The organism is Amphibacillus jilinensis Y1, assembly GCF_000306965.1.
Taxonomy (GTDB): Bacteria; Bacillota; Bacilli; order Bacillales; family Amphibacillaceae; genus Amphibacillus_C; species Amphibacillus_C jilinensis.
Genome location: NZ_JH976437.1, coordinates 1 through 101,394 on the forward strand (window position 1 = coordinate 1; position 101,394 = coordinate 101,394).

96 protein-coding genes, 6 tRNA genes, 1 other RNA gene, 1 pseudogene and 3 other annotated features are annotated in these 101,394 nt (G+C 36.5%); of the genes and pseudogenes, 13 read left to right on the plus strand and 91 right to left on the minus strand.

All coding sequences use genetic code 11. From position 1 onward, the window contains the following. Nucleotides 1-96: 96 nt before the first annotated feature. The 4 genes from B494_RS0111690 to B494_RS0111705 all read right to left on the minus strand — a co-directional run bounded on the left by B494_RS0111690 (nucleotide 97) and on the right by B494_RS0111705 (nucleotide 5,103). On the minus strand, nucleotides 97-1,989 hold the full coding sequence (locus B494_RS0111690) for an LTA synthase family protein (RefSeq protein ID WP_017472574.1): 1,893 nt from the start codon (nucleotides 1,987-1,989) through the stop codon (nucleotides 97-99). Between the two features lie 168 nt (nucleotides 1,990-2,157). After that, nucleotides 2,158-3,117 carry an ROK family glucokinase gene (locus B494_RS0111695; RefSeq protein ID WP_017472575.1) on the minus strand — a complete coding sequence of 320 codons (960 nt, stop codon included), beginning with the start codon at nucleotides 3,115-3,117 and terminating at the stop codon, nucleotides 2,158-2,160. A gap of 21 nt (nucleotides 3,118-3,138) precedes the next feature. Then, nucleotides 3,139-3,324: a YqgQ family protein gene (locus tag B494_RS0111700; RefSeq protein ID WP_017472576.1), complete on the minus strand. Its 186-nt coding sequence runs from the start codon at nucleotides 3,322-3,324 to the stop codon at nucleotides 3,139-3,141. 321 nt (nucleotides 3,325-3,645) lie between these two features. Beyond that, nucleotides 3,646-5,103, minus strand: coding sequence for a spore germination protein (locus tag B494_RS0111705; protein ID WP_017472577.1), 1,458 nt, complete (start codon nucleotides 5,101-5,103; stop codon nucleotides 3,646-3,648). Between the two features lie 105 nt (nucleotides 5,104-5,208). Between B494_RS0111705 and B494_RS0111710 the strand changes: the two genes are divergently transcribed. Then, the gene (locus B494_RS0111710; protein ID WP_017472578.1) at nucleotides 5,209-6,057 is read left to right on the plus strand and encodes a hypothetical protein; all 849 of its coding nucleotides are present in this window, start codon (nucleotides 5,209-5,211) and stop codon (nucleotides 6,055-6,057) included. Here B494_RS0111710 and B494_RS0111715 read toward each other — a convergent pair. After that, nucleotides 6,054-6,605 carry a 5-formyltetrahydrofolate cyclo-ligase gene (locus tag B494_RS0111715; protein WP_017472579.1) on the minus strand — a complete coding sequence of 184 codons (552 nt, stop codon included), beginning with the start codon at nucleotides 6,603-6,605 and terminating at the stop codon, nucleotides 6,054-6,056. The genes B494_RS0111710 and B494_RS0111715 overlap by 4 nt on opposite strands. A gap of 97 nt (nucleotides 6,606-6,702) precedes the next feature. After that, nucleotides 6,703-6,852, minus strand: a complete 150-nt coding sequence (gene rpmG, locus B494_RS0111720; protein WP_017472580.1) for a 50S ribosomal protein L33 — start codon at nucleotides 6,850-6,852, stop codon at nucleotides 6,703-6,705. 176 nt (nucleotides 6,853-7,028) lie between these two features. On the opposite strand from rpmG, the gene B494_RS0111725 reads away from it, so the two are divergent. Both B494_RS0111725 and B494_RS0111730 read left to right on the plus strand, forming a co-directional pair. Further along, on the plus strand, nucleotides 7,029-7,382 hold the full coding sequence (locus B494_RS0111725; protein WP_017472581.1) for a hypothetical protein: 354 nt from the start codon (nucleotides 7,029-7,031) through the stop codon (nucleotides 7,380-7,382). Between the two features lie 11 nt (nucleotides 7,383-7,393). Further along, on the plus strand, nucleotides 7,394-7,876 hold the full coding sequence (locus tag B494_RS0111730) for a hypothetical protein (protein ID WP_017472582.1): 483 nt from the start codon (nucleotides 7,394-7,396) through the stop codon (nucleotides 7,874-7,876). 88 nt (nucleotides 7,877-7,964) lie between these two features. Here B494_RS0111730 and B494_RS0111735 read toward each other — a convergent pair whose 3' ends face one another. The 12 genes from B494_RS0111735 to B494_RS0111790 all read right to left on the minus strand — a co-directional run bounded on the left by B494_RS0111735 (nucleotide 7,965) and on the right by B494_RS0111790 (nucleotide 16,944). Then, nucleotides 7,965-10,085: a peptidoglycan D,D-transpeptidase FtsI family protein gene (locus B494_RS0111735; protein WP_017472583.1), complete on the minus strand. Its 2,121-nt coding sequence runs from the start codon at nucleotides 10,083-10,085 to the stop codon at nucleotides 7,965-7,967. A gap of 188 nt (nucleotides 10,086-10,273) precedes the next feature. Further along, a complete protein-coding gene (locus tag B494_RS0111740; protein ID WP_017472584.1) occupies nucleotides 10,274-10,885 on the minus strand; it encodes a superoxide dismutase in 612 nt (203 codons plus the stop codon). Nucleotides 10,886-11,183: 298 nt separating this feature from the next. Further along, a complete protein-coding gene (locus B494_RS19295; protein WP_017472585.1) occupies nucleotides 11,184-11,744 on the minus strand; it encodes a TraR/DksA C4-type zinc finger protein in 561 nt (186 codons plus the stop codon). Between the two features lie 113 nt (nucleotides 11,745-11,857). Next, a tRNA-Phe gene (locus B494_RS0111750) sits at nucleotides 11,858-11,930 on the minus strand. A 17-nt stretch (nucleotides 11,931-11,947) separates the two neighbouring features. Continuing rightward, nucleotides 11,948-12,040, minus strand: a tRNA-Ser gene (locus B494_RS0111755). Nucleotides 12,041-12,053: 13 nt separating this feature from the next. Further along, a tRNA-Ile gene (locus B494_RS0111760) sits at nucleotides 12,054-12,130 on the minus strand. A 4-nt stretch (nucleotides 12,131-12,134) separates the two neighbouring features. After that, nucleotides 12,135-12,210: transfer RNA gene (locus B494_RS0111765), tRNA-His, on the minus strand. A gap of 28 nt (nucleotides 12,211-12,238) precedes the next feature. Beyond that, nucleotides 12,239-12,318, minus strand: a tRNA-Met gene (locus B494_RS0111770). 6 nt (nucleotides 12,319-12,324) lie between these two features. Further along, nucleotides 12,325-12,399: transfer RNA gene (locus B494_RS0111775), tRNA-Asn, on the minus strand. Between the two features lie 247 nt (nucleotides 12,400-12,646). Then, nucleotides 12,647-14,002 (minus strand): IS1182 family transposase, encoded by a 1,356-nt coding sequence (locus B494_RS0111780; protein ID WP_017470474.1) that lies wholly within the window; start codon nucleotides 14,000-14,002, stop codon nucleotides 12,647-12,649. Between the two features lie 163 nt (nucleotides 14,003-14,165). Continuing rightward, nucleotides 14,166-15,812 (minus strand): Na/Pi cotransporter family protein, encoded by a 1,647-nt coding sequence (locus tag B494_RS0111785; RefSeq protein ID WP_017472586.1) that lies wholly within the window; start codon nucleotides 15,810-15,812, stop codon nucleotides 14,166-14,168. A gap of 481 nt (nucleotides 15,813-16,293) precedes the next feature. Next, on the minus strand, nucleotides 16,294-16,944 hold the full coding sequence (locus B494_RS0111790) for an NfeD family protein (protein ID WP_017472587.1): 651 nt from the start codon (nucleotides 16,942-16,944) through the stop codon (nucleotides 16,294-16,296). A 68-nt stretch (nucleotides 16,945-17,012) separates the two neighbouring features. Between B494_RS0111790 and B494_RS19300 the strand changes: the two genes are divergently transcribed. Continuing rightward, nucleotides 17,013-17,384: a hypothetical protein gene (locus tag B494_RS19300; RefSeq protein WP_017472588.1), complete on the plus strand. Its 372-nt coding sequence runs from the start codon at nucleotides 17,013-17,015 to the stop codon at nucleotides 17,382-17,384. Between the two features lie 72 nt (nucleotides 17,385-17,456). Continuing rightward, the gene (gene ispG, locus B494_RS0111800) at nucleotides 17,457-18,551 is read left to right on the plus strand and encodes a flavodoxin-dependent (E)-4-hydroxy-3-methylbut-2-enyl-diphosphate synthase (RefSeq protein WP_017472589.1); all 1,095 of its coding nucleotides are present in this window, start codon (nucleotides 17,457-17,459) and stop codon (nucleotides 18,549-18,551) included. Nucleotides 18,552-18,571: 20 nt separating this feature from the next. Here ispG and B494_RS0111805 read toward each other — a convergent pair whose 3' ends face one another. Then, nucleotides 18,572-19,270 carry a lytic transglycosylase domain-containing protein gene (locus B494_RS0111805; protein ID WP_017472590.1) on the minus strand — a complete coding sequence of 233 codons (699 nt, stop codon included), beginning with the start codon at nucleotides 19,268-19,270 and terminating at the stop codon, nucleotides 18,572-18,574. 175 nt (nucleotides 19,271-19,445) lie between these two features. Between B494_RS0111805 and B494_RS0111810 the strand changes: the two genes are divergently transcribed. After that, nucleotides 19,446-19,730 (plus strand): DUF2624 family protein, encoded by a 285-nt coding sequence (locus tag B494_RS0111810; protein WP_017472591.1) that lies wholly within the window; start codon nucleotides 19,446-19,448, stop codon nucleotides 19,728-19,730. A 618-nt stretch (nucleotides 19,731-20,348) separates the two neighbouring features. Here B494_RS0111810 and B494_RS0111815 read toward each other — a convergent pair. Beyond that, on the minus strand, nucleotides 20,349-21,239 hold the full coding sequence (locus B494_RS0111815; protein WP_017472592.1) for a deoxyribonuclease IV: 891 nt from the start codon (nucleotides 21,237-21,239) through the stop codon (nucleotides 20,349-20,351). An 11-nt stretch (nucleotides 21,240-21,250) separates the two neighbouring features. Beyond that, nucleotides 21,251-22,561 (minus strand): DEAD/DEAH box helicase, encoded by a 1,311-nt coding sequence (locus tag B494_RS0111820; RefSeq protein WP_017472593.1) that lies wholly within the window; start codon nucleotides 22,559-22,561, stop codon nucleotides 21,251-21,253. 159 nt (nucleotides 22,562-22,720) lie between these two features. Between B494_RS0111820 and B494_RS0111825 the strand changes: the two genes are divergently transcribed. Beyond that, complete coding sequence (locus B494_RS0111825) at nucleotides 22,721-23,662, plus strand: 4-hydroxy-3-methylbut-2-enyl diphosphate reductase (protein ID WP_017472594.1); 942 nt, start codon at nucleotides 22,721-22,723, stop codon at nucleotides 23,660-23,662. 212 nt (nucleotides 23,663-23,874) lie between these two features. Here the strand turns inward: B494_RS0111825 and B494_RS0111830 are convergent, their stop codons facing one another. From B494_RS0111830 to gpr, 37 genes and pseudogenes are all read right to left on the minus strand, one after another. Then, nucleotides 23,875-24,996 carry a Nif3-like dinuclear metal center hexameric protein gene (locus B494_RS0111830; protein WP_017472595.1) on the minus strand — a complete coding sequence of 374 codons (1,122 nt, stop codon included), beginning with the start codon at nucleotides 24,994-24,996 and terminating at the stop codon, nucleotides 23,875-23,877. After that, the gene (locus B494_RS0111835) at nucleotides 24,989-25,705 is read right to left on the minus strand and encodes a tRNA (adenine(22)-N(1))-methyltransferase TrmK (RefSeq protein ID WP_017472596.1); all 717 of its coding nucleotides are present in this window, start codon (nucleotides 25,703-25,705) and stop codon (nucleotides 24,989-24,991) included. Before B494_RS0111835 ends, B494_RS0111830 begins: the two co-directional genes overlap by 8 nt. 16 nt (nucleotides 25,706-25,721) lie before the next feature. Next, entirely contained in the window at nucleotides 25,722-26,270 is a 549-nt protein-coding gene (locus B494_RS21165; protein WP_017472597.1) for a hypothetical protein, read from the minus strand. 223 nt (nucleotides 26,271-26,493) lie between these two features. Then, entirely contained in the window at nucleotides 26,494-27,615 is a 1,122-nt protein-coding gene (gene rpoD, locus B494_RS0111845) for an RNA polymerase sigma factor RpoD (RefSeq protein ID WP_017472598.1), read from the minus strand. A 31-nt stretch (nucleotides 27,616-27,646) separates the two neighbouring features. Beyond that, entirely contained in the window at nucleotides 27,647-29,464 is a 1,818-nt protein-coding gene (gene dnaG, locus B494_RS0111850; protein ID WP_017472599.1) for a DNA primase, read from the minus strand. Between the two features lie 592 nt (nucleotides 29,465-30,056). Next, complete coding sequence (locus tag B494_RS0111855) at nucleotides 30,057-30,863, minus strand: pyruvate, water dikinase regulatory protein (RefSeq protein WP_017472600.1); 807 nt, start codon at nucleotides 30,861-30,863, stop codon at nucleotides 30,057-30,059. Between the two features lie 16 nt (nucleotides 30,864-30,879). After that, nucleotides 30,880-32,967 carry a glycine--tRNA ligase subunit beta gene (gene glyS / locus B494_RS0111860; protein ID WP_017472601.1) on the minus strand — a complete coding sequence of 696 codons (2,088 nt, stop codon included), beginning with the start codon at nucleotides 32,965-32,967 and terminating at the stop codon, nucleotides 30,880-30,882. After that, nucleotides 32,954-33,847, minus strand: coding sequence for a glycine--tRNA ligase subunit alpha (glyQ, locus tag B494_RS0111865; protein WP_017472602.1), 894 nt, complete (start codon nucleotides 33,845-33,847; stop codon nucleotides 32,954-32,956). The genes glyS and glyQ overlap by 14 nt, the downstream gene beginning before the upstream one ends. 164 nt (nucleotides 33,848-34,011) lie before the next feature. Then, nucleotides 34,012-34,185, minus strand: a binding site (T-box leader). Nucleotides 34,186-34,248: 63 nt separating this feature from the next. Further along, nucleotides 34,249-34,995: a DNA repair protein RecO gene (gene recO, locus B494_RS0111870; RefSeq protein WP_017472603.1), complete on the minus strand. Its 747-nt coding sequence runs from the start codon at nucleotides 34,993-34,995 to the stop codon at nucleotides 34,249-34,251. Nucleotides 34,996-35,021: 26 nt separating this feature from the next. Next, nucleotides 35,022-35,168, minus strand: a complete 147-nt coding sequence (locus B494_RS20575) for a YqzL family protein (RefSeq protein ID WP_017472604.1) — start codon at nucleotides 35,166-35,168, stop codon at nucleotides 35,022-35,024. A gap of 113 nt (nucleotides 35,169-35,281) precedes the next feature. Then, complete coding sequence (era, locus tag B494_RS0111880) at nucleotides 35,282-36,187, minus strand: GTPase Era (RefSeq protein ID WP_017472605.1); 906 nt, start codon at nucleotides 36,185-36,187, stop codon at nucleotides 35,282-35,284. Nucleotides 36,188-36,212: 25 nt separating this feature from the next. Then, nucleotides 36,213-36,590 (minus strand): diacylglycerol kinase family protein, encoded by a 378-nt coding sequence (locus B494_RS0111885; RefSeq protein ID WP_017472606.1) that lies wholly within the window; start codon nucleotides 36,588-36,590, stop codon nucleotides 36,213-36,215. After that, the gene (ybeY, locus tag B494_RS0111890) at nucleotides 36,565-37,032 is read right to left on the minus strand and encodes an rRNA maturation RNase YbeY (protein WP_017472607.1); all 468 of its coding nucleotides are present in this window, start codon (nucleotides 37,030-37,032) and stop codon (nucleotides 36,565-36,567) included. Before ybeY ends, B494_RS0111885 begins: the two co-directional genes overlap by 26 nt. Then, nucleotides 37,033-39,156, minus strand: coding sequence for an HD family phosphohydrolase (locus B494_RS0111895; RefSeq protein WP_017472608.1), 2,124 nt, complete (start codon nucleotides 39,154-39,156; stop codon nucleotides 37,033-37,035). Nucleotides 39,157-39,622: 466 nt separating this feature from the next. After that, complete coding sequence (locus B494_RS0111900; protein WP_017472609.1) at nucleotides 39,623-40,579, minus strand: PhoH family protein; 957 nt, start codon at nucleotides 40,577-40,579, stop codon at nucleotides 39,623-39,625. A 3-nt stretch (nucleotides 40,580-40,582) separates the two neighbouring features. After that, complete coding sequence (yqfD, locus tag B494_RS0111905; protein WP_017472610.1) at nucleotides 40,583-41,809, minus strand: sporulation protein YqfD; 1,227 nt, start codon at nucleotides 41,807-41,809, stop codon at nucleotides 40,583-40,585. Beyond that, nucleotides 41,806-42,111: a sporulation protein YqfC gene (gene yqfC / locus B494_RS0111910; RefSeq protein WP_017472611.1), complete on the minus strand. Its 306-nt coding sequence runs from the start codon at nucleotides 42,109-42,111 to the stop codon at nucleotides 41,806-41,808. The genes yqfD and yqfC overlap by 4 nt, the downstream gene beginning before the upstream one ends. A 292-nt stretch (nucleotides 42,112-42,403) precedes the next feature. Continuing rightward, on the minus strand, nucleotides 42,404-43,081 hold the full coding sequence (locus B494_RS20180) for a transposase family protein (protein WP_017472612.1): 678 nt from the start codon (nucleotides 43,079-43,081) through the stop codon (nucleotides 42,404-42,406). Between the two features lie 304 nt (nucleotides 43,082-43,385). Beyond that, on the minus strand, nucleotides 43,386-44,096 hold the full coding sequence (locus tag B494_RS0111920; protein ID WP_017472613.1) for a metallophosphoesterase family protein: 711 nt from the start codon (nucleotides 44,094-44,096) through the stop codon (nucleotides 43,386-43,388). A 73-nt stretch (nucleotides 44,097-44,169) separates the two neighbouring features. Continuing rightward, nucleotides 44,170-45,177: pseudogene (locus B494_RS19940) on the minus strand (IS1595 family transposase). A 275-nt stretch (nucleotides 45,178-45,452) separates the two neighbouring features. Further along, the gene (locus B494_RS0111930) at nucleotides 45,453-45,935 is read right to left on the minus strand and encodes a hypothetical protein (RefSeq protein WP_017472614.1); all 483 of its coding nucleotides are present in this window, start codon (nucleotides 45,933-45,935) and stop codon (nucleotides 45,453-45,455) included. Between the two features lie 26 nt (nucleotides 45,936-45,961). Beyond that, nucleotides 45,962-46,930 carry a flotillin-like protein FloA gene (gene floA / locus B494_RS0111935; RefSeq protein WP_169315499.1) on the minus strand — a complete coding sequence of 323 codons (969 nt, stop codon included), beginning with the start codon at nucleotides 46,928-46,930 and terminating at the stop codon, nucleotides 45,962-45,964. A 20-nt stretch (nucleotides 46,931-46,950) separates the two neighbouring features. After that, nucleotides 46,951-48,300, minus strand: coding sequence for an NfeD family protein (locus B494_RS0111940; RefSeq protein WP_017472616.1), 1,350 nt, complete (start codon nucleotides 48,298-48,300; stop codon nucleotides 46,951-46,953). Nucleotides 48,301-48,445: 145 nt separating this feature from the next. Further along, nucleotides 48,446-48,892 (minus strand): GatB/YqeY domain-containing protein, encoded by a 447-nt coding sequence (locus tag B494_RS0111945; RefSeq protein WP_017472617.1) that lies wholly within the window; start codon nucleotides 48,890-48,892, stop codon nucleotides 48,446-48,448. Nucleotides 48,893-48,939: 47 nt separating this feature from the next. Further along, nucleotides 48,940-49,113 carry a 30S ribosomal protein S21 gene (gene rpsU, locus B494_RS0111950; protein WP_017472618.1) on the minus strand — a complete coding sequence of 58 codons (174 nt, stop codon included), beginning with the start codon at nucleotides 49,111-49,113 and terminating at the stop codon, nucleotides 48,940-48,942. A gap of 157 nt (nucleotides 49,114-49,270) precedes the next feature. Continuing rightward, nucleotides 49,271-50,620, minus strand: coding sequence for a tRNA (N(6)-L-threonylcarbamoyladenosine(37)-C(2))-methylthiotransferase MtaB (mtaB, locus tag B494_RS0111955; RefSeq protein WP_017472619.1), 1,350 nt, complete (start codon nucleotides 50,618-50,620; stop codon nucleotides 49,271-49,273). Nucleotides 50,621-50,625: 5 nt separating this feature from the next. Next, nucleotides 50,626-51,375 carry a 16S rRNA (uracil(1498)-N(3))-methyltransferase gene (locus tag B494_RS0111960; protein ID WP_017472620.1) on the minus strand — a complete coding sequence of 250 codons (750 nt, stop codon included), beginning with the start codon at nucleotides 51,373-51,375 and terminating at the stop codon, nucleotides 50,626-50,628. 15 nt (nucleotides 51,376-51,390) lie between these two features. Further along, complete coding sequence (gene prmA / locus B494_RS0111965) at nucleotides 51,391-52,332, minus strand: 50S ribosomal protein L11 methyltransferase (protein WP_017472621.1); 942 nt, start codon at nucleotides 52,330-52,332, stop codon at nucleotides 51,391-51,393. Nucleotides 52,333-52,365: 33 nt separating this feature from the next. Next, entirely contained in the window at nucleotides 52,366-53,490 is a 1,125-nt protein-coding gene (gene dnaJ, locus B494_RS0111970) for a molecular chaperone DnaJ (protein WP_026065238.1), read from the minus strand. Nucleotides 53,491-53,691: 201 nt separating this feature from the next. After that, on the minus strand, nucleotides 53,692-55,530 hold the full coding sequence (dnaK, locus tag B494_RS0111975; protein WP_017472623.1) for a molecular chaperone DnaK: 1,839 nt from the start codon (nucleotides 55,528-55,530) through the stop codon (nucleotides 53,692-53,694). Between the two features lie 30 nt (nucleotides 55,531-55,560). Further along, entirely contained in the window at nucleotides 55,561-56,124 is a 564-nt protein-coding gene (gene grpE, locus B494_RS0111980; protein ID WP_017472624.1) for a nucleotide exchange factor GrpE, read from the minus strand. 312 nt (nucleotides 56,125-56,436) lie between these two features. Next, nucleotides 56,437-57,456, minus strand: a complete 1,020-nt coding sequence (gene hrcA / locus B494_RS0111985) for a heat-inducible transcriptional repressor HrcA (RefSeq protein ID WP_017472625.1) — start codon at nucleotides 57,454-57,456, stop codon at nucleotides 56,437-56,439. Nucleotides 57,457-57,566: 110 nt separating this feature from the next. Continuing rightward, nucleotides 57,567-58,730, minus strand: coding sequence for a radical SAM family heme chaperone HemW (hemW, locus tag B494_RS0111990; RefSeq protein ID WP_033193639.1), 1,164 nt, complete (start codon nucleotides 58,728-58,730; stop codon nucleotides 57,567-57,569). A gap of 109 nt (nucleotides 58,731-58,839) precedes the next feature. Next, nucleotides 58,840-60,657 (minus strand): translation elongation factor 4, encoded by a 1,818-nt coding sequence (lepA, locus tag B494_RS0111995; protein WP_017472627.1) that lies wholly within the window; start codon nucleotides 60,655-60,657, stop codon nucleotides 58,840-58,842. A 110-nt stretch (nucleotides 60,658-60,767) separates the two neighbouring features. Next, nucleotides 60,768-61,067, minus strand: a complete 300-nt coding sequence (locus B494_RS0112000; RefSeq protein ID WP_017472628.1) for a hypothetical protein — start codon at nucleotides 61,065-61,067, stop codon at nucleotides 60,768-60,770. A gap of 17 nt (nucleotides 61,068-61,084) precedes the next feature. Further along, entirely contained in the window at nucleotides 61,085-62,224 is a 1,140-nt protein-coding gene (gene spoIIP, locus B494_RS0112005) for a stage II sporulation protein P (protein WP_017472629.1), read from the minus strand. 151 nt (nucleotides 62,225-62,375) lie between these two features. Further along, a complete protein-coding gene (gene gpr / locus B494_RS0112010; RefSeq protein ID WP_017472630.1) occupies nucleotides 62,376-63,464 on the minus strand; it encodes a GPR endopeptidase in 1,089 nt (362 codons plus the stop codon). Nucleotides 63,465-63,632: 168 nt separating this feature from the next. Here gpr and rpsT point away from each other — a divergent pair, with 168 nt between their 5' ends. Beyond that, nucleotides 63,633-63,899 carry a 30S ribosomal protein S20 gene (gene rpsT, locus B494_RS0112015; protein WP_017472631.1) on the plus strand — a complete coding sequence of 89 codons (267 nt, stop codon included), beginning with the start codon at nucleotides 63,633-63,635 and terminating at the stop codon, nucleotides 63,897-63,899. A gap of 44 nt (nucleotides 63,900-63,943) precedes the next feature. Here the strand turns inward: rpsT and holA are convergent, their stop codons facing one another. The 12 genes from holA to B494_RS0112075 all read right to left on the minus strand — a co-directional run bounded on the left by holA (nucleotide 63,944) and on the right by B494_RS0112075 (nucleotide 74,314). Then, complete coding sequence (gene holA, locus B494_RS0112020; protein ID WP_017472632.1) at nucleotides 63,944-64,975, minus strand: DNA polymerase III subunit delta; 1,032 nt, start codon at nucleotides 64,973-64,975, stop codon at nucleotides 63,944-63,946. Nucleotides 64,976-65,249: 274 nt separating this feature from the next. After that, nucleotides 65,250-67,523, minus strand: a complete 2,274-nt coding sequence (locus B494_RS19315; RefSeq protein WP_017472633.1) for a DNA internalization-related competence protein ComEC/Rec2 — start codon at nucleotides 67,521-67,523, stop codon at nucleotides 65,250-65,252. Between the two features lie 13 nt (nucleotides 67,524-67,536). Further along, nucleotides 67,537-67,998 carry a ComE operon protein 2 gene (locus tag B494_RS0112030; protein ID WP_017472634.1) on the minus strand — a complete coding sequence of 154 codons (462 nt, stop codon included), beginning with the start codon at nucleotides 67,996-67,998 and terminating at the stop codon, nucleotides 67,537-67,539. A 165-nt stretch (nucleotides 67,999-68,163) separates the two neighbouring features. Beyond that, a complete protein-coding gene (locus B494_RS19320) occupies nucleotides 68,164-68,790 on the minus strand; it encodes a helix-hairpin-helix domain-containing protein (RefSeq protein ID WP_017472635.1) in 627 nt (208 codons plus the stop codon). Nucleotides 68,791-69,263: 473 nt separating this feature from the next. Beyond that, a complete protein-coding gene (locus B494_RS0112040; RefSeq protein ID WP_017472636.1) occupies nucleotides 69,264-70,019 on the minus strand; it encodes a class I SAM-dependent DNA methyltransferase in 756 nt (251 codons plus the stop codon). A gap of 3 nt (nucleotides 70,020-70,022) precedes the next feature. Next, nucleotides 70,023-70,379 carry a ribosome silencing factor gene (gene rsfS / locus B494_RS0112045; RefSeq protein WP_017472637.1) on the minus strand — a complete coding sequence of 119 codons (357 nt, stop codon included), beginning with the start codon at nucleotides 70,377-70,379 and terminating at the stop codon, nucleotides 70,023-70,025. After that, nucleotides 70,376-70,951 carry a bis(5'-nucleosyl)-tetraphosphatase (symmetrical) YqeK gene (yqeK, locus tag B494_RS0112050; RefSeq protein WP_017472638.1) on the minus strand — a complete coding sequence of 192 codons (576 nt, stop codon included), beginning with the start codon at nucleotides 70,949-70,951 and terminating at the stop codon, nucleotides 70,376-70,378. The genes rsfS and yqeK overlap by 4 nt, the downstream gene beginning before the upstream one ends. Then, complete coding sequence (locus B494_RS0112055; protein WP_017472639.1) at nucleotides 70,938-71,507, minus strand: nicotinate-nucleotide adenylyltransferase; 570 nt, start codon at nucleotides 71,505-71,507, stop codon at nucleotides 70,938-70,940. The genes yqeK and B494_RS0112055 overlap by 14 nt, the downstream gene beginning before the upstream one ends. 11 nt (nucleotides 71,508-71,518) lie before the next feature. Beyond that, nucleotides 71,519-71,809: a ribosome assembly RNA-binding protein YhbY gene (yhbY, locus tag B494_RS0112060; protein ID WP_017472640.1), complete on the minus strand. Its 291-nt coding sequence runs from the start codon at nucleotides 71,807-71,809 to the stop codon at nucleotides 71,519-71,521. 5 nt (nucleotides 71,810-71,814) lie between these two features. Then, entirely contained in the window at nucleotides 71,815-72,660 is an 846-nt protein-coding gene (gene aroE, locus B494_RS0112065; protein WP_017472641.1) for a shikimate dehydrogenase, read from the minus strand. A gap of 32 nt (nucleotides 72,661-72,692) precedes the next feature. Continuing rightward, the gene (gene yqeH / locus B494_RS0112070) at nucleotides 72,693-73,811 is read right to left on the minus strand and encodes a ribosome biogenesis GTPase YqeH (RefSeq protein ID WP_017472642.1); all 1,119 of its coding nucleotides are present in this window, start codon (nucleotides 73,809-73,811) and stop codon (nucleotides 72,693-72,695) included. After that, nucleotides 73,799-74,314 (minus strand): YqeG family HAD IIIA-type phosphatase, encoded by a 516-nt coding sequence (locus B494_RS0112075; RefSeq protein ID WP_017472643.1) that lies wholly within the window; start codon nucleotides 74,312-74,314, stop codon nucleotides 73,799-73,801. The genes yqeH and B494_RS0112075 overlap by 13 nt, the downstream gene beginning before the upstream one ends. 434 nt (nucleotides 74,315-74,748) lie before the next feature. On the opposite strand from B494_RS0112075, the gene B494_RS0112080 reads away from it, so the two are divergent. Both B494_RS0112080 and sigK read left to right on the plus strand, forming a co-directional pair. Continuing rightward, entirely contained in the window at nucleotides 74,749-74,892 is a 144-nt protein-coding gene (locus B494_RS0112080; protein WP_017472644.1) for a sporulation histidine kinase inhibitor Sda, read from the plus strand. A 197-nt stretch (nucleotides 74,893-75,089) separates the two neighbouring features. Next, on the plus strand, nucleotides 75,090-75,791 hold the full coding sequence (sigK, locus tag B494_RS0112085) for an RNA polymerase sporulation sigma factor SigK (protein ID WP_017472645.1): 702 nt from the start codon (nucleotides 75,090-75,092) through the stop codon (nucleotides 75,789-75,791). 295 nt (nucleotides 75,792-76,086) lie between these two features. Here the strand turns inward: sigK and B494_RS0112090 are convergent, their stop codons facing one another. The 18 genes from B494_RS0112090 to cymR all read right to left on the minus strand — a co-directional run bounded on the left by B494_RS0112090 (nucleotide 76,087) and on the right by cymR (nucleotide 93,332). After that, entirely contained in the window at nucleotides 76,087-76,407 is a 321-nt protein-coding gene (locus tag B494_RS0112090; RefSeq protein ID WP_017472646.1) for a hypothetical protein, read from the minus strand. 302 nt (nucleotides 76,408-76,709) lie between these two features. Continuing rightward, complete coding sequence (gene mtnN / locus B494_RS0112095) at nucleotides 76,710-77,405, minus strand: 5'-methylthioadenosine/S-adenosylhomocysteine nucleosidase (RefSeq protein ID WP_017472647.1); 696 nt, start codon at nucleotides 77,403-77,405, stop codon at nucleotides 76,710-76,712. A 21-nt stretch (nucleotides 77,406-77,426) separates the two neighbouring features. Further along, complete coding sequence (locus B494_RS0112100; protein WP_017472648.1) at nucleotides 77,427-78,104, minus strand: YrrS family protein; 678 nt, start codon at nucleotides 78,102-78,104, stop codon at nucleotides 77,427-77,429. A 135-nt stretch (nucleotides 78,105-78,239) separates the two neighbouring features. After that, nucleotides 78,240-78,716, minus strand: coding sequence for a transcription elongation factor GreA (greA, locus tag B494_RS0112105; RefSeq protein ID WP_017472649.1), 477 nt, complete (start codon nucleotides 78,714-78,716; stop codon nucleotides 78,240-78,242). 217 nt (nucleotides 78,717-78,933) lie between these two features. Further along, nucleotides 78,934-79,572, minus strand: coding sequence for a uridine kinase (udk, locus tag B494_RS0112110; RefSeq protein ID WP_017472650.1), 639 nt, complete (start codon nucleotides 79,570-79,572; stop codon nucleotides 78,934-78,936). A gap of 12 nt (nucleotides 79,573-79,584) precedes the next feature. Further along, a complete protein-coding gene (locus tag B494_RS0112115) occupies nucleotides 79,585-80,223 on the minus strand; it encodes an O-methyltransferase (protein ID WP_017472651.1) in 639 nt (212 codons plus the stop codon). Nucleotides 80,224-80,386: 163 nt separating this feature from the next. Continuing rightward, a complete protein-coding gene (gene mltG / locus B494_RS0112120; protein ID WP_017472652.1) occupies nucleotides 80,387-81,613 on the minus strand; it encodes an endolytic transglycosylase MltG in 1,227 nt (408 codons plus the stop codon). Between the two features lie 301 nt (nucleotides 81,614-81,914). Further along, nucleotides 81,915-82,193 carry a DUF1292 domain-containing protein gene (locus B494_RS0112125; RefSeq protein ID WP_017472653.1) on the minus strand — a complete coding sequence of 93 codons (279 nt, stop codon included), beginning with the start codon at nucleotides 82,191-82,193 and terminating at the stop codon, nucleotides 81,915-81,917. 15 nt (nucleotides 82,194-82,208) lie between these two features. Then, nucleotides 82,209-82,622, minus strand: coding sequence for a Holliday junction resolvase RuvX (gene ruvX / locus B494_RS0112130; protein ID WP_017472654.1), 414 nt, complete (start codon nucleotides 82,620-82,622; stop codon nucleotides 82,209-82,211). A 1-nt stretch (nucleotide 82,623) separates the two neighbouring features. Next, a complete protein-coding gene (locus B494_RS0112135; RefSeq protein WP_017472655.1) occupies nucleotides 82,624-82,890 on the minus strand; it encodes an IreB family regulatory phosphoprotein in 267 nt (88 codons plus the stop codon). Nucleotides 82,891-82,985: 95 nt separating this feature from the next. Further along, nucleotides 82,986-85,619: an alanine--tRNA ligase gene (alaS, locus tag B494_RS0112140; protein WP_017472656.1), complete on the minus strand. Its 2,634-nt coding sequence runs from the start codon at nucleotides 85,617-85,619 to the stop codon at nucleotides 82,986-82,988. 162 nt (nucleotides 85,620-85,781) lie between these two features. Then, nucleotides 85,782-85,989, minus strand: a binding site (T-box leader). 42 nt (nucleotides 85,990-86,031) lie between these two features. Further along, the gene (locus B494_RS0112145; protein ID WP_017472657.1) at nucleotides 86,032-87,120 is read right to left on the minus strand and encodes an AI-2E family transporter; all 1,089 of its coding nucleotides are present in this window, start codon (nucleotides 87,118-87,120) and stop codon (nucleotides 86,032-86,034) included. Further along, complete coding sequence (locus tag B494_RS0112150; protein WP_017472658.1) at nucleotides 87,110-87,295, minus strand: hypothetical protein; 186 nt, start codon at nucleotides 87,293-87,295, stop codon at nucleotides 87,110-87,112. The genes B494_RS0112145 and B494_RS0112150 overlap by 11 nt, the downstream gene beginning before the upstream one ends. Before the next feature lie 135 nt (nucleotides 87,296-87,430). After that, nucleotides 87,431-89,764 (minus strand): SF1B family DNA helicase RecD2, encoded by a 2,334-nt coding sequence (gene recD2 / locus B494_RS0112155; RefSeq protein ID WP_017472659.1) that lies wholly within the window; start codon nucleotides 89,762-89,764, stop codon nucleotides 87,431-87,433. A gap of 15 nt (nucleotides 89,765-89,779) precedes the next feature. Next, nucleotides 89,780-90,448 (minus strand): tetratricopeptide repeat protein, encoded by a 669-nt coding sequence (locus B494_RS0112160; RefSeq protein WP_017472660.1) that lies wholly within the window; start codon nucleotides 90,446-90,448, stop codon nucleotides 89,780-89,782. A 164-nt stretch (nucleotides 90,449-90,612) separates the two neighbouring features. Continuing rightward, nucleotides 90,613-91,722: a tRNA 2-thiouridine(34) synthase MnmA gene (gene mnmA, locus B494_RS0112165; protein WP_017472661.1), complete on the minus strand. Its 1,110-nt coding sequence runs from the start codon at nucleotides 91,720-91,722 to the stop codon at nucleotides 90,613-90,615. A 21-nt stretch (nucleotides 91,723-91,743) separates the two neighbouring features. Beyond that, complete coding sequence (locus B494_RS0112170) at nucleotides 91,744-92,886, minus strand: cysteine desulfurase family protein (RefSeq protein WP_017472662.1); 1,143 nt, start codon at nucleotides 92,884-92,886, stop codon at nucleotides 91,744-91,746. A 26-nt stretch (nucleotides 92,887-92,912) separates the two neighbouring features. Beyond that, nucleotides 92,913-93,332 carry a cysteine metabolism transcriptional regulator CymR gene (cymR, locus tag B494_RS0112175; protein ID WP_017472663.1) on the minus strand — a complete coding sequence of 140 codons (420 nt, stop codon included), beginning with the start codon at nucleotides 93,330-93,332 and terminating at the stop codon, nucleotides 92,913-92,915. Nucleotides 93,333-93,851: 519 nt separating this feature from the next. On the opposite strand from cymR, the gene B494_RS0112180 reads away from it, so the two are divergent. Further along, on the plus strand, nucleotides 93,852-95,123 hold the full coding sequence (locus B494_RS0112180) for a replication-associated recombination protein A (RefSeq protein WP_017472664.1): 1,272 nt from the start codon (nucleotides 93,852-93,854) through the stop codon (nucleotides 95,121-95,123). A gap of 90 nt (nucleotides 95,124-95,213) precedes the next feature. Next, complete coding sequence (locus tag B494_RS0112185; RefSeq protein ID WP_017472665.1) at nucleotides 95,214-95,861, plus strand: RsfA family transcriptional regulator; 648 nt, start codon at nucleotides 95,214-95,216, stop codon at nucleotides 95,859-95,861. A gap of 267 nt (nucleotides 95,862-96,128) precedes the next feature. Here the strand turns inward: B494_RS0112185 and ssrS are convergent. From ssrS to hisS, 3 genes are all read right to left on the minus strand, one after another. After that, nucleotides 96,129-96,316, minus strand: a non-coding RNA gene (ssrS, locus tag B494_RS20580) — 6S RNA. 85 nt (nucleotides 96,317-96,401) lie between these two features. Continuing rightward, entirely contained in the window at nucleotides 96,402-98,183 is a 1,782-nt protein-coding gene (aspS, locus tag B494_RS0112190) for an aspartate--tRNA ligase (protein WP_017472666.1), read from the minus strand. A 14-nt stretch (nucleotides 98,184-98,197) separates the two neighbouring features. Next, nucleotides 98,198-99,463: a histidine--tRNA ligase gene (hisS, locus tag B494_RS0112195; protein ID WP_017472667.1), complete on the minus strand. Its 1,266-nt coding sequence runs from the start codon at nucleotides 99,461-99,463 to the stop codon at nucleotides 98,198-98,200. Nucleotides 99,464-99,568: 105 nt separating this feature from the next. Continuing rightward, nucleotides 99,569-99,790 (minus strand) — a binding site (T-box leader). Nucleotides 99,791-99,949: 159 nt separating this feature from the next. Between hisS and B494_RS20185 the strand changes: the two genes are divergently transcribed. Further along, a complete protein-coding gene (locus B494_RS20185) occupies nucleotides 99,950-101,038 on the plus strand; it encodes an N-acetylmuramoyl-L-alanine amidase family protein (protein WP_017472668.1) in 1,089 nt (362 codons plus the stop codon). Nucleotides 101,039-101,394 lie beyond the last annotated feature (356 nt).

The following is a 101,394-nucleotide window of genomic DNA, read 5'->3' on the forward strand; positions in this document are numbered from 1 at the left end:
ACACCACCACATTCAGTATAGAGCCTTGTTTATACTCGTTAGCTTATAACAAAGAGCTCCTTGTTAATCAAGGAGCTCTTTGTTATTAATTTGTTATTAATTAGAAAAATCATGGAATCGGAATAAATCACCATAAATAATTTTATCCGAATAAGACATTTCTTGTTCAACTTCTTCAATCAGTGGTGTACAAGCCGTTCCTTCTGTATCTTCACTATTGACACGACTCGTCATTTCAACACCTAATTCCTCACCTGTTTCTCGATCATAACACACACCACTTGTGTATACATAATCGTCTGTTATGAAGCTACCATCTCGTAGTGCGACAAATTCTTTCCGCTTTGGCCCAAACAAATTCGTACCAAAACTAATATCAGTAGAATCATCAACACCTAATAAATGCATTAATGTAGGTTTAACATCGACTTGCCCAGCAATATCAGAAATAACTTCTCCTTCTTGACCAGGGATGTGAATGTAAAACGGAACACGTTGTAATTGAACGTGATCATATCCATTAATCTCATCTTGGTCTAAATAAGTTGCCATCGCACGATTATGGAAATCACTAATTCCATAGTGGTCCCCCATCATTACAATAATAGAATCATCATATACTCCAGATTCCTTTAGGTGATCAAAAAATTCTTCAATTGATTCATCCATATATCTTGCCGTTTGGAAATACTGATTCAATGTACGAGAGTTTGAATCAAATTGATCAATCGTTGCATCTTCTTCATCCAAATCAAATGGATGATGGTTTGTTAAGGTGATAAAGCGAGCATAATAAGGCTCTGGTAATGACGTTAAATACTTCATTGATTGTTCAAAAAATTCCTTGTCTTTTAATCCCCAACCTACACTATTTTCATCATTAACTTCATAGGCATCGATATCATAAAATTGATCAATTCCTAAATTATCGTACATACTATTTCTATTCCAGAAACTTCCGTTGTTCGCATGAAAAACAGCTGATTTATAACCGTTTTCCGCTAGTATTTGTGGTGTGGAATTATACGCATTGTTACTGTGCGTAAAATAAGCAGCGCCACTAGGTAAAGGATACAATGAATTCTCCATAATAAATTCAGAGTCTGCTGTTTTTCCTTGTTCCGTTTGATGATAGAAATTTTCAAAATAATAACTCTCATCAATTAAACTATTTAAAAACGGCGTAACCTCTTCCCCATGAAGGGTGTTGTTAATTACAAATGTTTGTAGAGACTCTAACGTAATAAAGATAACATTTTTATCTTCTGCAATGCCAAACATATCAGTTATTTCATTATCAGTTGTGTAGTTATCAACATGTGTTAAAATGTCAGAAAGTTCATTGCCATCTGCAAACACACGTTGCGCCTGTGAGCGAGATTGTTGTACAACATCATAAATATGAAAGTTGAACAAGCCAATATTCTTCACTAGGTACTCACGATCAAATCCTCGCTGTAATAACTGTGGTCTTTCAATTTCAGCCAAAATGTAGTTTCCAAGTAAAAAAGCGATTGACATACTAAGTATTAACAGCTTCTTCTTTTTAGGAAATTGCACTGTTAAATCAAGAGCTTTACGTGTTGTTAAATACCAAATTAATGCAAGATCAATAAATACTAGAAAATCAATCATTTCCGCTAAGGCTAGTACACTAGAGCCTAAATCAGCGGCATTACTCCCTTGAAAAAGAATAGGAATCGTTACAAAGTCACCGAAACTTCGATAAAATAATATATTAAAATATAGAATTAAAGTCCCTATTAAAGTCATATAGCGTATATAACGTAATTGATTCTTTTCCTTCATCCACACACTTAGTGAGTAAAACAAAAATGCAGTCACAAATGGGTTAATAAAGATAATAAATTCTTGCATTACATTCTCCAAATCAATATTGAAGAAAAAGCGATAAATCATGTATGTTTTGGCTCCAAATAGTAAACTAGCCACCACATATAAATTTATATGTTTGTTCTTTAAGAACATCATTTCGTCCTCCCTTAAACCTTAAACCAAACTTACTGTATATTTAGTTAAAGATTTGATCTAAATATATTAATAGTACAACTTGTTTTTATAAAACCTATTAATCCATTAGACGTAAAGTTTTAAATAATAGTTACATTTTTAACAAGTTGATTTATATTATATGTTTTATGATTGATGTTGTTTCACTAAAAAAGCCCCACCAATTATGCCAGCATCGTTACCTAATGTAGCTATTGCAAATGTACTGCCTTCATTAATGCGCGGTAATGCATAGTTCCGATATGCCTTTTCCAATGGAACTAACAGTTGATCACCTGCTTTTGACACTCCACCACCGATAACGATTTTTGACGGGTTTATAACTGTAGCAACATTGGCAATAGCAAATGCGAGCACATCAACAATTTCAGTAATTACTTCGCTTGCACATGGGTCATCTTGTGCCGCTGCGTCAAAAACATTTTTAGCAGTTAATATTTTATTCTCTTTTAAAATATTTGTCAAAGCTGAATGCTTAGTTTTTTTAACTTTTGCTGTTGCAATCCTTGCAATGCCTGTTGCTGAAGCAATTGTTTCTAAACAACCTCGCCGACCACAATTACATGGAGCACCATTCTTTTCTATTGTCATATGACCGATCTCACCTGCAGTTCCATTCACTCCGCTGACAATTTTACCATCTACGATGATCCCACCACCAACACCTGTTCCTAATGTAATTGCAATTAGGTGATCAGCCAACTGGCCTGAACCCAACCAATTCTCACCAAGAGCAGCTATATTAGCGTCATTATCCACATAAACAGGCAATCCTGATAAATCCGTTAAAATTCGCCCTAAAGGGAAGTCACGCCAACCTAAATTAACAGCCTCAGCAATATCACCACTATCCGCCACAACAAAACCAGGAGCACCAACACCAATCCCTAGTATTTGCTGCTTATCTATTTGGTGTATCGCTAGCTTGTCCGTAATCGCATCCCAAATATCGTTTGGAATTTTGTCTGCATTCGCCCCTTTATTTGTAACAATTTCCCATTTAGTTATGATCTCTCCTACGACACTAATAATGCCAATCTTTACTGTTGTCCCACCAATATCTACACCAATTAAATATTTGCTCATTAGAACCACCCCTATTAACAGTTAATTTTCTAATTCGTTGATTAAAATTCTACTAACCTTTAAATAATCAGATGCACTAATAGCACTCTCGTCTCTTAAAGCTCGAAGCTCTATTAAACTAAGTTCAATTTCTGCGCGTCTATTTCCGATGTAGATAATGATACCGAATTTAAGTAAAAAGCGCTTAACATCACGATAAGATTCCATGTTAACCCCTAACCTAATAAAGCAATTGCTTTAACTATATACGAATTGTAAATTATTTTCAACGTTTTCATAACTAAATTTTAATCATGTAAACATTGCTTTACGAAATAAAACGAACCTCCAAGCCGTGGGATGCGTTCTTTTCCACGGCTTGGAGGTTCGTTTTTAGGATCAGGACCTTAGCGTCCGTTAGCTCCCACCTAATACATTAGCTCTACACTCTATTTGAGGCGGACATTTTACGACCGCTTATCTGAGATAAATAGATCAGCAAAGATTTGATTTCATATCTCCTGTTACTTTTGTTAATTCTTTAATATATTAGGACTGGTCAATATCTTGTGGATCAAGAAAAGATGGCCGATATTTTTTTAATGGAATAGGTAATCGAACCCATACATTTAATAAAGGTCTCAATGAAAATGGTATGAACGGCCATAAATACCCCGTTTTAAAGGTTTTCATCTGTGTAAGAAGTAATAGCCATAACGTCACGCCAATGACATAACCAGAGGCTCCAAATATTGCTGTTGTAACCAGTAAAAATAATCTCGTTATTCGATTGGCTAATGACATCTCGTAACTTGGCGTACAAAATGTACCCATTGCAGCAATGGCAATATATAACACCACTTCACTTGAAAACAAGCCGACTTCTACCGCTACTTCTCCAATCATAATCGCCGCTACTAAACCTAATGCGGTAGCTAAAGCTGATGGTGTGTGAATAGCAGCCATTCTTAAAACATCAATACCTACCTCCGCAATGATAAACTGGCCAATAAGCGGAACCGCCCCATAATCATTTGGCCCAATAAAATCAAGTTGCTGAGGAACTAATGATGGGTCAATAGATAATAAATAATAAAGAGGTAATAAAAACAATGCAGCTAACACTGCTATAAATCGCACCCCTCTTAAATAGGCACCAATAGAAGGTTTTTGCCGATACTCCTCAGCGTGTTCTAAATGATGCCAAAAAGTAGCTGGTAAGATCATTACACTTGGAGAACCATCCACAATAAGAATAATATGTCCTTCATATAAATGTGCGGCAGCTGTATCCGGTCTTTCTGTGTAACGAATGGTCGGATATGGATTCCAAAATTGTCCTGCCAAATACTCCTCAATTGTCTTCTCTGCCATTGGCAAGCCATCTACGTCAATTTCTTTAAGATGTTGTTCAATAAGCTTTACTTTCCCTGTATCGGCAATATCACTTAAATAACAGATACACACATCTGATTTCGATCGTTTCCCAATTTGCAAGTAAACCATTCGAAGTGAGCGATCTCGAATACGCCTTCTTGTTAGCGCTGTATTAAAAACAATCGTTTCTACATAGCCATCTCTTGAACCTCTGACTACCCTTTCAAGGTCGGGTTCTTCTGGACCTCTAGCCGGATAAGTACGGGTATCAATTAAAATAGCAGATTGAAAGCCCTCTACGATTAAAGCTACTGGCCCAGATAAAATCTGATCAATAACCACATCAAGATCGCTTTCTTTTTCAATTTCTGCATATGGAATATGGTGTTTCATCAGTTTAGTTAGTCCATTCACTTCTAATTCACCTTCTGTTAACTCAGACAGAAAGTGCATTAAAAACATTAACACTTCATCTTTAACAAAACCATCTACTAAGAATAAGCACATGTCACGATTAGCATAGTTTAATTCTAGCTTTACCAAATCAAAACTCTTGTCAACAGCTAACTCCTCTGTTAAATATTTTATTTGATTCGTATATGTAGTTGATTTATTCCTTCTCACAATCATCTTTCACCTACCTCTATTCATTAGCCTATACTAAAGTTAAAACTTCATACATAGGTATATAAACAGCAGTAGTATTATGTTTAATGATAACGAGGTGGAACCATAATGAATAAAAAAATGTTATACATATTAATCATTATTGTTGTGAGCATGTTTTTTTTTCACCAGCTTTTATCACCAACAAATATAACGATGAAATATTTCCCGATTGATCAACAAGCTACTTTTGAAGAGACAAAGACAGCACTAACACTCTCTCAAAATGGCATAGATCAACCTTTATTGATTTGGGAATCAACCTCCCAGATCGCTGAGCCCAGTTTTTTAAGGCATGATGCTAGCTTACTATTTCAAAATGGACAGCTTAAAGGTATTCAATCTAAATGGATTCAAGAAGCAACCGATATTAGACAAACTGCCAGTGTTGAAACACATGATAATCAATATTTTCAATCAATAAGTTACCATTACAGTGAAATTCACTCAAATACAGACCAGATCAATAGTAATCACCAATTATCAAGTGATCATATCTATGTCATCGATGATCCTTTTGCTAAGGCTTATGCTTTTAAAAACCCGGAATCCGATCAAGAGCAACATTGGGCGAGCACGTTAAACCACACAACTGCACAGCAGCTTGATTTCCATTGGACAAGTTTGATTGATCATTTTAACATTGATCGTAGCAAATATTATGAAATATCTTTACTTGATTGGACAGCCTATCAATATGAACCGCTACCACAATTGACACTAGAATTAACCAAACGAGTGACTGCCCAACTATGGGAAGGTTTATATAAGCATTACATTATACCATTTAAAGTAGCTCAAAAAATTGAAGAGAGTTTTGTTCCCTTAATCTTGCTTGATAAAAATGGTGAATACCTTTTTGTGTTGTTCCAAGATGTAAACGGAGATATGCAACAACTCGTTCAACAGATTCATTAAGGTGCTATTATCATATGAGATACAGGTTGATCGAATGTATCACGCGGGAGTACATCCACCATTTGGCCAGACCAAACTAAACTAATAGAAGTATGATCAAAGTTAGCCAAGAAACGATCATAATAACCACCCCCGTAACCAATTCGATAGTGTGATCGATCATATACAAGTCCAGGAACGACTAGTAAATCCAAATCATTCGGGAGAACAGGAGTGGTTTGATCACAAATAGGTTCCATTAACCGGTAGTGTTGCACAGCTAAATCCTGTCTACTGTTAATCAGACGAAATGACAACTGTTTTGTCGAGGGATCACATTTAGGAGCTGCTACTTTTTTACCTTCTAACCATGCCTGCTCAATGATTGGCCATGTCTCCCATTCATGCGTTTGAGAAATAGTAATCCCAATTATTTTAGCATGAAGCCATTTTTCACATTGAAACAACGATTTTTGTAGCTTCTGATTTATTTTCTTTCTATCATGTTCAGACATTTTTTTCAGCTTATCTAAGTACTTAGCTCTTAAAAACTGTTTTGATTGCTTCATCATTTTACCTCCTAGCATTCCATCTCTAGTTGAAGTTTGTCCAAGGAAAAGCGCGAAAAAAACTCCTATCTATAAAAAGATAAGAGTTTTTTTAAAATTATTTTGTTTCACGGTGAAGCGTATGCTTTTTCAAACGCGGGCTATATTTCTTCATTTCAATACGCTCTGGATTAGTACGTTTATTTTTTGTCGTAATGTAATTACGATCGCCTGTTTCAGTACACGCAAGTGTGATATTTACACGCATGATTATCCCTCCAAACTTATCAACTATCAGTTATCATTATTAATCATTTTCAGACTTGTTTATAGTATCAAAGATTAGTTTAATTTTCAAGTATCAGTTTACGCAATTTAACTTATCGTTTTCCAAAAGTGAAAAATGTGTTATAACTATATAGTAGAAAAGAATGGAGGCATATGATGATTTATACGATTATAGGACTACTTATTGTAGCTGTTAGCTTATTTATTATTTCTTTCTTTGCACAGGATAAATTTAAAAAGCTTGAACATCAAATTGAACAACTTTCATTGTCTAATTTGCAAGACAATTATCAAATAAAGAAAAAAATTAAAATTTTAGAAGAAGAATTATTACCTAGTGAAATTAATATAACTGATTTTAATAAACAGGCTTCTAATAAATCCAACTTAGTAAAACAAGTAGAAACATTGTATAAACAAGGCTATAGTGCGGCAGAAATCAGTGAAAAAACAAACCTTAGTGAATATGATATTGAATCTGTCATCAGTCAATATTCAAACATGGGATAAGAGGGGTTATTATGAAACATACGTTACGGACATTTGCGCTTGGTTTACTAACGGCTACACTCGTTATTGGTTATCAATATTATCTAGAAGACGAAGAACCCGAGGTTATTGAAACGGATATGTCAGAGCAAGAGATGATCAATGCCTTAGAAACAGCGGGATATTATATTGCTGAGTCAGAACCTAACCTTCAAGAAGACATTGCATCCGAAGATGATCAGGTCGAAGAAGATGAAGAAGATAATGAAACAAATGAAGATACAAATGCAAACGATGAGAGCAATCACTTTATATTAACGATCGAGTCAGGCATGACCATATCTCAGGTTGCTGATTACCTCATTGTAGCTAGTCTTATTGATAGTCGGAGTGAATTTACCGATTATCTATCCGAGCATGGTTATGGGAACAATATTCAAGTTGGACAATTTGAACTTAGTAGAGATATGACACTTGAAGAAGTCGTTGAGACGATTGCTTCACAAAGGAACTAAACCACTGTGACTATTTTGACGCATCTGTAAAAAGTATATCATTTAAAGAAGCAGCCATGCACTAGAATCGTGCATAGCTGCTTTTTTATTATTCTTGATCTTGACTTGCCATTTCATCAATAATACTTTCATCAATACCTTCTTGATCACGTTGTTCCTTCAATTCAAAATAAGTGTTAATCAATTGATTACCGATATTATGGTGAATACCATTGTGGTCATTACCAGTTCCAGTACGTGGAACGATGATCGCAAAAGCAACTTCTGGTTCATCATATGGCGCATAACCAACTAAAGTTAAGTTGTTTGTTTTTTGCTGTATCCCATTATCATAAAAGTAATTTTGAGCTGTTCCCGTTTTTATCGCGACATCGTATTCACTATTTGCCCAGTGACTACTTCCAGTTCCACTGGTTGCTACACGTCGAAAACCTTGTTGAACACGTTCGATATAATTATCATCCATGTCAATTCGATTTAATACCGTCGGGCTATTGCTTTCAACAATAGAGCCTAACGTTTCTTTATTACCATTGGACTGTCTTATTTCTTTGACAAGCCGTGGGCTGACTCGATAACCATCGTTAGCAATCGTTGACACATATTGCGCTAACTGCAAAGTGGTATATGTGTCATATTGCCCAATCGCAAAGTCAAGTAATAAACCACCATTTCCAGTCGTTGAGCCAGTTACACCTGTCGCCTCAAACGGTAGATCAATCCCTGTTTCAACACCTAAACCAAACTGATTAAAATGATTTCGCATAATTTGAAACCCTTCTGGGTTAAAACCACGTAAAGGCTCGTTTTCACGATATGTTGCACCAGAAATACGCATTGCTATTTCAAACATATAAACGTTTGATGATTGTTCAATTGCTCTAAGATCATCAACATCGTAAAGTTGCTTCCAAGATTGTTTCACAGAAGTTCCCGCAATACGTATTGGCCGATCGTAAATAACTGTCCCTGGGGATATAACTCCAGTTTGATAGCCTGTTAATACGGTTGCCCCTTTTATTGAAGAACCTGGTATATGAGCATCATAAATAACACGATAAGCTTGATCGACATACTCGTTTTCTTCACGATCATAGTGAGCACCAGACATCGCAAGTACATCACCCGTTTGTGGGTCGAGCACAGCGACTAGTGCGTCTTCCATATATTTGTTCTCACCTGGGTTTTGATTAATATAATCTTTAAGTTCTTTTTGGACAATTTGATCTAGGGCTTGTTGTAACTCAATATCGACCGTAAGCATTAAGTCATTCCCACTCTTACCTTCTATAACGGTATCTGTGCCAACAATATTACCCCTATTATCTGTAGTATACTCAATAATTTCTTTCTGACCTCGTAAAAGACTCTCATATTGTTGCTCTAATCCACTTGTTCCAACACGATCATTACGGCTATAACCTAATGTTAAATAATAATCTTGATTTTCTCTAGGAATACCCTCATTTGATGAAGTGATTCCACCAATAAAGCTGGCGAATGTGCCATCATACATACTGACACGATTCCAGTCAATTTTAGCATCTATACCAGGCAATCGTGTTAAATTTTCTGATATTAAGGCATACTCTTCTTCAGTGACATCTTCGTTTTTTATCGTATGTGGTGATAATTCATATGCTTGATCCAGCTCTTTTTTTATTGCTACAACATTCAACAAATCAGGATCTGACCAATCATATTCATCATATGTTTTAGCTTCTTCAATATAATCTAATATTTGTTGATACTGTTCACTTGTATCTAATTCCAAATCTTCCTCTGTTAAAAGATCATTAGCATCTTCTGTATTTAATAAATACCAATACTCTTGTTTATCACGATCGCGAACCATCGCTTCAAGTTCTTTAAAGTCATCTGACATCACCATCAATTCAGCTAAATCTTCAGCTATTTTTAAGCGCGCTTTTGCCGAATCGCCATTTTTAGGTGGTGTATATGTGATTGAACGTTCTGGCTCATTATCTAAAATTAATTGACCATAACGATCGTACATTAAACCACGAGGCACAGAAATTGAGGCTCGTGTATTTTCAGTTTGATTAACGCGCTCTCTCGCTTCCTCTCCATTTATGATTTGAACAATTCCTAATTGTAAAATAAGTAGCGAAAACAATAAAAAGACAAATAGAAATAGTACATTTAAACGTAAAGGTAATTGCGCACGTTTTTTATTTTGTTTGGCCATCGGCTCCCCCCTCTTTTCGTACAAAGTACCACAATAAGTAATTATAGCATGTTTTAATGCTTTTTTCATTTTTAAATTGATCTGTAATAAAGAAAAGTCAGACCATTTTTTAGACTTATTCATAAAAGTACCCTATAGATAGCATTTTTAAAATGCCGTCTCTATAGGGTACTTGTGTATGTTTTTATTTATTTAGCTTTAGTATACAGTTCAGCAACTTTGTTCCAATCTACTACGTTCCAAAATGCTGAAATATAATCTGGACGTTTGTTTTGATATTTTAGATAATAAGCATGCTCCCAGACATCTAATCCTAAAATTGGTGTTTTACCCTCACTAATTGGTGTATCTTGATTTGGTGTACTGATAATTTCGAGTTCACCATTGTTAACTACTAACCAAGCCCAACCAGATCCGAAACGTCCCGCTGCTGCCGCTGCAAATTCATCTTTAAATGACTCGAAGTCACCAAATTTAGCTGTAATGGCATCAGCAAGTTCACCTGATGGGTTACCACCACCATTTGGCGACAATAATGTCCAAAATAGACTGTGGTTGGCATGACCACCACCGTTATTTCTAACAGCTGTTCTAATATCTGCTGGAAGTTTACTTAAATCTTCTAGTAACTCTTCTACAGTTAATGTTTGAAGCTCACTATATCCTTCTAATGCCCCATTTAACTTTGTTACGTATGTGTTATGGTGCTTCGTATGGTGAATATTCATTGTCTCCTTATCGATATGCGGCTCCAATGCATCATAAGCGTAAGGTAACTCTGGTAATTCAAATTTTCCCATGAATAATGCCTCCTTTAGAAATTTTCCATTTGAAAGTTCACAAAATGTTCACTTTCTTTGCAACTTTTACTTTAGCAAAATAAACCTTAACTAGCAAATTTTTTGCTCAGTAGGGCCTAGTTATTATATTCACCAAAAAACAACTTGTTAAACGACTAATTTTATCAGATATGACCGCCCCTAAAAGTACGCTTCAAAATGAAAGCAGAGATCATCTATTTAGACGAGCCTTATCGGACGCTAATGTCGTAATAAACACAACGCAAGAAACGTCCCTACTGATTGGAGTTTCGCTTTTTCAAATTTTGTCTTCATTTGAATATCTATCGATTTGGTTAATATCATTTGAATCCTGTTCATCCGTTAACTGATTATAGCTATTTTGGTCACTAGAAAAGTCAGATGGAGTTTCTGATGTGCCATAACGCTCCAAAGTATGCCAAGCATCTGCATCATCCATTTCTAATCTACCCATGGACTGCTCTCCCTCTGGATATGATGCCGTTTCGTGATTGGCATGATCTAAACAAAACCTTGTGGTTGGGATAGCTTGTAGTCGATCTTGATCAATCGGCTCTCCACATTTCTCACATTGCCCGTATGTTTCTGACTTCATTTTTACGAGCGTTTCGTTGATCGCTTTTAGTTCTTTTTGTTCATACTGATTTAATGCGATATCCTTTTCTTTCTCATACAATTCAGAGCCTGAATCTCCGGGATGATTATCATAATTAGATAACTCAGTTGAATACTCCTCCTCCCCTATTCTATTGTGACTTTGAACATTTTTATTCAGTAATTCCTTTTTTCGATTTATTAATTCTCGCTTTATGTCCACTAAAACTGTCTGATCTAGCATGTTACAGTCCCCTCTTCTGCTTTATTACTTATATCTTTCCTTATAATCGACAGCTTAAACACTTTTTAACCAAAATTAAAAACAAGCCATTAAAAATGACTTGTCTTTAAAAGTGGCTCGGGACGGAATCGAACCGCCGACACACGGATTTTCAGTCCGTTGCTCTACCGACTGAGCTACCGAGCCTTATTGTATGTAAATAATGGCGGAGGAAGAGGGATTCGAACCCCCGCGGGCCGTGAAGCCCCTGTCGGTTTTCAAGACCGATCCCTTCAGCCGGACTTGGGTATTCCTCCGTATAAAAAATGATGGTGGACCCTGCAGGATTCGAACCTGCGACCGATCGGTTATGAGCCGATAGCTCTAACCAACTGAGCTAAGGGTCCTTGATGGGGCGGCTGATGGGGATCGAACCCACGAATGTCGGAACCACAATCCGATGTGTTAACCACTTCACCACAACCGCCATCAATACGATTGCAAAAATAAAAATATGGTAGCGGCGGAGGGAGTCGAACCCACGACCTCACGGGTATGAACCGTACGCTCTCGCCAGCTGAGCTACGGGGCCGCCACAAAATGGCTCCACAGGTAGGATTCGAACCTACGACCGATCGGTTAACAGCCGATTGCTCTACCACTGAGCTACTGTGGAATAATGTAATAGTATGAAATGATGGTATGTACTAATGTCAGCGACGGTATATAATATATCACGAATCAAAAACCGCGTCAATAGTTTTTTTAGAAAGTAATCATACAATAAATTAAATATAGCACGGTGATCTAATCGATTCAATAGTTTTAATAAAAAAACATCCTAATGAATCAATTTCATAATTCATCTTTTTAAAAATTTAAAGACCTACAGAATTTTAGTGATATCGTTTTAAAAAGTTTTTTTAAGCAACTTGTTGCTGATTTAACACTAAATTCACACGATCACTTGCTAATTTTGATGCATTATAAACAAGCGTGACGATGTCAAAATGAACTTTTGCTCGTTTTCCAGTTCGATAACGCACATTGTCCAGTTGAAAATATTCCTTTAGATAACCATTGACGCGTTCTACTGCTGAGCGGCGCTTTGATATATGTTTCCACGCTTTTGACCCACGAGCTGGGGCTGTATATTTTCGGAGATCTGTCGTGATTTTTACTTTATAAACCTTTTGGCAAATACTTTCGTTAGCTAAAGGACAGTCGCTACATTCTTTTGGTCTTGTGTATTTCAACGTTTCATACTTGGCATAAAAACTATCATAACGATAGGAATGTTCCCTAAAACAGGTTGGGGCAAAGTGTTTATCAAACCCAATGGGTTCTGCTTCATTTTTCTTATTATAAGCAATGACAGATTGGTTTCCCATTCGATGAACTTGAACATAAATAGGGGCGTAGTCATATCCTGCATCCATTGTCTGGTAGGTCAAAAAAGGCAAGGATAGGCATTCATCCACTCCCTTTAATAAAGGAATAGCTGCTTTTCCATCATTGAGACTGCCAGAAGAAAAAAGAGACTGTAAAATGTACTGACTGGATGTTCCAACAGCTAAGTGACCTTTGTAGCCGTACCAAAAGACATTTTTTCCTTCGCTGTTCTTTTTCACACCCCATTTAGGGTCTTGAGGAACTTCCGAACGTAACTCATGTAAAGGAACATCCAACTGAGCTTCTATTTTCTTTTCGTAAAGGGGAAGTTTTGCTTCCTTTTCTGCTTGTTCCATCAGCCATTGTTCTCGCTCGTCTTTTGGTTTGCGCCCGCGCTTGTTAGGCTCTGCTTTTGGCTTTTCTTCTTTTGGTGGTGCTTGATCACGTGCTTCAAAATGGGTGGCGTCAATAGCGACGGTGTCATCCATAATAAAGCCTTCAGCAATGGCTTGAAGAACAACTTTCTCTTGTGACTTCTCTAACACATCAGAGGCACTCAGTTTCGTTATAAGTCGTGAATAGGCAGCTTCAGAGGGAGTGTTGTCAGACACAAGAAACCCACAATTCAACTTAAATAGAACGTCATCATTCAGACGTTTGATCAGGTCCTTCATCGTCGGAATGCGCTCAACGATTCGTACAAACATAGAAATAATCATCGCCGCATAATTCAACGCTACGGGTGCACCAAGTCGGGATTTTTTGTTTATTTCATGGTAGATAGCATCCAAATCTATTGCTGAAATAATGGCTTCATAACGTTGGGTAGGTTCCATCTCGTATAATTCTTGGATGCCAAATAAGTTTTGTTGTCGTATAATGGTCATAAGGGGTACTCCTCCAGTCTTTTTTTGGTTGTCTCTCAACTACCATTATACAAGATTTGGGGAGGTACTTCCTTTTTTATCTCTCAAACTCGTTGGGGCTCAAGGACTCTGAATTATGAAATTCACTCTAATGCAATTGACATTAGAATGTTTGATAGTTATTTTAATGAACGGTTTCTGGAATTTTTTCACCTAAAACTTCTTCTGCTATATTTAAGGCATGATCACCAATTCGTTCTAAATTGCTAAGAATATCAACAAAAACAATACCTGAAGATCCAGAACATTTACCTTCATTCAAGCGTATAATGTGCTTTTTACGAAAACTCTTCTCCATTCGATCAATTTGGGTTTCATGCTTAACTACTTCAAGTGCTTTAACACGATCCATTTCCGAAAGGGATTCAATCGCTTCTTTCACAGTTAAATTGGTCAAATCTATCATCTTATTCAAATCTTCTTTAGCGTCCTCTGTAATAATGATCTTATTTGAAATCTTAAATTGGATTAATTCAACTACATTTTCAAAATGATCACCAATACGCTCAATATCTCTTACTGAATCAATTAAAGCTGAATGTCGCTCACTATCTGAATCCGATAATTGTGCAACTGACAACTGGACTAAGTAATCTGTTATTTCACGATCTAGCTTATTTAGTGCATTTTCGATTTGAAAAGCATTATCAGCATGTTTCGTTTGGTGATTATTTAAAAATAAAGCCGTTTCTTCTAGTCCTTTGTATGCATATTCACCCATCCGAATAATCTCTTCTCTTGCTTGGTCTAACGCCACTGCTGGTGACTGCTGAATAAAGATAGGATCAAGATGTGTTGGTTTAAAATCAATAACAGAATCTTCTCCTGGAATTAGTTTAGTCACTAAATAAGCCAATAGACCAATAAAAGGGAAAAAGATAATGAGATTAGCCACATTAAAAATACCATGTGCAAAGGCAATTGTCATTTCAGCATTTAAACCTAGTCCATCTCTTATTGAAGCAATTAAAACTGTATACGGATGGATTAATAATAAAATAACGGTAGCACCTATTAAATTAAAAATAACGTGTGTTAATGCCGCACGCCTTGCTGCGATACTTGCTCCAATTGAAGCAATAACAGCGGTAATCGTTGTTCCAATATTATTTCCAAATAGGACCGGCATGGCTGCATCAAGATCCATTAAACCTTGTCCCAAAAGGTTTTGAAGAATACCGATGGTCCCACTAGAACTTTGCACAACAAAAGTAAAGACCGTTCCAATTACCACACCTAAAAATGGATTACCGGACATTTCAATCGTTAATTCATGAAATGCCTCTAAATAACGTAACGGATACAAACCACTCCCCATTAAGTTCAGGCCGAAAAACAAAGCACCAAAGCCAAAAATGGTTTGACCATAGTTTTGTAATTTTTGATTTTTAAAGAAGAAAAGCATTAATGCTCCTACCGCTACAATAGGTAGTGCGTACTCTTCAATTTTGATACCTATAATAAAAGCCGTAACGGTTGTCCCAACATTGGCTCCCATTATAACACCGATCGATTGTCGTAATGTCATAAAACCAGCGTTGACTAAACCAACTGCAAGCACAGTGGTACCTGTACTCGTTTGTAATAAAACAGTAACAACGATACCAGCCAGCACGCCCATAAATGGATTACTAGTAAATTTATCAAGAATATCCTTTAAACGATCACCTGCCGTTTTCTGCAAGCCCTCACCCATGTATTTAATTCCTAATAAAAAGATACCTAAACCACCAAAAAACTCAAATAATAGACTTTGAACATCAATTTCCACGGGTTCTCATCCCTTCACTTCAAAATTTGCATGTTTATTTAGTAAACAATCCTTCACCATTATTAATGAAATATAAACATAATGTAAAGAGTATTCGACTAAAATTTACACTAAATTTACACTCTGGTTAGTCTCATCAAAAAAAAGAGGGACAATATACTTTATTATGATAATTTATGTAAAAATTATCAACGTGAAGATGGAATAATAAAAAGAACCGTCAATCAGTGGGGATTTCCGTTCTTTTTCCACTGATTGGTCGTTGCGTGAATCAGAACACTAGCGTCCGGTAGCTTCCACCTAAACAGATTAACTCCACACTCTATTTTGAGGTGGTGTTTTACAGACGCTTATTTGTGATAACAATAACGAGTCACCATGTTATAGCATCAATTTATTTTAGACTTGCTAAAATTAAATATACAGAAAAGAGACGAAATGTTAGAGAAACGTTATTCTATAAGCATTTTTTACAACTTTATCATTGCACACGTTGTTGGGACGAATCAACTAGATCAACAAGTATTCGAGTGCCGTCAACTTGCTTAACAAAGATTTCCGATTGACGTTCGATCCAATGACCGTTAGTTACCGCACTATAGTCATGACCATTGATCTTTATCGTGCCCACGGGCCGCATATCGGTTAATGTGACTCCCTCTTCCCCTATCAAGTGACGATAACTTTGGTTCATGGAGCTATATCCTCTGTCATCGGTTAGTTGATCCAGCAACGTTATTTTGCTCCACATATTTCTTTTGGGCAGAAATTTTAACCATGTGATTGAAAAAATAGCACCTACAACCACTCCAATTATGGCATACAGTCCAACAACCCAATTAGGTGAGCTTAAACCGACTGAAATAAGCATTAATATCGCTCCAATACCAGCAAGCGTTCCATCATTAATAAATTGTCCATCAATAAATATGAGTATAATTCCAGAAAAATAAATGATGCTCATAATTAGGATCATCGATGGATCGAGATAGGTTAAGAAATAAGTTGAAATAAGTGCCACTCCTAATAATGCAAATAGCCCCTTTGTATTAACGAGTAATTCCCCTACAAGAAACAATGTAGCAAAGCCTACAATAAAAAAACTAATCCAATCAAAAGCGAATATATTCATCATAAACAACTCCTTCATTATATATATATCAAGTATACAAAATTTAGCGCTATAAGGATGAGAAGATGATGTCAGATCAATATAAAATCATTATATTCAGCATTTTTGCATTGATTTTTTTTGCTTGTTATCAAGATTTAACTAAACCCTCTCACCATCAAGATCTAACTCCCCTTACTACTTCTCCATTATATTATGATGAAAGCATTGAAAGCTTTCAAGTTATTTCTTATCAAGTTCAACGTGGTGATCAGTTTTTATCCATCCTCGAAGCGATAAATGATATTCAAATTCAGAATATTGATCAGGCCATAACGGACTTTAAGTCTCTAAATCCTACAGCAGATATTTTTCAATTAGAAGTTGGACATGTCTATTTATTTCCACGTTATTCTAACGATGAAAATAACTGGACTTATCACTTCTCATTTGATCCTTAAAGCTTTATAATGGATAGCGTAAGTGTTTAATAGATTTTATAAACGTAACGATAAAAAGGAGCGTTAACTTTCATGGTTCTAACACACAGAAAAAATACACGTCCTGTCAAAGTAGGAAACGTGATTATTGGGGGAAAAGACCAAGTCATTATCCAATCAATGACCACCTCAAAAACACATGATGTAGAAGCAACAGTATCTGAGATTAAACGTTTAGAAGATGCCGGTTGCCAGGTTGTTCGAGTTGCCTGTCCGGATGAACGGGCAGCTAATGCGATTCCCGAGATTAAAGCACAAATTAATATTCCTTTAGTTGTCGATATTCATTTTAATTATAAGCTTGCTCTCAAAGCGATTGAGGGTGGCGCTGACAAAATTAGAATAAACCCAGGAAACATTGGTAAGCGTGATAAAGTGGAGGCTGTAGTTAATGCTGCGAAGGCTAAAGGTATTCCAATTCGAATCGGTGTAAATGCAGGTTCACTAGAAAGGCATATTCTTGAGAAGTATGGCTATCCCACTGCAGATGGTATGGTTGAGAGTGCATTACATCATATCAAAATATTAGAAGACCTTGACTTTCATGATATTATCGTATCTTTGAAAGCATCTGATGTTGGATTAGCTATTGAAGCCTACGAAAAAGCTGCAGAAGCAATCGAGTACCCATTACATCTTGGTATCACTGAATCAGGTACTTTATTTGCCGGAAGCATCAAAAGCGCTGCAGGTATGGGTGCCATTTTAAGCAAAGGAATTGGTAACACGATGCGCATTTCATTAAGTGCGGATCCCGTTGAGGAAGTTAAGGTGGCTCGAGAACTATTAAAAACTTTTGGTTTAGCATCAAATGCTGCCACTTTAATATCATGCCCTACTTGTGGGAGAATTGAAATTGACTTGATTTCTATTGCAAATGAAGTTGAAGACTATATCTCAACGATTAAAGCACCAATTAAAGTTGCAGTATTAGGTTGTGCAGTAAATGGACCTGGAGAAGCACGTGAAGCTGATATTGGAATCGCAGGTGCAAGAGGCGAAGGTTTATTATTTAGACATGGTGAAATTATCCGTAAAGTCCCGGAAGAAACAATGGTAGAAGAATTGAAAAAAGAAGTAGATAAGATTGCTGCTGAATATTTGGCAGCTCAAACAGAAGAAAGCTAAAGGCAAATGCCTTTAGCTTTTTAATTTGCCATCACAACCGCATGGTGTTGCTCTGCATTTGTCTGAATTCGCCTCGCATAGTCACTTTCTGCTGTGCCGTTCTCCATTATATAGTTTTCCAAACCTGACATCCCACGGTGATAAGCCGTTAGTGCTTGATCCCAATCTTGATATTTATGGTGTAAAAAGTCCAAATAAACAATAGCTAATTGCATTGAATAATAGGGGTCAAATAATAGTTCTTCGCTATAAGGTAGTCCTGCCATATCAGCAATCCACGGGGCTGTATTCTTCATAAATTGCGACATGCCATATGCGTGACCATAACGCGTTTCTGGACCTACTAATTCTGGATCAAAAACGCCTCCTGTCTCAATCTTTAGTAATTCATAGACAAGGAAAGGATCAACTTCATATTGCTTTGCTTCATTTGCTAAATAAATAGCCCACGATTTCTTAAAGTTTCCTCCACTGTCATTAACCATTTGTTCTGCCATTTCTTCTAAAGTCGCCCAATGATGATAATCATCCTGAAGATCAATGCTTACATCTTCCAGCTGATAAGTTGCTCTTGCTTGCAACGTTAAATTTTCAATGGACAATGCATGATTTTCTTGTTGTAATCTCGTCATTTGTGTTTGATGATGAAGACTTATAAAAATAGTTATAATGGCAATTAAAGATACAATACTGAATAAAACCTTCTGACGATATTTCATTGTTTTACATCCTTTCTTATAGCAAATTATTGCTACAAGACGATATCCTACGCTAATTTGAGAAGGATTGCAAATAGAATACATTATGCTTTCAAAAAGTTAGTAAACCTTTACTCATCTAATCATATATTAAGATGTACTGAGTGATAATTTTGTAACGAAAAGGAGGGAAACGATGAATCCAGTTATGAAACAATTAATTCGCAATAAATTAACTCAGCTAACTCCCAAAGAACTTCAATCTTATGCTCTAATATATAACGTACAATTGTCTGAATCTCAAGCGAATCAAATTGTTAACCTGTTAAGAGAACAGCAGTTTGACCCCTTTATTAAAGAGGATTTAACTGCATTGTTTAATAGGCTTGAAGAAATTACAGATAAACAAACAGTAAATAAAGCGAAAACGATTCTAAATCAATTGATCCAGCAATACGGTGTGGCAGATTGGTTTAAATAAAGAAACCTTGTAAAACTTTCTTCGTATGGTTTTTCTCGATACTATAATATAAGTGGCTTAAAGCAGTAAAGAGACCACGACAATATTGGCGTTTAGCCTTAAATATAATTTGTATTTTGCATCTACTGATGAATGATAGACTTTACACATTGACGTACAAAGATGACGGGACATAATTAGCCTCAAATAGAAAATAAAAAAGTTCCAAACAATAAAAATTTGCTTAGAACTTTTTTACGTTTTATTAACCTCGTCGGGTAGTATTTTTCTATTTGAGGCAGTGCATTTTCTCAATTTCACTCTTATAAATGCAAAGCCCATACGTTTTTCACTTTCTATCTGCCCCTCACTGGATTCAAGTGAAGCCTAAATTAACTTTCAGAAACCCAAAGCCTGGCTCCCATCAATTTTACGCTTACGTAAATTTCACCGCTTCTCGTTCGAAAACTTTGTCCATATGCATTGCAATACTTATAAAACGAATCTTTAATCAGCGGGGGCTTTCACTGATGGATCGTTGAGTGAATTTAGCTTCAGCCTAGATAAGTAAGCTCTTCCCCCTAGTTTAGAGCAGGCGTTTTAGGGACGATTACCTGGTTTACCTGTGATAAAAGTTGCTTATTGTTGCATGATTTTTTCTTTTAAATCCGGTTGAAAATCGTCGCCTTTTAACATATTGATTTCAAACTTATAAGGCGGTTTTTTATTTTTTTTATCTTCACCTACATACGGCGTTTCTAAGATTTTAGGTAAATGGCTCAGTTGTGGGTGATGAACAATATATCGTAACGCTTCAAAACCAATATAGCCAAAACCGATATTTTCATGGCGGTCTTTGTGTGCTCCTTTTTCATTCTTACTATCATTCACATGAATGACCTTCAAGCGATCCAAGCCAATTACTTTATTAAAATCATCAAGTACTTGGTCAAAATTATTGACAACATCATAGCCAGCATCATGGACATGACAGGTATCTAAGCAAATAGAAAGTCTATCGTTCTGTTCAACGCCATCAATAATCATTGCCAATTCTTCAAATGTTCTCCCAATTTCCGATCCTTTCCCTGCCATCGTTTCCAAGGCAATCTGAACATCATGCTCTTTCGTCAATACTTCATTTAGGCCTTCAACAATTCTAGCAATACCTTTTTCTACTCCAGCACCAACATGTGCACCAGGGTGTAAAACAATTTGTTTAGCGTTTAGCGCAGCTGTTCTTTCAATCTCACTCTGCATAAATGAAACAGCTAATTCAAATGTTTCCGGTTTTGTTGTATTACCTAAATTTATGATATAAGGCGCGTGTACAACTAAATCTTCAATCCCACTCTGTTCCATATGGTGGATACCTGCTTCAATATTTAATTCTTCAATCGCTTTACGTCTTGTATTTTGCGGCGCTCCTGTATAAATCATCATCGCAGTAGCCCCATAACTTACTGCTTCTTCACTAGATCCTAATAACATGTTTTTCCCACTCATTGATACATGAGAACCGATCTTCACTTTCTCCACCCCTATTTTTTTGGTTGATTTTTCTTTAATTGTCTTTTTATTTTATCATGCTGTCGCTTCATTTTTTTCTTGTAGCCTGGCTTTACTTTTGATGGTTTCTTTACACGTTGCCAAGCTTGTTGATCAATATCGTCGCCTTCCTTTTTCCTTAATCGGCGTTCATTCCACGGCTTAATCTCTTTCCATTCACCATTAACAATATCAAATGTGCCGAATTCAATTCTTCGTGCGGTTAATTTGTTTAACAATGGCACATCTTCATCACCATACAAATTAATGGCTGTACCTTCCATACCTGCTCTAGCAGTACGTCCCACACGATGAATATAGAATGGCTCTTCTTTTGGTAACTGTGCATTGATGACATGGCTGACCCCTTTTATATCAATACCTCTTGCAGCTAAATCCGTTGCGACAATGTATTGGTATTTAAGCGCTTGGATATCCTTTAGTACCCGTTTCCGTTCTCTTGCAGCAAGACCACCATGAATAATACCAACATTAATCCCCTCTGATTGCAGCTCCGCAAATAACTTATTAGCAGCGTCTTTACCATTCGTGAAAATAATCGCTAAGTATGGATTAATGACACTTGCTATCTGAGCAATTATTTGGGCCGGTTCACGATGACGCAGCGGAATTAAACGATGTTCGATCGCTTCTGGTGCAAAATGATCATTGATATGAACATGTGTAGGGTTTTGTAAATATTTTTTCAAAAATGGTTGTAGCCGTTCTGGGATGGTCGCTGAAAAAACAAGCAATTGAATTGACTGCTCTGCCCTAACGAGCATCTGGTCAATCTCATGAATTAACCCAAGATCCAACATTAAGTCAGCCTCATCGATCACAAAAGAGCGTGCAGTATAAATATCTAGCGCCCCTTCTTTAATTAAGTCTAGCAGTCTCCCCGGGGTTGCAACAACAATTTGCGGTTGTTCTTTTAATTTATCAATCGCACGTTGTTTATCAGTACCACCAATAAATAACTTGGCTGTTATAGTTTGATCTTGTTCAATAAAATCAATTATTCTTTTCACTTCATTATAAATTTGTATGGCTAGTTCCCGAGTAGGTGATGTAATAACCACTTGTGTCTCATTTTTAGTGCTATCTAATTGACTGAATAGCGGGATCAAAAAGGCATGAGTTTTTCCTGATCCAGTATGCGATTGTCCAATAACACTTTCCCCTCTTAAAACGGCTGGAATCACTTTTTTTTGAATTGGGGTGGGATAATCAAAATGTAATTTGTTTAGCACGTCATGAATCCATGGCTGTAAATTATATTGTTTAAATTGATGTTTTTCCATAATTAACTCCTTGTCCTATCGATTTACCTTTATATTATAGTTGACTTTAACAAAAAATGCACACTTTGCAAATCTATGATGGGTTACTTTTTGTCATTTTATATATTTTTCTTTATAATGATAGTGTTATTCTAAAAATTGACTAGGGGGGAAATAGTCATGGACGTTATAAAAATTGCTCCACGTGGTTATTGTTATGGTGTGGTAGATGCTATGGTTATCGCTCAAAATGCTGTTAAAGATCCAAATTTACCACGACCTATTTATATATTAGGAATGATTGTGCATAATGCTCATGTGACAAATGCTTTCAAAGAAGAAGGTGTAATCACATTGGATGGGAAAAATCGTGAAGAATTACTCGATGACATTACTCAAGGTACAGTTATATTTACAGCTCATGGTGTCTCGCCAGCTGTTAAAGAAAAAGCTAGAGCAAAAGGATTAACCGTGCTTGATGCAACATGTCCAGATGTGACGCGTACACATGATTTAATTCGCCAGAAAGTGAAAGAAGGCTATAAAGTGGTTTACATAGGAAAACGAGGACACCCAGAACCTGAAGGTGCTGTCGGTGTCGCCCCAAATGATGTTTTTCCTGTACAAACAGAAAAAGATGTGGAGCACCTTACACTTGATCATCCTAAAATTTTAGTAACGAATCAAACAACGATGAGTCAATGGGATGTTTACGATGTGATGCAAGCAGTAAAAGCTAAGTATCCACAAACAGAAATGGTTCAAGAAATCTGTATGGCCACACAAGTGCGGCAAGAAGCTGTAGCTGAACAGGCTAAAAAAGCTGATCTAACTTTAGTTGTTGGTGATCCTAGAAGTAATAATTCAAACCGATTAGCTCAAGTATCTCAAGAGATAGCCGAAACACCTGCCTATCGAATTGCTGATCTATCAGAGTTAAATTTGGAATGGTTAAATGGCGTCAATTGTGTAGCCATAACCGCTGGTGCCTCAACGCCTACACCTATTACAAAAGAAGTGATTAGGTTTATCGAGCAGTTCGATCCTAATGATGAATCGACATGGGATCTAACGACAAAGGTTAAGCAAAATAAAATATTACCTAAAGTAAAGCGCAAATAAGACGAATCTTTAATCAGTGCGCCTTTTATGGACCGTTATCTGTGCTAAAAAGCGTTAAACTAATCTAATGAGCAGAAGAAATAACCTTGTTTATATCAAGAGATGTTGCGATTGAAGATCACAACATCTCTGTTTTTATAGCATCTAATGCCAATTTAGCATTAACACTCTCATGATGCTATTTGTCACTTGTCGCTGACACAACAAATCAATCAGATGAATTTAAATGGGTCAGAACTAAGTTGAGTTGGGATAACCTCTAACTCAGTCGCTTCTTGATTTAATTTTTGTTTTAAATAGTGGCAAACCGCTCCAATCATTACAGATTCAATATGATGGCCTGGATCGATAATTGCTAAGCCTAGTGCTTCTGCATCTTGAGCCTGATGAAATGTCAAATCTCCTGTTACGTATACATCAGCACCTAACCTTTTAGCTTGTTTAAAGTATTTTTCGCCACTACCGCCAAGTACTGCCACTCTTTTTATCTTTTTGTCTAACGATCCTGTTACCCGCAAACCTGATAATGAGAATATTTCTTTTACCTCATTAGCAAAATCAGCTAAAGTTGTTGCTTTAATCAGTTCACCAATTCGACCTAAACCTTCGACTTTACCTTCATTTTCAAGCTCAATAAGATCATAAGCCGGTTCTTCATAAGGGTGTGTTGCAAGCAATATCCTGATCGCTTCTTGTAGTTGTGCTTCTTTAAGCATATACTCAAGCTTTATTTCTTCAACATAAGACTTATTACCTTGTTCTCCTATATAGGGATCCGCTTGTTTTAAAGGTGTAAAAGCACCTGTACCTTTGACTCGGAAGGAACAATCTTTATAATCCCCTATTTGTCCGACACCCATACGCGTTAGAGCATGATCTACTAGATCTAGATGTGTTTCTGGTACATAAACATGAAATTTATACAATTTCTCATTAAATTCTGGGATCATCACACGTGCAGATTGTAAATTCAACCTCTCTGCTAATAAATCATTTACACCCCCTTCAACAATATCCAAGTTTGTGTGGGCGGCATAAGCAGTAATTTCATGAAGAATGAGCTTTCTTAATATACGACCTTGAACAGAATTAACGTTAATTTGCTTTATCGGTTTAAACAATAATGGGTGATGGGCTATAATAAGGTTTGCACCTTGTGCTATCGCTTCATCTACAACATCTTCTGTTATATCCAAGGTAACTAGAATTTTAGTTACTTGTGTGGTTAAGTCACCAACTTGGAGACCAACATTATCCCATTCATATGCATATTTTTTAGGAACCCATTTCTCTAATAATGTTATTATTTTGCCAACCGTAAATACTTTAGTCATCAGTTAACACCTCCTCAATCCATTCCACTTCCAGTTCAAATTGCTTGATCTTCGCTTGATTAGGTTCTTTTGCTTGTTTAATCTGACTAATTATTTTTAACTTATTTTTATGCTCTCGTTCCCACTTCTTTCTGAAAGCATCATTTTTTTCTTGTAAAAGTATAGGGCCAAACATTAACGATTTTACCGATTGATCATCCATATTATTGACAGGCATTACATTAGCATCTGCCACTAAAATCTCGTATATATGACCGTCTTCCTCTAATATTTGCTCCGCTGTCAAATGGAAAGAACTTGACAATAGCCACTTTCGAATGTAATGACTATCTACATTTGGTTGTAGAATTAATCGCTCTACACCATCTAATAATCCCTTACCCTGTTCAAGGATCGATTGAATTAACACACCACCCATACCGGCGATAACAATCTGTTTAACAGGAACATCAGCTATTACCGTTAAACCGTCTCCCTTAATAACATCAATACGGTCAGCTAAACCATATGCCTCTACGTGTTGACATGCAGACAAATAGGGCCCATTATTTAACTCACCAGCGACCGCTCGTGCCGAATGATCTTGTTTACATATGTATACAGGTAAGTAAGCGTGATCACTACCTATGTCTGCAAAGTAAGCGCCTTGAGGCAAATACTGAGCGATTTTCTTTAACCGATTTGATAGTATGTTTTCTTTCATTGGCATTTATAACACCTAACCTTTATATTATGATAGCTATTAGACAAACCACTATACCCACCACACTCATACTTAGTACTAATTTTAATTTCCATTTTATCGATAACACAAGCCAGATTGCAAGTTGAAAAAAAATCACCATTAATGCGGTGGATGATGAAAAAAACCATTGATTTACAGTGGTAATTGAAATGATACAAATGTTTAATAATAAAGCGGCAAATACATATTGAAAAGCGATTTGATAGATTTTATAGCCTACATAAAATAATCCAATAGAAATAATGACCGTTAAAGTAAGCAAAGTTACCAGTTGGGCATTTGATAACACAACAAAAAATACAAATATAAACATAGTGGGTGATAAAATAAAATTTAATAGAATAAATAATAAATGGAACGGATTAACTGTTGTTTTTTGTTCTTCTATTAAATTACTTTCTTGTTCTTCCTCGATGTCGCCTTCTGTATATAATGCAAGTAAGAAATCACAAAAATGTCCGGGTAGTAATTGACTGTTTTTCCAATGCTTAATTTCATTAATAATTATTTTTTTTCGTTGTTCGTCCATTTGATTACACCTCAGAATTGACGATTTAATTTTTAACGATCATGATTAATTAGAAAAACTCATATTCACACAGATTTTTAATGGATTTGTAAGCTTTAACGAATGAATACGGTTTCTTCATAAAAACTTTAAGCTTTTCTAACATGCAAAAAAAACAGTCAACCAAGAATCAATTGAAGCTCAACTGAATCTGGATTGACTGAGCCAATCTTTGCTAACCTATTTACTCTAAAAAGTCTTTTAGACGCTTACTTCGGCTTGGGTGTCGCAGTTTTCTAAGTGCTTTAGCTTCAATCTGTCGAATCCGCTCACGCGTAACACCAAAAACTTTGCCCACCTCTTCAAGCGTACGTGTTCTTCCATCATCAAGTCCAAAGCGCAAGCGTAGAACGTTTTCTTCTCTATCAGTTAATGTATCAAGTACATCTTCTAATTGTTCTTTTAAAAGTTCATATGCTGCATGATCCGATGGAGAAGTAGCTTCTTGATCTTCAATGAAGTCACCTAAATGAGAATCGTCTTCTTCTCCTATTGGTGTTTCTAGAGATACAGGTTCTTGGGCAATTTTTAATATCTCTCTCACTTTATCCGGTGTAAGCTCCATTTCTTTCCCTATCTCTTCAGGTGTTGGCTCTCTGCCAAAATCTTGTAGCAACTGCCGTTGAACTCTAATTAGTTTGTTAATCGTTTCTACCATGTGCACAGGTATACGGATGGTACGAGCTTGGTCCGCAATCGCTCTTGTTATAGCTTGTCGTATCCACCAAGTTGCATAAGTACTAAACTTAAAGCCTTTGCGAAAATCAAATTTTTCTACCGCTTTTATAAGCCCCATGTTACCTTCTTGAATGAGATCAAGAAAAAGCATTCCTCTTCCTACATATCGCTTAGCAATACTAACTACAAGTCTTAAGTTCGCTTCAGCTAATCGTCTTTTCGCTTCTTCATCACCCTGTTCAATTCTTTCAGCTAAACTAATCTCTTCTTCAGCTGACAATAAATCGACACGACCTATTTCCTTTAAATACATACGCACAGGATCATTTATTTTTATTCCTAACGGTACACTTAGATCATTTAAATCAAATTCCTCTACTTTAGAGATCTGTTGTTCACTTGGGTCTTCCTCAGAATCCCCAACAACCTCTATACCTTGATCACCTAAATATTCGTAAAATTCATCAATATGATCTGACTCTAATTCAAAGATAGCTAATCGTTCTGCAACATCTTCATAAGCAATTAAACCACGTTTCTTCCCTATCTCTACAATCTGTTCTTTTGCTTGTTCCAATGTTAATTCTGTTTCATTACCTTTTGATTCTGATGGCTTATTATCTGCCATAAGAGTCCCCCTCCTTCCATCTGTTCCTGCCTTAACGTTTTTTATCCTTAAGCGCTTTTTGAATCCGCATAATTTCCATACCTATTTGCGCCGCTTTAACATAATCTTTGTTCAATTCTGCATGTTTTTGTTGACTCATTAATTCTCGTATTTCAGCCTTATCTTCTTGCTCTGATTTTATTAAATAAATGTAATCATCAATTTCAGCATCAGTAATATCAGGCGATATTGGCTCCATTGCAATTTCAACTAACTCACTTTTTATTGATTGATCGTTTACACGTTCAATAAAATGACTGACGTTCGCATCATGACCTTCTTCATAAAATGCGTATAGATACGTCACAATGATCTGGTGCTTTTCTATGTTAAACGCTGCCCCTAAGCTATGCTTGATTTTTTCAGCAATAGATCGATCATATAACATATATGCAAGTAATTTTTTTTCAGCATTATGATAAGCAGGTAAAAGTTTTTGTCTGTTTTTTTTAAATACGCGCTCATTAGTATGGCTAATTGGAGTAGAGTTATCCTTAACATTTCCTTGTTGTTTCCTTTTTTCATTAATTTCTTCCAATATGGTATCAACAGATAATTGATATGTTTTAGCCAGTTCTCTTGCGTAATGATCCCTGTCAATCGCTGCATTTAATACGGCGATTTCACTAATGATTTGATTGATATAAGCGATTCTGTCAGCCTCAACCTGTAGGTTGTATCCTTTCTTATAATACGTCATCACAAAGCTCATATACGTAGAGCTTGCCTCTATCACCTCATGTTTAAACCTTTCTCCTCCGTATTCTTTAATATAGGCATCAGGATCAAGGTTATCGGGCAATGAAGCAACACGAACTTGACAACCAACTTTATTGAATAATTTTGCCGCTTTATAAGTGGCACGGATACCAGCCTCATCACCGTCATAGCAAATGACAACTTGCTCTACATACCTTTTAAGTAAAGCTGCTTGCTGTTCAGTAGCGGATGTTCCTAATGATGCAACACCATTCGTAACTCCTGCTTGATAAGCCGTAATCACATCCATATACCCTTCAAATAAAATAGCTTGGCCAAATTTTTTCATTTCACTTCGAGCCAGGTCAAAGTTAAATAACAGTTTACCTTTTTGAAACAACGATGATTCTGGGCTATTCAAATATTTAGGCTCTAACTCGCTAATTGACCGACCTCCAAATCCTACTGTTTTCCCTAAGTGATTTCGTATAGGAAAAATAACACGCCCCTTAAAACGATCGTATACTTGATTTTCTTCGTTACGAGCTAAAACACCAGAGGAAGCAAGATGTTGTATGTTGAGCTCTTTTTTCGTTAGAAATTGTGTCGTCACTTCATTTGTTTGTGGCGCAAATCCGATCTGAAATAAATCAATCATTTCGTCTGTCAAACCACGATCTCGTAAATATCTCTGAGCTACTTGAGCTTCTTTTGTATGTCTAAGTATGTGATGATAATATTTAGTCAACCACTCATATGCCTTTAAGCTGATCTGATCAACAGCGCCGTTATTTGTATCATCTCTTTGATATTGATCAGGTAAAGGATGGCCACTTTTTTCACCCAAATGCTTAACAGCTTGGTGAAAAGTGAATCCTTCCAACTCCATTAAAAAGGTAAATACATTGCCACCTTTTCCACAACCAAAACAATGAAAGATTTGTTTTTCCTGCGTCACAGAAAAAGAAGGCGTTTGTTCTCCATGAAATGGGCATAATCCAAAATAATTACGTCCTTGTTTCTTTAATGAAACGTATTCTCCTACGACATCCACAATATCATTAGCTTTACGAATTTCATCAATAATTTGTTCAGGAATTTGCCCTGCCATAAGTATCACCAACATTTAATTTCTATATAAAATCAAAAATTCCTGCAAGTTTCGACAATAAATTTTAAAAAACATTAAATACGCTTGTCCTTTAGTGAAAGGAATTAGCTTTTCTTTTCATTTTTTCGGGTATAAAACATAATGACGATTTTGCAACGTTCCTATGTATGCACCTAAAAGTTCGTACGTTTTGAATCTTCTACTTTCTCTTAGAACAATATAGTCAAAAGAAAGATTGAATAAACGTCACGATAAGGGTTCTACATAAGAAAGGCAGATTCCTGCATAAAACTACGATTCAAGGTTAGCCGATGTTATTAAACTTTCATTTTTTCAATCTAATTTCTAATATTTTTTTCACAAATACTAATTATAATATATATATATATAAAACGCTATAAATTTGATTTAAAATTAATGAATTCTTTTATTCAGAGTTATCCCCCACCTAAATCTCTTTTAAGGTATCAGATGGGGGATATAATTATATAAAACAAACCTTCAATCAGTTGTCGTTAAGTGAATAAGAACATTAACGGACGTTTTACGGATGGCTATCCATTTTAAAGTAAGTCATTAAATGTTTTTATTATTAACGGGTTAACTGAATTTGCAATATCAGATTAGCTGTCTCTTCAACCGCTTTATGAGAAACATCGATAACTGGACAACCCAATCGGTCAACAACTTGTTCAAAAAAAGTGATTTCTTCGTTTATTCTTTTTGGTGCTGCATAATTTGCGTTTTCTTTTAATCCTAATGCTTTTAGACGTTCTTTCCTTATATCATTTAGCTTGTCAGGACTGATCTTTAATCCAAAACATTTATTTGGATTTGTATTAAACAACTCTTTAGGGGGTTCTACTTCGGGAACAATCGGAACATTCGCTACTTTGAGACTTTTTAGAGCAAGATACTGTGATAAAGGTGTCTTAGACGTTCTTGAGACACCAATTAATACTAAATCGGCTTTCTCAATGCCGCGTGGATCGCGCCCATCATCATACTTAACTGCAAATTCGATAGCTTCTACACGTTTGAAATAAGCTTCATCAAGTTGATGGCCTAGCCCCGGTTTCATTCTTGGTTTCTTCTGAAAAAGGCGCTCCATAGCTTCTAACATAGGCCCAATAATATCAATAGCTTCTAATTCCATTTCAGCTGATTTATTTAGTAGATATTGTCTAAGGTCTGGGTTAACAAGAGTATAGCCAATAATCGCTCGGTCCTTAGCAGCAGCAGCTAGTACATCATCAATTTTCCCTTTTCCTTCGACGTATGGTGATTTGATGATTTGATAATCTTGACCATTTTCAAATTGTAAAAGTGCCGCTTGTATAACTTTTTCTGCCGTCTCACCTAAGGAGTCCGAAATTAAATATATAATTGGCTTATTCATAAATTTACACCTCACCTTAAAATTGTTGCTTCCATTCAACTAAGCTGAAATCAGCAAATTGATAGACAAGTTCAGCTATAGCATTTAGCAAGCCTAAACGATTTGCTTTTAACACTTTATTTTCAACCATTACCATTGTTTCTTCAAAGAAAGCATTGATGGATGGTGTTAATACTGCTAGCACATTTAACGCTTCACTATAATTATGCTCTAGCATCTTAACTAGATAATCTTTTTTGGCGCCTTGAAAAACGCTAAATAAGTCACGTTCAGATTGGTTTTCAAATAACGATTGATCAAATGTCGTTTCTTTTGCCTTTTTGGCTAAATTAATAACACGTACTAACGCTTCCTGAGTGGGTTTAAACGATGGGTCAGTACGCTTCTTTTCTAAAAGCGTCGCTTTTTCAAAGACATTAGCGATAACCCCGATACTCTTATGTGTAACAGCTTTAATCGCATCTTGTGCAATTTGCTTCTCTTTAGCAAAGTAAATCACTCTAGCTTCAATAAATTCCATTAGTTGTGCTTCTATAACTAATGGATCATCTATGTCTACCGATGATTGTTCGTACACATTGATAACTACGCGAATGATACCTTCAATATCTAGCTTCCAATTTTTACTTTGCAAAATTTGAATAACACCCATTGCTTGTCGCCTTAGAGCGTAAGGGTCCTGTGAACCGGTTGGAATTAGGCCTACACTAATACAACCAATAATTGTATCTAGTTTATCAGCGATACTGATGACAGCACCAATTGACGTTTCCGGCAATATATCTTTAGCATGGCGTGGCATATAATGTTCATTAATCGCTTGTGCAACAAGCTCTTCCTCACCAGCTAACCGTGCATATTTCTCTCCCATTATACCTTGCAGATTAGTAAATTCATTAACCATGTTTGTAACTAAATCGAACTTGCAGATTGATGCAGCCCGTTCGGTGTAGGCAAGTTCTTCTTCTGAAAATGCTAACTGTTTTGCTATTGCTGTTGCAATTTTTGTTACACGATTAACTTTATCTGCAATCGTACCTAACTGTTCTTGAAAAACCATTCTCGTCAATTTTTGATTATTTGCCTCAATTGACTGCTTTTGATCTTCTTTGTAGAAAAATAGAGCATCCGCCAACCTTGCATTCAGTACTTTTTCATTGCCCTTAGCAACAGTATCTAAATATTGAGCATTACCATTCCTTACACCAATAAAGAAAGGTAATAATTCACCATTTTCTCCTCTGACAGGAAAATAGCGCTGATGCTCTTTCATAGAAGTTATAAGAGCCTCTTCAGGGACAATCAAATAGTCTTCACTATATTTACCAAAAAAGACAGTTGGATATTCAACCAATTGAGTCACTTCTTCTAATAATGCTGAGTCCTTATCAACAACCCATTGATGTTGCCTTGCCAAGCTATTCATTTGATCTATAATCTCTGCTTTTCTTCGTTCACTACTCACAATGACATACTTTGCTTCTAACTCTTCTTGATACTTAAGGGGATCGGTTATCTCGAACGGGCCTGCTAAAAAGCGATGCCCATCAGATGTTTTCCCACTTCTCACACCCTCAATTTCAAAGTTAATCACAGATTGATCATTCATTCCAACTAACCATTTTATCGGCCTAATGTATTTTAATGAACGATTGGACCAACGCATGTTTTTTGGGAAGCTTAGTGATAATAATACATCTTTAAAAGTAGGTAAAATTTGATCAGCAGATGTCCCTTTTATAAATTTCTTTACATGGACATAGTCGATTCCCTTAATAGGTTTAAAGTAAATATCTTCAACGGTAAGCCCTTGTCCTTTGACAAAACCTTGTGCTGCCTTTGTCCAGTTACCTGATTCATCTAATGCAATATTTTTAGCAGGCCCTTTGGCTTCATCTTCTATATCCGGCTGTTTATTAGCTAACACAATAATTTGAACAGCTAACCGTCTAGGGGTCGCATATATATTTAACCCTTGATAATCTAAGCGATTTTTCACTAACCAATCTTTCGTTTTTTGAAGTAATTGTGTTTCTGTAGGTGCTATAAAGCGGGCTGGCATTTCTTCAAGTCCGATCTCAAATAAAACATTACTCGTGCTCATAGTGCCCAACCTCCTTTTTTAACATCGGAAAACCCAAGTTCTCTCTCTCTTCTACATATAACTTAGCAATCGCTCTCGCCAAGTTCCTAACCCTCGTAATATAGCCTGTTCTTTCAGTAACTGAGATAACGCCTTTAGCGTCAAGCAAATTAAAAGTATGGGAACATTTTAATACATAATCATAAGCTGGAAAAACAAGACCTTTCTCCATCACTTGCTTGGCCTCTTGCTCAAATTGATTAAAAAGATTGAAAAGTAAGTCCGTATCTGACTCCTCAAAAGTATATTTTGAATGCTCATACTCAGGTTGATAGAAAATATCATGAACCGTGACACCTTCAGTCCAAGTCAGTTCAAAAACATTTTCTTTGTCTTGAATATAAGAAGCTAACCGCTCAATTCCATAAGTGATTTCAACAGCTACTGGACTGGCTTCTAAGCCACCAATTTGTTGGAAATATGTGAATTGTGTAATTTCCATGCCATCTAACCAAACTTCCCAACCTAGTCCAGCAGCACCCAGGGTTGGATTTTCCCAATTATCTTCCACAAAGCGGATGTCATGTTCAAGTGGATTAATTCCTAATTTCTCTAATGATGCCAAATACAGCTCTTGAATATGATCTGGAGATGGTTTCATAATAACTTGGAATTGATGATGCTGATACAATCGATTTGGATTGTCACCATAGCGCCCATCAGCAGGACGTCTTGACGGCTCAACGTAAGCCACATTCCACGGTTCCGGTCCAAGACTTCGTAGAAGTGTCATCGGCGACATAGTTCCTGCACCTTTTTCAGTATCATAAGCTTGCATTAAAATGCATCCTTGATCCGACCAGTGCTTTTGTAGCGTTAAAATCATTTCCTGGATATGCATATCATTACCTCCATTTACTATGTATCATTTTTTTACATGCCATATCTTCTTTTCCAGTATCTTACGAGGTGGAAAAATCATTTTGAATTGATTTAAAGATTGCTCGCTCAAACAACTCGTCATTTTTTTCAGTAAAAAATCCCGTCCCTATGCCTTAATTAAGACATAGGGACGGGATCTCCGCGGTTCCACCCTATTTACTAAAGAGAAAACTTTAGTCACTTTTTTATCACAAGTTCCAGAGCGCCTTTTCAATAAACCGATTATACCTGGCTCGCACTCTCCCAGATTCGCTACAATAATCATGTATATTTACTTTTCTCTTTCATCACTATGTATATCTTGTGCTTTTGCTATCCATTATAGTAAGGTAATCCACTGTATTTGTCAAGATTGTTAAGTTAATCCGTTAACAAATGAAGTTGTTTAAGGAATTTTTTTGATTTGATCGTCAATCCACCATAGTGGTCGTAATAATATTCTAACAATTGTTGCAGCGCTTTTTTATTTTCTTCCTTTACCGATACATTGGCAACTCTCTCTATATCAACATCAGAAAACATTCTTAATAATCTCAACTGCGTGCTTGTCAAAGGTAAATAGTTAGGATCATGATGTTTACAGCGAGCACAGATTACCCCTGCTTCCTTAATTGAAAAACCCAAAAGATTATCTTCACTACTACATTGGTAGCAGTGACTAACTATTGGAGCAATACCAGAAACTTTATATAGTTTCATTTCATACATCATCGTCATCACTAAGGGGTCCTTGTCCTCTGATAATGACTTTAATGCTAGGACAAATTGCCGGTATACATACGGGTTTGGCTTCTTTTCATCCATTAATTTGTCGGTTAATTCCGTTAAATAGCTTGCATAAGCCGCTTGAATAATATCTTGACGTATAAGGCGATGAGATTGGATGATCTCACCCTGCTGCAATACACCCAGTCCTTTTCCGAGTTGGATAAGAAACTGACCATGAATAAACAATTGTGCTAAGGCAGACATGCGACTTTTAGGCTTTTTTGCTCCTCTTGCTATGACAGCAATCTTACCTAATTCTTTAGTAAAGATCGTTACGATTTTATGTGTTTCCCCATAGTCCTGCGTTCGGATAATAATGCCTTCTAGTTTCTCAAGCACCCTTTACCAATCCTTCTATTTTTCGGTTATACCGATTTATTTAATTCGTGATTTAGTGGTGAATCTTGAATAGTCTCCTCATCTTTTTTGGTGTCAATCTCCATATCTTTCATGAGTAGATAAGTCTCTATATTTCCTGTTTGACTAAAAACGATCCAAGGTAAATCATGCATGAAAAGTCCACCTTTCCTCTTTTTAGTTATCATCTACATTTATAGAATGACCGGAGATCACTTTTCAATGTTAATTAATTATTACCATGAATATTTAATTACGACCACTTGGTTTAATACTCATCTTGATTATATCCATACTCATGCAAGTAGTGATCTCGATTTCGCCAATCTTTTTGAACCTTAACCCAAAGTTCTAAATAAACTTTCGTTCCTAACAATCGTTCAATATCTTGCCTTGCTTGAATACCAATATCCTTTAGCATTTTACCTTGTTTACCTATAATAATGCCTTTTTGAGATTTACGCTCTATTATTATTGAAGCTTGAACAAGAACTTTTTCATCTGGTTTTGTTTCAATCTTTTCAATCAAAACGGCTACAGAGTGAGGTACTTCCTCTCTTGTTAATTGAATAGCTTTTTCTCTAATAAATTCAGCAATAATAAATCGTTCAGGGTGATCGGTAATATGGTCTTCGGGATAGTATTGAGGTCCCTCGGGTAGTTGTTGTCTTAAAACAGATAATAAATGATCAACATTATTTCCTTCTAAAGCTGATATTGGAATAATCTCTTTAAAAGAATAGCGATCTTTATATGCAGTAATCAGTTCAAATAATTCGTCTGGGTGGATTTGATCAATTTTATTAATAATAAGATATACAGGCTTCTTTACATTTTCTAGCCTGTCAATAATATATTGGTCCCCCCTGCCATACCCTTCTTTTGCATTAATCATAAATAAAATAGCATCGACTTCATTTAACGTGTTTTCAGCTATGTTTACCATGAAATCGCCTAATTTATGTTTAGGCTTATGGATACCAGGTGTGTCTATAAAAATAATCTGTGCACCTTCCACGGTCCATACGCCCTGAATGGTATTACGTGTTGTTTGTGCTTTATCACTCATAATCGCAATTTTTTGGCCAATAACGCGATTTAAGAATGTAGATTTTCCAACATTAGGGCGTCCAATGATGGTTATAAAACCCGAGTGAAATGAATCATGTTGCATAACCGTGTCCTCCTCAATCTCTTTATCAAAATAGCATCAATACTTTAGGAAAAAATATAATTAAACCAATGACCGCAGCAATAGCACTTGCTATTAAGACAGCACCAGCCGTTAAATCTTTAATTATTCCAGCTGTTGGGTGCCAATCAGGCGCTAAATAATCAAGCATCAGTTCAACAGCAGTGTTAAAGACTTCCGCTGTTAACACGAATCCAATGGTTAATATTAGCAGAATCCACTCTATTAAGGAAATAGAAAATAGAAAACCGAATGTGATAACCATACATGTAATCAAAAGATGAACACGCATGTTTATTTCATTTTTAAGGGCATATTTCAAACCATTAAATGCATAACCTATACCAACTCGCTTCTTCTTAATTTCTTGATAGTCCGAAGCCATCTAATAACTCCTCTTGTCTAGAGAACATTTTTACTTCATCTTCATCATTCAAATGGTCGTATCCTAATAAATGAAGAAAACCATGAATGACTAAGAAACCATACTCTCGATTTAAGCTGTGTTGATACTCCTTTGCTTGCTCCTCAGCCTTTTCGACCGATATAACAATGTCACCTAGCGATATAGGTAGCTCTTCACCTATTATCGCTATCTCATTTTCTCCGACTTCTTGTAAAGGAAACGAGATAACGTCTGTTGGACGGTCAATTTGACGATAGTTGCGGTTAAGCTCTTGAATGGATTCGTTATTAACAAAATTAATTGATAATTCCACTTCACTTCGTAGCTTCTCTTCTTTCACTGCATAATGTAATAGTTGACTAATAAGATTAATCGTATCCTCATCAACTGAGTTTGTTTCATCATGAAAATCGATTTGCAATTAAATATCCTCCTTTTTAGTTGTTGGGTATTGAATGCGCGAATGATAAATACCATTTAATGTTTCTTGAATTGTTTGTTTAATTTTACGAAGCTCCTTAAATGTTAACGCACTATCATCCAACTGACCATCATTTAAACGCTCTTGAACAATTGACTGAATAAAATCATCAATTCTCTCTCTAGTTGGTTCATCTAAGGAACGAACAGCCGCTTCCACGGAATCACATATAGAAATCACAGCAGATTCTTTTGTTTGTGGTAACGGCCCCTGGTACCGATAATCTGCTTCCCTTACCTCTTTATTATGTTCTTTTTCTTTATAATAAAAATACTTTAATAAAGAAGTACCATGATGTTGTTCAGCTACATCAATAATTTCTCGAGGCAAACGATGATCTTTTAATATACTTGCGCCATCATGGGGATGCGCTAAAATAATCGTTGCACTCTGTTTAGGTGATAAGTAATCATGAGGATTTCTCATTCCCATTTGATTCTCAATGAAATAATGGGGTTGCTTCGTTTTCCCTAAATCATGATAATATGAAGCAACTCGTGCCAGCAAACCATTTGCACCAATCGCCTCGCAAGCCGCTTCACTTAAATTTGCAACCATAACACTATGATGATAAGTTCCTGGTGCTTCTGTTAAAATTTTTCTTAATAGTGGATGATTTGGGCTAGCTAATGTAAGTAACTTTGTATCAGATAATATACCTAATATAGACTCGAAAAACGGAAGGACACCGATTGTTACAATCCCAGACATCACTGCTGAGATAAATCCATAGCTAGCATAACGCAATATCTCCATCAATTGATAACTTTCATAAGATAAGAACAGAAAACCGAGTATGACTAAAATATTTACTACACCTGTAGCCAATACAGCCTTTAAAATCGCCATACGATCTTTAATGCCTATAAGTGTAATAATGACACATAATTGTCCGAACAGCATATAAATACCGGCTTCTAAATGAAGCGATCCAGGGATCTGTCCATTAAAAATGATTGTAGCTAGTATAGCAAAAACGATTGAAAAAATTAAGGCTAACCGTTCCCTATAAAGAATTCTAAGTAACATACTACTGGTAGCAATCGGCGTGAGTAAGTATAATTGATTACCGTCTGTTGAAAAAAAGCTGATAAATTTCATTATCGCTAGTGTAAAAACAACAATCAAAACAAGCGCAAATAATCGTTTCATATCCAAATATACGCTATCTATATAATAAACAAAACTATAAGCAAGGACAGCCGTTAAAAGTAACGTAAAGATTAACAGCCCTAAAATCGGAAAAATATTACGATCACTGTTAAGAAGGCCCACTAATGTTAGTTTATCATAAATCTCATTAGTAATCGTTTGATCTTCACGTACAATGACTTCACCAGCGCGTATCATAGCCGGTTCAACGTTATCAATCGCCTGTCGCTCCGCTTCCATTGTTTCTTCTATTGAAAAAAATGAATTTTCTACAATAGCAAATTCACCAATTTCAAATAATGCTTCTTTTATCTCATCAGCCATACTAGAATACTGCAAGCGTTGATTCAATTGTTTGACAGATGACTCAATTTGTTCACGTTGAACACCTTCATTGAAAATTTCTTGTAATGATGTCGTTAATAACTCATAGGCTACTTCTTTCTCATTATCATCTATCGCAATTAAGGTTAGCAACACCTCATCTGACACTTGATCGGTAATCTCACTACTTAATATTTGCTTTAATTCTTGCAGTTTTTCTGATGTTGATCGCTCAATACTATTGTCATCGGTTTCCTCTTGATCATTCGGTTGATGTACAGAAGCAATTGCATCAAAGAGTTCTGCAACGTATTCAATACGCTCCTCTGTCACCTCTTGTGATATTTCAAAGCGATCATCGACAGATTGAAGCGCTTCCCTTTGCCTTCTTTCTGTTTCCCGCGTATCCTCGATTGTTATAGGCGAACGAATCGTTTCACTAGCGTTACTAAAACGTTCTATTTCATATGTTTCTGTATAGACATTAGAAATAGTAAATAAAAATATGGATATGGCGATTACAGCAAGAGCAACGCTTAACTGAATCGGTTTGCTCAATGCCTTTAGCTTATCAAATCTAATCTTCATTTCGGATGACTCCTTTATTCAACAATAAACACATTCCTTTTACCATATCATACAACGATTTAAACATGATGTATATGTTTAAGAGTAAAATAATGCAAGCTACCTCATGTGATGGTGATACTTGTTCGCTTTCTGTGTCAATGACACACTACCAACAGTATCATTTAATATGTAACTTAAGTCTAAATAAAATATGCTCCAAATGGCTACAACACCAAAGGAGCATGAATGCATAACGATATAAAGTAATTTAACAAGAACTTCAATAATCATTTTAATGTGACCATTCGAGTATGTTCTATACCCATCCTATCAACAGCGACTTCATTTCGTCTTTGAGGTGCAACTAAATGTTACACGTTAACGCCGTTTATATTGCTTATCTAATTTAAGGTCTTAAGAAAGTTGAAAGACACAACGTATTCTCTATTAATTGCTTAACAGACCTTTATTCAATCATTCACAGCTACTGTTCTTCAAACGCTTCAATAATTCTCTGAACAACAGGATGACGAACGACATCTTGCTGCTCTAAATAAACAAAGTTAATACCCATAACATCTTTTAAAGTTTTTTGAACAGATATAAGACCTGAAAAGGTACCATGCGGTAAATCAATTTGAGTGATATCACCTGTTATAACCATCTTCGATCCAAATCCCAACCTTGTAAGAAACATTTTCATTTGCGCTATGGTCGTATTCTGTGCTTCATCTAAAATAACAAAAGCATCATCTAATGTACGACCTCTCATATAAGCAAGGGGAGCAACTTCAATAGTTCCTCGCTCAATTAAACGGGTGGTATGCTCTAAGCCTAATACATCATGTAAGCCATCATAAAGAGGACGTAAATAAGGATCTACCTTTTCTTTTAGATCGCCTGGTAAAAAGCCCAAGCTTTCCCCTGCTTCTACAGCTGGTCGAGTTAAAACAATTCGTTTTATTTTACCTGCCTTTAAAGCTTTAACAGCCATTACAACCGCTAAATATGTTTTACCAGTACCAGCAGGTCCGATGCCAAATACGACATCATTGTGCTTTATTTGATTTACGTAATGACGTTGCCCTAATGTTTTTACACGAATAGGACGCCCCAAGGCATTACGAATAATTTCTTCATCAAAAAGCGTATAAAATTGTTCTATTTTGTCTTTTCGTGCTAATTCAACAGCATAAATAACGTCTCGATCAGATATTTTAATGTCTTTACGGATAACCTCTAATAAAGCATTAAGGACATCACTTACGAGTATAGCTTGTGCTTCATCACCTTGTACGCGGACTTGTTCACCACGGGTAATTAAAGAGACACCAACCTGTGATTCGAGTTGCTTTAAATGGCTATCTTCTGCTCCGAATAAGTTCATCGCTTCTGCAGGATCTTTTATTTGTAAATCAACTAAATGTAAAGCATCAGACATATATTAATCTCCTTGGTTCATAGCATTAGTATTCACGATATCTTCCTTCACCGTGAAGTATACGTGTAAGTTTACTTTACCATTCTCAATAGATTGATGCAAAATTTTTTCATTTATAATTTCTGCAGACGCTCCTAATTCATTCAGTAAATTTTCCCTAGCTTGTACCATTCCAACTTCAATTGCCTCTTCTTCTGTACGATTAACTTCTGTATTTAACATTTCTCGATGTTGATCAACTGAAAACGCAATAGGTAACTGCCAACTACCGATTGAAGGCTTATATAACGTGGTCTCCACTTGTTGAAGGTCAAAATCATTTGACCAGAACCCCCAAAAAGGTAGTTGAAAGCGCCCTATTTGCAGGCTATATTTCTTCGATTGATTACCTGTTTCCGTTTGATACTGCCCAACTAATGGAATATTCAGTTTTGATTCATACCACGTCGTTGCATAAATTTCAGCCTCTACTGTACTAAGCTCTTTACTACCTTCATCTTTTTCATCTTTTTCATCTTCATCTTTTTCGTCTTTTTGATTTAATTCACCCGTTACTAGAAGTTGTCCTTTTTTAACATAATCATTAATTTCTACTAAAGGCCGACCTTTTGCTACAAACATCTCACTAATCACGCCATCTTTTTTTGCATATAGATGTTCGCGATTTATCAACTCTTCTTCATCTACCTGCCTTTTAGGAACAACATCTAATTTATAAATGATACCATCTTGTTTTATACCCACCCAAAGCAAGTTTGGATAATCTGCTAATAATCGTTGTTGTATTGCACTTGAATCCTCAATAAACAGCTTAAGCCTTCCCTTTTTCACACCATATTCATCGAGAGATTGGCGTAATTGTTTTTCAGTTTCAACTGGAATACCATCAATGTTTATCATCCATATCGATTGAGATAAATAGATAAATATTAAAAAAGCAACCCAAAATGAAAGTACGAGTATTTTCATTTTCTGTAATTGTGAGAACAGAAAAGGTAGCCCTTTTTTACTGACAAATGATAGCTTGTAACGTGTTTTTCTTCTTAATTGACGAACCCTTTTTAAATCCGATAAATTAATATCACCTAAACATTCAGTATTTGATATTTTCTTAATTGACCATCCTTTAATTTCATGCCTTGTACATAAATCAAAGAAACGTTCCGGATAATGTCCTTTCACTTTTATAGTGATGACACCTTTTAGCCATGATGGTTTTAATGCTCTCATTGTCCCACTCCATTATTACGTAATTCTTCGTCTACGTTAACCGCATTAATCGTACCTTCGATCAAAATTTCTTCTGTAACTAACATTTTTATCACGAGATTATGACCTTTAACAATAAGTAAGCCATTGGTTACTTTTAATACAATTTCATTAGAAGTAAAACGTAATATTCCGTGGTGATTTTCGATATAAACATGTATATCTCCAATCATAGTAATGCGAGGTAATTTCAATTGCATATCAACTGGTAGGTTTTTAGCAAATTTCATTATCTGATTAATTTTCGAACGCAAATAAGCCACGAAACCGCCTCCTTCTCTTTTCAAGATATGTTATTTAAACGGTAATCAGAACCCAAATCTGTCTATGGATCTAATCAAACGGGACGGTTTCTATACGGTTATAAAACGAACCTTCTATCAATGGACATTTTCGCGACAACCAGTGCTTGGTTGTTGAGTGAATAAAGATATTCGCGGACGTTTGAAGTGGAAGGTGTAGGGTTAAAAAATAGAGGTGATTATATTCGAGAAAGAAATAGGGAAATAGTTACTTTTTTTGAAAGTGAAAGATGCCCTAAATAATAAATAATGTTTAAAACATCAAAAAATTCACGAGATTCCTCATCTTAATATGGGAACTCATGAATTTTGGTTCTCTGTCAAATGTGGTGGTGCAATGTTCACTCCACCATTTTGCTAAGTCGCAGAGGGAAATATACTCGCTTTCCGCGGACGAACGCCCAAGCCTCCTCGCAAAGACCGCTGTGGGGTCTCGGTCGCCCGTTTTTCCGCAGGAGTCTCGCATATTTCCTCTGCTATGTGCTATTTCAAACGAGAGCCTTTTTAACTTCTGATGGTCAAATAATCGAAAGGGAAGGTTCGTTGTCATCCCTACCAAGCGAGCTGCACTACGAAAAGAATGGAAGACCGTGTATGCTAATGCTGTTGTTTTCAAAGCATTTGTCCAACGTTGATAATAATCCGCCATTTGTAATCGTTCATAAAAAGGACGGCTACAATTAGGACACAAATATCTTCGCTTTTTTAATGATATCTTCACATCTTTATTAGAAAGGACTGGACCTTGAATCTCCTGTCTTCTATAACTATGCACTCGGTTTGTTTTCTCCTTACAGAAAGGACATTTTTCTTGTTTTTGCTTTGTATAGAGTTCCACAATCAAGCTACTAGATTCTTCCGTTACATCCCATACGTCTACATGCTTGTCTTTAATCCCAATAATTCTATGGTAAAATGACGTTGCACTCATATCCCCTCTCTTTTTCTATTGTCTCGACAACTTTAGGGTAACAAAGAGAGGGCGAATGAGTGTATTTTTTTTGCACACTACAGGAATGCCATCACGATAGAGGACACCACCACATTCAGTATAGAGCCTGAATTTTTTGTTTGTTTTATAGGCTCTGTTATCGGTTAATGTTGATTTTTTATACAAAAGTGGACTTCCGAATTATGGAAGTCCATTTAAATATATTTTTTTGCTTATCGAACTAACGCTTCCCGTTTGTTTAATAAGCAGTTGGTAAATCACTAGGTAATTTAGAAGGACAAGTTCACGGTCCTACGGTTGGTGGGTTTAAAACATGGTCAGCGAATGCACTTGCCATTGGCACCCCTGATTGGCGAATTTGTTCAGCAGCTAATTGATAATTATATTCTGTCTCACGTAATTCTACATCAGGACCAAGCAAAGCCCAACACGCCCCTCCTGCAGCACTTTGAAGTCCAACACTTCCAGCGTTAATAATCCTTTTATCAAGTACAGTGCGGTCAAAATGAATATGTGTGTGACCACAAACTATAATATCTTGCTTTACTGAGTCAATCATGGGTTTAATCTCTATTTCTGGTGTATCTTTACGAATAGCTTCTTCATCATTTCTTGGTGAACCATGAACAAACAAGACTTCACCCAATCCATCGATATTTAAAGTAACATCTTTCTGTAAATTATTTAAAAATTTCAACTGAGACTCGGTTAATTGGTCTGCACACCATTGATTTATCTCTGCAATCCATTCATCAAGTCCCTGTTCAACTCCATATCTCTCTCCGACCTCTCTATCGGCATTGCCTTTTATAAAGTGAACCTCTCCCTCTAAAGCCATAATCCGTTTCATAACTAATGCAGGTTGCGGTCCCCATGCCAAATCACCACCAATTACAATGGTATCCACATTACACCTTTGGATTTCTTCTAGAACAGCGTTTAAAGCTGAGTAATTTCCGTGTATGTCATAAATAGCTGCCACTCGTTTCACCACTATTACACCACCTCTTAAATTTCTAGTTTCTTCTTACATAAACCTCCCCGTTAGTTTCACAAGCAAACGACTATTATTTAGTAAACTCTGATAATCTTAGTGTATCATATGTTTCCATAATTGGTATTAAATTTCCTTCCACAATCATTTGTCTTGTTGTTGTATCATCTTTACGTGATGGATGGTTTCCAGGAAATAAAACCAGCTAAGATAGTGGTCCAAATATTTCGTTGCAACACCATTAAAACGTCTTATCCAATCCTTCAAACGCTTATGATAGCTGTTGACATTCTGAATGTGAAAAAGCCCCTTTGTTCGCACCTTTCCATCAGATTTAAAGGCATAGTGTTCAATGCCTTTTTCTTTCGCATATGTTTTAAAGGCACGCCAAGCATCCGTACAAAGTACGTTACTCGCAGATAATTTAGGACCAATTGATTCCTCTACTTGTTCTTTTATAATCCTTCCTCGTCCAATAGCTTTAGAATAAGTAACTTTTTCGCGGTCTCTTGCCACAAGAACACAGATTTGTTCCTTACTGATACCTCGATATTTAGAGGAACCACCACGTTTCCCTTTTTCTGAGTACAAGAAATAGGTCTCGTCTATTTCCACGATACCTGAAAAAGCCTCGAAATCCATTTTTTCAAAGGCAGAGAGTAGCTTATGTCTAGAAGAGGGTAACATAACTTACATCTTCTAAAAGTTCTGCTGATTTACGTAAGGAATACCCTTCAATCATACATTCAATAAACTGAATCCAGCGATTTGGTTTTCTAGTACGGTATAGAGGTGTATTGGTTAAATCGGTAAATGTTTTCTGGCAGTCCTTACATTGGTACCGTTGACGGTCTACTATTTTCCCGCCCATTTTAACGGAATAGGTTCCAAAGCGAACGGAACGCTTAGATTGGCAGCGTGGACACGTATAACCTTCCTTATGCTTTCGTTCAGAAACCTCTTTAAACACAGGTTCGCTAGTAGCAGTAGAAGATAGAGAGTTAACAAGATATTCTTTTATGCGTTTGGCATCCGATTCGTTTAGCTTACTAATGGCGATTATAATCTCTTTTAACGTCACCTGTATCCACCTGCCTATAATAATCTATCTCCATTATAGAACAAGTGTTCCTGTTTATCGAATATCAACATTAACGTTTAACAGAGCCATTTTATAAAACGAACCTTCAATCAGTGGGCGTATCCGTTCTGCTCCCGCTCCCACTGATTGAAGGTTGAGTGAATCAAGACATTAGCGTCCGTCATCACCCACCTAAAATAGATTTACCACTGTTTTCTACTTTGAGGTGGATGATTTTACGTACAATTATCTGCGATGATAAATGGCTAAGCTATTTATTTGTAGACATTTCTATTATTAGCTTGATAGGGCCGTTTTGCACGGGGTGTACCTAAAATCTCAGCCATAACCACACTTTCAGCTAGTCCCTTTCTCGAAAGGTTCCTTTTAAATGCTAATGGTTTCGCTTTTGGACGTATTGTTTTTTGCCTAGAAACTAATTTACTTTCAACTTTTTTCTGCATTTGTTTGGCCTGTTTATTAACTTGATTATTGTTCTTGTCTGACGCCACATTGAGATGCTTTCTTAGTTGTTCTAATTGGGCATTTTTTTGCGCAGCAATATTAGGTTCTTTTTTATTAGAATTGGCTGTCTCTGATTTCTGACGCGTTTGAACAGGTCTATTTAATGTGGTTTGTTGACTACGTTTCCGTTTATTTTCATCCGTATTATTGTCGGTATTATTAAGAACATTTTTCAGAAGGCTACCACCAATAATGAGAAGAAACGTAATCAAAGGAGCTATAAATTCATCCATTGTCTCACTCCCCTTAAATCAATCGATTATTCTTCATCAGAATCATCTTCGGTCATTTTTCCGATTGAATCACGCATGTCAGTATCAGCATTAATGTTCTTATAGTTCATATAGTCCATCACACCCATGTGACCAGAACGTAAAGCTTCAGCAAGTGCTAATGGTACGTCAGCTTCAGCTTCAACAACTTTCGCACGCATTTCTTGGACACGCGCCACCATTTCCTGCTCTTGAGCTACCGCCATGGCTCGACGTTCCTCTGCTTTAGCCTGTGCAATATTTTTATCAGCTTCAGCTTGGTCTGTTTGTAGTATTGCACCAATATTTTTTCCGATATCTACATCAGCAATATCGATCGATAAAATCTCAAATGCTGTTCCAGCATCTAATCCACGATTTAAAACGTTGTGTGAAATAGAATCTGGATTTTCAAGTACTTTCTTGTGCGCTGTCGAACTACCGATCGTACTAACGACACCCTCACCAACACGAGCAATGACTGTATCTTCACCAGCACCACCGACTAATCGGTCAATATTTGCACGAACAGTAATTCGCGCTTTCGCCTTCACTTCAATACCGTCCATTGCAATACCTGCAATGAAGGGTGTTTCAATGACTTTAGGGTTAACACTCATTTGAACCGCTTGAAGCACATCACGACCAGCTAAATCAATAGCAGCGGCACGCTCAAAGCTTAATTCAATGTTTGCGCGCTGTGCAGCAATTAAAGCATTGACAACGCGATCAACGTTACCACCAGCCAAATAGTGACTCTCTAGCTGGTTAATAGTGACTTCCACCCCAGCTTTGTGTGCTTTAATTAATGGATTAATGACTCTTTGCGGGACAACACGTCTTAATCTCATCCCAACTAAAGTAAAGATACTTACCTTAACCCCCGCTGCTAGCGCACTAATCCAAAGCGCTACCGGAATAAAGGTTAGTAAAATAATAAGGGCAACGATGATTACCCCAATAATAATAATCGGCATAAAATCTGCAGCTGTTTCCATTATTCTTCCTCCTCTTTCGTGTTTTCTCTAACGACAATCCGTGATCCTGCCACTTTCACAATCTTAATCAACTGATCCTGTGCTATAAATCCACCTTCTGTTATAACATCAATTCTTTCAGTATCAAAGACAGCAGTACCCGCAGGTCTAAGTGGTGTAACAGTGACACCTACTTTACCAAGTAAATCATCTCGATTCACATTCGATACATAGCCTCGTTCGGGTGTTTCAGCATCATTTAAAATAATATATTTAAATAATCCTTTTTCCAAACCAATTCGTTTATACAAAAAGATAGCTACTGCAATGGTAACAATAAGGGCAATCAATATACTTATGCTCATCTGCCTAATATCAGTGGCTGCCATAAACAAAGATGTAAACACACTGATTCCACCTATACTCCCAAGTATCCCTCCAGGCACAAAAAATTCAGCAATAATAAGGGCAATACCTACCACGAGTAATAATAACACCTCGTAACCAGCAAAGCCTGCTACCGCATGTCCATAGAAGAATAAAACCAGCGATATAATCCCTAATGAACCTGGTACACCAAATCCCGGCGAATACAGCTCAACAATTAGTCCTAAACCTGCAACTGATAATAATATCGATATGACTGTAGAACTGGTTAAAAATCTTGCGAACTCTTCTGCAATGGTTGGCTCTAATTCAATGACTTCGGATTCAGCTAAACCCAATTCATTCAATAATTCAATTCGGTGATTAACCGTACCTTCAGAGTAACCGACTTCTATCGCCGATGTTGGCCCTAATGTTAAATATCGTCCAGCTGGCGCATTATATTCTGGTAAGTCAATATCGGGATCAGCCATTGCTTCCGCATAAAACCGATCTCTTCCTTTAGATTCAGCTGCACTTCCCATTGCTTCTAACCAATAAGATTGTGCTTTTTCGTCAGCTGCATTACCATCCCCTGTTATAATACCGCTTGCTCCCATCGTTGCTTGTGGATTCATATAAATATAATCTGCAAAAAGAGCTATATAAGAGCCTGCGGATAAAGCTTGACTTCTTATGTATGCAGTAATAGGTATATCAATGTTTTGAAGTATCTCACCAATATTATTAGCAGCATCGACTTGACCACCTGGTGTATTAATTTCAAATATAATGTGATCAACATTTTGCTCAATAGCTTCATTGGTTGTTCGTCTTAAAAAAGCTTCAAGACCACGTTCAACCTCTTTTTCGATCGGAATGACATAAACAAGTTTTCCCTCTCCGCTTTCACTCGCTTCTACATTATCGGTTTTTACTAAACTAAAAACCCCAATACTAACTAGCATCATGCTTAAAAAAAGATAAATCAGGCGTCTATACATTACACCACCTCCTTCCCACTTATTATACGGAAAGCGTTAAGTTAATTTTATTCATTTCTCTTATATTATATCATGAGTATGGCAAAAAATCCCCTATCATCAGCGAATGGATAGGGGATTTTCTTTTATTGAGCTTTGAATCGTATTATGACAAATGTTTTTGAACCAGTTTATTTACTTCTGTTCCATCAGCTTTGCCTTTTACTTTCGGCATAAGCGCACCCATCACTTTTCCCATCTCTTTTTTTGAAGTGGCACCCACTTCATCAATTGTTTGAATAACAATCTTCTCAAGCTCTTCAGATGATAGCTGTTCTGGCATATACACTTGTAAAATAACTATTTCATCATTAAGATTACTTACAAGATCATCGCGTCCAGCTTCTTTAAACTCATGGAGGGAATCCTTTCTTTGTTTTAGCTCGCGAGCTAAAACTGTCAATTCTTCTTCTTCTGACAACTCGTCTTTACCAAGTTTAATTGCTTCGTTTTGAAGTGAAGCCTTAACCATACGTATGACGCTTAACTTTTGCTTTTCTTTATTACGCATGGCTTGTTTCATGTCTTGGTTCAGACGTTCTAATAATGACATTTGCTTCTACACCCTCTTTATAAGAAATAGCTATTTCTTATACTAAATTACTTGCGTTTTCTAGCCGCCTCAGACTTCTTCTTACGACGAACACTAGGTTTTTCATAAAATTCACGCTTACGATATTCAGACAATGTACCTGATTTTGATACACTGCGTTTAAAGCGACGAAGAGCATCCTCAAGAGACTCGTTTTTACGAACGCGAGTTGAATTTGACATGCTAATTTCCCTCCCTCCGAAGCATCAACAGATTGATTAGACATATGTATCCGCTACATTTGCCTCTATGACATTATAATATAATGGGTTTTTTAGGTCAACTTTTGTTTTATCTCTATCAAAAAATAATAAGAATTTAAGTGAGCATATAAAAGAATTATAGACTAGATGTTGTCAAATTGGGATGGTCCAAAACTGTTACGAGCTCCCCAGTATTAATAGGATAACCCGACTCTTTTAATTTCACTTTGACAACTTGACCAATTAAATCCGCAGATCCTTGAAATTGAACCTTCAAATAATTATCAGAATAACCAATCAATGTTTGCTGATTTTGATCATTTCGTTCAATCTCTTCAGGTATGATTTCTAGAACCGCACCCTCAAATCGAGAAGCATAGACTTTAGCTTGCTGTTCTGACAAAGCAATTAGACGGTGAACACGATCATTTTTGACCTGATCATCTACTTGATTATCCATCCTTGCTGCCGGTGTACCTGTTCGTTTAGAGAAAGGAAATACATGGAGCTCTGAAAACCCAATATCTTGTATAAATTGGTATGTTTCTTGAAATTCTTGATCTGTTTCACCCGGAAAACCTACGATCACATCAGACGTAACTGCTAAACCTGGTAAGGCTTGTTTTAACCGCTCTACCTGTTGTTTATAAAATGCAGTAGTATATTTTCTTCTCATTCTCTCTAATACCGTGTCAGATCCAGCTTGTAAAGGAACATGCAAATGTCGCACAATTTTATCTGATTGATCAATGACTTGCATGACTTTTTCTGTGATTTGACTAGCTTCAATAGACGAGATGCGGATTCTTTTCAGTCCTTTAACCTTCGTTTCAAGATCAATGAGCAAGTCGGCAAAATCATACCCTTTAATATCTTCACCATAACCAGCTGTATGTATGCCGGTTAATACGATCTCTTTATAACCTGCTTCAACAAGTTGTTGAGCTTGTTTTAATACATGCTCAGGCTGTCTAGAACGTAATAAGCCCCGAGACCAAGGGATAATACAAAAAGTACAAAAATTATTGCATCCTTCCTGGATCTTCAGTGAAGCTCGTGTACGATCCGTAAAAACAGGAACATCCATTTCTTCAAAGACTCGATTTTTCATAATATTAGAAACACCATTAATAGGCTTGCGTGTTATCTGATGTTCTTCAATATAAGGAATCATCTTGTCACGCTCTTGTGTACCTACAACAACATCAACGCCTGGTATCTCCATAATTTCACCTGGTGATATTTGTGCATAGCACCCTGTCACACAAACAACCGCCTCAGGGTTCTTTCTAATGGCTCTTCTAATCACTTGACGACTCTTTTTATCACCTGTGTTTGTTACCGTACAGGTATTAATTACATAAATATCTGCTTCCCGACCAAAATCGACTCGCTGATAACCTTGTTCTTTGAATTTCTGCCAAATTCCTTCTGTTTCGTAATGATTTACTTTACAGCCTAATGTATGAAAAGCAACTGTTGTCACATGTTTCACTCCGTTTCTTCGAAGTAGTATGATAAAGCAGACAGCATATATAATGATGCTGTTTCTGTCCTTAATATTCTAGGACCAAATCTAACCGGTTCAAAACCATTTTGATAAAATGTATCTATTTCATGTTCAGTTAATCCGCCTTCAGGTCCGATAATTACTATGACTGACTGACCAGGGAGAATCTGTTTGAAAAACGCATTAAGTTTTTGAGTGATTTGTTGACGGGCTGTTTCTTCATAAGCAACGAATTTATGATCATAGTGCTGACTTAATTGAATTAATGATTTTAGGTCATGAAGCTCTTTAACTTTAGGCAATTGATTGCGGTGTGCTTGTTCTGATGCTTCTTTTACAATTTTCATTAAGCGTTGCTGCTTTTTTTCGCGCTTTTTAATATCCCATTTTACAATAGAACGAGATGCTTGAAAAGGAATGATGGCATGTACGCCTAATTCTGTCGCCTTTTGTGCAATCCAATCTAATTTATCACCTTTAGGTAACCCTTGAACTAATGTAACTTTTATAGGGAGTTCAACCTCTTGTTCAAGCCATTCTAAAATACTAAGCTTGATCACATCAGTGATTTCTATTATTTCACAAAGTGCCACTCTACCATCTGAGCGATTACAAATGACCTGATCATTTATCGTCATCCGCATAACATTAACGATATGATGGGCATCATCACCTGATATAATAATTTGATCATTCTTCCAATTTTGACCTTCTATAAAATAGCGCTGCACAGTTAAACACCTCTATTACTCCGGTTTTCTTGCAATAATCGACACCCAGTCCTCCATTTGATTGACTTCGATAATGTTAAAACCCGATTCTTCTAAAGCTTGTTTTACGGTTTGTTTTTTTGCTTGAATAATACCAGATGTAATAAAGATTCCGCCTGGTTTTAATATGTCAAAAGCATCTCGTTCAAAACGCAAAATAACTTCTGCTAATATATTTGCAACAATCAAGTCTGGTTGGTATGTCACATGGTCAAGTAAGTTATTTTGTTTAATCTCCACTTTTGCATCGACCTTATTTAATTTGGTATTAATATTTGCCGTTTTTACTGCAACATCATCAAGATCATAGGCATAAATTTTATGGGCGCCCAATAATGCCGCTGCAATGCTTAAAACACCTGAACCTGTCCCTACATCAACTACTGTGTCATCTCGTTGTAAAAAATTCTCTATTGCTTGTACACTTAATACAGTGGTAGGGTGTGTTCCAGTTCCAAATGCCATACCCGGATCAAGCTCAATAATAACCTCATCAGTCGAGACCGGTTGATACTCTTCCCATGTGGGTGTAATCGTAATTTTATTTGAAATTTTCACAGGTTTATAATACTTTTTCCAAGCTGTAGCCCATTGCTCTTCATTAACTTCACTAATCGTCATTCGGTTTTGCCCAATGTCGATATTGTAAACAAGCAATTGATTAATTGCTTGTTTAATTTGTTCGACCGTTTCACCTAAAAAACTATTCACTGCCAGATAAGCCTTTAAGACAACACCTTCATCAGGAAAATCTTCTGGATCTAATTCATATACTTCTCCATATGGTGCTGGACGATCTTTCGCAAAGTCTTCTGCATCTTCAATAACGACACCGCTAGCTCCCGCTTCGTGAAGGATATTAGAGATGGGTTCAATTGCCTCATTTGTCGTATGAATACAAAGTTCAGACCACTTCAAGTCAATCACTCTTTTCTTAATAATTAAATTCGATTACTCACCTTTAAATGCGCGCTTCACTCGGCTAAAAAAAGAATCTTCATTTTCATCAGCTGGCTCATTTCCACTTATTTCATTAAATTCTCGTAATAGTTCTTTTTGCTTTGTCGTTAATTTGGTTGGTGTAATCACTCGCATCTTAACATGTTGATCGCCATTACCATATCCTCGAACATTCGGTGCTCCTTTTCCTTTTAGTCTAAAGGTTTTGCCCGTTTGTGTGCCAGCAGGAATCTTTAACTTAACTTTGCCATGTACCGTAGGGATTTCAATTTCATCACCCAATGCCGCTTGCGTGTATGTTAACGGCATTTCACAGAAGATGTGATCGCCATCACGTTGATAGAATTCATGTGTTTTCACTTGGACAACAACATAAAGGTCACCAGCAGGTCCACCATTAACACCAGGTTCGCCTTGACCAGCCACACGGATTTGTTGACCATCATCAATACCTGCAGGTATGCTGATATGAATTTTCTTTCTCTTTTTCACTGTACCATTACCATTACACGTCGTACACTTTTCCTTAATTTCCTTACCAGTCCCATTACAATGGTGACAAACACGTTTATTTACAACACGGCCAAAAGGTGTATTCTGCTCGACATGCATTTGTCCAGAACCCTTACAGTGTTTACAAGTTTCAGGACTGGTTCCAGGTTTTGCACCAGACCCATTACATGTCGTACAAGTTTCCTCCTTTGGTATATGAATATCTGTTTCTTTACCAAAGATCGCTTCTTCAAACTCGAGAACCATTGTATATTGCAAATCATTTCCTTGTTTTGGTGCATTGGGATCACGTCGCCCTCCACCGCCAAAGAACATATCAAATATGTCACCGAAACCGCCGAAGTCATCAGTGCCAAATCCACCTCCGCCAAATCCTTGACCCTGTGGACCAGCATGACCAAACTGATCGTATTGGGCACGTTTCTGATCATTATTCAAAACTTCATAAGCTTCTTTTGCCTCTTTAAATTTATCAGGTGCATCTGTTTCTTTATTAACATCTGGATGGTATTTACGCGCTAGTTTTCGATATGCTTTTTTTATCTCATCTTTAGAAGCATTTTTATCAATACCTAGCACGTCATAATAATCCCTCTTACTCATGAAAAATCACCGCTCCCGTCTCGTTTACTGCATAAATTTAATCATAACATTCTTTATACTAGCTAAACAACTATATTAAATAATCAGATACCATTAAAAATCAACAACTCATTCTGACTTTTTAAAATCACGCGAATGAAAACAGGACAAAAGTCAAAGCCAAGTATAACCTGACTTTGACTTTTACGCATGTTATGTTAATTATTTATCGTCTTCCTCATCAACTTCTTCATAATCAGCATCAACAACATCGTCCTTAGCACCTTGCTCAGCTTCGCCTTGTTGAGCTTGTTGAGCTTGTTGAGCCTGTTGAGCTTGCTCATACAGCTTGACAGATAAGGCTTGAACCTCTTGTTCCAAAGCTTCTTTTTTCGCTTTGATAGCTTCCAAGTCGCCTTCTTCTAGAGCTTTTTTCAACTCATCTTTTGCTGCTTCAGCTTTTTGTTTTTCATCGTCTGAAACATTTTCACCTAAATCTTTCAACGTCTTATCTGTTTGGAATACTAATTGATCTGCTTCATTTCGAAGATCAATTTCTTCACGTCGCTTTTTATCTGCCTCAGCATTTTCTTCAGCATCTTTAACCATTTGTTCAACTTCTTCATCTGATAAACCAGAAGATGATTTAATGGTAATAGACTGTTCTTTATTGGTACCTAAATCTTTTGCTCGTACATTTACAATACCATTTGAATCAATGTCAAATGAAACTTCAATTTGTGGCACCCCTCGTGGTGCTGGCGGAATATCCGTTAACTGGAAGCGACCAAGTGTTTTATTATCTGCCGCCATTTCACGTTCACCTTGGAGCACATGAATATCTACAGCCGTTTGGTTATCTGCAGCAGTAGAAAATACTTGCGAGTGACTTGTAGGAATTGTTGTATTCCTTTCGATCAATTTAGTTGTTACACCACCCATTGTTTCGATACCAAGTGATAATGGTGTTACATCCAATAGAACGACATCTTTAACATCCCCTTGAAGAACGCCACCTTGAATAGCAGCACCTAAAGCCACCACTTCATCAGGATTAACACCTTTTGATGGGTCTTGTCCAACTTCTTTCTTAATTGCATCTTGAACCGCAGGAATACGTGTTGATCCACCTACTAATAATACCTTATCAATATCTGACGCTGACAATCCAGCATCGTTCAACGCTTGACGCGTTGGCCCCATTGTACGTTCAACTAAGCTTGAAGATAATTCATCAAATTTAGCACGTGTTAAATTCATTTCCAAGTGTAATGGACCAGCATCACCAGCTGTAATAAACGGTAATGAAATTTGTGTTTGTCCTACACCCGATAAATCTTTTTTCGCTTTTTCAGCCGCATCTTTAAGGCGCTGTAACGCCATTTTATCTTGGGAAAGGTCAATACCATTTTCTTTTCTAAATTCAGCTACCATGTGATCAATAATAACCTGGTCAAAGTCGTCTCCACCTAAACGATTGTCACCTGCTGTTGCCACTACTTCAAATGTACCATCGCCAATATCTAGAATAGAAACATCAAATGTTCCCCCACCAAGATCGTAAACAAGAACCGTCTGATCTTGATCACCTTTATCGATACCATAAGCTAAAGCTGCAGCAGTTGGCTCGTTTATAATACGTTCTACTTCAAGACCTGCGATTTTACCTGCATCTTTTGTAGCTTGACGCTCAGCATCATTGAAATATGCAGGCACTGTAATCACGGCTTTATCAACACTTTCACCTAAGTAATCTTCAGCATATGATTTAATATATTGTAAAATAATAGCTGATATCTCCTGAGGTGTATGTTCTTTACCTTCAATTTCTACTTTGTAATCTGTTCCCATATGACGCTTAATCGATTGGATCGTGTTAGGGTTAGTGATCGCCTGACGTTTAGCGACTTCACCTACTTGACGCTCACCATTTTTGAATGAAACGACAGAAGGGGTTGTCCGGCTACCTTCTGGATTCGGAATAACCTTTGCTTCTCCACCTTCCATTACTGCTACACATGAGTTTGTTGTTCCTAAGTCAATACCAATAATTTTACTCATTTATATTTCCTCCTTTAATTGCGTATGTAGTTATTGATTTACTTTTACCATTGCTGGACGAATAACTCGATCCTTTAAACGATACCCCTTTTGTAATTCTTCTACAACAGTGTTCGAATCGTATTGATCGTCTTCCACCTGCATAACTGCTTGATGAATGTTAGGGTCAAACGTCTCACCAACGGTTTCAATGATTTCCACACCTTCTTTTTCAAGTGCAGTGCTTAACTGACGATAAATCATTTCCATTCCTTCAAAAAACGGTTGCACAGCGTGATCTTCAGGTTTATTGTCAAGCGCTCGTTCAAAATTGTCTACAATGGGTAACAATTCTGTCACAAGTGATTGAGACTTATACTTTAAATCTGCTGCTTTTTCACGTTGCGTCCTTTTCCTGAAATTGTCATACTCAGCTTGTAGACGAATAAGTTTATTATATAATTCATCTTTTTCTTGCTTTATCTGTTCAATTTCTTCAAATGATGCGTCAGTGGCTTTTTCTTCAGTGTCATCCATTAATTCTTGTTCAACCTCTTCAACTTCCTCAATCTCTTCATTTTCAAATGTTTCTTCTTTTTTAATATTCTCCTCCATGAGGTCACCTCCTAAATAGCACATCATATTCAAGTATAAGCAATGCTTCAGCGTTACTAAAGCTTCTAGCATCACCTTTCCTCTTTTTTGAAAAACTAAGGGCTCCATTCCAGCTATGAAAAACTAGATGTATTGATCACACAAATAACAGAGGGAGACCTAACCCCTCTATAAAAAGAATCTTCAATCAGAATATTATCGTCTGTTATCTCCCACTTAAATAGATCAGTCCTACTCTCTATTTTATGGTGGTTGTTTTACGGACGGCTATCTGTGATAAAAGAGTGCTTTACTTTATTTAGGTCAAGCATTTTACCAATCGTGAAACGTATGACTCATCTGATTGGATAGCAAATTCAACAATGAGACAACACGCGAATATTCCATCCGCTTCGGACCTAGTAATGCAATCGTTCCAACTTGCTTTCCAGCTAGAGAGTACGTAGCCGTTATTAAACTACAATCACGCATGGCGTTCACTTTATTTTCATGGCCAATTGAGATATGAATCCCCTCATTCGTTGATCGCAAAACATTTGCCATTAGCTCTTCTTTCTCCATTATTGAATATAATGCATGAACTTTTGTAACATCATTAAATTCAGGTTGCAGTAACATATTAGTGATACCACCAATATAAACCTGATTAGGTTGTTGATCAAAAAGCGCACTTTTCAAGTAATGAAAAGCAGACTCTATATCATCAACATAATGATTAAGTATCGATGTTAATTCATGCTGTAATCGATGATGAAGTTCAACAATAGGAACGCCAACCAGTCGTTCATTTAGAATATTGACTAGTTTTTCTAAATCTGATGCCTTAATCTCTGTTGGAATTGTAAATGATCGATGTTCAACATGGCCGGTATTCGTGACTAGAATCGCTACAGCAGTCGTTGCTGATAAGTGTACAATTTGAAGTTGTTTTAATGTTGTCTCGTATACCTGCGGCCCTAATATGATCGATGTATAATTCGTCAAATCTGATAGGACATTAACTGATTTTTGCACCACTTGTTCAAATTCAACTAAATCTTGCTCAAATACACTTGAAATTAGTTGCTGATCATTCTTTGATAAATGAAAGGGAAGCAACAAGTGATCGACATAAAATCGATAGCCTTTCTCAGAAGGAACACGTCCAGAAGAAGAGTGCGTTTTTTCAATATACCCCATTTCTTCTAAATCTGCCATCTCATTCCGAATGGTGGCTGGACTGAATATTATTTCATCCTTCTTTGATATGGCACGTGAACCTATGGGTTGTGCTGTTTGAATGAACTCATCAATTATAACTTGTAATATCAACAGTTGTCTATTTGATAACATCGATGATCACCTCTGTTAGCACTCTTTACTTTCGAGTGCTAATACTAATAATAAATTATCAAATCAAAATTAAGTTGTCAATGCTAAGAACTTATAAATTTAAAAGTGGTTCATGTCGTGACATCATTAACATCTGTCTGGTCGTCTAATAAAAACTGCTGAAAAACTTCATTGCCAAACATTTGTCCGTGTTCAGTCATACGTATCCCCTGTTTTGTTTCTTCTAGCCAACCACGAGCAATCAAATCTCTAATTTGACGTCCATAAATCGCATTTAAGTCAATCTGGTATTTTCGTTGAAATTGCTCACGGTCAATACCTACACGTTTTCTCAACCCTAAGAACAATTCTTCTTCTATTTGCTCACGTTTACCGATAGTTTCTGTGTGCAATACTGGACGTCCTGAGTCATTTGCTTCTTTTACATAAGCAGGGAAAGGTCTTAAATTAATAATACGTTGGCCAGGTAAATAGCCATGAGAACCTGCACCAAATCCATAATAATAGTTGTTATCCCAATATGTTAAATTATGTTTACTTTCAAATCCTGGTTCTGCAAAGTTACTAATTTCATATTGAACTTTACCATTCCCTTTCATTTTATCAATAAGCAATTGAAACATGTCTGCTTCAATTTCTTCAGGTGGCTTATGCAGTTTTCCTTTTTGATAGCGTTGATAAAAAATTGTCTTTGGCTCAATTTGTAATGAGTAAGAAGAATAATGTGGTAAATCATAAGATAGTGCTTTATCTATTGATTCGCCAAACCCAGCTAAGGTTTGATTAGGTAAGCCATACATCATATCAATACTAATGTTTGTTATGCCATGTTTCTTTAAATCAGAAATATTTTTATCGACATCATCGATACGATGTAGACGTCCAAGCTCTTCAAGTAATTGATTGTCAAAAACTTGGACTCCCATTGAAATGCGGTTAACGCCATATGACTTAAGTAATTTTATCTTGTCTTCATTTAAATCACCAGGGTTAGCTTCGAATGTATACTCTAAGACTGTATTTACATCGAAATAACGGTCAATCATACGCAATAAATAGTCAAGTTGATTTAAATTTAGGGCTGTTGGCGTCCCACCTCCAACAAAAATTGTTTTTACCGTTTGTTTTTCATCAGCCAGATAAAACTGTATTTCCTTATTTAATGCGTCAAGATATTGATCTGCCATTTTCTCTTCATAGAAAAACTTAGTGAAATCGCAGTAATGACATATTTTCTCGCAAAACGGTATATGGATATAAGCAGATGATATCATGCGATTTCTCCTCTCTCTTTCATGATGCGGAAAGCCCTTGTCGCGTGAAGGACAAGGGCAACTCAAGCTACTATTAAACAAATATTAACGAATAGGTGGTTTGGCTAAATTATTCATCATCATCCATTTTTAGGACTGACATAAAGGCTTCTTGAGGAACTTCAACTGACCCCACCATCTTCATCCGTTTCTTACCTTCTTTTTGTTTTTCGAGTAATTTACGCTTTCGAGATATATCTCCACCATAACATTTAGATAAAACATTTTTCCGCATAGCTTTAATAGTTGAACGCGCAATAATTTTGTTCCCTATCGCTGCTTGTATAGGAACTTCAAACTGTTGCCTTGGAATAAGTTTTTTCAATTTTTCTACAATTTGTTTACCACGTTCAAAAGCAAAATCACGATGAACAATAAACGACAATGCGTCAATTGTTTCACTATTTAATAAAATATCCATTTTAACTAAATTCGATGGTTTATAACCAATCATTTCATAATCAAATGAGGCATAGCCTTTCGTTTGAGATTTCAACGTGTCAAAGAAATCATAAACAATCTCCGCGAGGGGAATTTCATATACAACATTTACCCGATTCTCATCGAGATATTGCATATCGATAAAATCACCACGCTTTTTCTGGCATAGCTCCATCACAGCTCCAACATAATCATTCGGGACCATAACCGTTGCCTTCACATAAGGCTCAGATACTTCTTCAATCGATTGGTTATTTGGCATAAAGGAAGGGTTATCGATCGATAATTTACTTCCATCTGTTTGTGTCACTTCGTAAATAACGCTTGGGGCTGTGGTGATCAATTCAATATTAAATTCTCGCTCAATACGTTCTTGAATAATCTCCATATGAAGTAAACCAAGAAAGCCACATCGAAACCCAAAGCCTAAAGCTTGTGATGTTTCTGCTTCATATTGTAATGATGAGTCATTTAATTCAAGACGTTCAAGAGCTTCACGTAAATCATTATATTTATTTGCATCAATCGGATAAAGACCACAGAACACCATTGGATTAAGTTTACGGTAACCCGGTAAAGGTTCGGAAGCGGGGTTTTTTGCCAATGTTATCGTATCTCCAACTCTTGAATCCCCTACGTTTTTAATAGATGCTGCTAAATAGCCAACATCACCGACTTGCAACTGTTTCAGCGGAACGGGCTTTGGATTAAAAACACCAAGCTCATTAACTTCAAATTCTTTACCCGTTGCCATCATTTTAATTTTATCGCCTAATTTTACAGTGCCCTCTTTTACACGAATATAGGCAACAACACCACGATAAGGGTCGTATAATGAATCAAAAATCAAGGCTTGTAGTGGGTTGTTATTACTTCCCTCAGGGGCAGGAATACGATCAACTACAGCTTCAAGAATAGACTCAATGCCAATGCCAGATTTGGCGCTAACCAATAAAGACTCATCACCATCTATACCAATTACATCTGTTATCTCTTGTTTAATTCGCTCTGGATCTGCACTTGGTAAATCAATTTTATTTATAACAGGGATAATTTCTAAATCATTATCTAGCGCTAAATACACATTTGCTAATGTCTGTGCTTCTATACCTTGTGCAGCATCAACCACCAATATCGCCCCTTCACAAGCTGCTAAACTTCGAGATACTTCATAAGTGAAGTCGACATGTCCTGGTGTATCAATTAAATGGAAAATATATTCTTGTCCATCATGATGTTGATATTTTAATTGAACTGCATTTAATTTAATGGTAATACCACGCTCACGTTCTAAATCCATAGCGTCTAGAAACTGCTCTTTCATTTCGCGCTGCGTCAATGCTTTTGTTTTCTCTAAAATGCGGTCTGCCAAGGTTGACTTCCCATGATCAATATGTGCAATAATTGAAAAATTGCGCACATGTTTATGTTCTCTTTCTTTTGTCACTCTCATTCACTCCTATTTAATCGGACAGCAATACTAGCTTGATTATAGCAGTGATGGACTATTGGTTCAATTGTTTTCTTTTTAAAGGATAAGAATATAACTCACCGCTCTTATATCACATCTGCTAAATCACTAACGATCTTTATCAGTCCCTCGTACATAAGCAATCCTGTTTTTTCGATTGATTGTGCTATTTTATAGGGGAACGAATACTGTTGTTTTTCCTCTACACTACCTTCTTGAGTCTTACCTAGGTCATCTGAAAGATACAGTTCTTTTGAACTTGTTACGATGTGTTCATGGGAAACGGTTGGTATAGAATGCTTAGGTTGGTTAAACTCTGAAGAGAGTGTCATTCCGAATGTGAAAATTAAAACAGCGGCAATGAGCTTAATAACTATTTTGACCATATCTACACTTCCTTTACTTATTCATTTCCACTCGTTGGTTCTGCATCCCAATAATAAGCCGCGAAAACTTCAGCAAACGCATCTGCTGAACGATATACTTCTTCTAGTGTATTATCGACACCCCCAAATTCAATCAATACAGCATTGTCACTAATGTTTTGATTGTATACACCATTTCGACCAGCTCCACCCATGGCAACTACACCTCTACTTAAACCAGGATAATCTTCTTCTAACTTTTCATGTAATACAGTAGCAAATTCAATGTTACTTTCATTCCCCTCAAAATCTGCGCCTATCACAAAAAACAATTTCGCAAAATCCTCTCCATTGATGGTTAAGGTGGTATCTTCTCGTCGGCGACTATCACGATGTATATCAAAGACATAATTGACTCTCTGATTTTGAGCTAATGCTTCTTCAACAATAGGCTTCGAGGCTTGATATGATTGCCAATATTCCCATCCATTATCATGTAATACTTGTGTGAAATCCGTTTGGTCGACTAAAGCGCCAATCCCCTTATTAGCCAAACCTTTTTTCAAATGTTCACTGATTAATGTGACGTTCAATTCCGCATGGAAAGCGGCGTTCGGATCTTTCACTTCATCTAAATGGGGTAAAAATGATTCACGATTGTGCGTATTGTAAATAAAAACGCTTTGTTCATCAACTTCTACCTCTTCTTCATTGACTTCGACCACTTCATCTACGACGATTCGGTCTTCTAAAATAATATCTAACGGTGCTGAAGATTCAACCGGTAGGTTTGAGTAATTTGTTCCTTCTTGTCCAATAATAATTCGGTGTTGATAAGGGTGAAAGCCCGGTAATTCATTACCAAACAATGTTCGCATATCCGAATAATTTAGCTTTGTAATAAATTGCAAGAAAAATTCCGACATTGAAGTGTTAGGTAATTTATCTTCGAAATGATACCCTAAAGCTTTGACTTCAGTAGCAAGTAGAGTTAAATAGACTGATGATTCAAAGTCTTCGGTTAGACTTTTCAACATGGGATGTGAAGCTCGCTTTCCTATTGGAATCGTGGCAGTAAAGCCGATAATTGCAAAGAGCAATATAGAAATACATACCCACCCCATCAGCCATTTCAGGATAATTTGGTTATGTCCCTTGCCTTTTTGTATACGCGACATCGTTAATCCTACCTTCTCTATAGCTTAATACTAGACTATATGATAGAGATGAAAGGAATAGAACGTGTCATTTTACTAAGACTTGATTAAATTAGTTTCTAGATTATATTCATAGAACAACGAACGAGATTGTCTTTACCTGGATTTTCTACTAACGTGTCGCACTATTAGCTAGATGACTGTCAACATGTGTGTGCAATGCACTATTAATTCCATTTGCTATTAAATGGGCCATATCATGAATAAAGCCATCAATTTCTTTAGGTGTGACCATTAGATTATGTCCTAAGGGACTTAATACTTCTTGTATTAACTGTCTCTTTTCAGCTTCGTTTAAAGTACCAATCATTCCAAATATTGCTTCTCGCTTATCAGCTTGGGGAAGATCATTTTCAGTTAATTTTTTTTCACCGAAACTTAAACTTGCCGGTGCTAAACGACGTGAAGGTTTGCCTTGCTCATTCAATTCACGTCCCATATGTTTAAACACGTAATCAATGGTATCACTCGTTATAGTAACAGCATCTACTACCGTCGGAACCCCGACTGCAATTACCGGGATGCCAAAAGTTTCATAACTCAGCGCTTTCCTTTTATTACCTACCCCTGAACCTGGATGAATACCTGTATCAGATATTTGAATGGTTGCATTTACACGTTCAATCGATCGCGAAGCTAACGCATCGATTGCAATAATAAAATCAGGTTTCACCTGTTCGACAAGGCCTTTAATCATGTCACTTGTTTCTAATCCTGTTACACCCATTACACCTGGTGAGAAGGCAGCGACAGGTCGGTAGCCATCTTGAACCATTTCAGGATGATGTTCGAATAAATGTTTGGTAACCAAGATTTTCTTTACCGCTTCAGGCCCTAGTGCATCTGGCGTCACATGATCATTACCTAATCCAACCACTAAGCAAGTTGCTTTTTTATCAACGCCATTTTCATTTAAAAGGTCTGCTAATAAATGACTTAGTACTTCTGCTGTTTTTTGTTGTCCGTCACTATCTTGCTTTTTAACTGCACTTGTTTCAAGTGTAATGTAATGACCTGCTTTTTTATTGATTTGCTGTTCGCCCTCTTTATTAACTTGGACATGTGTCACTTTGTACCCATGAATATCTTTTTCAATGACATTGACACCAGACTCTTTCTTTTCTGTATCTTCTTTTTCCACATACATTTCTTTAGCCTCAACTGCTAAGTCAGTTCTTACTTCGAGTTCTCCTTTAGTCAATCGATCCACAACCTTTACTGCTTTTTCATTAATCTAGCCTAAAATGATTCTTTTCATACAAAATACGCCTCAGTAATATTTGTGTTGAAAACTTGTCAAAGCTTTGGTAAAATGTCACTTGTTCCATAATAAATTATTATGGATGTGAACATGTGGAGGTGAGAATAAATGGCTAATATTAAATCAGCAATCAAACGTATTCGTGTTAATCAAGACCAACATGCACAAAACGCACCGGTAAAATCTGAAATGCGTACAAACATTAAGCGCGTTGAAAAATTAGTAAGTGAAAACAATGCTGCAGAAGCAAAGCTTGCATTACAAGATGCAGTTAAAAAAATTGATAAAGCAGTTCAAAAAGGTATTGTCCATCAAAACAATGGCAATCGTCAAAAGTCACGCTTAACGAAAAAAGTTAATCAGCTTGGTGCTTAACCAATAAAAAACGATCCCTTAAAATTAGGATCGTTTTTTATTGGTTAGGCGTTTATTAATTGGTAAAGTAATAACTCAAATGCTAAATTCTTCTCAACTTTACCTTGTTTGATGGCCTGGTCTGTTTCAGCACATTTTCCAATGCAATAATACAAATAATTTAAGGTAAACCTTCTCTCCCTCTCTATTCCCATCTTTACTACGTATGGATGAAGCTTAAGTTGCTGAGCCATTTGCTTTTGACTATAACCTTTTCTTTGCAGTAATTTAACTTGATAAATAACTCTTAACTGCGAAGCTAATAATGCCACTAATGCTATTGGTTCTTCATTTAACCGGAGGAGATCTTTATATGTTTGGATGGCCAGCTGTAAATCTTTAGTTAAAACCGTGTCGACAAGTTTCAAACCTGACGTATTGCCTTGATGTGAAATAAGAGCTTTTGCGATATCGAGCGTTACTTTGCCACCTTCACCAACATTCAAAGAAAGTTTTTCAATTTCTTTCTCTAATATGGAAAGATTTGCCCCTGTTTCACTTATTAGAAGATCTTGCACACCATGATCAAATACTACATGATAGGATTTAATCATATGTTCAACCCATTTATCTAAATGCCACGGCTTTACTTCTTCACAGTGAATGGTCATCGCCGTTTTTTTCAATTGTTTTGTGATTTTTTTTCTTTCATCAATTTTCTCATAGGGAGCAATAAGAATGAGAATGGAAAAATCCACCGGATCATTTAAGTAACTAATTAGACTGTTTGTATTATGTTCAACTGAAGTTTTAGAAGGTTTAGCAGTTATAAATGAAGCTTGATCAGCGATGACAACCTTCTCTCCACCCAAAAAAGGATACGTCTCAACTTCTAATATCACCTCATCAATAGCTGTCTGATCTAGCTCAAAGCGGATAACATGCTCTACTCGCTCTCGGGCATCAATGTTGTCCAACTTTACATTAATAATTTGTTCCACTATTTTTTCGATCAAATATTGCTCTTCTCCATATATTAAAAAGACACTATCTTTTCCTTTTTGTTTTAAGTGTTCAACTGCTTCAATATAATTCATTATTTCATCTCCGATCAAAACATATCTTTAACTATCGTAAAGCTTGTTTGATCATTTGACAAGAAGAAAAAGAAAGGGAGATGGGAACCCCTTTCTTCTATCTATATAAACGATTAGCATTCAGACCTAGGCCACTGAATGTTAATCGATATTTTATTGCTTGGTGAACAAAATATCTCTATAAAAGTATTTTCACCAATATCTTAATTACTACGCCTGTTAACTGTTGCTAAGTAAGTTAATTTCCGTTTCAAACACTTTATCCACTGATAGCTTATGGTAAGAATGGCAAAAATGTTACCGAAGATTGTTGCTCATGATAAATAAATTGAACCGCTCCATGATGATCTGTGCGATAGATCTCAACGTCAAGATCAAGTAATCTTTCTATAACTTCATCATGAGGATGTTGAAATCGATTATTCCGACCAGCGGATATTAACGCTGTCTTTACATTAAGCGCGTCTAAAAATAACAAACCACTAGATGTAGAACTCCCGTGGTGAGCTACCGATAAAATATCGATTTCCAAGTTTGGATATTGATGTATGAGATCAACTTCCACATTTTCTGAAATATCTCCTGTTAACAACCAAGGCTTATTAGCAAATGTCGTGTATAGCACAAGTGAATTATCATTACGATCTAACCAATCTTTTGTCGGACCTAGCGATACAAAAGTTTGACCAGCAATATCAAAAGATTGTCTAGACGTAATCATTTGATGCTCAACTTGATAATAGTCCAGTTTTTCCTTTAATCCATCCGGCCATTGAAAATATTGGGAAGTAATTAAATGATCTACTGTGAAATCTTCAATAAGATACGCTAAGCTACCTATATGATCATGGTCTTCATGTGAGATAATGATTGCATCAATCTTGCTGATGCCCTCGTAAAATAAATAGGGTTTAATAACCTGTTGATATAGCCGATCAGATGAGGAACTAAAATCATTAGTAAAGCTTCCTCCAACATCATATAAGATAACCCCCTTTTTGTGTGGCAATTGAACAACAAGCGCATCAGCTTGTCCAATGTCAAGCATGGTTATCTTTCCGAATGGATTTAAATAAGGACGTACTAGTAATGCTGTCATAATCATGATTATTGATAAAGTGGAGATAAATGCGCTTTTGAACTGTTGTTTCTCTAATTTATACAAAAGGGTATAGAAGGAAACGTAAAAAGCTATCACGTAGATGATTGGAAATTTGCCTATAACGAGCGGTTTATAAAGATATTGATCAACCAGCAATAAAATATTCAAAAACAATTCATGAAAAATGGTAATAAAAAAGGTAAACAGCGGAAGGAATAACGGGAATACAAAGATACTGATAAAGGTAATAAACATACAAGGGATGAAGAGAACCGCAAAATACCAAGAAACAAGAGTATTGATAAGTAAACTAAGCGGATTAAACACATAAAAATAATGGATTTGAAGGGGAAGGATGACGATCATGCTTAAAATAGTAATAAATATCGCCTTTACTATCTTTCCTTTAATCACACGAAGTATTTTGGCGGAGAACAATAGTGAAAACGTAATAATAAAAGAGAATTGAAAACCGATGTGGTATATCCATGCAGGTTGTAAAAGTAACAATAAAATAAAGCTAATGCTTAAAAAGTCAATCGGCTGAATGCGCCGATGAAATAACCACGACAATACGTTTAAAAAGCCGACAATGCACGCTCGCCAAACAGAAGGAGAACCACCCGCTAATAATGGATAAAAACTAAGCAAAATAAGTAAAATAAAGTAAGTTGTTTCTTTTGTAATTCCAATTAATCGATTGCATAGCCCGTAAAGTAAACCGATCAGTAAGCTGACATGCAACCCAGAGATCGACAATAGATGCGTTAAATGCCATCTTTGAAATAATTGGAGATAGGCATCTTCAATTGCTGATCGCTCACCCAAAACAAGTGATTTCATCCACATGGCTATCACATCATGTTCTAAAGAAAGATCTATTTTTTCTAAAATGCGCTCACGCAACATTATTATAGAGCCAATCGCATCACTTCCTTCACACTGGATGGGTTGATTTGAATCAACGAGTAATTGGTGATAAACACCATAATTCATTAAGTAATGACTGTAATTAAATTGCCCAGGATTTGTCGGTCTTTCCAACGGTTCGATCGTCCCAACAACCTGACAAGTTGCACCTATATTAAAAGCATCAGGTACATGATTTGAAAAATCAGTTACTTTAACTTTATCAGAATCTGTCTTTAGCCAAAAAGAACGATATTGAGCTGATTCACGTTCTATTTTTATAATTTTTCCTGTAATGGTCAGTTGATCACCTTTGGTTAATTCAAGGTCATTATTAAGATAATTATAATACTGGGAAAAGAAAAGCATAACGCCAATTAGTAAAAAACCAACAAAAACAGGCAATCGTCTTGTCTGCGTCCAGTATATAATTAGCAACAACCAAATACCACTAATGATCAACCAACCTTCCATTTGTTTTGAGATACAAAAGCCAATAAGACATGCAATGACCAATAAGTGACCTTTACCGCGCACTGTAACCTCCTTATTAAGCTTTATTTGGTAATAAATTTAATGTTTGTTCTGCTAACGGAATACACTTAACATCTACACGTGCTTCCCGAAAAAGCTCTTGTGCATAGGAGTGATTCTTGTAATCAGACGCATAATATACAGTTTTAATTCCAGCTTGAATAATCGATTTACAACACTGTAAGCAAGGAAAATGCGTCACGTATATTTCCGATCCATCGGTTGGAACACCAAATTTTGCGCATTGTAAAATGGCATTCATCTCTGCATGAACGGTTCGAACGCAATGTCCATCGATCACATAACACCCCTCATCAATGCAATGGGCGCTGCCTGAGACACTACCGTTATAACCACCTGCTATAATGCGTTTATCTCTTACAATTGTCGCACCTACTGTTAATCGTTCACAAGTACTTCTAAGTGCAAGTAAATGACTTTGCGCCATAAAATATTGATGCCAAGAAATACGTTCCATTCATCACTCATCCTTTCCGACAATAACCTGATATTAATTATCATACTTTCGATCCAGGGAAGGGCCTTAAATCATTGCGTGTCCATCCTGGCATTGAAAGCAGACAATTGTTTGCAAATACAATGCCAATTTGTAATTGCATATAAACGTTTTAACCAGGTTCTATTATGGTACAATAATAAATTCAGCTAATTGCGAAACCGTCTTTTCGCCGATACCTGACACATTTTGCATATCCTCAAGCGATTGAAAAGCACCATTTTCCTCGCGGTACTTAATAATAGCTTGCGCTTTTGCCTCCCCGATACCAGGGAGTTGTTCAAGATCTGTTTGGGTAGCTGTATTTATTTTAATTTTATCATGACTTTCACCGGAAGTGGGTATGAAATTTTCAGTTTCATCAACATGGGGGACAATAATAACCATTTCATCGTGCACTTTCTCCGCTAAATTTATCTGTTTTTCATCAGCATCAGCTTTTAATCCACCTGCATAGTCAATAACATCTACAACACGATCATCTTCTTCAACGCTATAAACACCTGGGTGTTCAATTTCACCTTTAATATCAACATAAAGCGTATCGTTTGTTTTAGAAGATTGATCTGAGCTTGGGCTGATATCATCTTTATCAGTAGATAATAGTTCGGTTTCAACGGTTTGGGGCTCCTTTGGAGTGTCGAAGGATGCATTCGCAGAAAAAAAATGGGGGATAAGCAGTTCAGATATAAGCGTAATTAGTAAAAACAGACATACAATAACCATAATCACATTTTGTTTAATCCATTTCACAATACACCTCAATTAAATTTATTTTTATCAATGTTAATAAATATTTCAGCCCTCCCTTCCCTATATTAATTCGACAATCATGTTCTCTTTCCTGCAATAATTTTCATTTCCTCTAAGTGCAGTTAGTCATTATAAGTGTACAATTATCAAAGGGGCTGGGGCAAAAAAGTAACTAGTAGATAAGAAAAATCCAAATATTAATGTCTGATACATGTAGCGCTTCGGTAAAACACTTCGCTTTCCGTGGATCCTCAGCTCGTGCATTCCCACAGGATAAGGAAAGCGTCATCGATCATACATCGCACGAAGAAAATCGTTCTTTATTTTCGAGGCGTCTACGTGTTTTCCTACGCTTTGTTCAGAATGTTCGGATACGCCATTTCATTATTTAGTTATGCCACAGCCTCTTTATAATTTTAATATAATCAAACATTTTACTATCACACCTGTACTAACGCTTAGATAAATGATCTTTATTTTTTACAAACAAAGAATAATCGCTCGCCTGCTTCTTCATATGGTTGGGCATCAAGTGGTTGTAGCTTAAAATCAGCAAACACCTGAATGTCTTTGAAGCCAGCGTCGTTTAATAGTGAAATAAAATCGTCAGACAAAAAAGTTCGCTGATGGTGCTCTTCATCAAAGCGTTGATACACTCCATTTTTTTCGACAAAAAAAGTTAATTCATGGTGCATTTCACCTGTTCGCTTACCTTGTCGGCAAAACCATATGTAAGCTAAATCATCATAAATTTCAGAAAAAACTTGATCAATCATACGATTACGCACATGCGCCATGCTGTGAACATCAAAAATAAACAAACCGCCCTCTCTTAAAGATTGGAAAACACCCAAAAACGCACGCTTGAGTTGATCATGTTCAACGATATAATTGATGACATCACAATAACTGATCACGCAGTCATAATCATATAATCCTTCTAAATTCAAAATATCTTGCTTAAGCCAATTTATCTTTAGTTGTTCTCTAATTGCTCGCTCAGACGCCTCCGCAAGCATAGATTCAGATAGATCAACACCAGTCATGTCATATCCTTGGTTAGCTAGACGACACGTGATTTGACCTGTTCCACAACCCAAATCAAGGACTTTAACATTCCCGCGTTTTGGTTCTTGTTTCAAGATAATCTCTGTGAACGCCACCCAATCATCATATGGAGCGTCCTTCATTAGAAAATCATATAGATTTGCCATTTGTTGATAAGCCATGTATTAAACCTCTTCATCCAATGTGATTTCAAGCAAGGGCGCATCTCCCCATAGACGTTCTAAATTATAATATTGGCGATCTTCTTGGCGAAAGACGTGACAAACAATATCCCCTAAGTCAATTAATATCCACTTTGCTTGCTCAAAGCCTTCACTACGTTTAACTTCTATTTCATGTTTTTCAGCCTGATCGATTATTTCCCTAGCAATAGCTTGTGTTTGACGCTCGCTCGTTGCATCACAAATGATGAAATAATCTGCAACCGTAGATAATCCTTTCATATCCAACGTTATAATATCATTTGCACGCTTGTCATCAGCGGCTTTAACAACTAATTTTAATAAGTCCATATCGTTCATGAATTTGACTCCTCCAATTTTCTTTTTAAATCATTATACATATTAAGTGTTTCAGGGTAAATGAGTCGTTCATTCTCCAACAAAAATTTCATTCCATTTCGAACAGCCATGAAACATGCCTCATTTAGATTTGATTCTGCTTGTTTTCTCACTACATCTAAACCCGCAAAATTTCGACCTGGTTCAATATAATCAGCTAAGTAAATAATCTTTTCCAACTTAGTCATTAAGGCATGTCCTGTTGTGTGCCAATAAATGGCATCTTTAACAGCTGGATTGTAAATATTTAATTCCGTCTCAACTAAAATTGATGCAACCGGCCCATGCCATAATTCATGATGATAACTAAGCAAATCATTGGGTAACTGATGTTTTCTAATGATCTGTGCCATCTCATCTAAATCCCTGTATTTCGCATAATCATGAAAAACAGCAGCCAACATCGTTTCTTCTTTATCAACATCAAAACGTTCCGCCAACACTAAAGCGGTCTCAGTTACGCGTTCTGTATGGGCAAATCGTGAGGCCGTAAGATGCGGCTTCACGGTTTGCAGAGCGTTAATTTTGTCCATATAACCCTCTCTCCTTTATAACCGCTAACACCCTCTCAGGGATAAGATAACGCACCGTCCTATTCATTTTAAGACGGTCTCTTATCAAGGTGGAAGAAATGTCAAGACCAGGTACATCCAATAAGATAACCGGAAAAGGTGTATCTAACTGATATTCCGGCCTTTTCACACCTACAAATTGAATTAATTCAACAAGTTGGTCAATTTGATGCCAATTTGGTAAGTATTCAACCATGTCTGCACCAATAATAAAATAAAAATTGACATTCGGATAAGCCAACTTTAATGATTTAATCGTATCAATCGTGTAGGACCTTCCTTTTCTTTCTAGTTCTATGTTATTTATTTTAAAAAGTGGTTGATCAATTATCGCTGCTGATAACATCGCAACTCGATCTTCTGCAGAAACATTCGCTTTCTCTTTATGAGGTGGTTCTGCAGAAGGAATAAACCATATTTCATCTAAATTTAAACGCTCAATCACTTCGTCTGCAATTGCTAAATGTCCAATGTGCGGTGGATCAAAAGTGCCACCTAACAAGCCGATTTTTTTCATGTTTAAACCTCTTATGGTAATTTTATCGTCTTATTTTCAGTTGATTCCTTATATAACACAATGATGTTACCAATAATTTGAACAAGCTCACCATTTGTGCCAGCTATCAATTCTTCAGCAATCTCATCTTTCTCTGCTAAACAGTTTTGTAAAATATTCACTTTAATTAATTCTCGCTTCTCTAATGCTTCATTAATTTGTACTAGCATGTTATCGTTAACACCATCTTTCCCTACTTGAAAAATGGGTTTTAGATGATGCGCCTCTGCGCGTAAAAAACGTTTCTGTTTACCTGTTAACATGATTATCATCCTTTATAATTTTCTGATTGAAGTATAGTTAAAAACTCCGGTAAAATCTCGTTCGCAGAAATTTTTTGATTGGTCCAGTATTCAAAGGCTAATTTCCCCTGATATAACAACATTTCATGACCATGGTGTACGTTGGCACCTTTTTGATATGCCTCTCGTAGTAAGGCTGTCCAAAAAGGTTGATAAACAATATCACTTACCACTGTATCGGGCTGTAAATGTGTCAAGTCAATAATTTTATCGCCATCATTTGGATACATACCTACTGAGGTGGTGTGAATAATTAAATCAAATGATGCCAAGTGGCGCTCAGCCTCTTGGTAGGTATACACATCACCTTTACTACGCTCAGAATCGATATTAACAATTGATTCTGCTTTCGATCTGGTTCGATTAGCAATCGATACCCGTTTTAACTTTTCCTTTATTAACGCATAGTAAATCCCACGGCTTGCTCCACCAGCGCCAAGTATGAGGGCAGATTTATCCCCGTCAAACAAATGCGGATAACGTATTTTTAAGGCGGTAACCAACCCTAAGCCATCGGTATTATAACCATGCCACTTTCCATCTCGACAGACAACTGTATTAACTGCACCAATCGTTTGAGCATGATCATCTATTTCATCTAAATAAGGTATAATCTTTTGTTTATATGGAACGGTGACATTAAATCCATGCAAACTTAATTGCTTTAGTTGTTTAATTTCATCAGCAAACTGATCAGGGTGGATCTCGTACAAAATATATTCACCTGAAAGCCCCGTTTGTTTTAAAAACTGCTGATGAATCCATGGTGACTTAGAATGTTGAATTGGATAACCAATCAATCCCAATTCCATAAAGCCTCTCCCCTTACTGATTAGATCGTTAATTATATGATAGCATTCCTTTTAGACACAGGTACATCACCAGGTGTTGATACCGTAATGGTTGCCGAAATACCTGATAGCGTAATCCAACCTAAACCAGGAAATACAATATCCGTTTTCTCTCCATTTATCTTAAAGGTTTTTTCTTGTAAGGCTGGATATTGTTCTTTGCCTTTACCTGTCGGCGGTGATAACATATCCCCTAAATGATCAAGATAAAGTTTCTCAGCATTTTCGAGCTTTGTACGATGAATATCAAGCTCGTTAGCGAAATAACAAACAAAGGCTTGGCGTTCGCCTTTAATAAAATCAAATCGAGCTAAACCAGCTATATATAATGTTTGTTGTTGATTTAGTTGATATACTCTCGGCTTAATTTCTTTATTCGGTGTAATTTTCTTTATATCTTGATCCGATAAATAGTGTGTAATTTGACCTCGATTAATAACCCCTGGTGTATCATATAATGACGCATGTTCATCAAGTGGAATTTCAATAAAACCTAAGGTTGTTCCAGGAAAATATGATGTTGTAATTGCGTCCTTTGTACCAGTAGAATCATTAATTAAGTAATTAATAAAAGTTGATTTTCCAACATTTGTACAACCTACCACATAAACATCCTGTCCTTTTCTATATTGCTCAATCGCCACTTTAACCTGATCATAACCTTGTCCCGTCTTTGCAGAGACAAGGAAAACATCTTGAATGGTAAGACCCAAATCGGCGGCTGTTTTTTTCATCCAATGTTTTAGTCGGTTTAAATTTGTTGATTTAGGTAATAAGTCTAATTTATTCCCTACTAAAATAATTGGATTATCACCACCTGTTAAACGATGCAAGCTATCGATAAAACTGCCACTAAAATCAAATATATCGACAATCTTTACAATTAAGCCTTTTGTTTCACTAATTTGGCTAATCATTTTTAAAAAATCACTATCTGTATACGGTACATCTTGTATCTCATTGTAGTGTTTTAACCGAAAGCAACGCTGACAAACAACCGTGTCATTGTTAAGTGCCGATGAAGGAACATAGCCAGGTAAACTTTTATCCTCCGATTGCACCGTTACTCCACAGCCTTGACAAATCACGTGATCCTCTTCTAGTCTTCCCATGAAATCCAGCCCTTTCTTTTAAAACGGTCTAATATTCGTCTCTCTATTTGTCGATTAAACTTTGTTGCCTTGTCATCTGTAGAAACGATTGGAACAACTAGTATCGTATGAAAGCCGGCACGATTTCCACCAAAAATATCAGTCATAAGTTGGTCACCGATCACCGCCACCTCAGATCTGTTTAAATGCATTTGTTTAGCCGCTTTAATAAAGGCTTTCTTAAGTGGCTTTTTAGCTTTATATACAAAAGGACGATTTAAAGGCTCAGAAAAGATTTCGACTCGATTTTTATTATTATTTGAAATAATCGTAACATCAATATTGCTCTCTTCCATACGTTTAAACCAATTAAGTACCATTGGTGTTGCATGTGCTTCATTCCATGCTACAAGTGTATTATCCAAATCTGTAATCACCCCTTTTATCCCCTTTTCTTTTAAATGTTCGGGTGTGATTTCAAAAATACTCTTTACATGTTGATCTGGCAAAAAACGTTTTAACACGAACTGTCCACCTCAATTATATAATTAAAAAATTTGTTTTACTTTACCATCATAAACAATTTATCGCTCTGTTTCAAAAATATTTTAGTAAAACTTGCATTTATTTGATCATAACAACTATATTCCGTTAGTTTTGTTCATAACGCATGGCTTCCACTTTTCATGATTTAAAGGTTAAAGAATAAATATATGCCATTAGATGTTAACTTTATAACTGAAAATCGTTCGACAAATTCGGATAAATTTCGAACTTGTGGATAACTTTATACACATATTAAATCCCGAAATATCAACGTTCGAAACATTCAGAACATAAACTATTCACAACTTATCTACAACGAGTGTAGATAACAATCAACTTGTGTCGATTGAGTAAATTTGGTAAAGTTATTTTGCAAGAAACAAAACTTGGAAATAAAATAGGAGGCGGTATAGTGAAGCATCTATCAGATGAATTATTGTTAGAGACTTATCGAAAAGCCTCAGAATTAAAATTAAATCCAGATTTTCTTAGGTTAATGGAAATTGAAATTCAAACTCGAGCACTTACACACATGATAAAACCTATTGCTAATTAATAATCGCTATGTCAAATCACACCAGTGGGTGTTAAATAGATTTTTAATTGCAATATGCTAATTAAAATACGATTTATCTAAAACATGTATTGTATCATGCACAGCTTAAAATAATTCAATGCGGACAGACACATTTTGCTTTTCATGCTCATAAAAATACGTTATAGGCATCAGCCTAAATGCATGGAGGTGAAAAAATGTCTGCTATATTAAGTGCTCTTACCCTTCTTATAAAAGATGCGCTTTTTTTTGTGTCTTACGTTAAAAATCATGCGTTTCCACAGCCTTTAGAACAAAAAGAAGAGATCAAGTATTTAGAACAGATGTTACAAGGTAGTGTTGAAGCAAGAAATAAACTTATCGAACACAATTTAAGATTAGTCGCTCATATCGTAAAAAAATTTGAAAACACGGGCGAAGATAACGAAGATCTTATATCTATAGGAACGATTGGACTTATTAAGGGAATCGAAAGCTACTCTCCGAATAAAGGCACTAAGCTTGCTACATACGCAGCAAGGTGCATTGAGAACGAAATACTTATGCATTTAAGGTCCATAAAGAAAACAAAAAAAGATGTGTCGTTACAAGATCCAATTGGTCAAGACAAAGAAGGAAATGAGATCAGCTTAATTGATATTTTGCAAGCAGAAAATGATGATATCGTTGATTACATTCAATTAAATTTAGAAGTGGAAAAAATAAGTAAATACCTATCCGTGCTTGATAAACGCGAAAAGTTAGTCCTTATGAGTCGTTACGGATTAGGGATGGCAAAAGAGCGTACGCAAAAAGAAATTGCCAAAGACCTTAATATTTCAAGAAGCTATGTTTCTCGAATTGAAAAAAGAGCGTTGATGAAGATTTTTCACGAATATTACCGGCAAGAAAAACGTTGAAATCTGAGTGCAGAATCACTCAGATTTTCATTTGCAATTTAAAACTAGCTTTAATAGTCAATAGATTGCCCTTTTTATTACTGTATTCCTTAATATATAATAGGTTCCCATAAAAGAACAGTTGGCAATATTGTTTGAAAATATAGTTATAATTTGTAGTTATCAACATTTTTAATGAACATAACACGATAGGCATAACAAAAGAAGAGCTAATTAATGGTGAAAAATAGAACCCGGCAAGAAAAAATACCTTTTATCAAAGCGCATTCTTTTAATTTCCATTTTCTAAACGATCCTACTTACTTCTCTTGACCGGGTACAGATAATAAAGCGCAATGGCCAATGAAATGAAAACAACCCAAACAAATACTGTCCCTAAACTTTCATTAACAAGCGATAAAGCGATCCCCAAAACACTTAGGAAAGTAAAATAATAAAATACAAACCTCGTCCGCTTGATTGTTGCCTCAAAATCATAATTCTCTCTTCTTCCGACCAATATATGATACCAAAGATTTAATCTTTTTACTTTTTCTTTATCTAACGCCGAATACAGTATCGAAAGTATCCCGCTGACAACTAAAATGGCTACCAATAATTCTAAATCGATATTCACCTTAACCCCTCCCCAATTGAATCTAAATTTTCTTTTCTTTAATCAAACCATACAAAAGCACAAGGATTTGTTCCCACTAGAGTGTCACATATTTCCTCTGCTATTTGGCAGCATTACTTTTAATATAATAAAAGCGAATAATCCATTCATAAAACAAACGGATCATTCGCCATTGCTCTTATGTCTTTTATTTTTGTCCTTGTCTCGTTTGTTTTTCGTATCATTGATTCGTTTCAACGCATTCAATGACCAACGTCAAATATCGAACGCTAATATAATCGCATATCGCTAATACATGACCCTTAGTGATATACACGAAGGACTTCCATGATTAATTTCGCTGCATGTGTTGCTGCTTGATCTAAAAATTCGTCAAAAGATATAGCTGATTCTTTCCCTGCAATATCTGAAAGCGCACGAATAACAACAAACGGCAGATCATATTGGTAGCAAACTTGTCCAATAGCAACGGCTTCCATCTCGACAGCCATAATGTTTGGAATTTGACGCTGAACATAGGCAACTCGCTCAGGATCTTGCATAAAGGAATCGCCTGTAGCGATAAGGCCTCGTTTGTTTTTTACTTGACTCAACTTTTTATTGGCTTTCTCAACTGCCAATATTAAATTTAAATCTGCTGTATAGTGTTCAGGCATGCTTGGTACTTGACCATATTTATAATTAAATGCAGTCACATCGACATCATGATGAACGACCTGCTCACCAATGACAATATCACCAACATCTAATTCTGGATCCAAACCACCCGCTGAACCTGTATTGATAATAAGATTGGGTTTGAATCGCTCGATTAGTATAGTTGTTGCCATAGCTGCATTAACTTTCCCAATACCTGATTTAAGCAGTACAATATCTTTATTTTTTAAGCGCCCTTCAATAAACAAACAGTTTGCTATAACTCGTTCTGAATGAATGTCCATTTCATTTTTTAATAAAGCTATCTCTTGATCCATAGCTCCTATAATGCCAACTATCATAATAAGTAAATCCTCCTTTTATCAATCTTCTTCATCTGCGTTAAATCGATGCATTTGATCATGACGATGCAATAAGTCGACACGCTCTGGTTGCCACCCTTGATATTCAATCCATGTTATGTATACACGAAAGTGCTCATCCATTCTTGCATTAGAAAAAGTAGCAATCACACTTTGCGAACCATCCCCAGACACCCATAAATAGTACATCTCCTCAATACCAACGCCCGTAGCTAACTCAGCAGCTTGCATCATTTCACGCCAATCCTGTGATGATTGATCCCATGTAATTTGATGAGGTTCTTCTTGTTGTGTATCTATCGGCTCCCAACTTGATGTGTAGGCATAGATGACATTGTCATCTTCAACATGATCAATGACCTCAATCTCGGTATCATATAGCTCGTCTTCCTCATTTGATGGCTCTGTTTCATTTTCAAAGTTGTTATTGTCATTTGGTTGTTGATCAGAAGAATCGTCATCTCCCTCACCTTCTGGCTCACTGCGTTCAACTTCACCACTATCATCTTCAGGTTCATTAACCAGATCCGTATCCTCCCGATTGGAAAAAGCTAAAATCATTATAAATACAATGATTAAAATGGTCCCTATCCCAATAAAAATGGATAGCCATTTGGTATTTTTTCGTTTTTTTTCAAATCGGTCTAATCTGCTATAGGATTGTTCTTCGTTCACCACAAAAACGCCTCCTCTATTTATTATAATAGTATACGCGCATTCACCTTACAATCCCAAAAAACGTAAAAAGTGACGAAAAAATCGTCACTTTACGAGAGTATCATTATTTATAACTAAATTTTCATATGAAGTGAATTACTTCACACTAATAATTTTAACATGCATGTCGCCACCCGGTGTAGGAACTGTTACTTCCTGCCCTATTTCACAACCAATTAAACTTTTAGCAATCGGTGAGTCATTCGAAATTTTACCTTCAAATGGATCTGCTTCCGCGCTACCAACAATTGTATACTCTTCTTCATCACCATCTGGTAATTCCTTAAATGTAACCGTTTTACCTAACGATACAATATCCGAATCAGCATCATCATTTTCTATGATGACAGCATTTCTTATCATCATTTCAACTTGAGCAATACGGGATTCAACAAATGCTTGCTCATCTTTTGCTGCGTCATATTCAGAATTCTCTGACAAATCACCAAAATCACGAGCAACTTTAATACGTTCAACTACCTCAGGTCGTCTTACCGTTTTTAATTGTTCCAATTCATTAATAAGTTTTTCCTTGCCTTCATGTGTCATATAATAGCTTTTTTCAGTAGCCATTCACTACACTCCTTTAAGACCAAACCGTTTTATATTGTTTGTTTCATTGTTATTCTTAAGTAAAGCATTGTATGCTCAACGCACTTAAAAATATAGTAACGTCAACATTAACGTTACTAACCAATACTATGGCAGATTTTCTAATTAATTTCAATAGTTTTTTTAGAAAATTTTATATAGCGCATATTAGCTTAAGTATGCGCTAAGTGCTACAATGCTATTTTTTTCTGGATAAAATCGTTTCTACCTTCGTTGCCATTAAATCAATGGCGACATGATTTTCTCCACCTTCAGGAATAATAATGTCAGCATATCGTTTAGTCGGTTCAATAAATTGTAAATGCATTGGTCTTACGACATTTAAATATTGATCAATGACTGAATCAATCGTTCGCCCACGATCATTAATATCACGCAATAACCTTCTAATAATACGTAGATCAGGGTCTGTATCAACAAATACCTTAATATCCATCATGTCGATCAACCTTTGATCTTCCAAGATAAGAATACCTTCAAGAATGATGACTTCTTTGGGATGTATAAACATCGTTTCTTCTGATCGGGTATGACGTTTAAAATCATAGATAGGTTTATTTATCGATTGATGTGTTAACAATTTTTGAAGATGATCGATGAGCAAATCATTATCAAATGCAAATGGATGATCATAGTTTGTTTTCAATCGCTCTTCAAATGGTAAATGTGATTGATCTTTATAATAAAAATCCTGTTCCATTACAAGAATTGATTTATCAACAAATCGTTCGCAAATAGCTCGTGTTACAGATGTCTTTCCTGACCCAGATCCACCTGCTACACCTATTACTATCGGCTTATCATTATTCACTTTCATTATTTAACCCCTTTAGTGTCTTTTTGTTGTGACAGCTACCCCATCACCAATTGGAATAATAACTGTTTCATAGTAAGGATGTTCACTTAACCATCGGTTGTAACGGTCGATTTTTTTCGCTAAAGCTTGCATGCGTTTAGAAGCATCACTTGCATCAATAACATATCCTTTGAATAAAACATTATCAGTAATAATAACCCCATTACTTGTCACAAATTCGGAGAAGCATTCGAAAAATCGCTGATTTTGACCTTTGGCCGCATCAATAAATACCAAATCATAGGGGCCACGTTTCTGAATATCACTTACACATTCTAGCGCATCTCCATACAATAAATCAATTTTTTTATTTTTGCTAAATTTTTCAACGTGCTGTTTTGCTTGCTCGTAGCGCGCTGAATCTCTTTCAATGGTTACTATAGTAGCGGACAAGCAAGCCTCTTGCATTTGTAGAGCCGAGTAGCCAATCGCTGTTCCAATTTCTAATATTTTTTGGGGTTGCTTTAGTTTAACCATTTGCTTTAGGAAGGCAATGCCATCACGTTCCATAATGGGAATACCATTTTGTTCAGCCTCTTTTTCTAATATGGAAGCCCAATTTGGTGACGATGGCTGTAAGGGCTCTAAGTATGTTTTAAACAGGTTGTTCATCTAAAGATTTCACCTCTGTTTCTTTTTAAGCTTAATTTGCACCACTTAAATAGAGTATTCAATAGCTTTTTTGGACTTGATGATGCCCTGTATCCATTACGATATCCTCGCCAAGAACAACAGAGAAAATCAGGGATAAGCGATGCTTGTCCCTGATTCAAGCTTACAAGTCACGATCAAGATGTTCATTTGCTAAATCTCTGTGCTCTTCAAATGTTTCCGAGTAATAAATTTCACCATCTGGCGCTGCAACAAAGAATAGATAGTTTGTCTCAGCAGGATTAAGAACAGCCCGTAAAGAACTTTCACCAAAATTAGATATAGGTCCTATTGGGAGGCCTTGAATCTGATACGTATTATACGGTGACTCGATTTCTAGATCACTGAAAAAGACACGATCTTTGTGTTCTCCATGTGCATATAGTACAGTTGGATCAGTTTCTAGGCGCATCCCTTCTTCAAGTCGATTATAAAACACACCCGCTATAAGCATTCTTTCTTCTTCATCTCTTGCTTCACGTTCAACTAATGAGGCAAATGTGATCACATCATGTACAGTAAAGTCATCTAAGTTATTTATTTCCTGATAGTAATCACTTAATACATCTTCTGTTTTATCTAACATAGAGGTAACAATGTCATCCACAGAAGGATTTTCTTCATAAAAAGGGTAAGTGGCTGCAAATAAGTAGCCTTCTAAAGGATAACGAATGTCATCTTGCAAAATGTCTTCGGACAATACATTTGGATATTGATCAATTAACGATCTTATATATTCCTCATCTTCCATTGCCTCCATAAACGCACCTGCATCAACATTTGCATTATTCTCATATAGCTCCGCTATCTCCTCTAGCGTTCTGCCCTCAGGTATGGTCACATTAAACAATGCTTCTCTCATTACCGTACCTGATTGTAGCGATTCTGACACTTCAGCAAGCGTCATTGAAGGAGATAATTCGTATTCACCTGCTTGGAAATCACCCATATTGTTGATTCTTGTATAGAGTTGGTAGATTAGAGCATTGTTAATAATCCCTTCCTCTTCTAACAGGTTAGCGATATTAGAACTTGACGAGCCCAAAGGAACTTGTATAGTGATAACCTCATCACTAGTTGCATCTACCGGTGATAATCCATTCATAATGTATTTGTAGGCAGAGATTCCTCCTATTACAATTAATGCAATGGACAATATAATCACGGTAAGAACTATTTTTCTAACAGCACTAACTTCTTTTCTTTGTTGTAAAGAATTATGCCCAGGTTCTATTTTAGTATCCCGTTCTAAATTACTTTCATCTATTTGTGCATCATTTTCATTTATATGGGTATGTTCTTGCTTATCAGCTTTTTTTGTCTGATTTTGATCTTGATCTGAATTGGTCATTAAAAAACCTCCTCCCTTCATCATCCGATTCATTATACTACAAAAAATGAGGTTTTATCTATAATTTTTACAATTTTTTATTTATGGTAGGGCGTGAATTTTATAATGGCTCTTACTATTACCAAACGTATACATTGGAAAATAGCAACATAGGTCAAAGAATACAGTGTCAAATCATTTTCTCAGGAAGTGTCCACAAATTGCAATTACTAACCCCTTATCACATGACATAATAAAGCCCCCCTGAGAGTTAGGATTTCCTCTAACTTTCAGGGGGACGACTTTATCTATTTTTTATTACTTAAATATCTTCATCGATTAATGTATTTAACATTTCTTCAACCATATCCCACTCTTCATCTGATTCGATTGCAAATAAAGCTAAGTCGTCTTCACTTTCTTTTGCTTCATAACGAAAAGCAAAAACTTCTTGTTCTTCATCATCTGTCTGTTCAACAGGAACGACAGCTAAGTAAGATTGGTTGTTTTGTTCAACATCAAATGTGAACAAAACTTCAAACAGATGTTCTTCTCCATTCTCATCTGGGATAATAATCCGTTCATTTTCTGATAATGTCATTTTGACGACCTCCGTTTATTGGGCATCTAAATACCCTTGTAGAATCATAACTGCTGCCATTTTATCAATGACTTTCTTCCGTTTACCACGACTAACATCTGCTTCTAATAAAACGCGCTCAGCTGCCATCGTTGATAACCTTTCATCCCAAAGTACTGTCTTTATATTATATTTTTCTTCTAAATAATTGGCATATAATTGTGAGGCTTCTCCACGCTCACCGATTGAACCATTCATATGCTTAGGTAATCCAATAACAATCTCTGAAATGTCATGTTGTTCAAATATTGATATTAGTGCAGCATCAGCTGTGGTGAAATCCTTCTCATCCCACTTTATCGTCGTTATCCCTTGTGCTGTCCACCCTAAAGCATCACTTATTGCTACACCAATTGTTTTAGAACCTACATCCAAACCCATTTTCTTCATTTTATACCTCTTTGTGTTGACTAATGTAATACTTGACGAGTTCTTCAATTAACTCATCACGATCAATACGTCTAATCATATTTCTTGCATCTTTATATCTTGGAATGTAGGCTGGATCACCTGATAATAAATAACCGACAATTTGATTAATTGGATGATAACCTTTCTCCTGTAATGCTTGATAAACCGTTAGCAATACATCATTAACATTCTCTTCAATGGGCTCTTCGGAAAAGTCAAATTTCATGGTTTTATCCATTGAATCCATGCATAACACCCCCACATCATAAAATAAATCTATCCTATACTTTCTTAATTCGCCACTTGCTACCATTATACCTTTAAAAGATAGCAAATAACAAGTTAACCAATTGATGAAATAAATGTTTTTGCATGATTTAAGGCTGCAGGTACTTGTTCTGGATTTTTACCCCCTGCTTGCGCCATGTCTGGTCGACCGCCGCCGCCGCCGCCACAAATAGATGCCGTTTCTTTAATCAGCTTTCCGGCATGGTATCCTTTATCTATAAGATCTTTAGAAATACCTGCAGCTAACTGAACTTTACTATCATTTACTGTTGCTAATAAAACAATACCTGTTCCCAGCTTTTGTTTTAAATCATCTACCATAGAACGAAGCTGATTCATATCATTCACATCAACTTTCTCCACAAGAACAGGAATGCCATTAATTTTTTCAACTTTCCCTAAAATTGCTGAGGCTTCTAATGATGATAACTTCTGATTTAATGTAGCATTTTCACGGTGTAATTGTTTAATCTCACCATACAGTCCATTAATCTTGTCTGGAACCTGTTCTTGACTAGTTTTCAGCATTTCAGCAGCGGATTGGAGTGTTTTTTGTTGTATGTTTGTATAGATGTATGCACCTTTCCCAGTCGTTGCTTCAATTCGTCTTGTACCTGCACCTATCCCTGATTCACTAGTCAATTTAAACAATCCTATTTCAGATGTGTTATTAACATGACACCCTCCACATAATTCAATGCTATAGTTACCTATTTTCACAACCCTAACCTGATCACCATATTTCTCTCCAAATAGAGCCATCGCGCCCATCTGTTTTGCTTCATTGATTGGATATATACCAGTGTTTACCTCTAATGCATCCCAGATTTTTTGATTAACTATACGTTCAATTTCCTCTAGTTGCTCAGGTGTAACTGCACTGAAATGTGAAAAGTCAAAACGCAGACGATCCATATCTACAAGCGACCCTGCTTGGTTGACATGATCACCTAGTACATCTTTTAGAGCTTGGTGTAGTAAGTGTGTAGCTGTATGATTCTTCTCAATCGCCTGTCGATTTTGGCGATCTATTCTAACTTCAACATCATCACCAACAGAAAAATAGCCCTCATCTATTTTAACTCGGTGCAAGTGCTGACCTTTAGGTGCTTTTTTGACATCCAATACAAATGCTTGATTTTTAGATGCATGTATTGAACCTGTATCAGCAATTTGTCCACCACTTTCCGCATAAAAAGGTGTTTCCTTTAACACAAGGTAAACCTCTTGTTGAGAAGATTGGGTGACCAAACGTTTGTCTTGGATAATGGCTTCGACTGTTGTTTTTATCGTATGATAGTCATAGCCGATAAATGTGCTATCAACTGACAACTCACTAAACACGTCATCTTGAATTTGCATAGAATCTATTTTCTGACGGGCTTCCCTTGCACGATCGCGTTGTGCTTTCATTTCTAATTCAAAACCAGCTAGATCGATCGTAAACCCTGCTTCACCAACATATTCTTCTGTCAATTCTTTAGGAAAACCATAAGTATCATATAAGCGAAACACTTCTGACCCTGGAAAAACAGTTGAGCCAGCATCCCGCTCTTTTTCAATAATGGTGGCTAGAATAGCCAAACCGTCGTTCAATGTTTCGTGAAAGCGTTCCTCTTCATTTTGAATAACATTTGCAATAAAATCAGCTTTCTTCTTAACCTCTGTATAAAAACTTTCCATTATATGAACGACTGTTGTTACTAACTGGTGCATAAATGGTTTATCAATGCCAAGCTGTTTAGCAAATCTAACGGCGCGGCGAAGCAGGCGACGAAGTACGTAACCCCGCCCTTCATTTGACGGTAGCGCTCCATCTGCAACAGCAAAAGTAACTGTTCTTATGTGGTCAGCAATTACCTTGAAAGCCGTATCTGTTCCTTTAGCTTCTCCATATTTCACTTTAGTCATTTTTTCAACATGGCGAATAATTGGTAAGAATAGGTCTGTTTCAAAATTAGTCGGTGTATCTTGAATGACTGATACCATTCTTTCAAGTCCCATACCCGTATCAATATTTTTTTTCGGCAATGGGGTATAACTATCATCAGGATTGTGATTAAATTGTGAAAAAACAAGGTTCCAAATCTCTAAGTAACGATCATTCTCTCCTCCTGGATACAACTCAGGATCATTTCGATCATTACCAAATGCTTCGCCCCGATCATAAAAAATCTCAGTATTTGGTCCACTTGGCCCTTCACCTATATCCCAGAAATTTTCTTCTAATCGAATAATACGTTGCTCTGGTAACTTAATATGATCTTTCCAAAGATGAAAAGCCTCATCGTCTTCAGGATGAACCGTAACAGATAGCTTCGCTGGATCAAAACCTATCCAACGTTTATCAGTTAAGAATTCCCAAGCAAATTCAATAGCTTCTTTCTTAAAGTAATCACCAATAGAAAAATTACCAAGCATTTCAAAAAAAGTATGATGGCGTGCGGTATACCCCACGTTCTCAATATCATTTGTACGAATCGATTTCTGTGCATTAACAATCCGTGGATTATCAGGAATCACACGTCCATCAAAATATTTTTTTAGTGTAGCTACACCGCTATTAATCCATAGTAATGTCGGGTCCTCGTTAGGAACTAAAGGCGCGCTTGGTTCTATTTTATGCCCTTTTTCCTTAAAAAAATCTAAGTAGAGTTGTCTTACTTCTGCTGACGTTAATCGTTTCACTTTACATTCCTCCTATAATTTCATTGACTCAGTCGTTCGGTTATACCTCTTACAGCATTGTCACTTCACCCTTGTTCCACAAACTTTTATGTAATTTAACGCTTTACTCGCCTCATTATTGGTACTTAATCGCATTAAAAAAACTCCCAACACTGCATAAAATGCAGGGACGAGAGTATATTCGCGGTACCACCCTGATTATAGTTTGTTAAACTATCACCTTTGTTCATTGATAACGGTATTCACCGACAAGTGATTAACTTGCACTCTGAACGAGCTTCTGTAACCCTTCATTTAGCAAATCTTTCAGCTATAGATTTGCCTCTCTTCAAATGGACTGTTACATACTATTGTTCTTCTACGCTTTAAACTATTACTACTTTGGATATTATAGAGAAATTTAATAAATCTGTCAATCACGGCTAATCAAATGACAACTAGCCACACTTCTAATGATAACAAAGATAGGAACAGATAAAATCATCCCTATTATACCAGCTAACTCGCTTCCAATCAGCAACACGAGAATCACAATAACGGGATGGATGTGTACGCTCCGCCCTAAGATTAATGGCGATAGTAAATTACTTTCTACAAGTTGTACAACAATAATACCGATTAATAAATACAATAGGGTTGATGGACTGGTCGTTATCACCAACAGAACAGCTGGTAAAGCACCGATAATCGGACCAAAGTATGGGATAATATTCATTATTCCCATAAATAAAGCAAGCAGTAAAGAAAACTCTAATTTAATGATGAGATAAACGATATACGTCGTTAAGGCAACAAATAAGCAAATAAGCAACTGTCCCCTAATATAATAACCGAGGTCCTTATCAATTTTCTTTAATAATTGTTTTGAACGCTTTTGATACTTTTTAGGGATCAAAGCGAACAACTTTGCTCTTATTTTACTAGGTTCCAGTAAAAAGTAATAAAGTAATACCGGCACAACAGCTAAACTAATTAAGTATTGATGTAGAGAGGTAAAACCAATAATTCTTTTTTCAATCCAATCTGCACTTAATTTCTCAAATTGATTAAATGTTGCATCTAACTCCTGATGAATAGCATCGGGCAAGACACCAATAACATCATCAAAATGGTTAATCCAATCCCGATAGCCCGTTATAAGTAAAGGTAATTGATCGATTAATCGTTTCGCTTGATCAATAAAGATGGGGTATGTAAAATACACAATAGCAGAAACGGTGCAGACGATAAACAAGTATAACACGATAATAGTTGCCCACCTAGGAAGTCGAAATTGTGTTAGTTTCGATACTATCGGGTTGAACAAATAGGCTAATAATAAAGAAAGAAAAAATGGCAAAATTATTTTATATAAGCTAATCAGAACTACTGAATAATTCGGAAAGACGCGTGTGATTAGAAATAAGATAATTAATGCCATTATCATTAAGATACCTAGGTGATAGTAGCGTTGATAGTTCAACTTTTTCTTAGGCTGCTCCGTTTGTTGTTCATTGGACACGGCGCTCATCTTCACTGAATAAGTCATCTAGAGATAGCAAACTACCATCTAAGTCTACTTCATGGATGTGATAAAAATTTTGTTGTTTACGCATCTCAATAAAGCAGTTCCAACAATAATAATGACCTGGTGCTATTTCTCCTAAATTCTTAGATTGACAATTAATACACTGCATTAAAAAACATCCTTTCCTTCCGTTGTTATCCTAATAACTATTATGGAAAGAAAGGGCGTTATTTAAACCTATAAAATAAATATTTCATTGTTTGAATCAATTTCACAATTCATTCTTAATGTCATAAAGGTTAGATTAAGTCAAAAAATCAAATGGTGAAAGACTAGCCTCTTCGTCAATCGCTTTTTCTATTTGATTAGCATATTGATCATCAGCCAAAATACGGCTTAAACGCTCCTTCAATGTTGTATGCCGTCTACGTGTGTCCTCTTCGTTAACACCCGATAAAAAAGCCTGTTGATTACCACATATAATTAATGATTGTTTTGCCCTCGTAACCGCAGTGTAGAGTAAATTCTTTTTTAACATCCGCCGATAACTCATATCTACCGGCATCACAATAATCGGAAATTCACTACCTTGAGATTTGTGAATCGAAATACAATAGGCATGCATGATATTCAGTAAATCTTTACGATTATAAACGACATCATTGTCATCATAAGAGACGACAAGCTGTTCTTCTTGCTCGACATTCTCTGATTCTTTAAAAATAGCGGTAATTTGACCAATATCGCCATTAAAAACACCATCATCAGGTTGATTAACCAGTTGAATCACTTTATCACCGGTTCGAAAGGTCGCATCCTTAGTCCTCATTTCTCTTACGTCTTTTCTTTTCGGGTTAACGATCGCTTGGATCGTTTGATTAATTTGATGAATTCCAATATTTGTTTTATACATAGGAGCTAATATTTGCATATCCTTTAACTCAAAACCTTTATCTAAAGCTTTTTTAACAATCTGTTTTAATAGGTCAAGAATTGTCTGTGATTGACAAGGAATAAAGTTAAAGTCATTAGATTTGTCCAATGAATCACGCTCAACCTGATTGTGTTTAATCTGGTGAGCCAGTGTAATAATCTTAGAACCTTCCTTTTGTCGATAAACTTCATCAAGTTGAACCGCTGTTATTTGTTGACTAGCTATTAAATCGGCTAAAACTTGGCCAGGTCCCACAGAAGGTAACTGATCCTCATCACCCACTAGCAAAACCTGCATATCGCTTGGAATGGCCTTAAAGAGTTGATTAGCTAAAAAGATATCAACCATAGAGAATTCATCGACAACCAGAAAGCGTCCTTGCAACTGATTTTCTTCATTCTTTTCAAAGCCTTCATGCCCATCCCAGCCCAAAAGTCGGTGTATCGTTAAGGCAGGAAGGCCTGTGGATTCAGTCATTCTTTTAGCTGCCCGTCCCGTCGGAGCCGTTAAAATAAATGGGAATTTTGCTTTACTATCGTAATCTGATAAATCTAATGAAAGCTGATGCAGTGAACTAAAAGCACGCAGGATCCCTTTAATAACGGTTGTTTTTCCAGTACCAGGCCCACCTGTTAGGATCATAAGCTTTTCAGCTAATGCTTGTTTGATCGCTAAATACTGTTCTTTACCATAACTAATCGTCTCTTCTTCTTCTATTTCCCCTACCACTTTTAACAAATCTGCTTCAACTATTTCTTGGTCATGAGGGTTGGAAATAAGTCGGTTTAATTGCGTACAAAAACCCGCTTCAGCATAATAAAGAACAGGCAAATAAACCCTTTCCTCATCAATAACTAGAAAATCCTCTTCTTCCATTTCAATTAATTGCTGATTAATCTGTGTCACTTCAATTTGATAACGTTGTGCCTCTAATAGTTTATTTACACGTTGAATAAGCGTTTCGAACGGAAGATAAACATGTCCTTCTTGCATAGACTCATGTAGACTGTATAAACAGCCTGCTCGAATGCGTGATGGATGATTTAAAGCAAGGTCATTTTGAACAGCAATTAAATCTGCACGGTGAAAACCAAATCCTTCAATATCAAAAACATATTGATAAGGGTTAGACATTAAAACATCTATCGCTTGCTCTTGATAAACCTGATAGATTTTTTGAGCCATCTTCAACCCGATCCCGAATTTCGACAGATGAACAACAATATGGTCAAAGCCTTGATGCTCTCTTAAGCGTGTAGCGAGGGTTTCTTGACGTTCCTTATTCATCCCTTTTATTGAGCTAAGTACATCTGAATGATTAAGTATTTTAGAAATAGCCGTTTCGCCTAATTGATCGACAATCCTTGTTGCAATCGTTTTACCTATACCTTGAAACAGGTCACTAGACAAATAGGCAATTAAACCTTCTTTAGTATCTGGTAAATAACGATTGTAATGGGAAACTTCATATTGAAGACCAAATTTTTTATGTTCAACGAATTCACCATAAAAAAGATAAGCTTCACCTGGTAGCAATTCACTAAAATACCCTTTGACAACAAGGTCAGGTTCCTTGTAATCCTCATTTGTCTCTAATACTTTAACTTTTGCAATGGAAAAATGCTCAGTCTGATTATTATAAATGGTATAAATGAGCTCTCCTTTTATGTAGCGCTTCTCTTCATTGCTTTGCTTTTCTTCCATTACAAATTACCCCTTTTAATCCTGATCCTCTTCTAATATGTATTGCACCTGTGCTAAAGTTTGCTTCGCCATCTCATGTTCAGAATCGATTGCTAACACTTTTTGTAAATACGTTATCGCTTGATCAGTCTGCTCTTGATATAGGAAAGCGATCGCTAGATTATAATATGCATCACTATGCATCGGATCTTTTTCTATCACTTCACGAAATAAATGGGTGGCTTTATCAAGTTGATCCGTTTGTGCCAATGCTAACCCGTATTGAAAAGCTATTTCTATATCTTCTGTTTTCAACTCTCTTGCACGTTGAAAGTATGGTAACGCGTGAATAGTATCAGACAAGTTTTGATAGGATAACCCTAGCATAAAATAAACATCTGTTTCTTCTAAACCGCTTGTAAGTGCATCTTTATAATACTTCGTGGCTTGCTTATACTTTTCCTGCTCAAAATACAGATTACCTAACCCATAAAAGGCAGTCGCTGCATTTTGATCCAAGGCAATCGCACGTTGAAAAAAATGTTCAGCTCGAGTAGAATCACCAACATGTAGTAACACATTACCAAAATTAATATACCCAATTGGATCATCAGGAGATTGCTCTATATAAGCTTGAAAACTAGCTGCTGCCCCCTGATAATCTTGATGCTTCATTTGTTCTATTCCTTGGGCAAGCGAATCCATTTCCATCCACCTCTCTCAACTTACAGTAAAAACTAGGAAAATACAGAACGTACGTCTACGGTTCTGTATTTTTCAAGTAAGATTATATCTTCTTGCTAGATGTTAAAACGAACCTTCAATCAGTGAACCTTTTACGGCCGATTATTACAGTTATAAACATAACCTTAACCTATATAGTCTAAGGATTGACCTGCTTTGAAAACTTTGTCAATCGTTCCCCCACCTAAACAGACTTCCCCTTGATAAAAAACAACAGCTTGTCCTGGTGTAACAGCTCGCTCTTTATTAGCAAAGTTAACAAGCACGGTTTGATCCGCTTGAATTCGAACTGAGACTTCACTATCTTTTTGACGATACCGAAACTTTGCTGTACAGGTGAATTGCTCAGCTGGCGCTCCATTAACCCAATTAATGTCAACAGCTAGCAATTGGTCTGATTTCATATATTGATTATCATACCCTGCTTCCACATATAATAGATTTTCTTTTAAATTTTTCCCAACCACAAACCAAGGACCGCCCGGACCGCCAATTCCTAATCCTTGCCGTTGGCCAATGGTATAATACATTAACCCTTCATGTTGACCTTTATCTTCACCGCTCATCGTCTGAATCCGTCCAGGTTGGGCGGGAAGATACTCACTTAAAAAGGTTTTAAAATCACGTTCTCCAATAAAACAGATGCCTGTGCTATCTTTTTTATTCGCCGTGACAAGATCATTTTCTTTTGCTATTCTACGGACTTCTTTTTTTGGTAGATGACCAAGTGGAAACATTACTTTCTTTAGAACATCACTGGAAAGTTGATTAAGAAAATACGTTTGGTCTTTATTGTCATCAACGCCTCTTAGTAATTCCACTTTCCCATCGCGTATACGTGTTTGTGCATAATGTCCGGTAGCAACATAATCAGCACCTAATGATAAGGCATGGTCAAGGAAAGCTTTAAATTTTATTTCTTTGTTACACATAACATCAGGGTTGGGTGTTCGGCCTGCTTTATATTCATCTAAAAAATAAGTAAATACCTTATCCCAATATTGTTTTTCAAAATTAACCGCAAAATAAGGAATATTAAGTTGATTACACACTCTAACTACATCATCATAATCTTCTGTAGCTGTACAGAATCCTTCATCATCCGTATCATCCCAATTTTTCATAAAAATACCGATAACATCATAGCCTTGTTGTTTTAATAATAAGGCAGTTACTGATGAGTCGACGCCACCACTCATCCCAACGACTACACGCGTATCTTCATTATTACTCATCATTAACACCTCCTGTTTTTATCATTTTTTAGTTAACCTGTTGACGACACGAGCAACACGGGTGGCTGCTTCAATCATCTGATCTTGATTATTAGCTAGACCAAAGCTAAAACGAATGGAATTTTGCGTTCGAGGATCATCAGCACCATACATCGCCACTAACACATGTGATGATTGAAGTGATCCCGCTGTACAAGCACTTCCACTTGAGGCAGCAACTCCCTCAAGATCTAAGTTCATTAACAACGATTCAACATTCGTGTTAGGGAAGCTGACATTTAAAATAGTAGGTGATTGGTTGTCGTATTGACCGTTGACCACAAACTCACACGCAGCCTTTAATTGCGTGTAAAACTGTTCATTATATTGCTTATACCGTTCAAAATTTAAATAATTATTTTCTTCAATCACTTCAATAGCACGTTTCATCCCAACAATAGCCGGGAGGTTTTCTGTTCCAGCCCTTTTTAAGCGCTCTTGTGCTCCTCCGTGTGATAAAGCGGTAAACTTCACGCCTTGTTTCGCATAAAGAAAGCCCACCCCTTTTGGACCATTAAACTTATGAGCTGTTATCGACATTAAGTCAACACCTAAGTCGGTAACATTTATGGGCTTAAGCCCATAAGCTTGTACTGCGTCCGTATGAAAATAAGCTTGGTGACTTTCTAGTAAAGTTGCTATTTGCTTAATCGGCTGTATGGCACCTGTTTCATTATTAATCATCATAATGGAAACGAGGATGGTATCTTCTCTTAAATGTTTTTTAAACATTTCAATGTCCACTTGTCCATACGCATCCACAGGCAAATAAGTCACTTCAAAACCGATAGCTTCTAGGTGTTCAGCGGCATGTAAGATACCGTGGTGTTCAATTTGAGTCGTGATGATGTGTTTTCCTTTGTTTTTATTTGCTTGTGCAACCCCGATTAAAGCAATATTGTCTGCTTCTGTGCCTCCACTTGTAAAATATACTTCTTTTTCGTCTGCCCCAATCGAACGTGCCAAATAACGTCTACTTTCGTCAAGTAAAGCTCGAGCATGTCTGCCAAATCCATGTATACTTGAAGGGTTACCAAACGATTCTTCCATTACTTCGCTCATAGTTTTAATAACCTCGGGATGTATCGGTGTTGTTGCAGCATGATCTAGATAAATGGTATCCACTATGCATACCTCCCTGCTCAAAATTCTCAAATGTAAAACATATATGGTTCGTTATCTTCAAGTTGATCATATTTTGATAAATCATCTAATGTCGTTGTATCGAGTACATTTTTTACTGCATCACGAATTCTTATCCATAAAGCCTGCTTAGCGGGTTCTTCATTTTCAATACCTTCCACAGGTGTAATAGGCCCTTCTAATATACGAATAATGTCGCCTGCTGTAATCTCATTAGCAGCCTTTGCTAACATATAGCCGCCATATGCTCCTCTAATACTCTTGACAAGACCGGCATTACGTAATGCCGGAACAAGCTGTTCAAGATAATGCTCTGACAAATCATGGCTCTGTGCAATACTTTTTAATGACATTGGACGTTCGCCAGTATGTTTAGCTAATGCAATCATCACGGTTAAACCGTAACGGCCTTTGGTTGAAATTTTCATAATGACCCTCTCCTATACCTTTAACCAATAAAATTCTATTTAACTTATTCATTCTTTAGCTACTTCGCTATTATAGCATGAATTATTTATTACTTGCATTTCAACGCTGAAATAAGTACGATGAAAGCAATCCTAACCATTTATCCTATATATAAAACGAACCTTCAATTGTGGACGTTTTTGTTCTTCGCCCACTGGTTAGTTGAGTCGATCAGGACATTAGCGTCCGTTATCCCTGCCTAAATAGATTTACTTTACTCTCTGATTTGGCTGAATATTTTACGGGTGGCTAACTGTGGTAAAGTCAAACTTACGATTCTTCTACAAGCTCAGGAGGGTGTCATGCTTCCTATATAAGACACCCTATCGTTTTAAAAACAACTAAGTAGGAATGAAATAAAATCGTTCACTATGCTACTCTACAAATGTAGAATATTCTAAACGATAGAAATAACTAAAGTCAAGTCAAATACATTTTTAGCTTTGCTACTTTTAACAAAATGAAGGAGTTATTAATATATGGTACAACAACCTTTAGCTTACAGACTACGTCCTGCTCATATTGATGACATTATTGGTCAAGACCATCTTGTAGGAGAGTGCAAAACCATTCGTCGTATGATTGATGCTGAACGACTCACATCTATGATTTTATTTGGCCCCCCAGGAACAGGGAAAACATCGATGGCTATAGCATTAGCGAAATCCTTAAACTTACGTTACAAACTTTTAAATGCTGTAATAGACAAAAAGAAAGAGATGGAGATAGCGGTTGAAGAGGCAAAAATGTCTGGCACATTAGTCATCATTTTGGATGAAGTGCATCGGTTAGACAAAGGCAAGCAAGATTACTTGCTGCCTCATGTTGAAAGCAATCTGATTACTTTAATCGGCTGCACAACAAGTAATCCGTATCACGCAATAAACCCTGCGATCCGGAGCCGTGTTCATTTATTTGAGTTGCATCAACTTAGCACGACTGAAATTAAACAAGCGTTAGCTCGCGCCATTGACGATGTCGAGCATGGGCTTGGAAATCGGCAACTAAGCATTACACCGGAAGCTCTTGATCACTTCGCGCAATCAGCTAATGGTGATTTACGCGCTGCATTAAATGGATTAGAACTAGCTGCCTTCTCCACTAAGACATCTGCTAATCAAATCGTTAATGTTGATTTAACCGTAGCTGAATCTTGTATGCAGAAAAAAAGTTTTTCCCATGATAAAAATGGTGACGCCCACTACGATGTACTTTCTGCTTTTCAAAAGTCAATCCGAGGGAGTGATGTAAATGCCGCCTTACACTACCTAGCGCGTTTGATTGAAGCTGGTGACTTGGATAGCATAGCACGACGCATGACAGTGATCGCCTATGAAGATATTGGCCTGGCTAATCCTCAAGCAGGTCCACGTACTTTAGCCGCTATTGAAGCTGCTGAACGAATTGGGTTTCCAGAAGCACGGATCCCCTTAGCTGTTGCTATCGTCGAGCTATGTTTATCACCAAAGTCTAACTCAGCTTATAAAGCATTGGATGAAGCGCTCTATGATATTAGGCACGGACAAATTGGTGATGTTCCAATACATTTAAAAGATAGCCATTACCAAGGAGCAAGTAAACTTGGACGTGGTGTAGAGTATAAATATCCACACAATTATCCGGGTGGCTGGATTAAACAACAATACTTACCTGACCCTTTAAAAGATAAAAAATATTATAAACCATTAGATACCGGCAAATTTGAACGGGCATTAAAACAGATGTACGAGCAATTAAATAATCATGAATAAATAAACTAGGTTTTGACCATACTTTTCTTATAAACAACCTATTGATCTGACAAGTTACTAAGTAGATCAATTGACTAAGGAGTGAAAAGAATGGCGAAAGTTAGACAAGATGCTTGGTCACATGAAGATGATCTTCTCTTGGCGGAAACTGTGTTGCGACATATTCGGGAAGGAAGTACACAATTAAATGCTTTTGAAGAAGTTGGCGATCAACTAAACCGTACCTCAGCCGCTTGCGGATTTAGATGGAATGCTGAAGTTCGACAAAACTATGACCAGGCTGTTGCCATTGCCAAGCGTCAAAGAAAGCAAAATAAACGCGAGCAATTACGTCAACATAAACCCAATCAGGCGAGCACCTCCCTCTTTAAAGAGGAGAATAATGAGCAGGTAGAAAAGCAACTCTACAATCATTCTAAACAAGATACTTTAGATTTAAATGCGGTTATTCATTATTTAGTTGACCTAAAGAAGCAAACAGAGCAATCTAATAAACAAGTCATGGCATATAGTGAGCTTGAACAGAAGCACCATGCATTAGTTACTGAAAATAAACAGTTAACGCAAGAGGTTGAATCATTGCAGAAGCAGTTAGAGACGGTTCAAGAAGATTATCAAACTTTCTTAAAGATTATGGACCGCGCAAGAAAAATGGTGGTATTTAGTGACGAAGATGAGAAAAAACTACCAACTTTTATAATGGACAAAAACGGAAATCTAGAGCAAGTAGCAAGATAAGTGTGGACTATTATCTAATTAGTGTTCAGACTTCACAAGACTATCCATACGTTTATCATTGTTGTGTTATACCTCATTAAATGTCATTTACCGTTAAAAGAATATGTTAGAATAGAGAAATTTATCGTTCTCTATTAAAAAAAGGAGCTGTCCTTTTTAAGCACAGCTCCTTTTTTATAGAAAGATCTTCAAATAAATCAATGACCATACATGAATAGAAAGCGCTCATTTCACTAGTGAAATGAGCGCTTATTAGTTGGTCAATAAATCAATCCCGATCGTGCCGTCTAAATAAAAAGTTTTGAACCCGCTCTTGGCAGGTGGGTGCTTTGTCCCCTGCTTTTTACTTCCTCAACACAACAACAAGGCATGTAATCCACAAGGAAACGTCAAGCTCCCGACTTTATAATGTTCGGTCAAAACATTAATAATTTCAACGCACACATCAGGATTTGTTAACCGATTCATTATTGACTTCTGTACATATATTAGCATATATCAAACAAATAATCAAGCAATTATGCAAAGGGTTACAACGTCCTACTCTTCTTTATTTCCTTTGTTTAATCGTTGTAAATGAAGTTCGTCTAATTGCTTTGAACTTACTTGTCCAGGCGCATTTGTCAATGGATCTGAAGCTGATGCTGTTTTAGGAAATAGTATCGTGTCTCGTAAATTTGTTTTACCAGCTAACAGCATAACTAAACGGTCAAAGCCTAAAGCAATACCGCCGTGTGGAGGAGCACCGTACTCAAGAGCCTGTAACAGGAAGTCAAACTGCTCACTCGCTTCTTCTTTTGAAAAACCAAGCACCTTAAACATTTGCTCCTGTAACGCCTTTTGATGAATACGAAGTGAACCGCCTCCTAGTTCAAATCCATTGAGAACTAGATCATAGGCCTCTGCTTTAACAGAGCCAGGATCTGTTTCAAGTTTATCCAAATCAGATGCGATCGGTGATGTAAATGGATGATGTGCTGCAAAATAGCGACCAGCATCTTCATCATACTCTAATAGTGGCCAATCCGTTACCCATAAGAAGTTGAATTGATCGGTATCAATTAAATCTAATTCCTTTGCTAACTTTTGTCTTAGCGCACCTAAACTGTCATACACAACAGACGTTTGATCAGCAACGAATAAAAGTAAGTCTCCATTCTTTGCAGATAAATGTGTGATTAATTCTGTTTGAGCAGCCTGATCAAAAAACTTAGCTATCGGCCCCTTCAACTCCCCTTCAACCACTTTTAACCACGCCAAACCTTTAGCGCCATATATCTTAACAAAGTCTGTTAATTTATCAATATCTTTTCTTGAAAATTGCTCAGCTTGGCCTTCAACATTAATCGCACTTACTTTCCCACCAGATGAAACTGCACTTGAAAACACTTGAAACTCTGAATTGAAAACCAATTTAGATACATCGATAAGTTCTAATCCGAAACGCGTGTCTGGTTTATCAGAACCATAACGTGACATGGCTTCATCGTAGGTCATTCTTGGTAATGGCAATGAAATATCTTTTCTTTTTACATCTTTGATAATACACTTCATCATTTGCTCTGTCATCTCGATAATTTCATCACTTGTCATAAAAGATGTCTCAATATCAATTTGCGTGAACTCTGGTTGTCGATCTGCTCGCAAATCTTCATCACGGAAACAACGCGCAAATTGAAAGTAACGTTCAAAGCCAGCCATCATAATTAATTGTTTAAACAGTTGTGGCGATTGTGGCAAAGCGTAAAAATGCCCCTGATGAACACGACTTGGAACAAGATAGTCTCTTGCACCTTCTGGTGTGCTTTTGGTCAGCATTGGCGTTTCCATTTCTAAATAACCTTGTTCATTGAGGTATTGTCGAATAACTTGTGAAACATGATGTCGCAATTTAAATGTGTATTGCATCGATTCTCTGCGCAAATCGATATAACGATATTTCAAACGAACATCTTCAGAAATATCATCACCTTCCAAAACAGTAAATGGCGGATTTTTAGCTTCATTTAATACCTTGACGTGATTTACCGACACTTCAATTTCCCCAGTCTTCAACTTCGTGTTAACCGTTTCAGTATCACGTTTAACAACTTCACCTTCTAGCTCTATGACGTACTCACTTCTCACTGTTTCAGCTATCAAAAGCGCCTTTTCAGAGATTGCCGGATTAAAAACAGCTTGTACGACACCAGAACGGTCACGCAAATCAATAAAAATCAAGCCACCTAGATCACGTCGTTTCTGAACCCATCCTTTAAGTAATACCTTTGTTCCTATATTTTTTTTTGTTAGTTCACCAGCAAGCTGACGTTGTTCTGTCATTAATATAAGCCCCCTTATAACCGTTCTTTAATATATGAAATGAGCTGGTCAAGTTTAACAGCTGTTTGTTCACCATTATCCATATTCTTAACCATTGCTTCTTTATTTAATATTTCTTCATCACCAAGAATAACGACCCACTTCGCTTGTTGACGATCAGCCGTCTTGAATTGAGCCTTCATTTTCCTGCTTAAGTAATCTTTATCAACTTGAATACCAGCTAGGCGCATTTGATGAACCAATTCGACTGCTTTCAATTCAGATTTTTCACCGATTGAAACAACATAACAATCTAAGCCTTGAGCTATCGGCAGATGTATCCCTTCTGCGTCTAATGCCATTAACAGTCTCTCAACACTTAAAGCAAATCCAATTCCAGGTGTGCTTGGCCCTCCTAAATCTTCAACGAGACCATTGTAACGTCCACCACCAGAAAGTGTAGTAATTGACCCAAATCCCTCTGCATCACTCATAATTTCAAATGCTGTATGATTATAATAATCTAAACCTCGAACAAGGTTAGGGTCGACCACATAAGGAATGCCCATGGCATCGAGATGTGTCTTTAATCGATCGAAATAAAGTTCTGAAGCTTCTGATAAATAATCAAGTATTTTAGGGGCGCTAGCCATTGCTGGATGATCTTTATCTTTTTTACAATCTAACACCCGTAAAGGATTTTTCTCTAAACGACTTTGACAATCCGAGCATAATTCATCTTTATGTGGCATAAAGTGTTTAACTAGTGCTTCACGGTGATGTTCTCTACTCACTTGATCACCAAGTGAATTTAAAACGAGGCGTAACGATTTCAGGCCAAAGCTTTGATAAAAAGAAATGGCCAAACCAATCACCTCGGCATCAATGGCAGGATCGACACTACCTAATGCTTCAATTCCAAATTGAACAAATTGACGCATGCGTCCTTGTTGTGGTCGTTCATAACGAAACATAGGACCACTGTAAAATAACTTCTGTGGTTGGTTAGCTGCGCCGTGCAATTTATGTTGAACAAATGCACGCACCACTGAAGCTGTTCCTTCTGGCCGCAAGGTTAAACTTCTATTCCCTCGATCATCAAAAGTATACATTTCTTTTTGGACGATATCAGTAGTATCACCGACCCCTCTTTGAAATAACTCAGTGTGTTCAAATATTGGTGTTCGTATTTCTTGATAATTGAAACGTCGGCACCACTCATTAAATTTGCTTTCAACATACTGCCATTTTTCACTTTCTCCTGGAAGAATATCCTGAGTCCCTCTTGGTAAATTAATCATCTTCTTTCCTCCTATTGCTCAGTTAAAATCAAAGACCTTTTATGTAAATGGGTTAAGAGCGAAAAATTTTTATAGTTTTAAACACAAAAAAAACGCCTCCCTATAATAAGGGACGAGCGAATACCCGTGTTGCCACCCTAGTTGAATTAATAACAATTAACCCCACTTTAAACAAATAACGCTTGTCCGCGGCTATGCTTACTAAAAGTTCAACATAGCACCTAAGGAATGTCTTTCATTAAAATGCCGGATAGAGACCCTCTCAGCTAATAGATCTCCTCTCTTGCATCTGCATGTTTTAACTACTCTTTCCCTCATTGGTATTGAATTTATCTAATGATTAGAATTGTTTATAATATTACTGTTTGGATCGCTTGTTGTCAAGGCTGATTTGTTAAAATTCTTTACCACACTAAAGAATTTTTTGACTTTAACACTCACTATTGATTATCATTAAAAGAGATCATCATTTGAAGGGGTTTTTTTATGTTTCCAAAAAAGCATATCATCATTTTTATAACCATTTGTTTGCTATTGATTTTATTACCATCATCAATACTATCTGCACGATCGGTTAGAATTGATACAAATGACCTTTTGATTCGAAGCGGACCTGGTACGCAGTATGATCCTTTGGGGCATGCAAATGATGGAGATACCTTTCCTCTTGAAGAAGAACAAGTGGATTGGTTTGCCATTGATTACAATGGGGAAATCGGCTGGGTGAGTCGTCAATATGCCTCAATGATTAGCCAAGATACAAACAATCACGACACGGAAGCGAAACGAGATGATCCTCTTTCCTTTCCTTATGTTTTTAATATCCCAGTTGAAGTCGTTAACTTACGAAGTGAACCCACTGCCCATTCGACTAAACTTGATGAAATCCCCTATAATCAAGAAGTAACTGTTCTTGATCATGTAAATGAGGATTGGATAGAAGTTGAATGGCAAGAACAGCACGGTTACATACCAGCTATTGTGGTGGATGAAATGATTAATAAGCAATCCAGCACTTTAGCTACATTGCAAGGAAAAACAATTGTTATCGATCCTGGACATGGTGGACATGATGTGGGAGCCGTTAGCGTTACTGACCGATACGAGAGTGACTATGCTCTATACACATCAAGAATCTTACAACATCAATTAGAACTGCTTGGTGCCAATGTGTATATGACTCGCGATGATGATTTCTATTATGCCCTAACGCCTCGCTCATCTTTAGCCAATTACGTTCATGCAGATGTGTTTTTAAGTATTCACTATAATAGCGAACCCCAATTCCCATCAGCAACTGGTATTAATACATTTTATCGAAATGAGACCGATCAGGGGTTAGCGACAGCTGTACACAGCGCTGTAATTAAAAAAACAGAAGCTAATGATCGTGGTTTCGAATCTGGTGATTATCTCATTTTAAGAGTATCTAAGCGTCCGAGTTTGTTACTTGAACTTGGTTTCCTATCAAATGCTGAAGAAGAACAAAATATTCAATCGCATACTTATCAACTCAACATTAGTCAAGGGATTATTGAAGGATTGGAAGCCTACTTTAATGATAAATCAAGTTAAAATAACAACCAGTTCATAATTAAGTGCTTCTTCATCTATTAGAAAACTTAGATTCGCTCGATCTTCAACGAATGTGTGAGCGTTTCTTATCACTTGCTACTTTGTCATTTCACTTCGCAATTTGTTAAATGCTTTCCTAACGTATAACAAAGAGGGTGGAACATAACTAAATAATGAAATGGTGTATCCGAACATTCTGAACAAAGCGTAGGAAAAACACGTAGACTCCTCGAAAATAAAGTACGATTTTCTTCGTGCGATGTATGATCGAGGATGCTTTCCTTATCCTGTGGGAATAGCACGAGCTGAGGATCCACTGTGTGAAGTGTACTTCTTCACACAGTGGAGGAATGTTA

Coding starts and splice junctions, on each gene's coding strand:
- B494_RS0111690 (WP_017472574.1), bottom strand. CDS start 1,989: ATGTTCTTAAAGAACAAACATATAAATTTATATGTGGTGGCTAGTTTA.
- B494_RS0111695 (WP_017472575.1), bottom strand. CDS start 3,117: ATGAGCAAATATTTAATTGGTGTAGATATTGGTGGGACAACAGTAAAG.
- B494_RS0111700 (WP_017472576.1), bottom strand. CDS start 3,324: ATGGAATCTTATCGTGATGTTAAGCGCTTTTTACTTAAATTCGGTATC.
- B494_RS0111705 (WP_017472577.1), bottom strand. CDS start 5,103: ATGATTGTGAGAAGGAATAAATCAACTACATATACGAATCAAATAAAA.
- B494_RS0111710 (WP_017472578.1), top strand. CDS start 5,209: ATGAATAAAAAAATGTTATACATATTAATCATTATTGTTGTGAGCATG.
- B494_RS0111715 (WP_017472579.1), bottom strand. CDS start 6,605: ATGAAGCAATCAAAACAGTTTTTAAGAGCTAAGTACTTAGATAAGCTG.
- rpmG (WP_017472580.1), bottom strand. CDS start 6,852: ATGCGTGTAAATATCACACTTGCGTGTACTGAAACAGGCGATCGTAAT.
- B494_RS0111725 (WP_017472581.1), top strand. CDS start 7,029: ATGATTTATACGATTATAGGACTACTTATTGTAGCTGTTAGCTTATTT.
- B494_RS0111730 (WP_017472582.1), top strand. CDS start 7,394: ATGAAACATACGTTACGGACATTTGCGCTTGGTTTACTAACGGCTACA.
- B494_RS0111735 (WP_017472583.1), bottom strand. CDS start 10,085: ATGGCCAAACAAAATAAAAAACGTGCGCAATTACCTTTACGTTTAAAT.
- B494_RS0111740 (WP_017472584.1), bottom strand. CDS start 10,885: ATGGGAAAATTTGAATTACCAGAGTTACCTTACGCTTATGATGCATTG.
- B494_RS19295 (WP_017472585.1), bottom strand. CDS start 11,744: ATGCTAGATCAGACAGTTTTAGTGGACATAAAGCGAGAATTAATAAAT.
- B494_RS0111780 (WP_017470474.1), bottom strand. CDS start 14,002: ATGACCATTATACGACAACAAAACTTATTTGGCATCCAAGAATTATAC.
- B494_RS0111790 (WP_017472587.1), bottom strand. CDS start 16,944: ATGAATATATTCGCTTTTGATTGGATTAGTTTTTTTATTGTAGGCTTT.
- B494_RS19300 (WP_017472588.1), top strand. CDS start 17,013: ATGTCAGATCAATATAAAATCATTATATTCAGCATTTTTGCATTGATT.
- ispG (WP_017472589.1), top strand. CDS start 17,457: ATGGTTCTAACACACAGAAAAAATACACGTCCTGTCAAAGTAGGAAAC.
- B494_RS0111805 (WP_017472590.1), bottom strand. CDS start 19,270: ATGAAATATCGTCAGAAGGTTTTATTCAGTATTGTATCTTTAATTGCC.
- B494_RS0111810 (WP_017472591.1), top strand. CDS start 19,446: ATGAATCCAGTTATGAAACAATTAATTCGCAATAAATTAACTCAGCTA.
- B494_RS0111820 (WP_017472593.1), bottom strand. CDS start 22,561: ATGGAAAAACATCAATTTAAACAATATAATTTACAGCCATGGATTCAT.
- B494_RS0111825 (WP_017472594.1), top strand. CDS start 22,721: ATGGACGTTATAAAAATTGCTCCACGTGGTTATTGTTATGGTGTGGTA.
- B494_RS0111830 (WP_017472595.1), bottom strand. CDS start 24,996: ATGACTAAAGTATTTACGGTTGGCAAAATAATAACATTATTAGAGAAA.
- B494_RS0111835 (WP_017472596.1), bottom strand. CDS start 25,705: ATGCCAATGAAAGAAAACATACTATCAAATCGGTTAAAGAAAATCGCT.
- B494_RS21165 (WP_017472597.1), bottom strand. CDS start 26,270: ATGGACGAACAACGAAAAAAAATAATTATTAATGAAATTAAGCATTGG.
- rpoD (WP_017472598.1), bottom strand. CDS start 27,615: ATGGCAGATAATAAGCCATCAGAATCAAAAGGTAATGAAACAGAATTA.
- dnaG (WP_017472599.1), bottom strand. CDS start 29,464: ATGGCAGGGCAAATTCCTGAACAAATTATTGATGAAATTCGTAAAGCT.
- B494_RS0111855 (WP_017472600.1), bottom strand. CDS start 30,863: ATGAATAAGCCAATTATATATTTAATTTCGGACTCCTTAGGTGAGACG.
- glyS (WP_017472601.1), bottom strand. CDS start 32,967: ATGAGCACGAGTAATGTTTTATTTGAGATCGGACTTGAAGAAATGCCA.
- glyQ (WP_017472602.1), bottom strand. CDS start 33,847: ATGCATATCCAGGAAATGATTTTAACGCTACAAAAGCACTGGTCGGAT.
- B494_RS20575 (WP_017472604.1), bottom strand. CDS start 35,168: ATGCATGATTTACCTTGGATCGTTTTTAGTCAAACAGGAAATATAGAG.
- era (WP_017472605.1), bottom strand. CDS start 36,187: ATGCAACATGATTCATTTCACTCGGGTTTTATAACCATCATTGGACGC.
- B494_RS0111885 (WP_017472606.1), bottom strand. CDS start 36,590: ATGGCTTCGGACTATCAAGAAATTAAGAAGAAGCGAGTTGGTATAGGT.
- B494_RS0111895 (WP_017472608.1), bottom strand. CDS start 39,156: ATGAAGATTAGATTTGATAAGCTAAAGGCATTGAGCAAACCGATTCAG.
- B494_RS0111900 (WP_017472609.1), bottom strand. CDS start 40,579: ATGTCTGATGCTTTACATTTAGTTGATTTACAAATAAAAGATCCTGCA.
- yqfD (WP_017472610.1), bottom strand. CDS start 41,809: ATGAGAGCATTAAAACCATCATGGCTAAAAGGTGTCATCACTATAAAA.
- B494_RS20180 (WP_017472612.1), bottom strand. CDS start 43,081: ATGAGTGCAACGTCATTTTACCATAGAATTATTGGGATTAAAGACAAG.
- B494_RS0111930 (WP_017472614.1), bottom strand. CDS start 45,935: ATGGATGAATTTATAGCTCCTTTGATTACGTTTCTTCTCATTATTGGT.
- floA (WP_169315499.1), bottom strand. CDS start 46,930: ATGCCGATTATTATTATTGGGGTAATCATCGTTGCCCTTATTATTTTA.
- B494_RS0111940 (WP_017472616.1), bottom strand. CDS start 48,300: ATGTATAGACGCCTGATTTATCTTTTTTTAAGCATGATGCTAGTTAGT.
- B494_RS0111945 (WP_017472617.1), bottom strand. CDS start 48,892: ATGTCATTATTAGAACGTCTGAACCAAGACATGAAACAAGCCATGCGT.
- rpsU (WP_017472618.1), bottom strand. CDS start 49,113: ATGTCAAATTCAACTCGCGTTCGTAAAAACGAGTCTCTTGAGGATGCT.
- dnaJ (WP_026065238.1), bottom strand. CDS start 53,490: ATGAGTAAGAGGGATTATTATGACGTGCTAGGTATTGATAAAAATGCT.
- dnaK (WP_017472623.1), bottom strand. CDS start 55,530: ATGAGTAAAATTATTGGTATTGACTTAGGAACAACAAACTCATGTGTA.
- grpE (WP_017472624.1), bottom strand. CDS start 56,124: ATGGAGGAGAATATTAAAAAAGAAGAAACATTTGAAAATGAAGAGATT.
- hrcA (WP_017472625.1), bottom strand. CDS start 57,456: ATGTTATCAAATAGACAACTGTTGATATTACAAGTTATAATTGATGAG.
- hemW (WP_033193639.1), bottom strand. CDS start 58,730: ATGATATCATCTGCTTATATCCATATACCGTTTTGCGAGAAAATATGT.
- B494_RS0112000 (WP_017472628.1), bottom strand. CDS start 61,067: ATGGTCAAAATAGTTATTAAGCTCATTGCCGCTGTTTTAATTTTCACA.
- spoIIP (WP_017472629.1), bottom strand. CDS start 62,224: ATGTCGCGTATACAAAAAGGCAAGGGACATAACCAAATTATCCTGAAA.
- rpsT (WP_017472631.1), top strand. CDS start 63,633: ATGGCTAATATTAAATCAGCAATCAAACGTATTCGTGTTAATCAAGAC.
- holA (WP_017472632.1), bottom strand. CDS start 64,975: ATGAATTATATTGAAGCAGTTGAACACTTAAAACAAAAAGGAAAAGAT.
- B494_RS0112030 (WP_017472634.1), bottom strand. CDS start 67,998: ATGGAACGTATTTCTTGGCATCAATATTTTATGGCGCAAAGTCATTTA.
- B494_RS0112040 (WP_017472636.1), bottom strand. CDS start 70,019: ATGGCTTATCAACAAATGGCAAATCTATATGATTTTCTAATGAAGGAC.
- rsfS (WP_017472637.1), bottom strand. CDS start 70,379: ATGAACGATATGGACTTATTAAAATTAGTTGTTAAAGCCGCTGATGAC.
- yqeK (WP_017472638.1), bottom strand. CDS start 70,951: ATGGACAAAATTAACGCTCTGCAAACCGTGAAGCCGCATCTTACGGCC.
- B494_RS0112055 (WP_017472639.1), bottom strand. CDS start 71,507: ATGAAAAAAATCGGCTTGTTAGGTGGCACTTTTGATCCACCGCACATT.
- yhbY (WP_017472640.1), bottom strand. CDS start 71,809: ATGTTAACAGGTAAACAGAAACGTTTTTTACGCGCAGAGGCGCATCAT.
- aroE (WP_017472641.1), bottom strand. CDS start 72,660: ATGGAATTGGGATTGATTGGTTATCCAATTCAACATTCTAAGTCACCA.
- yqeH (WP_017472642.1), bottom strand. CDS start 73,811: ATGGGAAGACTAGAAGAGGATCACGTGATTTGTCAAGGCTGTGGAGTA.
- sigK (WP_017472645.1), top strand. CDS start 75,090: ATGTCTGCTATATTAAGTGCTCTTACCCTTCTTATAAAAGATGCGCTT.
- mtnN (WP_017472647.1), bottom strand. CDS start 77,405: ATGATAGTTGGCATTATAGGAGCTATGGATCAAGAGATAGCTTTATTA.
- greA (WP_017472649.1), bottom strand. CDS start 78,716: ATGGCTACTGAAAAAAGCTATTATATGACACATGAAGGCAAGGAAAAA.
- udk (WP_017472650.1), bottom strand. CDS start 79,572: ATGAAAGTGAATAATGATAAGCCGATAGTAATAGGTGTAGCAGGTGGA.
- B494_RS0112115 (WP_017472651.1), bottom strand. CDS start 80,223: ATGAACAACCTGTTTAAAACATACTTAGAGCCCTTACAGCCATCGTCA.
- mltG (WP_017472652.1), bottom strand. CDS start 81,613: ATGACCAATTCAGATCAAGATCAAAATCAGACAAAAAAAGCTGATAAG.
- B494_RS0112125 (WP_017472653.1), bottom strand. CDS start 82,193: ATGACATTATCAGAAAATGAACGGATTATTATCCCAGATGAGAATGGA.
- ruvX (WP_017472654.1), bottom strand. CDS start 82,622: ATGAAGAAAATGGGTTTGGATGTAGGTTCTAAAACAATTGGTGTAGCA.
- B494_RS0112135 (WP_017472655.1), bottom strand. CDS start 82,890: ATGGATTCAATGGATAAAACCATGAAATTTGACTTTTCCGAAGAGCCC.
- B494_RS0112150 (WP_017472658.1), bottom strand. CDS start 87,295: ATGCAGTGTATTAATTGTCAATCTAAGAATTTAGGAGAAATAGCACCA.
- recD2 (WP_017472659.1), bottom strand. CDS start 89,764: ATGGAAGAAAAGCAAAGCAATGAAGAGAAGCGCTACATAAAAGGAGAG.
- B494_RS0112160 (WP_017472660.1), bottom strand. CDS start 90,448: ATGGATTCGCTTGCCCAAGGAATAGAACAAATGAAGCATCAAGATTAT.
- mnmA (WP_017472661.1), bottom strand. CDS start 91,722: ATGAGTAATAATGAAGATACGCGTGTAGTCGTTGGGATGAGTGGTGGC.
- cymR (WP_017472663.1), bottom strand. CDS start 93,332: ATGAAAATTTCAACCAAAGGCCGTTACGGTTTAACCGTGATGATTGCA.
- B494_RS0112180 (WP_017472664.1), top strand. CDS start 93,852: ATGGTACAACAACCTTTAGCTTACAGACTACGTCCTGCTCATATTGAT.
- B494_RS0112185 (WP_017472665.1), top strand. CDS start 95,214: ATGGCGAAAGTTAGACAAGATGCTTGGTCACATGAAGATGATCTTCTC.
- aspS (WP_017472666.1), bottom strand. CDS start 98,183: ATGACAGAACAACGTCAGCTTGCTGGTGAACTAACAAAAAAAAATATA.
- hisS (WP_017472667.1), bottom strand. CDS start 99,463: ATGATTAATTTACCAAGAGGGACTCAGGATATTCTTCCAGGAGAAAGT.
- B494_RS20185 (WP_017472668.1), top strand. CDS start 99,950: ATGTTTCCAAAAAAGCATATCATCATTTTTATAACCATTTGTTTGCTA.